This is a genomic window from Bacillus cereus group sp. RP32 (genome assembly GCF_040459735.1).
In the GTDB taxonomy this organism is placed as follows: domain Bacteria; phylum Bacillota; class Bacilli; order Bacillales; family Bacillaceae_G; genus Bacillus_A; species Bacillus_A wiedmannii.
Window position 1 is genome coordinate 2,247,749 of the sequence record NZ_JARVHO010000001.1, and the last position, 115,343, is coordinate 2,363,091.

The window sequence follows — 115,343 nt, forward strand, 5'->3', positions numbered from 1 at the left end:
CGCTCATTAGCACCAGACCGTTTGTTAGAATTCACTGCGGCTATGCAAAAAGCGTTTTATTATGAGGGACAAAGTCTAAGTGATCCTGAAACATATCGTAAGATTGCAATCGAGCATGGTTTGAACCCTGAACAAGTACTAGAACGTTTAAACGCTCAAGAAACAATAATAGATGTCCAAAACGATTTCAATAAAGTGCGACAGCTTGGTGTTAATAGTTATCCTTCATTACTTTTACAAAAGGATAATCAAATTATCTCTATTGGTGGTGGGGTAATGACGCCAGATAAAATTGAAGCGCGTTTTAAAAATTTATATTAATGAATTTTAAGCTACAGTATATAACATTTAACGTTTTAAAAAAGACTAGAATTGGATGGACTTAAACCTTTTTATAACAGTCGGTTTCAATTTATTTTTAAAAAGAGTCCAATTTTAATTTTACTATCAGCTATAGTAGCAAACATGTTAGCTTACGCCAACCGACATTCATCTCTCGCCTATTTGCTGGTGCTATCACACTTTCAGGTAAATTGAAGAGGGTGCTTCTGTCGGAACAAGATAAAAATATGTTAACTAGTAAATAACTTTAACAAAAGGAGAATAACATTCTATGTTTAAAACAATTGATACAAATCAAAAAGATGTGAAATTGACGGTGTTTAGTTCAGACGAAAAAAGTTTTATGGTCACTGCAACCTTAGTTGAGAAAGCGGGACATGCATTTTTAATAAACTCAAAATTTACTCAATCTGATTCGAAAGAAATTGTTGAGTATCTGAAAAAAAACGACTTATCTTTAGATAAAATCTTTATTATTCATGGGGATCCTGATTACTACTTTGGATTAGAAAGTATTAAGGCTGCTTACCCAGAAGCTATAGCGTATGCTACAGAGTCTACTGTTGAACATATTGTTCATTCTGTCTTAGGTAAATTAAAAGTTTGGAAAGGTGCCCTAGGAGAAAACGCACCAAGCAACGTAGTATTACCTCAAGTGTTTAAAGAAAAAACGATTGATTTTCAGGGGTTAACATTTGAACTAGTAGGCTTAGATCATTACAGAACTAGCTTATTTAATAAAGAGCTAAAAGTATTAATTGGTGGTATTGATGTATTTAACGAAATACATGTATTCTTAGCGGATACTAGCTCAAAAGCGGCTATGGAGGCATGGATTGAGAACTTGAAAGTATTACAAGCATTAAATGCTGACATAATTGTACCTAGCCATGGATCAATTGAAAAATCCTTAGATAATCAAGCGATTATTGCAACTATGGATTACCTAAGAACTGCGGTTCAAGCTTCTGAGGAAAGTAAAACTTCAAAAGATTTTGTAGCGAAACTTGAAGCAGCATATCCAGACTATGCAAATAAAGGTGTATTAGAATTAAGTGCAAAAGTTGTAACAAAAGAAATGCCTTGGGGTTAATGCTATGAATAAATATCAAAAACTATTACATGAAACGTATGTGTTAACTGGCGAAGGGAAAATGGATGCTTTCAAAACGTATTTAAGTGAAAATGTATCTTGGACAGAAGCTGCTGGGTTTCCATATGCGGGCACTTATACAGGTCCTGATGCAGTAGTGAAAAATGTACATGAACGTCTTGGCACGGAATGGGATAACTATAACGCTAAAGATGAAATTTATGCTTTTAATAACAATACTGTTATCGTGTATGGAAAATATAGTGGAACATATAAAGTAACAGGGAAATCATTCATAGCAGATTTCTGTCATCTTTATGAGTTTGATGAGAACGATAAGGTTAAGAAGTTTATTCAAATTGTGGACAGTGCAACTGTTAATGAGGTATTAAGTTAGAGTTATTAGTTTCTAACATGCCTTGTATAAGGGGGAGTGTAATTTCCTAACATTCCCCCTCACATTACATTTTTGGGAAGGTTTCTACTTCTCAAGCGTGTTATGGAAGATAACTTATACGATTAGAAGAGGTAGGCATAAATGAAATTAGAGAAAAATTTAATAGTAATAATTATTTCTGTGTTTATTTTAGGAATTGTGTCGACTTTGATATTTCAAGCTTCAACTGGTAATACCAAAGGTCACTCAATAAAGAGTGAGAATGTTGCATCGGTATCGAAAGAAGCGACAGAAAATGAAAAGAATAAAAAGATGGTAGTTGATTTCTATAATGAAGTTTTTAACAAACATGATATCGATATTATCCCTAAATATGTAAGTGAAGATTATAAGCAACATAATCCTTTTGTTGCTGACGGACGAAAAGCCTTCATGGATTTCTTTAAGGAGGACTTTGTTAAAAATCCTAATTCTTCTGCAGAGATTAAACGAGTAGTAGTAGAAGGAGATACAGTTGCTCTTCATGTACATTCTCGTACTAATTCTCAAGATAAGGGAGTTGCTATAGTCGATATATTTCGTATAAAGAATGGTAAGATTGTTGAACACTGGGATGTAATTCAAGAGATTCCAAATGAGGCAGCTAATGATAATACTATGTTTTAGACAGAAGGTATATTCAATTGTTAGTGATGTATAGAATCTAGAAATTATAAAATGAAGGGGATGTCCTAGGTATACTATACTAGGACATATCTTTTTGTTTTAACGAGATTTAATATATTATCATTTGTAGAGTGCTTACTTCATATGTTTTCTGATAACTTACCCCTGAAACTGCACCATGTTAATATTAAATTATCGTATTAATTTGTAAGAAAGCTATTTTATATTGAGCAAGAAAAAGTATTCAAGTATAGATTTTGAAGAGGAAGTTTTTTTGATAAATCAAAAAAACTTGATGAACTAGTTGCATATAGAACTCATCTGCGTATATACTATAAATATCAAAAAAAATTGATGAAGGGAGAGTGAACTACAGTGGCACAAGATTTTCAGCTCTATGAGAAAAAGTTTAAAGCGTTGGCGGATCAGAAGCGTCTAGAAATCATGTATGAACTTTGCCAGCGAGGCCAGACTTGTGTATGTGATTTAACAGAGATTTTTGAAATGACGCAATCTAAGTTGTCCTATCATTTAAAGATTTTATTAGATGCAGGTTTAATTGTAAAAGAAACAAAAGGTACGTGGAGTTATTATGATTTAAATGATGCGGAAGTAAATAATTTATTATCAGAAGAATTGTGCTGTATCTTTAGAAAAACAGGCAAAGGTAGTTGCTGTTAAAATTTTGCACCATTAATCAAAAAAAATTGATTAATAACATATAAAGAGGAGGAATAAGCTATGAGATATGTTCATGTTGGTATAAATGTTACGGATTTAGAGAAGTCTATTGAATTTTACGAAAAGGTATTTGGTGTGTCACCAGTTAAGGTGAAAGTGGATTATGCAAAATTTTTATTAGAGACGCCAGGACTTAATTTTACACTGAACGTAAGAGATGAAGTGAAGGGAAATCAAGTAAATCATTTCGGTTTCCAAGTGGATACAGCTGAAGAAATTACATTACATAAAGAAAGGTTAGAAAAAGAAGGTTTCTTCGCGCGTGATGAGATGGATACGACTTGTTGCTATGCGGTTCAAGATAAGTTTTGGGTAACAGATCCTGATGGGAACGAGTGGGAATTCTTTTATACGAAAGCACATAGTGATGTTCATAAAATTGAAGAGCCTTCTTGTTGCACGACTTCTAACGTAGTAGAAAAAAATTCTTGTTGTTAATAGGAGATGGAAAATAAAATGAAACGTTTATCTTTTCTAGATCGATATTTAACACTATGGATTTTTCTAGCTATGGCTGTTGGGATTGGTTTAGGGTTTGTGTTTCCTAGTATAGTAGACGGACTGAATACATTACAAGTTGGAACGACGTCTATTCCGCTCGCTGTCGGTTTAATTGTCATGATGTATCCACCATTAGCGAAAGTTCGTTACGAGGAAATGGGCCGTGTATTTAAAGATGTAAAAGTATTAGTTTTATCTTTAGTACAAAACTGGATTATCGGACCTGTACTTATGTTTGTTTTAGCAATTATTTTTCTTCCGGATAAGCCAGAATACATGGTCGGGCTCATTATGATTGGTTTAGCACGCTGTATTGCCATGGTAATTGTTTGGAACGATCTTGCAGATGGGGATAAAGAGTATGCTGCAGGTTTAGTGGCTTTTAACTCAGTATTTCAAATGTTATTCTTCTCCGTTTATGCATACGTGTTTGTAACAGTCATTCCAGAATGGTTAGGGATTGAAGGGGCTATTGTTGATATTACAATGATAGAAGTAGCGAAATCCGTATTTATCTATTTGGGAATTCCTTTTATAGCAGGTATGTTAACACGTTTTGTACTCGTTAAGTTAAAAGGAAGAGAATGGTATGAAAAGGTGTTTATACCGAAGATTAGTCCACTTACATTACTTGCATTATTATTTACAATCATCATTATGTTCTCTTTAAAAGGGGAAATGATTGTTAGCGTACCATTAGATGTAGTAAGAATAGCAATTCCATTACTCATTTATTTTATTGTGATGTTTTTTGTTTCTTTCTTTATGGGAAGGAAAATTGGTGCAAACTATCCGGTGACAACAGCGTTAGCATTTACAGCAGGTAGTAATAACTTTGAGTTAGCAATTGCTGTAGCAGTTGGTGTGTTTGGTATTCATTCGGGTGCAGCATTTGCAGCTGTTATCGGGCCGTTAGTGGAAGTACCTGTAATGATTGCACTTGTAAACGTCGCTTTTTGGTTTAAGCGTAAATATTTTAATGATCAACCAGTATAATTTAAAAACAAAGGTGGAAAACAACATGGAAAACAAAAAGACAATTTATTTCTTATGCACAGGAAATTCATGCCGAAGCCAAATGGCAGAAGCATGGGGCAAACAATATTTAGGTGATAAGTGGAATGTATATTCTGCAGGAATTGAAGCACACGGAGTAAATCCAAATGCTATTAAAGCAATGAATGAAGTAAATATTGATATAACGAATCAAACATCGGATATGATTGATTCAAATATTTTAAACAACGCTGATTTAGTCGTTACCCTTTGTAGTCATGCGGATTCTGTTTGTCCTTCGACACCTCCACACGTAAATCGTGTTCATTGGGGATTCGACGATCCAGCAGGAAAAGAGTGGTCTGAATTTCAACGTGTTCGCGATGAAATTGAAGAACGTATAAAACGATTTTCTGACACAGGGGAGTAAATAAAGGAAAGAGCCGATCTTCTATTGTATAGGGGATTGGTTTTTTTATTATCTACTTCTTTGGTTTAAAACAACTATTAAAAGGAATAGAGAATATTCTGTCATGGTGGTAAAGTTAGAATAGAGCAGTTTCAGGGGGGAAAACATATGATTTCTGAATTAAACAAGACTGATTTTTATAAATGTAACAGTTTAGTAAATGAAAAAGGGCAATTGGAGGTAAAGGCTGTAATTGCAGGGGTGAATCCTGGTCGTATATTTGTAGATAACATCTATTCTCCTAATTCAGGACTTATTTGGTTAGGGAATAACGATGGTTTCTTTTTTATAGGAAGTGCAGAAAATGAAAAGTTTAATAATGAAATGAAAAGTTTTATTGATGATGTGATAGAACCTGAGGCGAGAAAGGCTGGACTAAATTGCTTTGAAGCAATCGGTAATCATTCAAAGTGGAATAAAACAATCGAAAAAATATTTCAACATCGTAAATTAAACAGTTGGAATCAAAGAGTGTATACGCTAAAGGAAGAGGATTATGAGGATAATCATGAACCTAAAATTGAACAAGGGTATAGAGTGCTAAAAATGAGTAAAGCTCTCTATGAAAATCAAGGGAACGTATTTAAGAATATTGAATTTTTACAATCAAAAATTTTAGAGTTTTGGTCCTCAACGGATGAATTTTTTAATGAGGGAATAGGTTATTGTATTGTTTATGACAGCATGATTGTAAGTGTTTGTTTTTCAGGGTTCGTTTTTGAAAATATACACTGTATAGATATTGAAACGATAGAAGGTCACCAAGGTAGAAAATTAGCTCAAACGATAGCTCATAGTTTCGTAAAAGAATGTTTGGAGAATAATATCATTCCATATTGGGACTGTATGGAAATAAATAAGCCTTCTGTGGCCGTTGTAGAAAATGTAGGTTTTACAAATGTGTTTAATTATGTAGGTTATTATTTTCCTTTTGAGTAAATTAATTGTATGTTACAAACCTATCATCGAGGGTTTTCACATGAAAGGAAAAAAGGATGAAACAAATAATAAAAGACATATTAATAAATTATTTTAAAGAAATTCATACATTAGTAGTGGAAGAAGAATTACATAAGAACAGTTGGCATACAGATTTGCATTATAAAATCATCGTAAATGGAGATCGATATTCCGCACGGTTTATAAATAGCGATCGAATAAGTAATCCGGCCTTTGGGATGTTATCAAATGAACAATTGAAAGAGCAAGTACGGTTTACGTATTATTTACGAGAGCATGGAATTCCATTTATGCAGATTAAGGAGAATAGGGCGGGAGAGTCCTTTACATTACTCACTTGGAATGAGGAACAGTACCGGCTTGTATTGTCTACTTGGATGGAAGGGGAACATGTCACTTATTGTACAGAAACGATGGCAGAAGTCTTTGGAAAGGAAGCAAGAAAGATACATGATATTTCTAGTACGTTTCAAAGCCCGATTTTTCAAAAGAAATCACATTTAGATGGATATGGTGAGTTTATAAGATTATTAGAAAATAAGGGTGGTACATGTAAGGAATTAAGAGGGTATATAGATCTCGCTAAGTATCAAATAGAAAGCGCACATACGAATGATCTAGAGTATATAGTACAAACTGATTTAAATCCTTTAAATGTCATATGGAACTCCAATCAATGTGTAAAAGGGATTGTAGATTTTGAATCGATTGGATATGTAGATCGTATTGAAGGTTTAGCCTTTTTAATAAAATGGTATTCCCGGACAGAAGGAATACAGTCGCATGAAGTATGTTCGAAAGTTGCTAAAGCATTTCTAGAAGGGTATGGAGCTAGTAACATTTTAACATCAAATGATTATGAAAGACTTTCTTCATTATTATGGTTATCCGGTAGTTTAAATTGGAACTTTGTGAAGAAAACGCTACTTGTAATAAGTGATGAGAGGGAATTGGAAAAACATTTGGAAGTTTATAGAGTGAGAGGAGAAAGACAATCTTCATTGTTAATTTGTAGATAACATTTATTCTCTTAATTTTGGATGCGAAAAAGAAAGCATATGAGGTGTTCAAAAAATGAAAATACAAATTGTATTGTTTGACGGTTTCGGAGAACTTGTCTCCTTTGCACCTTTTGAAGTACTGAAAAGAGCGATAGAAGAAGGGGCTCCATTTACGGTTGAACTCGTATCAAGTGAACGAAAACAAGAAGTTACTACTTCGTTCGGAGTTACGATTAAACTACATGATTTTTTACGAATGGATAATCGCCCAGATTTGTTAATTGTACCTGGTGGTGGCTGGAATCATAAAGCTGAACATGGGGCGCGAAAGGAAACTGAGCTTGGTACTTTGACTAAAATAATTAGAGAGATGCACAATGAAGGAACGATCGTTGCTGGAGTTTGTACTGGAGGTATGTTACTAGCTGCATCCGGTATATTGAATGATAAAAAGGCAACAATGCATCATTTGGCGCAGAGTGAAATTCCTACATATGGGGCAGAATTTCTTCCTTACAGAATTGTGGATCAAGGCGATAGTATTACCGCAAGAGGAGTTACTTCAGGAGTTGACTTAGGACTTTGGATCACGGAAAGGTTCGCAAGCCCAAAAATTGCAGCTGCTGTTGAATATAGAATGGAATATGAGCGGCGAGGTGTTGTTTGGAAATAATTTGATCTTAACCATGTTTTTTGCTGTAGAGTGTATTAGATATTGTAAAAGAGAAAGAGCCAACTCATACGAGCAGGCTCTTTTTTTACGTATTCATTTTCTATGTTTAATAATTGGGCTGAATATAACCTAATTTTAATCCCTTCGTAACAGCTTCCAAAATCTCATTAGTCTGTAAAATGAGGGGAAGTGCAACATAATGGACATAAACGTTGCTTATACATGTAAAGTAAGATGTCATAAAATGAATAAAGACTGCTAATTTTCGTGCACTTTGATTATGTAGAAATAGGGGAGATGACATGAAAGACAATACGCCTAAGAAAATTTTATTTATTCAATCAGGCATTCCTTTTTATTACCCAATGATCGAAGCAGCAATTTTGAATAGTTTACAAAAGGTAAACTGTAATACAATTATGGTAAACCCAGAACGAGCGATAGAAACCGCATTAAAAATGAAACCGGATTTTATTTTGGTACTCGTTGGTTTAAACGAGGGAATTATTAGTGTCATGCCAGTAATAAAGACTGCAGGTTTTACTACTGGACTTTGGCTGACAGATGATCCGTATTATACGGATGTAACACAACATCTTGTGCCGTATTATGATTACATATTTACGCAAGATTTAAATTGTATCAAGTTTTATAGAGGGTTAGGATGTAACAATGTGTTTCATCTTCCGTTAGCAGCAAATCAAGATGTGTTTAAACCTTCTCAGAAAGAAGATACATATAAGTATGATCTTAGTTTTATAGGCACAGCATTTGAAAATAGAATTGCTTTTGTTGATTCTATTTCAGAGTATTTAGCAGAAAAAAATATAAAAATTGTGGGTTTCGGTTGGGAGAAGTTAAAGAATTATGAAAGATTAAAGGATAAAATACATGTCTTGCCACTTGCGAAGTATGAGGATGCATTGAAATATTACGTAGCTACTAAAATCAATATAAATTTACACCGTTCACCAAATGATCAGGAATTGAATTGTAATGCCGCAAACATCCAAGCCTATTCAGTAAATAATAGGACGTTTGAAATTAATGCCGTAGGTTCTTTTCAATTAACTGATATACGACCAGATGTAGCAAAGCATTACATACCTGGTGTTGAAATAGAAACTTTTAATAGTGCACCAGAGTTTATACAAAAAGCGGAGTATTATTTGGAACATGTACAAGAAAGAAAACAAATAGCAAAAAATGGACTGGATAGAACTTTGAAACATCACACATATGATAAACGTATAGTACAATTATTAAACTATATTCATTTCATAGGCGTGAAGATGTAATCTAACCATTAACTGAAATGATAAGCGTTTGGTGCTTTCTAACTCTCGTATTCTATAAAAATTATTTACGAAAAAGGGATTTGGATACATTTGTAAAATTTATTTATTCTGAAAAAAACAATTTTACATTCAAACTAATTTATATCTAACAATTAGAGGAGATTAAAAATGAATCACTTTTTTGTAGAATTTGGTGAATACCAAGCGAGTGTTTGTGAATGGGGAGATAAAAGTAATCCTCAAATCATTTGTTTTCATGGTTTAGGAAGTACAAAATTAAGTTTTATCGAAATAGCGGAACTTTTAAAGGATAATTATCATATCGTATCGTTTGATCTACCTGGACATGGGAAAACACCAAGTTTTGAGAAGGATGAAGATTACGGTGCATCCCATTTAACAAATTGGGTAGTAGCATTACTTGAGGGGATAGGAAAAGAAACATTTCATATAGTAGCACATTCATGGGGAGCAAGCGTTGCACTTCACTATGCAGCAGAACGTCCAGAAAAAGTGAATAAAATGGTATTGTTAGATGGTGGTTATCATCATGGATGGTAAAATGAATGCGGATTATTTTGCGAAGCTATATAAAGATGCGAAAGAAGGAGAGTGTCCACCGCGATCATTAGAGGAAGAAATCACTCATTATGAAAAAGATTTTGATGAATATATTTTTGACAGTAAAGAAGCATTCATCCAATCAGAAAAAATAGTTTACAGTAGATGGTCACCATTAATAGAACGTGCGGTTTATGATTTAATGCGAGAAGAAGATAATAAAGTGAGATGGCATGCTACTGGCGATACCGCTAGAAGTGTAATTAAGTTTCAATATACGGTGTATAAAACGTTGGAATCTCATAAAATTAAAAGCGATATTTTACTATTGTATTGTGATCTTCCAGATGATTATTTAGAAATAAGAGAATTGCAGATTGATGAATTTAAGAAGCGTATTGATATTACGACTAAGCTTTATACAGATACAGGGCACTTGATGCATTGGGATAGACCCGAAGAGATTGCTGAGGATGTTTTAAATTGGTTCATATAAAGAAGGTCCGTTGTTCGAATTTGAGCGACGGACCTTCTTTTGAAAAACTTAATGTAGTTGTCATAACCAGTTCCTTGTAAATAGATATAATAGCTATAAATTCAATGAAAAGTAATCATAAAACTCAAAGTTTTATGTATCTCGGCTGTACCCCATATTAGAAAAAACGATATTTTGATGCAAAGTTATGGTGCAAGCAAGAGCATTACAGTTCTATCACCAATTCTTTTTTTGATATAATAGATGCGTGGCAGAACATAGATAGAAAGATACTGCTAGTAATTTATACTTAAAATGTTGGGAGATTGAACAGAGTTATGGGGACAGAAAAAGAAATTAGTTCCGCTAAATTAATATGGAAGATGACGCGCCCGCATACGTTAACGGCGACGTTTTCTCCTGTAATTTTAGGAACAGTGGCATCACTTTATGTTGCCAAAATTGATTGGCTGTTATTTATTGCGATGATGGTTGCATGTTTAGCATTGCAAATAGCGACGAATTTATTTAATGAGTACTATGATTTCAAACGTGGATTAGATACCGCTGATTCTGTTGGGATTGGTGGTGGAATTGTCCGTCACGGATTGAAACCAAAAAATGTGTTAACAGTTGCGCTTTTATTGTATGTAGTAGCAGCAATTATTGGAGTTTATATTTGTATGAATAGTAGCTGGTGGTTAGTCGTCATCGGTTTAATTGGAATGGCGGTTGGCTATTTATATACAGGTGGTCCATTACCAATTGCGTACACTCCGTTTGGAGAATTAGTTTCGGGATTGTTAATGGGGACATGTTTTGTACTCATCGCTTTCTTTATTCAAACGAATACGATAACGATTGAAAGTGTATTGATTTCCATTCCAATTGGAATATTAGTAGGTGCAATCAACATGTCGAATAACATCCGAGATATCGAAGAAGATATTAAAGGTGGAAGAAAGACATTAGTAATCCTCCTTGGGAGAGAAAAAGCAATAGTAACACTAGCGGTAGCCTTTTTCGTTGCTTATTTATGGATTGCCGTAATTGTATTGATAGGTTATATAAGCCCTTGGGCATTAGTTATGTTCCTAGGTTTGAGAAAGCCAATCTCTGCTATTCAAAGTTTCCAAAAAGGAGCAAAGGATCCCGGGTATATGCGCATCGCAATGAAATCAACAGCGATGACAAATACGATTTTTGGCTTCTTATTATCGGCAGGTTTATTAATCAGTTATTTGTTTTAAATAAAAAATATTATTACGTGACTAAACCCCAATTTCTCGATTTTAATATAGAGAAATTGGGGTTTTATTTTTGTATTTCTTTAATAATGATTAGACTCTTTTATAAATCTACACTATTTAATAGGTTAGTTGAGATAAAGATCAGGATGGTTAGAGGAATGATTTTTATATTTGTTTAAGTTTAGTACTTACTGTCATGTAGTATTCCTCCTTGTAAATGTACTTCAAAATATAGAGTGCCTATTTTGTTATCATCGTACGACTTCCAATTTTAGGGTTATGCGAATGAGAAATTTTATAGTTAATCATTCAAAGAAGGATTTTTTTAGCTAATAGATGCATGGAATAGTTTTGTCCCAATAACAAAAACTAACAGAAATAAAACGATAATATATAAAGGAGATTAAATATGCTGAAAAAGATAGGAAGAATTTGCGGAGTATTCCTCTTTTTATTTATCGGTGGATGTTTAGTTCTGTTTGTTTGGGGTGAAATTGACAGAACGATAGCCGGAAAAAATGGGGTATTTAGCCAGAATTCTAGCCAATACCCTATGCGTCAAAGTGATATTACTATGTATACAGATGGGAAACAGTTAAACAATCAACTATTCTCAGATATAGAGAAAGCAAAGCATTACGTGCATATTAACTTTTTTCTATTGCTGATGATAAAGTAAGCCATCAGTTTCTAAAGTTATTGCGGAAAAAAAGTCAAGAAGGTGTAGAAGTATACTATGCTTTGGACAGGTTAGGTGGAATTTTACTAAAGAAAAAGGAAAGAGAATTATTAGTTAAAAAAGGAGTTCATTTTACATATTACAATAAACCTGCTTTCCCTTATCTTTTTTCTTCTTTGGATCATCGGAATCATCGTCGTATTTCAGTTATTGATGGAAAGGTTGGTTACATTGGCGGATTCAACATCAGGAAGAAGTATTTGGGAGAAAAAGAAAAACTTGGTTATTGGAGAGATGATTCCTTTGCTTGTTCAAACAGCATTTTATAATCTTGCCCAAGTTTTTCTCCACTATAATATGCAGTAAATCGTTGCGAGGTTGCTCCCTTTTCCTTTACCGCATTGTGTATCGGAATCGGTTTCTCTTCCAATCTAATAAAAATTGGCGTTCTAAATCTTGAACTCCTTCTCCTCGTATTTGAAGATAATCCATTATTATATTAACACCTTATTTTATACCAAAAGACAAAACTATTTGGAACGCATTAGTAGATGCAAGAAAGAGGGGAGTCCGTGTCAAAATTCTATTCTCACCTCATTCGGATGCACTATTAGTTAAAGAAGCAGCATATCCATATATCCGAAAAGCATTAAAACAGGGTGTGGAAGTATATGGTTATAAAAAAGGGGTGTTACACGGTAAAGTATTTTTGATTGATGAAAAAGTATTGATGGTTGGGACCGTGAATTTTGATTCACGCTCATTTCATTTAAATGAAGAAATGAAATGTTATATTCATGACCCTATCTATATTTCGAAAATAAAACCTGTGATTAATGCAGACTTACAAAATTCAAAGCAAGTAACATCCTCTGACGTCAATCAATTATCTATAAAAGAAAAAATAAAAGAAAAGGTTGCAAAAATGTTTGAGTATTATTTGTAAAGACAATGTATTTTTATACTTGGGTAACAGGGGTTATATGTTTAGTGATTTTACGTATTCTCCATGGAATCAGCTGGGCAGTTGCTACAAGTTCGATAGAAAAGGCTGTGATTGATGTATTCCATCATCTCGTCGTGGAGAAGCAATGGCATTGCTTTTTAGTGGCGGTACCCCATCGCCATCAACCTAAGAAAACAGGTCACCCCCAAAACGATAAATAGGCTTTTTTCACAATAAAAACTAAAAATTTCGTTTTGGGGGTGTTATAAAACTTTATCTTGATGGAAATGGGGCGGTACCCCTGGTTTTAAGTTAAAAAAATCCCCGGAAATAAACCTTTTATAAATATGATTATTTTATTTCGAGGGGCTCCTTATAAATCTTAGCTATATATTTTACGAAATCAATGACGGGATAGTGTATGAGTGAACGGTGCTGCGTAAAACGGATCCCTTCTTTTTCCATTTTTGAAATGAGTTGTTCAATTTCCAACTCTTTTTGTTGTATCCTATTATAATTTTGATATACAATGTTTTTCCATTGATAGGAAGAACCGTGAAAAAAATTCTCCCCTTTTACCCTGTGACTAAATATAATTTCTATTTTTTCTCTACGTTGTTTTTCCTTCATATGCGCTTCCGTTGACTGCATGTTTATCGCCTCTTCCCTTTTTTTGTATACTGTTTCACAAAATTTGGTCTAACTCATCATAGCCAATGTGCATTAAGCTTGTTGGGAATTGTCGTTTAAGGCTATCTCATCAACTATATTTTTTTCAAGCGCTTAATCTAATATATTGGATTATAATCTTACGTCTAAATAAGTTGATAGTGTATATAAAATACTATCAATCTTTATTATAAAACGATTCTTTATAGGCATGCACCTTTTTACACTCACCAAAATTTACAACATGACGAGTATCTTTATCCATGAATGTTATTCTGTATTTACTGAGGTTAGTTTTTATTTTGACTAACTAACATATTGTTTGCCTCAATATCTATTTTATAAAAAAGAAAATAGATGTAACGGTCCCTCTTTTGATAAAAAAATCCTATGAAAATATAGCGCTCTTAAAGAGTTTTGTTACAAGTTTGTTATGTTTCATTTAAAAAAAGGAAAGTAATATTTATTTGTAGAAAATTTTTAGAGATAAAAATAAGCTGAATATTCATGGTAAGAAAAGGGGGCACTTATATGCTAACAAATGATTTAGATTTCCGATTAGAACCACGTTTAAAAGAACTGTATGAACAACATAAAATAAGAGCGCAGAAGATAGACTGGGGTTATCATGAGTTTTTACCATGGGATAAGGGAATGGACTTTAAAAGAGTTCCTTGGGATGAAAGTCAAGTTACTCTCCCTTCTGGTGTAATTACGGCCATTGAAACAGCTTTATTAACAGAAGTGAATTTACCATGGTTTACAACGTATTTATCTGCGACTTTTAAAGGTTCCCTTTCTGTTATTACAGACTTTATTCATACTTGGACCTCAGAAGAGGATCAACATTCGAATTTATTAGAGACATATTTACTACTCACTCGAAGTGTAAACCCTAAACGTATACATGAATTAAGAAAATCAGTCGTTGAGTGTGGATTTGAGCCTGATTTTCATACACCAATCGAAGCCATGACGTATACGACGCTACAAGAACTTGCAACAATGGTGTTTTACAATAATGTAGCTAAGGTGGCAAGTAAGCATGATCCAGATCTTGCTACATTATTACGCCGTCTTGCAAAAGATGAAACACTTCATTATGCGTTTTATCGAGACGTTATTCGAACACATTTAGAATTGGAACCAAATTATTGCTACCATATTGCCAATGTGATTAGGAATTTTAAAATGCCAGGTGCCGTCATGCCTGATTTTGAAAATAGAATGGCTGTGATTGCAAAAGAAGCAAACTATGGACCACTACAATATTTTGATCAAGTACTTGATGTAGTGGTTGAGTATTGGGGGTTAAAAGACTTACGACCAATTGCCCCTCTAGCAGAAAAAGCAAGAATTGAGATTTTGGAGTATCATATAAGATTGAAAAAAATACGGGATCGATTTGGCCGTTTTCAAGGAAAAACTGATCTACGTTAATGAGTAGAGATTTCAGAATATACGCGTGGGAATTCCCTTTTCTTTTATTTGAAATCTAGAACGCTCTCTATTATTTTGCGGCTGTTTTCCTTAATTTAACTTCTGAATAAAAAGTGATTGACACCAAAAATAAACTCATGATATTATTAAATATTTGATAAAAAATAACGTATGTGTTAAGCTTGAGAAGGTTACCACATATGGAGGTGGGTTATATGTTTCAAATTGGCGATAACATTGTTTATCCAATGCACGGAGCAGGTATAATTGAAGCCATAGAAGAAAAAGAGTTCTCAGGGAAAAAGCAACTTTATTATGTCATAAAAATGTCCCTTAGTAATATGCAAATCATGATTCCTAAGGGCAAAATATTGAGTTCGAATATACGCCCAGTTATTGATATACTTACATTAACGCGCATTATACACATTTTTCAGCATGGAGAATCAGGCGAATTAATGCCTTGGAAACAAAGGTATAAAGTAAACACAGATAAAATAAAAACGGGTGAAATACAAGAAGGTGCTGAAGTTATACGTGATTTAATCCGTATAAAGAAGGAAAAAGCACTGAATACAAGCGAAAAAAAATTGTTGGATGATGCATATAAATTTTTGGTCAGTGAGCTAGAATTAATTAAAGGAATCACTGAAAAACAAATAAAAAGTTTCTGTTGAGATTTATTATAAATACTGTATGACATCCCTCGGAAATATCCTGAATTTTCTGGGTATATGTTGGTTATTAAAAGGAAAGTATTTCAAAGATATTCAATTTCTTCAACTCACTTTTAGAGTAGATACCTCTTTTGTTATTACTTCAATCTAATCCATTTTGATTTTTAAATTTCTTTTACGAACGTTTGAAGTTTCATCAAATAACTCGATTAAATAGTCACTTGATTTTTACAATCCTGATTCACACTGGCACGGACAAGGAGCCGTAAGGATGAAAGAGAGGTAGGGCTTTCATTGTTTTAGGTAATATACTATCTAAGTCATTATTTCTAGAAGAAAAAACAATCAATCTCACCACTATCTTTAAGAGTCCTTATATCTACTGAGACGGTGAATAGTAATTGTTTATCTTCTTTACGTAAAATTGATAAACGAACTGGTAACACCATATGGTCAACTACAAAAAATTGGTTTCCAGACCAGGAAACCAATTTAAATTTTATTTACATACCAATAGTAAATTAAGCAGTAAGAAGGAGTACACACATGAAAAAAATGTTAACAAAAGAATTAAGTAATGAATTAAAGAAGCGAGAAGGGATCATCTCTATTACAGTTGAGTCTTATGAAAAAATCGAAGTTGGTGGAATTCGTGTAGATGGACCAGCTATTATTCTAATTAATCAAGAATAGGTAAAAATAGTTGCATACAAGGAGAAAAGGATCGGCCTTTAAGAGAAGGGGGATCCTTTTTGCTTGTTGCAGCTAATATGGGATATACATAACTTTTATCTGATGTGTTGGGATTAAAAGGAAGGAGAGGATCGGGATTATCATGGTGGAGAGCTTAATATTGGTAGGATTTCTTTTTACGTTATATAAATTAGTTGATAAAAAACAAACTAATTATTTAAAACGATAGATTGTTTCCTTTTTAAGGGCTAGATTTATTTGAGAGTGAAATGGATTATTTAAAGGGGGAATTTAGATGGATGCAAGGAAAGAACGCATAAAATACGAGAAGATGTCAAAGAATTATGATCGTATTTATTTAGTTTCGTTTATCCTATTAATTGTACTTGTTTGTAGTAGTGTGATTATCATAGGAGCTACAGGGGGAAAATATGGAGTGTTTTTATTGTTAGCAATTTTACTTAACGCACGTATTACGAAAGAATCTCAAAAAAAGTATGAGTACTATTCTAATAAAGGGCGTATTTAAAATGATACATATCCTGAAAGGAACAACCTAGATGTACATTCAAAATATCCCTATATCATCACCTATTAACTAGTAAAAGTAACTTTATATAAATAATTTTTTAGCAATTTAGGAATAGAAACCGTATCTTATTAAAATGTTATTTCCGTTCATATAATGAATTATCCTTCTAGCATATTTATAAGATTTACATCATATATTAGGAGAAAGAATGCGAGTTAGAAAGGAGTCTTATAGAATGAGTTATTTGGAGGGAAATGACTTTAGTAAACAAAATATGGTAAGTGTGCCTAATCCCTATGTATATCAGACATTACAATCAGTAATTGGTAAACATGTGGTTATTGAAACTGTAAGAGGAAATATAAGAGGTAAATTAAAGGATGTGAAACCCGATCATTTGCTCATTGAAGATACGGTGCCATATATTGTACGCATTCAACAAATTGTATGGATTATGCCAAAACAATAATCAAATTACATGTAATTTGATTTATAACAGATTAGCGTCATAGAGCATCAAATAAAAACACAGGGTTTTATCTCTGTGTTTCTTCAAATTTTCGTTTTTGGATATATGCTTGAGCATGGATAATTTCTTTCTGAAGTTCTTTTAATTCTTTCGTAGATCCAGATTCAATCCTCATGTACGTAGTAACTAGACTAATCATCATATCCATCTTCTCTACTATATTTTGAATGACCTGTTCAGATTGCTCTTTTTTAGGGTGTTGTATTGCTATTAAAGCATTTTCTATATAATTGTTCTTTCGTTGCTGGATATCATAAATAAACTGTTTTGTGTTTGAGTTCATTTGTTATTCCTCCGTTTTGGATATACTTCTATTCTATCATATTTGAATGGAAAATATTAGATTACCCTAAATTCACACCTGTCTCGTACATCTCCTCAAATATACAACCTAATCTCTTAACGTACAGGGGTCCTGCCCCATCGCTATCAAGCTAAGAAAATACAACTCCCCCCACAATGACCTTTTTAGAAATCTATGCAACAGAGCCTTTATAGTAAGAGTATCTTGTTGGGAATGATCAAAAAATCTATATTGTAATATAAAAAATCACTATGATATGAAAGGATACCATACAACAATCCCAATAAATTCTTCTCAATAATTGAAAATAAAATCAATCCAGATTATTATATTGTTATTGTAAATTTATTTTATTGAAGGAGGATACATAGATGAAAAGCTCAAAAGGCTCTATTGAATCAGAGATAAGCAAAGCAATTACTCATTGGGAAAAGGACTACTTAGGACGCGGTTCTATATCCGTTAAGACAGATATATTACGGGATATGATTATCGTAAATTTACAAGGTATTTTAACCCCGGCTGAATATACTGTTTGCGAAACAAAAGACGGTATGCTAACGATAAAGAAAAACCGTTCGGAGCTAGTTGAATCTGGAATTGATGATTTGAAAGAGATTATACTAGAATTAACTGGAGAGAAAGTGAAAAGCTTTCATACGGATATAAGCTCCCGTACAGGCGAACGAGTAATGATTTTTAAATTGCTTCATAATCTTGAGGAAAAATTTTAAAAATAAAACTTAAGGTTAGTGGAAGGATTAAGAAACCTACAAGTTTTGCACTTTATTTAACTTTATTAACATGCTAATAATTAAAAAACTTGAAGTTATTTAGGTATAATAAATCGTAATTCAAATAACTCTTAAAAAACTGATAAAGAAATTGACAAACTGCTTAATATGGTTTATCTTATAATTGTTTTAAAAAATTGATAGATGCTCATTTTAACAGTTTGCTATAATTAAGGCTTTAGCATTTTTTTAATATGTAATATTGACTAAATGAAAAAGTTTCTTAATTGAAAGATAGCACATAACATAAATTGATATATTGATTGCATAATCTAGGAGATCAGAAATATACTTTTCTTTTTAACAGGAGTAATACATACATTATCCTCTATAAAATGGGAGCTCTTCAAAAAACTTTATTGAAGTTAGTTGAAGTGAAACCGACAACTTCCATAATTCAATGATGATATAAAATCATTGAATTATGGAAGTTGTCGGTTTTTTTTATGGGAAAAAACGATGGACTAAAAAGAGTGAATGGAAATTGAAATTAAAAAACTATCTTAAAAGGAATTTTTATAGGTTATTTTCGTTTGGAAGGGAGTATTGTACATGTTAATTTCGCTGAGTTCATCAACACTGTTAACATTATTTTTTATGGCGCTTAGCGCTTTTTGGCTAAGTGGATTATTGTTTTTACATGCAAGGATACCTTTACGTTTTGTTCATATCCATATTGGTATCGCTGCATTGCCTTCATTGGTTTCTTTACTCGCACTTGTTAATCACAATGAAGATAGAGTTGTAGGGCCTTGGCATCTAGATACTTTAGCTTGGTTCATGGCTTTCTTTGTTCTTACAATTGGTTTAATCATTCAACGTTTTTCTATACGTTACTTACTGGGAGATCGCTCATATCGAAAATACTTTGCACTTTTTACATTTACTACAAGTATATCTTCGGTTGCATGGTTAAGTAATGATCTTCGTTTCATGATTATTTGTTGGGGAGCAACTCTTATAGGATTGGTTTTACTCATAGGTCTAAATAAAGGGTGGAAAGTAGTTAGCGAAGCAACAAAAATTTCTAGTTATTTATTTATAATAAGCTGGATCGCCTTGCTAGCAGCTATCATTTGGCTTTTTCAAGTCACTGGACAGTGGCAGTTAACATCAGTTTTAACGAATGAAAATGTAGCTCAATTTGGAACGTTGGAGAAAACAGGAATTAACTTATTGATTATAGTAGCTGTGATGATTCCAGCAGCACAATGGCCTTTCCAAAGATGGTTAATTGAGTCAGCTGTTGCTCCAACGCCTGTTTCCGCTATTATGCATGCGGGGTTAGTAAATGCTGGCGGTATCATGTTAACTAGATTTTCACCTCTTTTTCATGATGATATTGCACAAATCATTTTACTTATTTTCTCTAGTATTTCTGTCTTAATCGGAACAGGAATTAGCCTAGTTCAAGTTGATTATAAACGTCAGCTAGTGGGATCAACTATTGCACAAATGGGGTTTATGCTTATTCAATGCGCATTAGGAGCCTATTTAGCGGCTGTTATTCATTTAATTTTACATGGTTTGTTTAAAGCTACACTGTTTTTACAAGCTGGTTCTTCCGTGCAACGTTTTGGGGCAGTGAAGCAGTCTAATGAAAAGATATCTGATTTATGGATTATGGTCGGGCGTGTTTTCGGATTATTTATAGCGATTGCTTTTTGGTTTACGACTTCTGGAGAAGGGTATCAATTAGTTAGTGCGTTTATTTTAGGGTGGTCATTATACTTTTCATGGAAACAGCTTGTTGTTTTTGGAGAGGGAAGAATGGGACGAATTGTTGGTGTATTTATTTTAGCTGGATTTTCTCTCATTTACTTTACCGTTCATAATTCTCTTTATAAATGGTTGCATACTGACATGTATCAAAATGTTCAACCTTCAGCTCCAGCCGTTATTTTTGTTATATGTCTCTTATTATTTGGTAGTGCTATTAGTACTCTCGTTACTCGTAATCAATCTTCTACTATATTTGCTGTAATGTATCTTTGGTTCGTTCGAGTAGGTGAGGCGAGACAAAAGTCAGTAGAAAGTCATCCAAGCTATCTTAAACATTATGTATCAAAGGGAGGTAATCAGTGATGAGCATATCGTCAATCGTAACGAAAAAAACTTTAAAAAAGAAAGATACAAATATTGAAATACAAGAAAATAATATGAATGATTTAGTTGAATCTGCTAGCCGAGTGATTGCACCACTTTGGCCGATCGCTACATTTGCAGCTCATCACCCTTGGATGGGACTTGAAAAACAATCATTTGAACAAGTTGCAGATTGGTTAAAAGAAATTCGTAATGTGGATATATATCCTAGTGCTTCTATGATTCATTCGGCAAAGACGAAAGGGGAGATTGAGGAATCATTTTTACAAAGTGGCTTGTCTCGTTGGCTTGATTCACAATCTTTTCATATCCCGCGAAAGAAAGTGGAGCAGTTTTGCCAAGCAGCATTAAAATTAGAGGAATTACCTTCTAGTCTATTATCATCGCCACAATTAAATAAACTGGCAGAAGAAATGAGTTATATAAATACAGAGAGTATGAAAGGCTCTTCTTTGCAACCTGTAAGTTCACTTATAGAGAATCAAAAGGGTGAAAACCTCTCTAATATTCTTAATTATCATATCATTAAATGGTGTAAATTATATTTGGATGATTCCGGGTCAAGTTGGACGATGCCAAATCGAGAGAAAGGTTTGTATCGTGCGTGGCATCACCTTATTAAATTTGATCCAGCGCTTAGTAAAAATGAGCGTAGCGTTTTAAAAGATTGGCCACAGGATGCTCAGGTAGCTTTAACAAGAGCGTTATCTGAACTAGGAATTTCTGAATCTAACATGCAAGATTACCTTGAAGAGCACTTGCTTGCTTTGCCTGGGTGGGCAGGAATAATACTATGGCGTTCACGACAGTCAACTCAGGAGCAGGAACTCGTTATAGAATATTTAGCAGTTCGAATTTCTATGGAGCTGGCCATTGTCAAACCTTATTTACCTATAAAAAATCAAAAGGCTGAGAAAAAAGTTGCGATTGTCCCACTTATAGCTTCTTGGATCTACTGGGGGAATATTTCAACCCTGGAATGGTCACAAATGTCTGCAGCTGAACAAAGCGAATTATTAGCATTTGCTTATCGTTTTGATGAAAATATTCGCAGGAAACTTTGGCTAGAAGCTTGGGAACAGACGCATGCAGAGCAATTAAGGGAGAAGATTGCTTCTAAGCAACGTGCAACTAATGATAAAAAACGTGTACTAGCTCAATTAGCATTTTGTATTGATGTACGTTCAGAACCGTTTCGCCGCCATCTAGAAAAATTAGGTCCGTTCGAAACGTTTGGAATAGCCGGTTTCTTTGGTTTACCAATCGCGACTAGTGAACTAGGTAGTAATGATAGTCATCCTTCTTTGCCAGTTATATTAAAACCGAAACATCAAATAAAAGAGCTCACGGAGGAAAATGAATTTAAAAATTATCAACAACGCAAGAAGATAGACAGCTCAGTAAGTTATACGTTTAAAACGATGAAACAAAATGTACTTACAAGTATGCTATTACCTGAGGTAAGTGGCCCTTTACTTGGTCTACAAATGATGACAAGAAGTTTTGTGCCAAGAAGAGTAGGTAGTTTCATTCGTAACCTTCGTAAAACGATGTTACAAAAACCTGATACAACATTCTCACTTAATCATGTTCATGATACAAAATGTGAGATACCAATCGGTTTTACTAAAGAAGAAAAAGTGAACTATGTGCGTCAAGCTTTAAAAATGGTGGGACTGACAGAAAAATTCGCACCTTTAGTTGTAATGTGCGGACATAGTAGTCAAAGTACGAACAACCCTTATGCTGCAGCGCTTGAATGTGGTGCTTGTGGCGGAGCAGCGGGAGGATTCAATGCAAGAGTTTTTGCTACTTTATGTAATCTTCCAGAAGTAAGAGAGGCATTGGCTGCTGAAGGTATTAACATTCCTGAGGACACCATTTTTGCAGCAGCTGAACATAAAACAACAGTGGATGAATTGGAATGGATTTACGTCCCACAACTTTCGGAAACTGCGCAAGAAGCATTTGATAGTATTGAGTCGGTTATGCCAAATGTGAGCCAACATGCAAATAGAGAGCGTTTAACACAATTACCTAATTTTAAAATGAAAATAAATAATCCGAGTAAAGAGGCACATCGATTTGCAGAAGATTGGAGTGAAATACGTCCGGAATGGGGATTAGCCCGTAATGCATCTTTTATTATCGGACAACGAGAATTAACTCAGGATTGTGACTTAGAAGGAAGGGCTTTTCTTCATAATTATGATTGGAAACAGGATGGAAGTGGAGATATATTAGCTAGCATCATTGCAGGACCAGGAACAGTAGCTCAGTGGATAAATCTCCAATATTACGCTTCAACTGTAGCTCCTCATTATTATGGTAGTGGAAACAAAACAACCCAAACCGTAACGGCAGGTCTCGGTGTTATGCAAGGAAATGCAAGTGACCTGTTGCCAGGTTTACCTTGGCAATCGGTTATGCAGTCAGATAGTGAGACGTATCATTCACCACTTCGTTTACTAATTGTAATTCAAGCACCTATTGAATATATAGAGCGTTTGCTAAATAATGATTTCACATTTCGAGAAAAAGTTCAAAATGGATGGGTTAGACTGGCAAGTGTTAATCCAGAAGGACAATGGAAAAATTGGTAACAATCATGTAATGAATAATCAACTATCGTTACTAGTTTAAAAGTTTCATAAATACAATAATGAAGAAGGAGTGCTCCATATGAATTCAAAGAATAAAAAAGTATTATTATTAACAGACATTGAACACGGAATAGAGCCGATTATCCAACAAGTAACTAACATTCAACAAGAAAATGTGTTGACTATACACAGCTATGATTCTGTAATTGTACATCCTTATGGAGATATAATGAGATCTGTTATTATTGCTATTTATCAAGAAAAAGTTGAAGAAATTATTGTTGTCGGAATAGAGGATAAAGAAACTGATATAGTTAATCTACAAATTCAACGTGATTCCATAAAAAATAACAGAGAAATAGACTATCTCTTTAAAAATTGCATGCCTGAATTTTCAAGTGATAGCCTGAATGCATGGCTAAGTGGACAAGAAAATGTTAGTGAAAATATTGAGAAGAGTATAGATATGATTCGTCATCATCCATTAGTGCCTTCTGATATTAAAGTTCATGGTTTCATGATTGATAGAACAGGTGAAAAAGAAATGGTTGTTAAAATTCCTACTAATAAAATAGTTGAAAAAGTTAATTAATCTATTAAAGACAAATAAATTCTTATGTATAAATTACTGTTATATAATAAAATTTAATATGTTTTAAGAATTAGAAGGGATAGTTATGCAAAAAAAAATTATTGTTATGTTTCAAAAAGATTTTCGTGTATATGATAACCCAGCTTTATTTGAGGCGGTTCAGTCTGGGGAGGTTGTTCCGGTATATGTACATGACGAAACTTTTTCAATGGGAAGTGCGTCAAAGTGGTGGTTACATCATGCTATAATAGATGTCCAAAAGCAACTTGAGGCATTGGGCTCTACTTTAATAATTCGCAAAGGAAATACACAGGAAGAAATACTTTCTCTCATAGAACAGTTAGGTATAACGGCTGTATATTGGAATATTTGTTATGATCCGGACAGATTACAATCTAATAAAAAAATGAAAATGATGTTAGAAGGTAAAAGTATTATTTGTAAGGAGTTTAATTCACATTTATTATTAGAACCGTGGATTATTAAAAAGAAAGATAACACTGAATATAAGGTGTTTACGCCTTTTTACAATGCATTTCAAAAGCAGGTAATACATAAGCCTATTAGTAAAGTGCAGCGTATAGAAGGAGGAAACTCTTTACCAGCAAGCTTATCTGTTTCAGAATTACATTTGCTGCCGACAATACGGTGGACATCTCATATTGAATCAATATGGGATCCTACAGAAGAAGGAGCATATAAAACATGTAAGAAATTTTTCTCTAGCAAATTAGCCTCTTATAGTGAAGGAAGAGATTTTCCAAATGAAAATGCTCATTCGATGTTGGCACCGTATCTTTCATTTGGTCAAATATCAGTAAAGTTTATGTATCATTACTTAGTAAATGAAAGTACCGAAAGACAATGTAGTCTTTTTGAAAAACAAGTGAATAGTTTTATACGTCAATTGATTTGGCGAGAGTTTTCTTATTATTTGCTATATCATTATCCATTTACAGTATATAAACCTCTTAATAAGAGCTTTGAACATTTTCCATGGAATAATGAAGAGGAGTTATTAACAGTATGGCAGAAGGGTGAAACTGGTTATCCGTTTATTGATGCGGGAATGCGGGAACTGTGGCAAACAGGTTTTATGCATAATCGAGCAAGAATGGCTGTAGCTTCTTTTCTTGTAAAGCATTTGTTAATTCCGTGGCAAGAAGGAGCAAAATGGTTTATGGATACACTACTAGATGCTGATATTGCAAATAATACAATGGGATGGCAATGGGTTGCTGGAAGTGGAGCAGATGCATCACCGTACTTTCGTATTTTTAATCCCATCACACAAGGAGAAAAGTTTGATAAAGATGGGGAGTATATAAGAAAATGGGTACCAGAATTAAGAGATATGCCTAATAAATATATACATAAACCTTGGGAAGCACCTGAGCATATTTTACAAAAGGCCAATATAACGCTTGGTCATACATATCCTTTGCCACTTGTTGATCATAAGGCAGCACGTGAGAGAGCACTTTGTGCATATAAAAGTATGAAAGAGTTCGCATAAAATAGGTTAAACAATATGTATTTGAAATTTAAATATTAGAATGTTACCCATTAAAGGGACAGAATAATCATATAGAATTTCTAAAACCTTCTATTGAAAAAGGAGAATGTTTATGAAAAAATCTAGTATTATAGTGTTCTTACTAACGTATGGATTGTTTTATGTTTCTAGTATTTTATTTCCTATTGATCGCATGTGGTATGCTGCGCTAGAAAAGCCGTCTTGGACACCTTCTGGTATGACAATCGGAATAGTTTGGGCTGTATTATATGGACTGATTGCATTATCAGTTGCAATTATTTACAACAAATATGGATGTAAGCCAAAAATATTTTGGTTTGTATTCCTTTTAAATTATATGTTCAATCAAGCGTTCAGTTATTTTCAATTCAGTCAAAAAAATTTATTTTTAGCAACAGTAGATTGTTTACTAGTCGCTATTACGACGTTACTTCTCATAGTAGTTTCTTCCAAATTATCTAAAGTATCGACATGGTTGTTAATTCCATATTTTTTATGGGCTACATTTGCTACATATTTATCTTGGACCATTTATAGTATAAATTAAAGACGTAAATAAAAACTTGAGCACAATAAAAATGCTCGAGTTTTTATGTGTATGAATGATAATCTAAAATATAGAATATATACATCTTAGGGAGGTCATCTTTGTGAAGAAATGGATAAAAATTATTCTGTACTCTTTACTAGGTATTTTAATTATAGGAAGTATTACGTTTTTGACTTGGTCTCAGTTTACTTATAAACCAACGACAGAGGCTTTGTCGTTAGTAGATGATAAAAAAGATGGAGAGAATATAGTTTTTGGACAGAAAGATGCTAAGGTAGGGATTATTTTTTACCAAGGAGCTAAAGTAGAAGCTGAGGCTTATAGTTACTTAGGGGAAGCTCTTGCAAAAGATGGTCACTTTGTAGTAATGCCTAAGTTGCCATTAAATTTAGCGATACTTGGAATTAATGCAGTAGACAGTGTAATGGAACAGTATCCTAAAGTTCAAAAATGGTATGTTGCAGGGCATTCAATGGGGGGAGCTATGATTTCTAAGTATGCCTTCCAACATGAAGACAAGGTAGACGGAATCATTTTCTTAGGCTCTTATCCTGCAGATGACTTCTCTACGAAATCGATTCCGATGTTATCAATTTATGGGGAAGTAGATGCTTTAGCAACTGTAGAAAAAATAGAAAACAATAAAAAGTTAATGTCAAAAAATACAACTATGCACATGATAAAAGGCGGAAACCATGCTCATTTTGGCATGTATGGTGAGCAAAAAGGTGATAATGCAAGCTTAATTACGCCAAAAGCACAGCAAGATGAAACGGTGAAAGTAATTGAACAATGGTTATTAAAACAATGATAACGAATTTAATAAAGTGATCTAAAGAATTCTACTTCCTCAAGATATCCTAATGGTAAGTTGGAGAGGTAATCAAGAGCCAGCTCATAAGAGTAGGCTCTTTTATTTAATTTCTACCTCTAATTGCTTTCTTATTTTCTCCGGAATATCCTTTTCAGAAATAACGTCGTAAGAATACACATACTTTCCTTTCACATGAATTTTTAAGTAAGTTTTTTTATAAAATCATTAGGGGTGCTAGTTTCTACTGTATATTCTTTCTCATTCCTTGATTCATCAACACCTTTTAGGGCGTACATAGCTCGTCCTTTATGATGATAATCTGGAACGTCATATCCCTTCGCAATGGCGTATACATTTTTTTCTTCAGCAATCGGATTAAATCTATCCAAATCCCCTCGTAATATGAAAGGTAGTAAGTATATAGGTAGGCCTATTCCTAGTATGCAAAGTACAAATTTCTTCATGACCATTTCTCCTCTTGTTCATTTACATAATTCAGTATAGAAAAAAATTCTTATAAATATAGAGGGAAATCCCTTAAGGTTTTCTTAATAAAGTTTAACCGTGTGAAAAAAGATTAACTTGAGTATTAAGCCTACGGAATGAATAGCCAAATAACCTGTTTTCTTTATTTTTTGATGGTAGGTTATTTGGTTTTATATTAGTATGGGTGAATTAAGAAATAAGTGAGATTTAGGAACTAGAATAAATGTATCTTACAGTAATAGGAGAATTATCTAAATAAATTATAGTGAGAACAATTAAAGAAGGCATCTATCGGGGTGCTTTTTTCTTTTGGAATAGAGAACCCCATGGGTCAGTTACATGTAATGCAGCGCTGTGCTTCTATGTCATTGGAAAATCCAATGATAAAAAAAGAGGCTTGTCTTCCAAATAAATTGTTATTTATAACACTGTTATCAAAGCAAAGTGCTCGTGACATTTCTTTGATATTCAAAAACATTAATAACCTATTACATAAAGTTTTTTGAAAATTTAGGTTTAACATCTTTAAAATAGGTGTATTACATATTACATAACAACTAAATAAAAAAATAAAAAATCTAAAGGAGGAAAAATACAATGCATAAGAATGAAAGAAAACCGGTGGTTCATGAATATGAAAATGAACAGGAAGTAGTTATGAAAGTAAAAGAGCTAGAATTGCAAGGGATTCGCCAAGATGACATTTATGTCTTAACACATGAAAAACATCTAACAAAAAAGATTGCGGATGATACAAACACAAATACGATTGGAGTAAAAGAACAAGGATTGGGCACAAGTATTATCAACTTTTTCTCCAAAAAAGGGGACGAACTCCGAAATCAAATGGAGGAAATGGGGTTGTCGAAGGAGGAAGCTAACTTATATGAAGAAAAATTAGATCAAGGGAGAATTTTACTTCTAGTAACAGATGAAACACCAACGGCGAGTGATAGACAGTTGCAAAACTATCATTCTCTCTAATAGATTGCAACATCCGATAAATAGGTAAGGTAATACTAACTTGCTATTTTAAGAAAAAATTGAAATAGGCTACATTTTAGGTTGTAGCATGGAAGAAAATAAAAGTAGAGAAGGGTGAGAAAAATGAAACATACAATATTTAAATATGCTGTGATTGGGATTACGACCGGAGTGATGGTTTCCCTATTAAAAAAAGAAAATCGGAAAGCTATACAAACAACAGGAAAAAGCGTAAAAGACAAACTACAAGAAGGAAACATAAAGGAAACATTAGAGAAGGTAACTGAGACAAGTAAACAATTCTCTGTAACTGCAGCTAATGTTGCAAAACAAACATTACCACAACTGCTTACAGCCACACCAGTTGTCATTTCTACTATTAAAGACTTAACAGAAAACGAAAATAATAAAAAGAAAAAAGATGAAAAGGATTACGAAATCAATCAAAATAGTAAGGACATAGACGAGGGAAAAATGAAAAATGAAAAGCAATATATGAAAGAAGGGAAAGAAGAGAGTGCCTAGAGTGAATTCTAAAAAGAGAAAGTGAGGAAAAAAGTATGAAATCTCTGTATGCAATTGATGTAGGAATTGGTTTTACTAAGCGGGCATATCGACAGGATGTAGATTCTGAGGTGACGATTAAGAGTGAAGCTTCCACACTAGCCCGTGTACCTAATCATGCTGAAAGCGAAGATTTAACAAAGGTAAGTTTTATAGACTTAGACTTTGCATACTACATGGGAAATGAAGCACATCAATCTGACGCTTCATTTCTTCCTCCATTTGACGAAGAAATAGAAAATTATTATGAAAGCGAACAGTTTAAACAACAAATATTTGGTTGCATTGCAAAGGATTATAAAGAAAATGTCGTGTTACCTTTAGTTGTTACCGGGCTTCCCGTTACTTGTTTTGGTAGTCAGCATGAGCAATTACAACGTGCACTAAAAAAAGAAACTTCTGTGCAAATTGATGGGAAATTTATTAATATTACGGTGGAAAATGCTTTGATTCTTCAGCAACCGGTCGCTTTACATGCCTATTTCTTAAAAGAGGGAATCATTCAGGAACAAGATCGTATCTTAATTATTGATGGTGGATTTCGTACATTAGAAATGACAGATATGAAACAGAATGTCATTTTAAATCATTATGAGACGGAACTAGGATGTAGCAAGCCTTTGAAAAATATTAAGAATATCCTGCAGAACCATGTGGGTGAAAGTGATCACTTGCATATTAACGACATGCCAAAAATCTTAGAAAAAGGATATGGAGGGCGAGAAGAAAATCCTCAGACAAGTCAGGTTGATACTTTGATTCAAAAAGAGTTAGATACACACTTCCAAGACGTTATGCGTGTATTACAAGAACAATTTAAGTTAGACCAGTATGACACTATTATTTGGACAGGAGGAATAGTAGATATCCACAAAAAACGAATTGAAAAAATGCAAGGTGAAATTTCTTCTTTCCGTATGGTAGACGCTTCGAAAGAGGCTGCACTTCATGGATACTATATGATTGGAAGTCAAGTATTTGACGACATCACCAATCAATCTGCAAATGAATCCAAATTATAATAACGACCGAAATGGAGTTCGTTGAATAGACGTGCCAAATTATGTGGCTTCTTTTCCACATATAAATAAGAAAAGATAAAAAGTACTTGTATAGAGGAAATGTTTAAAATTGAGAATAAAAATAACTAATATATAGGGGGTCTTCCTTGTAACAGAAGAAGACCTCCTGTGCCATTTAGTTTTTGTAATTTAGAGGATCTAAAAACTTTTCCTCTAAGACATGAATACCTACATACAAATTTCATATTACGGATATTATTCGATCAAACATAAAACTATTCAGAAAGGAAGAATAATATGGAATGCATAAAAATGCCGAAATGGAATTGGTATCATGTGAAAACTAGTGAGCTTGAAAAACTTTCTTCTATAATCCCTCGTGATGTAACATCTTATTTCTCTCAATTTGTAAAGAAGATAAGTTCTCCTTGTGAAAATGGATTATATGTTTATACGTTATCACCAAGTCAAACTTGCGTATATGGTTCGTTTTTATATGATCAAAATAAAAAAGACGCCAAAATTCAAAAATTTCTTCATTATTTCGTAGCTCATGGAATACTGATAACGGTCCAAGAAAAAGAGGAAGAGGATTTTCAAGAATTAATACATAATTTCCCTATGGATATAAAAAATTGTAATAGTTCCGCTGAAGGACTATGTGCTATCTTATCAATATTTATATCTCACTATTTACGAAAGGTTGACTATTTTGAAAACAATTTCAGAAATGTGTTATGGGATTTTTATCATCATAATAACATAGCAGTTTTAGAAAGAATTTATCATATTCGTCATGAATTATTTATGAACACACATGTGTTTCGCTTAATACAAGAAGTGTTACAAGGCTTGGAGGAAGCTTGGTTAGAAAACCTAACAAACACCCTTTGTTATAAACAAACACACGTAAAATTAGAGCGTGGATTACAACTTGTTAAAGAATACCAAGAAGAATTAGACACGATGATTCATTTACAAGAAGTTGTTTCTTCTCATCGTGGGAATGAAATTATGAAAGCTCTTACTGTATTAACGGCTGTGAGTACGCCTTTGACAGCTTTAGGAGCATTGTGGGGGATGAATTTTAAATACATGCCTGAACTAGAATGGAAATATAGCTATTTAATCGCTCTCTTATTTATTATTTTCACAACAGGGGGTATGTATTTATATATACGAGTCAAAGGATGGGCAGGTGATTTATTACGAGTAAAGAAAAAGAAATCTTTTTTTAAATCTAATTAGTCCTGTTTTTAAAAATATGATAGATATTAACTAGAAATATGGTTAGTAATATTTATTAATAGGAGTAGTGCCACATATCCACCAAGCTAATATTTTGATGTCCACCAAAACAAAAATTTTATCTCTTCACAGATAGTTGTCTATGAGAATTGAGTTCATTATTTTGTTTTTAGATATTTGCTTTTCTTAGCTTGATGGCAATGTGGTTCTACCTCTTATAAATGTTACAAAAATCTTTCAAATCGCTCTAACTTGCACAATGCTTCCCGTTAATATAATACGCTGATTCTGTGAAAACCGTAAATACAACCTCTACTTCTGGAAGTCCAAAATCCATTACATATGTAGTAATGGCCTTGGCAAATCGATCACGAATTTCCTGTCCACGCTCGAACCATTTCACTTCAATAAGAGGAAACGCTTCTATTTCTTCTCCATTGAATACAAACGTAGAACTTGGTAGTTCCAACGTAAAATTATCCGTACCACACTCACAGATCTCTGCGAGCTCTTCTACTAATGGCTTGCTTATGCGTTTTAATTGTTCAGTAGTAATTCCACGAAACACAACATGCGGCATGTGAATCCCTCCGTTAGATAGCTTTATATTTGCTCACATCATAACACAATTTATTTTGCTGTACTAACATCTATTGGTACATTTCAATGACATTCTTAAGAATAATCATATGTTATTGAAGCAATACATGTATTGTAACTATTTAAAATATTTGAGAGCTCGGTAATTGGGTAAATAAAAAAAAGCCTTATCATTCTCCCTGTAAGGAGGCATGAGGGGGAGGCCTCTATTAGGAAAGGGATGGTGCGCTTATATATTTTAAAAAGAAAAGACACCCTAAGATGCCTTCCTCTGACTTGATAACCACTTTAATTTTAATAACATTGGATTCCCATCCGAATACTATTTTACCACGTTAAGTAATGTTGGTCATTGAGAAAGTCAAATACGTAGCGTTCATATATAGTGACCCCTAGGAGTATGAAAAATTTAATACAGTTTTTTTGTTGATCCAACAACAAAAAAGAACTATAAAACCGTGCCAGGATAGGAATGTATAAAAAATGCATAGGTCGATAGAAAAAGAAAGAAGGTTCCCTTGTAAGGGGAAGATTCCTCCTTGTCCTTACTACTGATAATGAGACGTTATGTTAATGTTATACATCAAAACTTCTCATACAACGTTCCCCCCACATGGTACAATTAGGAAAAGGAGGAGGAATTCAAAATGATTTTAGAAGCAGTCATGTTGCAAGTAAAAGACGGTATGGAGACGGAGTATGAATCGGTATTTAAGCAAGCATCTTCAATCATCTCTTCCATGCAAGGATACATAAATCATGAATTACAACGCTGTATGGAGCGGAAAGGAAAATATTTGCTCCTTGTGCAATGGGAAACTTTAGAAGATCACACGATAGGATTTCGACAATCTGAACAATATCAAGAGTGGAAAGCATTATTGCATCACTTTTATGATCCAGTTCCAACAGTTGAACACTTTGAGCGTGTAGAGTTATCACGGAACTGAACTTGCCCGTCTATTAATACTTGAAAAGTGTCTTCCAATAACGATAATTATGGAAATAAGCTGTTCGTATGGACAGCTTATTTTATTTTTCCGCATAGCGTAGGTTGTTTTGCAAAATGCTGACAGTATCCCATGGAACATAAAAAAGGAACAAAATACTAAACTTTAGAAGTCAAATAAAGAATAATGGGGGTCTCGCCACATGCCCATCAAGCTAATCAAGTAATTTACTAGATATGAAACGATCCTTGGTTCAAAACTAACAATTGATAGAAAAATAGGCATACTAAAGAAGCCTATTAAAATCTGATTTTTTCGCTAGGCAGTTTGTCTATGCTTCACCGTCGTTTTATACACAATCCCTAGAATATCAAAGACGGTCATTTTCTTATACCGATGACATTTACGACCGTTCTTTTTGAGCAATAGATAAAGACGATGCAAAATTTTCAAAAGTTGTTCTGTGCCAATGGCTATCGCTTGAAACAGTAACGGAAAGTAATCTTTAATCATATAAATCGCCTTATATTCACTTAGCTCCTGATTTGTTTTTTCAAGCAGAAACTGTCGCATTTGAAACATCGTAGAAGAACAGAGGAGAATACCGATTAGTTGTCCATATAAATGGCACTCTAGGCGCTCTCTTTTAATGTTTTTACATTCATCAATTTCAAAAAATGACTTCCACGTTTTAAACAAAACTTCAATCTGCCAACGAAGTGAATACAGTGAGTGCACGTAGTTCGTTGGTACTTCTTCTAAAGACGTGTTCGTAATATATACATTCATGCCCATTAAACGTTTACTTTTATCCTTCATGACAATGCCTTTTTTCTTTTCACGTATCGCTTGGTTTTTTAGGCGTGTTTGCGTTTGATCATCGGTTAAACGATGGATAATGACACGTGCTGGAAGTTTTTGATTTTGGCCAATGTATGCCTCAGGGATTTCTATCGTTTCACCAGGGATTAGATCAGACATCATTTGTGTCATATCAAGCTGGAAGTATTCTGTCTGCTTTTTTAACGTACCATTGTTAAAGTATTCGGGTTCAGGGTTCTTGGTATAAATGCGTGTATTCAGCTTCAACCGAGAGATATAGTAAGCCTCTTTATCATGAAGGGTTTGTAAGTCTCCTAAATCGAAGTAACCAAGGTCACGTAAACACAAATCGCCTGCTTCTACGGTTTCAAGGCAGATGGTACCATATGTTTTATCATTATTCTTTCCTGGCCCAAGCTGCAAGTTAAGAAATTGACCACTAAGTAAATCGTATTCTAATTGGATTTTCACGCCTGCCTTATTACTACTCCCACCTGAACCTTGATAGTCAGTAGCGAATTGATCAGGTAGTTGAAACACTGTTGCATCTAGAATACGGATACGATTGAAAGTAGAGATTATATGTGCAGAAAGTGAGTGATTTGAACAGAGTTTTTGTGTGAGAAGAGAAGTAAAAACTTCTCGAAGAAATGCGACAGCTGTTGGATTAAAGCGTTGATTCAGTCCTTCTGGACTTATGAGTGTAGCTGTATTTGCATAAAGCTGACTACATAATCGAGTAAGAGAATCGCTTGCTACGTGTTGACTAATCCAAATACATAAAGCAGCGAACTCTCGTGCGCCATACTTACTTTTACGTTTTACGAAACCCTTCTCCTGTGCGAGCTGTTGAAGGGCACTTGGAGATAGATATCGCTGTAGTTCTTCAGCGAATAAATGAAACTCATCTTGAATCGATAGAGTCATACAAAACGCCATCCTTTCTGTATTTTTCTACAAAAAGAATAGCGTTTTTTTGATTATATGGATACAAATTTACCTTAGATTGATAGTGATGTATGGTAACCCTAATTAGACCAACGATTTCTCCTTGGCTGAGTTTCGCTCCCGACGTTTCCTATGGAAACGTAGAAAAACAAATGATTAAACAATTTATATTTTGTCTTTTTGTGGCTTTGTAAAATAGATTGATCATTTATAACAAAGTTTGATGAAATTACTAATTCAAATAAGACTTGTCTTTAAATAAGGGAGCTATTTTTAATTATTCGTAATCTAAAATAATCAAATTTTATTTTACAGTAACAATAAAACAAAATTATTGACCGCTCGGTACAAAAAAGAGTATTCTATTAATGTTATCTTTAAAATGAGAGGAGGATACGATTGAATAAACGCGGCAGACCCCGAGAGTTTGATTATTCCTCAATTGTAGATGTTGCAATGAAAACATTTTGGTTAAGAGGATATGAGGGGTGTTCTACACAAGATTTATGCAGTGATACAGGACTTGGAAAAGGAAGTTTATACAATACTTTCGGTAGTAAACATGAACTGTATAAACAAGTATTAGAACGCTACCATGAAATTGGGATTAGGGAACAAAGGAAATTGTTAAATACTCCAATTCCAGTTAAAGAACGATTAAGTAATTTTTTTGAATGGGCATTGAAAGAAGACTTTGAGAATATTGATCAAAAAGGATGTTTATTGATTAATGCCAGTATAGAACGTGCTAAAAACAATTTAATGGTACAAGAAATTTTCTCGAAGCATGTTGAACTTCTTAAACAAGCTATTGAAACAGTGATGGAGGAAGGATTACAAACAGGTGAAATTTCAAAGAAGCAATCAGCTGAGGAATTAGCTAGTCTGCTTTTAAGCAGTTATTACGGATTCCGTGTTCTTAATGTATCGATGCAAAATCGGATGTTGTCTGAACAAGTTATCAAAGGAACAGTGGAGTCTATTTGTGGCGCTTAGTGCGCTCTTTTTTCACACTATTTTTGTACCGATCATTACAATAATAAATAAGGAGTGTTTTTATGCCATCGATTATTTATTTATTAGCTTTAGCAATCTTTTGTATGACTACATCAGAATTTATGGTTGCAGGTATGATGAATGAACTTGCTTTTGCATTCCAGGTTTCTGTATCATCTATTGGGTATTTAATTTCAGCTTATGCAGGAGCAATGGTAATAGGAGGCCCCATTTTAACTGCAATCCTCTTACGAATGCGCAGCAAACAAGCATTATTGTTTTTAATGTTCGTATTTTTAATTGGTCAATCGCTCGGAGCTATTGCTTGGAACTATGATATTATGATGATTTCACGTATTATAACTGGTATTGCTTCAGCTTCATCTTTTGGAGTTGCGATTTCCTTTTCTGCAACATTGGTTCACTCTGATTCAAGGGGAAAAGCTGCATCAATTGTACTTGCAGGTTTAATGTTCGCAACTGTATTAGGTTTACCTATAACAACCGTTATTTCGCAATATTTTGGCTGGCGTATTAGTTTTGGGGCTGTTTCTGTTCTTGTGCTAGTATCAGGGATTATGATTCAATGGTTGTTACCATCATCTTCAAATAAAGAGCAATTGAATTGGAAAGACGAACTTCTGCGATTTAAGAATATTCATCTTTGGGCAGCGTACGTAACAAGTATGTTCATTATTGGTGGTACGTTTGCAGCATTTAGTTATTTCACTCCTATCTTTACAAATATCACAGGCTTTTCAAGTGCAAGTATTCCATATTTACTTGCTCTCTATGGTAGTGCCACGGTAGTTGGGAATATAGTGATTGGCAAGTTTGCTGATAAATATACAATGAAAATACTGGTGAGCGGATTGATTATATTAATAGTAGCATTGTCTTTATTTGCTTTAGGTGCAGAGAATAAATACATTGCGGTTATTTCTACGATTTTTATTGGTTTAACTGGTGTAGCATTGAATCCGGCTATGGTTGCGAGAGTAATGAAAACAGCTAGTAATGGAACAATGATAAATACCGTTCATAGTTCTTTTATTACGCTGGGTATTGTTATTGGTTCCTCACTAGGTGGTCTTGGAATCAGTAAAGGGTATGGTTTTGTATCTCCGCTATGGATTGGAGCTTGTTTAGCTATCCTTGGGGTAATTTCATTATTCCCATATTTACATAAAGGAAAGGCAGATTAAGATGTTTAAAATTTCTTTATATGGGGTCACCATACATACTCATCAACTTAAGAAATTGGTAGTTCCCCAAAACGAAGAAATTTTCGTTCTGGGGATATTATAATATATTAACTTGATGGTCATGGGGTAAAACCTGCAGAACGGAAATGTCCAACATGTAAACATGATTTAGTGATTCGTAATTCAAATAAAACAGGAAATAAGTTCTTTGGTTGTTCTCAATATCCTACATGTACACATACAGAACCAATCAATACGTGAGCTGTGATGAAAATCCAGCTCTTGTGTTATTTTTAGGAATTAACTTAAAAAAATCATACTCTCATCAAAAAATAACTCCTCAGATTTCGATATAACTAGTGTTTAATTAAAAGATAATGGCATAAAGACCTAAATAAAAAAGGAAGTGTTGTAAGCGTAAATAAGCAGTTTAAAGTGAATTAGGGATGTTTTTCAGATATTTTATAAAATATCTGAAAAATAAAAAATAATAACCTTGTAAGGTTATTTTATAAAGATGAGTAAACAGTTGGCTTAACGAAGGTACATGGAGTGTCCCTCCCATTGTGTTAGATAGCAGACAATTTTCAGGATACAAACCACCTTATCATTTAGTAGAAGGTTATACAAGATTAGCTTGGATCCGTTATTATGCTAACCATCCAGATAATTCATCAGGGGTGAAGCTCAGTAATAAGCACTCTGTTTGGTTGATTACATTGAAAAATTAATTAAAACATTGAATTTGCACAGTTACAGGGGAAGAATCTGAAGGGACTTTAGCATATAGCAAATAGGAAGTTTGTTGTCAGTTCAGAATTGATAGATTCCGTGGTAAAGAATTAAAAAGCTCAGACTTACATAGAGCTTTTTAATTCAAATGTAATAATTTCACGTACCGTAATGTTTAGTAAAAAATAAACTACATAATCACTAGTCTACATTTAATTTTTATGCCCAATTAATGAATATTGTACCGTCTGGGATGTTGCAGAATCCTTAAGCTATTAGGGGCACGACACACATTCATCAACTTAAGAATTTTATAACACCCTAAAACAAAAAAAATGTACATTTTCACCTGGAGATGTCAATTTTCTCGTTTTGGGGTATTTGTTTATCTTAACTATTATAGGAATTATTCCTATCTCCTCCACTTCACTACCATAAGTATCATTTTCAAGGTTTTCTAATTCTTTACTGATTTCTAAAATTAATTTTGAACGTTCCAGTTTTATTTCTACAGCGTGTATTCTCCCTTTTAATCAAAATCGTCCCGAATCTCAAACCAATATACCTCTTGTATAATATCAGTCTGATAGAAATAAAAATATGCAAATATACATTTCATTAACTATTTTTGTAATTTATTGCTATAATGAAAAAGCAATTTTTAGAATTTTTTTACATGTTTGTATTGTTTTTATAAAAAGAATATATTGACAAAACGGTTTAGACCGTAAATTTTCTTGGAGGTAAGGTTATGTATACAGAAATTATTAGCAATAAGCTACAATCTTTGAAAGAAAGTGGACAATATCGCGAGTTTGTTACAATTAATCGAATTCGAGGTCAATATCCATTGGCACACTTAAATGGTCAGAAAGATACAGAACCTGTTGTCGTTTGGTGCAGTAATGACTATTTAGGAATGTCACAACACCCAGTGGTTACTGAAGCAATGCACGATGCTATTCGAGCATTCGGTGCGGGTTCAGGTGGATCACGTAATATAGGTGGTACACATTATCATTATGCTGCACTTGAATCATCACTTGCTGAATGGCATGGTAAGGAAGCGGCTTTAGTTTTCCCTACAGGATACGGTTCTAATGATGCGACATTACAATGTTTACTTCGTTTATTTCCAAATTGTATGGTATTCTCTGACGAACGCAATCACGCTTCAATTATTAATGGGATACGTAGTACAAAAGTCGAACGAGCAGTATTCAGACATAATGATGTTGAACACTTGGAAGAATTGCTTGCAGCTCAACCACATGATCGAGCTAAAATTATTGTTTTTGAATCCGTTTACTCAATGGATGGCGATATTTCACCAATTGAAAAAATTATAGATCTTGCTGAACAATATAATGCTTTAACTTTTATTGATGAAGTACACGCAATCGGAATGTATGGCCCCCGCGGTGCAGGAATAGCTGCTGAACTAGGTCTTGTAGATCGTTTAGACTTTATTCAAGGAACGATGGCAAAGGGGATTGGGGTAATAGGAGGATATATTGCAGCCTCATCATTATTAATTGATGCTGTACGTTCATTTGCATCCGGTTTCATTTTTACGACTTCATTACCACCAGCAATTGTCTCAGCTTGTCATGCTAGTGTTGAACACTTAAAATCTTCAGATAGTGAACGAAATGCTCTACATCAAAAGACTAGTATGCTAAGAGAATCGCTGGCTCAAGCAAATATTCCTATCATGGAATCAAGTGAGACACATATTCTTCCTGTACTGATTGGTGATGCTAAAAAATGTAAAGCTGCTGCTCAACGTTTACTTGAACAACATCATGTCTATTTACAACCTATTAACTCACCAACTGTTGCTGTGGGTACGGAACGTTTCCGAGTTAACGTCACACCAAACCATACAGAGGAACAAATCATGCAACTTGCTGATGCACTAACAGAAGTATTTAATTATTTTGATATTCCTTTTGCACAGGTTACTGAGGTAGCATTTGCATGACAGTTTTAATGTACATATTTTGCTTAGTAGTATGGGGTTTGAACTTTATAGTGGTAAAAATCCAAGGTACACCAGTAAGTCTTGAACTATCATTAACTTATCGCTTGGTGGGGGCTGCACTCATGTTTATTGTTCTTGCATGCGTGTTACGTCCAAATGGTAAGCCTTCTCGTGAAGACGCTTTACCTCTCATTACTTTTGGGGTATGCAACTTAGCTATTAGTTATTTGTGTTTATACTATGCTACGATTTGGATTTCTGCTGCATTAGTAACGCTACTGTTTTCGCTGAAAACAGTTTTGACACCAATTGCACTTCGTGTATTTTTAGGTGAGCGGCTTCATTCTCGAATTCTACTAGGTGGAATAGTTGGGATTGCAGGAGTTTCTATATTAGTTTATCCATTACTGACAACTGGATCTTCTAATGCAAGTGATTTAAAAGGAATAGGACTTGCATTGTTAGGAACAGTCCTTACAGCTGTTGGTGATGCGGCTTCTGCCCGAAATGCACGACGTGGTATTAATGCTGTTTATTCAAATAGTGTTGGTTTTATTGTAGCTTCAATACTTTTACTTGCTGTTTGTGTTTTCCAGCAACAAACCTTTACAATACCAACATCCGTTTCTTACCTAGGAGCTTTAGCATTTTTAACTGTATTTGCTTCCTTTGGTGCGTGGATGTTTTACCTTAAGTTAGTAGAGCGAATTGGTGCATCAGTAAGTAGTTACATGGTTGCACTTTTCCCTGCAATTGGAGGCGTTGCTTCTGTTGCAATTGGAGAATCATCACCCACGCTCTACTTATTATTTGGCTGTTTATTTAGTTGTGCTGGAGCCGCAATCGCACTAGGATTCCGTTTACCATATAGAAACCGAATTACCATGAAAAATGAAAGCCCAGGGAATTAAAAATTCCTGTGGGCTTTATTCATAGTAAAGTCTAACTATACTTTACACATATTTGAAGGAAACATTTTATAACTGTAGTTCACATAATGTATGTTTTCTTAACTTTTTAAACAGAATTTCACGAATTATTAAGTGGGATGCACATTAATTGATTCTTCTACTATGAACATATGTTAAACATCTCAATAATTCTTGTTTTATTTAATAATATTTCAAAAAATAAATCTAATAGTCTATAACTTTCATCAACAATGTTAAGGGGAACCAACTATTATGAACTATAGATCTGTATTTGATATCATCGATCCTATTACAATTGGAACATCCAATACTTTTGGGGCAGACACCGTAAAAATAGGATACATTATCCGGCAGCTATTTTCACAAGAACCAGAAAGAATTGATATTTCTTTATATGGAGGATTTAAAACGACGAATTATCATTTTGGTGCAGATGTAGCAATTATCGGTGGAATTTTAGGTTTCAAAATAAATGATTCACTAATTATTAATGCACTTACAATTGCAAAAGAACGAGGAATTACAATTAATTGTATAGAAGAGATTGCAAAACCAGTACATTCTCATACAGCAAAAATTTGCTTATATAAAGGTAAGGATAAAATTGAAATGATTGCTTGCTCTCTCAGAGGGGGAAGAGTAAAAATCATTGAAGTTAATGGTTTTGAACTAAAATTACGTGAGGAAAACCCTGCTCTTCTTATTATGAATAATAATCACTTTAGCACGATTTCTTCTGTAATCGCTATTTTATCAAGCTGTAAAATCAATATTAATAAAGTAAGAATTTCACGAAAAGAAACCGAGAAATTATCTATATTAATAATTGAAACTGAGAAACCATTAGTTCCAGAATTAATTGGGAAAATAAAAAAATTATCAGGAATTCATCAAGCATTAATTTTAGATTAAAATCTCCCATTTACCTGGGACAATCATAAAATTATCTCTATCTATATTTCAATCATGTGAACGGATAAATACTATAAATCAGAATACCTTAAACATATTAGATGGAATTCCAATACGTTTAAGATAGTTATTAAATCGAGAAAGGACACTCAATTGAGTGTCCTTTTTAACAAGATTCAGGTTCATATAAGGGGCCACCATATCAAAAAAAGAAAATTGTACGTTTAGACACAATTTGGACACATTTCAGCCGGTTCCCTGTACGTTAAAGAACCGGCTACTTACTTTACTGCTTTTTTATATGATTTTTCTCTCATAATGGTCTTAGATTATTAAAATTTGTTTTTTCATTTGACTTCCAAACATAATCACCTGTCAATGTGGCGTGCCACCAATATTTTAACGAAAATATACGCTAAACAAATTAGAAAAATATATAACTGGAACTTATAAGTCTATTTAAATAACAAATTTAATTAATGGAGGAATAAAGAATGAAGATTGCTGTATCGGAATGGAAAGCATTGAAAAAAGAAACAAAGTTAAAGTTATTACGTTATGCCATGCTGGAAAGCAAGTATAAGTATGCAAAATAAAAGCTCTTCATTTGCAAAAAGCAAACAAAGAGCAGAAGTCATGAGTGACCGTCGAGGAAAGAAATTGGCAGATTTCTTTCCTCTATATTTTAACATATTAAAAGTTGTAGAGAAAAGGGGCATGTAGAATGGAAGAAGGGCGTATTTCCTTTCAGCAAAGGTTTAAAGAAATTCTGGTTATGATCGTTAGTTTTTGGATCATTATGCTTCTCGTGTATGGAGAAAGCCTGTTACAATAGTAAAGAATAACTTGGGTACGGGGTAGCACCAACAAAACGCGAATTTCGTACGCTAAGCAAAATTTTATAAAGAAAAAGCCGATTTCCTGTACTCTAAGAGATAATCGGCTTCTTACTACTAAGTTATCTGTAATGGTCGTAGAGAGTCTAATGGTGCAATTTCCTTTTTACTAAATCGGTATTCTCCTAGGAAGTTAATGTGTTCCCATCCTAATGGAGAAATGTGTTTTAATAGTTCTTCATCAAATTTTTCTTTTTTCTTCAAAACGTTTATTGCTTCACTTAAATAAACAGTATTCCACACACTAATTGCATTAATTAAGAGGTTTAGTGCACTACTTCTTTGAAGTTGATCTTGTAGCGCTCTTTCTCGTAATTCACCATGTTTTCCAAAGAAAATAGCTCGAGCAAGTGCATTCATAGCTTCTCCTTTATTCAATCCTCGTTGAATACGTCTACGCATTGGTTTATCTGAAAGATAATCTAAGATGAAAATTGTTTTCTCAATTCTTCCTATTTCTCTTAGTGCCTTCGCCACTTTATTTTGACGGGTATAAGACCCTAATTTCCCCATAATCAATGCACCCGATACTTTACCTTCTCGGATAGAATGAGCTAGCCGTAAAACGTCATCATAATTATCGCAAATTAACTTCATATTAATTTGTCCCCGTATTAAGGATTCTATATTTGAGAATTCTTTAGGTGATCCAATCGTATATAATTTAGAAGTAGCTAAATCACGTAACCTAGGCGCAAAGCGAAAACCTAATAAATGAGCCAATCCAAAGACTTGATCTGTATAGCCCGCTGTATCTGTGTAATGCTCTTCAATAACCAAATCAGATTCATGATGCAATAATCCATCGATAACATGTACAGCATCTCTAGCATTTGTATTAATTACCTTTGTGTAAAAAGAAGAAAATTGATCACTTACAAATCGATAAATGGTCGCTCCTTTTCCTGTTCCATAGTGTGGATTGAAGCTAGCGCTGAGAGAAGATACACCAATTTGAACTCTCATACCATCCGATGATGAAGTAGTCCCATCTCCCCAATAAGAGGATAAAGGGATTTTATGCTGAAAGTTTACAAGTATAGATTGAGCACGTTGCAATGCATCGTCATACATTCGCCATTGGCTAGCATGAGCTAACTGATGATAGGTGATATCTGGAGTTGCATCTGCCATTTTAGTTAGACCAATATTAGTTCCCATCGCCATCATTGCAGCAAGAGATATAATAATTTCATCGCCTTTAGGCGGTTTATTTGTTGATGCGTGAATCAGTTGCTGTTCAAAATTTGTCCAATTCGACACTTCTAGTAATAAATCCGTTAGTTTTATACGTGGTAACATATTGTATAGCTTAGCGCTTAGTTTCTTGGAGTCTTCTGGGACATCTCTTTCTAAGCGATGAATACGCAAACTTCCTTTTTCCAAATCTACGCCTTCTAGAGAATTTACATTTTTAGAAAAGGATTGAATTCGATGCAAAAGGGTTTCAGTACGCTCTTTTATGTATTCTTCTACTTGAATCGGGACCGCTAACCTGGTACCGATATTCTTACTCTTTGTCCATTCTTGCTGTGGAATAAGATATTCATCAAAATCTTTATGTTGTCTACTACCTACAATAGAAATATCCCCTGAACGTACATAATTTCGAAGTTCAGTAAATGCGGCCAATTCGTAAAAATGTCGATTAATACTTCCGTCTTCATCATATACATATCTTTCCCAACGCTTGGAAACAAAGCTTAATGGAGCACCTTCTGGAACTTTTCGTTTTCCAGCTTCATTTAACTCGTGGATAGTATCTAAAGTTAATAAAACGGGATTTGCATACTTAGTAGATTGAAATTCTAATGTTCTGAGTAGTGTTGGCGTATACTTACGTAAATAATTATAACGACTTTCTAATAAATCAAGATAATCATAATTCATAGGACGAGATAACTTTTTTGCTTCCTCTACAGAGGCTACAAATGTATCCCAAGGCATCACCGTTTCTAATAATAAAAATGGATCTAAATTTTCTTGTCTAGCTTTAATTAAAGCTGTTCCTAAATTCGCGTAATGATTGATTTTTTCATTAACTGATTTTCCATTCTGTTTTTGAATTTCTTCTTGCTGTTTTCTTCCTTTTAGTTGAAGATTCATGATTTGTTTATCATGAATTTCAAATGCTTGATCAACCAAGTCTTGCGTTAAATCTATTAAATATGCAATCATGATCGCATATTTTTTGGTACTGTGAAATCGTCGAAACGAGAAGGGTTCATACCTTGCTCCTATTCGAGATAATTGTCGTATACGATTTGGATGTAAACCTTTGGTGTCAAGCTTTAATGTCAATTTTCTTATGTAATCTAAGCGTTCAATTACTTTTAAAAATGCATCAGGAGAAAATTGGCCAGGTATTTCTCTTAGCCACGATAAATAAGTTTTTGAAGTATTAGGCATTGGATGGAGTAGTCTATCTAACTTTTCTTGTTGTGAAGAAGTCAAAGAGGCGGTTAGTACTTTAAAAATCTTTTCTTCTGTGCGCTTACGTACTTCCCATACAGCTCGTTCTATTGTTGGTATTGCAGGTAAAATGATTTTCTCTTTTCGTAGTTCTTGTAATGCAGTTTGAATCAGATACATTGTATTTCCATTTTCTAATGCATATGGTTGTAGAAATTTAGAAATCCTTCGATAATCAAGAATAGTAAAATTACGATATCCATATTCTTTACGTATTTCTTCTAAGTGCTCTCGCCTAGTAGGTTCTCGTTTTGCATATGCTTCATAGACCGTGTGGTCTACACCAATTTGTTTAGCAACAAACTTTAAGAGTCCTTCAGAAATTGCTGGCATATTCGTAACAGTACATCCAGGATATCTTAATATACAGAGCTGAACAGCAAATCCTAAGCGATTGTGATCTCTACGATGTTGATTAATGATTTCAAGGTCCTCTGTAGAAAATGTGTAATGCAGTGCTAACTCATGTTCTGTTTCAACAGAAATACGTAATAGTTCTTCCCTTTGTACAGGCGTTAGAAGTTCTTTTCCTCTCATAACATTTCCTCCATTTATAAAATTAATGAGGTTATTTGTTAATGTATCGATACAATGTTGTTTTGCTTAGACCGGTAGCCTCTGTAATTTGTTTAATGCTATATTCTTTACTTTGATACATTTTAAGAGCCATTTCTACCTTATCTGTATGTTTTTGTGGCCTTCCTCCTTTTTTTCCACGAACTCTAGCCGCGTTTAATCCTGCTTTGGTACGTTCACTAATAATATCTCTTTCTAGTTCTGCAATGCTTGCCATCATTCGAAAAAAGAATTTTCCCATAGCATTAGAGGTATCAATGTTGTCATGAATAGAAATAAAATCTACACCTAGTTCTTTGAATTTTTCACTTAACTCAATTAGGTGTTTTGTAGAGCGAGAAATTCGATCAAGTTTGTAAACAACTATCTTATCGCCTTTACGTAATACCTTTAGCAACTCTTCGAGTTGTGGGCGCTCTTTTTTTATTCCTGTCATTTTCTCCTGATACAGCCTTTCTACACCATATTGTTGCAAAGCATCTATTTGCATATCGAGATTTTGTTCTACTGTGCTGACACGAGCATAACCAAAAATCAAATTGTTTCACTTCCTATCTAAATATATCTATTAAAATAGTACCAAAAACCTTGTTGAATTAAAATAAGGAACTTTGTTTTTGGATATGGGTTTTGGTACTCAATATGGATGAGTTTTTAACGCTTTTGTTAAAAATCAATCAAGTACCATAAACGGTCGTTTATAGGACTCCTTTCTCTTAAACTTTAAAAATCAAATATCATAGTAATAAAAAAGGACTTAGGGATAATTACTTAATTTGTCCTTACGAGAAATATCATTGTCAATAGAAATAAAAAATTTATATAAATATATATAAAGAAATGATAAGGTTAGTACTGATATAGGGTATATATCTTAAACAGTAGAATAGGAGGTAAATTTGTGAAAGTAATTAAGAAATTATTTTTAAGTTTTATGACATGTATTTTATTATTCAGTACATTAGGAACAACTTTTGCAGAACAAAATAGTCAAGGGAATTCATTATCTTTTATTGACGTACCTAAAACGCACTGGGCCTATAAAGAAATGATGTATATGGCTGAGAATAAGATTATAACAGGCTACGGAAATGGGTATTTCGGTGCTGCGGATCCTATTACTCGCGAACATCTCGCCGCTTTCTTGTATCGGTATTTAAAACCACAAGATAATGCCAATAATCCCTTTGTTGATATTGGTGACAGCAATTTCAACAAAGAAATTTTGGCTCTTACAGCACGTGGTATTTTTAGCGTAAATGCCGAGAAAAAATTCAATCCGAAAAATAATATGACACGTGCTGAAATGGCAACGGTGCTTGTAAAAGCATTTAATTTAAAGCCGCAAGGAAATTTTGAATTTACGGATATGAAAGGTCACTGGGCTAACGAATATGTCAAAATATTAGCCGGTAACAACATAACAAGTGGTACAGGTGACGGCAATTTTAATCCAAATGGAATTGTCACAAGAGAGCAATTTTCTATGTTCTTATACCGTACGATAATGAAAGTAACAGATATGAAAAATAATGAATCGGTCGTAACTTATAAAGAGTACGTCATACAACGGCCAACTTTGTTATATAGTGAGCCTTCTTATTTGAAACAAGCAAACGATGACATCAATCCCCGTACTGTCACGGTAACAGAAGAAAAAGGGAATGGATGGAAGAAAATAAAAACGCAAAACGGAGAAAAATGGGTCGCACCAGAAGGACAAAAATATAATTTACAAGCCAATGTAAAAATGTATCTTAAGCCTTCAATAGAGGAAAAGAGCACGGGAGTATTGGGTGCGCAAATGGTAACGCTACTGGATGAACAACCAAATGGTTGGAAAAAGATTCTTACAGATGCTGGTACGCGCTGGATTGCGCCAGAAGGTATAAATTATAAGGTAGAAAACGAACAAATCTTGTATTCATCACCAGATTATAAAAGCAATGCGGTAGGTAGTATTGTCCCGCAAACCTTAAGAGTCGTTGATGTTCAAGATAACGGTTGGCTGAAAATTAAAACCTATATGGGTGATACGTGGATAGCTCCAAAAGGTGTTGCATACGATCTAAAACAAAATGTAGCACTATATAAAGGACCGTCCTTTCTAACGGAAAAAGAAATGTATGGTTTAATGCCACAAACCGTAATGGTACTAGAAGATAGGTCTGATGGATGGAAACGAATCAAAACAGCCTATGGGGATCGCTGGATTGTTCCAGATGGCGTACCTTATCAAATTACGAAACCTACAGAATTGTTTACGACATATTACTTTCACGAAGCTGCAGATTCACTTTCTTCAGAAAAAGTTATAGTTATTGGTGAACAACCAGGCGGTTGGTATCAAATTAAAAGTTCAAAAGGTATTCATTGGATAGCCCCAAATGGCATACAGCATAGAGCTAAAGATGACATAAAATATCAAGCGTCGGAAGACTTTTTTAGCCCTACTATTGGTACAATTCCAAAAGGAAGTCTTGTAACTCTAGTCGGGAACGATAAAGTGTTATGGAACGGTCAAAATGTATATGCATTTTATATCAATGCTTCACTAGAACCACTTAAAGAAACAAGTTATTTCTATGAAAAACAACCCAAAATTTACGCTTCATTATCCCAAATAAAGAATGTAGTTACAAATGGACATGATGACGCTATTAGTAAGCAAGAATGGGATGATATAACGAAGTGGCTATCTGAACCTCCAAAGCAAATTGAGTTTGATTTCACCAATGATATTGATTATACAGAATTCAATAAGCTTATGGGAGAAGCCGATAAACATTTAAAGTCTAGTAATGCAATATTTGACAAGGTATTTATTGAAATCAATGACGCAATACGTCTTGCAAATGAAGGCATGCAGCAAATGAATGAAGGACTTAATGGAACGAATTCAGCGAATAAAGGCATGATTGAAGCTATTAATTCAGCTAATGAAGGCATGCAACAAATGATTGAAGGACTTAATGGAACGAATTCAGCGAATAAAGGCATGATTGAAGCTATTAATTCAGCTAATGAAGGCATGCAACAAATGATTGAAGGACTTAATGGAACGAATTCAGCTATGAAAGGCATGAATGAAGCAATCAAGTCAGCTAACGAAGGCATGCAACAAATGATTCAAGGCGTTAACCAAGCGAATTCAGCTGTAAATGGTATGAACGATGCAATTGATCAGTCCAATGCTGCTATCCAGCAAATGAACAATGGAATACAGAAAATGTTAAATGCAACAAATAAAATACAACAAGGGTTAGAAAAGGCAATTAGTGGTGTGGATGTATCTGTTGACAAGGTTAATAGTATAATTGATGCACCGACCAAAGCACCGCAATCAGATTTAAAAACGCTTCATTTGGATTTTGATTTCTCTAACATCGTACCTACAAGTTCACCAGAGGAAAAATTACGTCAACAACAGCGTGATGAAGCAATGTATAATATACTTGCTGGGATGCCGTTTACAGGTAACTTCGTCTCCCTTGGTGAATTAATCTCGGGTAAAAATTTAAATAGTGAGGAAGATCTTAAGGCACCTGATTATGCATTAAACATGTTAGCTGTTCTCGGTGGTGGTGAAATTAAAGCTGGTGCAGCCTTTTTTGGTTCTATAAGTAAAGTTACTAAACGCCAAAAACTAACTACCACAAAGGTAGATCTATCATGGCTAGAAAGATTTGGTGATAAATACCAAGCGGTTGAAGTTACTGGAACAGCAAAGGTACTGAAACAAACTAGTATTTTAGATAGACGTGTATATCAGATGAAAGATATTGATTGGAATTATGTATCATCAAACCCGCAAGCGAAAGGTTTATCAAATTTAGAACTGGCGAAAAAAGGGAGAAGTCCTTTTTACAAGGATGATACACAAATTCAACTGCACCATACGACTCAGCGAGAACCAGGAAGCATGGTTGAATTACCGGCTAGTAAACATCGGAAATACTCAAAACAGCTTCATGGCACAATTGAGGATGGAGAGAGTTTTAGAAATGATCCAGTTTTAACAGCTCAGTATGAGAGATTTCGTGATTATTACTGGAAACAAAGAGCACAAGATTATCAAAAATAAAATGAAAGAAGGAGTAATATAAATGAAGGAATGGATTACTAACATTTTTTCCGAACGGGAGGAAAAAGGAGATTTTTTTGGAGGAGTTGAAGATGAATTTATTAACCAACTTGAAAAAAGCTTAGATTGTAAATTTCCAGATAGCTATCGCTGGTTTTTAAAGCATTACGGTGGCGGAGGTATACTCGGAATAGATTTAACATGTGCAGGTTACAGAGATAATTCACCAATACTTTCAGAAACTGGAGTGTATCGTGAAATGGGACTTCCTAACAGCTATGTTGTGATATGGGATGTAGGTGAATACGTATATTGCCTAGATACATCAAGTCTTGTAAATAGTGAATGTCCAGTGGTAACGTGGGATTTTGTAAGTAAGAAGACCGTACTTGAAGCTAAAGATTTCTATGAGTTCTTATCTAGGAAATTGAAAAGCGCACTTGAAGATTATGAGGATTAATAGGTCATAGCTATTAAAGAATTTATCATAGCATTAATGATATTGAATATTAAAGTATAAAGTACATTTTTAAAATCGAATAAAATACAAGTTATCCAAAAGAGATTGGAGTAGATAATTTTTTCTACTCCTTTTATATTTTAATAAAATTCAAGACTTTTCTTCATTATCCTACTTACTTAGAGTGAATTTCCTTAAAGATTATTGACCAAATTAATATGAGCTGATTTAAATTATCTGGATATGTTTTCTACCTACAATACTGTATAACTCTTACACGTCTAGAAAACCGACTTTTTCTTTATGAAATTTTGCTTAGCGTACGAAATTCGCGTTTTGTTGGTGCTACCCCATCGCTATCAAGCTAAGCTCATACAACGTCAATTATAGTAAAGGTTGTTTCTTTTTTCTAAAGGCTAGGTGTAGGGAATTGAAAGATTTGCATACGAAATAAACCCTAATGGGTTTCATTTTTTTGATTTAAGCCGCTTGATTATTAGACATGGTACAATTGTAAACGACACCTAATATATCAAAGACTGTTTTCTTCTCATACCTATGAGATTTTCGCCCGTTTTGCTGTAGGAGGTTGAACAAGCGAATTAGAATCTTTGATAGCTCTTGGGTGTCTTTCTGTATAGCTTGGAAAAGAAGAAGAAAGTAATCTTTAATCATATATACGGCCTTATATTCACTCAGTTCTCGTTTCTTTTTTATAAGAAGTAATTGCCGCATTTGAAACATGGTAGAAGAACAGAGTAGAATGGCAATCAGTTGTCCATACAAATGGCATTCTAATCGTTCTCGTTTTATCTTTTTACAATGATGAATATGAAAGAATGATTTCCATGTTTTAAATATAATCTCGATTTGCCAACGTAAAGAGTACCAATCATGTACTTGTCCCATCGGGACAATATCTGTAGGGGTGTTTGTCATATATACATTGATACCACTGAGACGTTTACTACGAGGGGAATACTTCATTCCTTTCTTTTTTTCTCTTACAGCTTGATCTTGTAATCGTTTTTGTTGTTGTTCTTTTGTTAGCCGATGAACAATCACACGAGTTGATACTTTATCAGTCATTCCTACATAAGCGTCAGATATTTCATATGTTTGTCCTGGTTGAAGAGAGTTCATTACAACCTCCATATCTATCTGTATATACTCTGTACCTTTCTTGATTCTTCCATCTTGAAAATAATCAGGGTTGGGATTTTTTTGATAAATACGTGTATTTGATTTAATACGAGAGATATAGTAAGCCTTTTTATCTTGTATGTGTTGAAGATCTTTCAAATGAAAATACCCTAAATCTCGGATACATAAATCATTCACTGTCACAGTTGGAACACACAGAGAACCGTAGGTTCGATCATGTTGTTTCCCTGGACCCGTATGAATATGAAGGAACTGTCCACTTAATAAATCATACTCAAGCTGAATCTTTACTCCCGCTGTATGGCTGCATCCCCCTGCACCTGGATAAACGGATGAAAAAGGATCTGGAAGTTGAAATGCAGTTGAATCTAAAATACGAATACGCTTGAAAACAGAAGTATATGGAGAAGAAATCGGCATAGATGAGGTCAATTTTTTGCTTAATAGTTCGGCTAGTAGGTGTTGTAAAAGTTGGACGGCCGCCTTATTAAATCGTTGATTCAGTCCCTCAGGACTGATAAGTACTGCTGTTGATGCTTCTAAACAGCTAGATAATTGAGTTAAAGAAGTCATAGCTACATTTTGGCTCACCCATACACATAAAGCTATTAAATCTTTTGCTTGGTACTTACTGGTTCGTTGTACGAAACCAACATCTCTAGCAAGATTCCGTAAGGTATTTGGAGATAAAAAACTTTGAATCTCTTGAGCAAATAGTTGTAATTCATCAGACACAGAAACAGACATAAAAAACGCCATCCTTTCCTATTGGAGTGAACCCTGAGAATGAGACGATAAAAAACACCTCTCTAAATCGTAAGTATCAGTTATGATTTTAATGGAGGTGTTTTTCGTATGGGGAAAAAGGCGCATTATCCCGCCGAAATAAAGTGGAAAGTAGTTGAAATGAAACACCAAGGATTCAAAAATAAAGAAATTATGGATGCCTTAGGAATTAGACATGTGGCTCAAATTAAAACTTGGATGAAATGGTATCGTGAAGGCGAAACCTATCGGTTTGAACAATCTATTGGAAGACAATCTGCACATGGAAAAGGCTTAAAAAGGTTAACAGAACTTGAACAAAAAGAATTAGAAATACGATATTTAAAGGCAAAGATTATATTGCTGGAAAAGTGCCAAGAAATCTTAAGGAGGTGGGAGGAAAAGAAGAAATAATGAAAATGATAAAGGAACGGCAATCAATTTTTACAATTGCAGAACTGTGTTCCATATTTAATATTTCACGTGCTACTTATTATCGTTGGAAAAAACAGGAGAAAACAGTAACTAATCATGAAGAAAAAACCGTAATAGAAATATGTCAAGATCATAAATATCGGTATGGATATCGTCGGGTTACAGCTTGTCTACGTGATCAATTTAACATCGTAATGAATCATAAAAAAGTATTACGTATCATGAGAAAATACAACGTATTATCTCGGGTTAGAAAAAAGAAAAAGATATTTGTGCTCGGTCATGAACCAGTGGTAGCTAAAAATAGAATACAACGGAGATTTAAAGCTACCAAGCCTAATGAAAAATGGTTCACTGATATCACGTATTTGATGTTCGGCAATAAGACTCTTTATTTTTCATCTATTATAGATGGGTTTAACAATGAAATTGTAAGTTATAAAATAGCTGAGACACAAGATGTTTCTCTTGTATTAGATACTCTAAAAGAGGCTTTAAGAAAGCGAAATGTGATTGATACGATTTTACATTCGGATCAAGGAAAGGTGTATACATCAAAACAATTTCAAACATATGCCAAAGAAAAAGGCATTATCACAAGCATGTCTCGTACAGGAAACTGCCATGATAATGCCCTCATAGAATCCTTTCATTCTCATTTGAAATCCGAAGGATTCTATGCGCAAAATATAAAACAATCGAATAATGCTAGTATAATACAAACTGTGGATGAATACATCCACTACTATAATAATGAACGGATTCAGAGAAAATTAGATAATATGTCACCTATAGCTTATAGGAAACATGTTATCTAGGTGTTTTTTCTTTGTCTCACCAAATGGGGTCAGACCACCTATGATTCTACAGAAAGAATAGCGTATTTTTTCTTTTTATGGATACATTTTTTTAGCTCGATAGCGATGTAGTGTTACCTCAAATATAATTATTTTATTTGAAGGTCTCTTTTAAATTTGTTTCAAATCTTTTCATAGGTTGGTATACAAGAACGTGTAGTGATAAACCTATCACTGCAGTAATGTTTAAAATAATACTTATAATCATTAAAGACCATTCTATAACTGGAGAAAAGTATCCATTCATACTTAATGTAGAAGAACTTACACCAAGTGTTAAAATCACTATTAGTAAAGGTAAGTTTTTAACCAATTTGAATCCCCCCTTTAAACATAATATATTTATATTATTATATTACAAACTAGGTTATGTAATTAATATAAGATAGTTATCTATGGGAATTTAACATGTTTTTTCATTTTGGGGGTCACCTATTTTTTTAGCTTGATAGCGATGGGGTAGTACCACACATCCATCAACTTAAGGTATATTTTTATACAAAACGCGGTCTTTTCACGTAGTATTTTATTATCGTTTATAGATGTTATAAACGTAGGCATATCAAATAAACCCTAACGGGTTTGAATTTTTTTACTATGCTGCCTGATGAGTAGAAGTGGTATACTCATACACAACACCCAAAATATCAAAGACTGTCTTTTTCTCGATTTTTCCACACTGTCACACCCTTCCTCCATAGACTTCTTTCATTCAATAATAATAGATTCCATGTTAGAAATGAAATTTGCATAGCGTATGTTTTCGTTAAAATGTGAGCGGGACCTCATATTCTAGGTGCATTTTAGTTTCCTTGGAAACTAAAATGCGGTATACTTGTATACGTAACATATAATATTTATTAACTGGGAATCTATTATGTGAACATGTTTTTGTACGATTAGTCCTAATCAATCAAAAAAATGGAGGGTATGACATGGGAAATCATTATGATGTAGCAGTTGTTGGTGGTGGTCCAGTAGGATTAATGACCGCATGTGAATTAGCTATTCAAGGTATAAAAGTTGTTGTGTTGGAAAGAAGAGTGGATCGTATACGAAATTCTAGAGCAATGACACTACACCCTCGCTCCTTAGAATTGATGGCTATGAGAGGCATTGAAAATAGATTTTTATCTCGAGGAAAACAATTAGATACGGGTCATTTTGCTGCCCTAGAAACACGATTAAACTTCAAAGATTTAGCTACTGATTTTCCTTACACACTTTTTATTCCTCAATCTATTACAGAAGAAATATTAGAAGAACGTGCATTAGAATTAGATGTGGACATTAAACGAGGGCATACTGTGAAGAACTTAAACCAGTATGAAACATTCGTACAGCTAGAAATAGAGCAAAGAGAAAATATATATAAACTAGAAGTTCCATATGTGGTAGGCGCTGACGGTGCAAGAAGTATCGTACGCGAATTATCGCATATACCATTTAGTGGAACGGATACTACAGCCACTGCTATATTGGGTGATGTGATTTTAGAAGATATTCCAGATAATCCATTTTTCTCTACATCAAATATAAATGGGATAGTAATGATGGTACCGATTGCTCCTGGAGTATTTCGTTTTGCGATTGTAGATCCTGTAAATCAACATACACCTGTACAAATTGCTGTCACAGAAGAAGAGCTTATGGATAGCGTTTATCGTATTACAGGTAAACGTATTCAAATTAAGGAAACGCTTTGGCTTTCTCGTTTTGGAAATGCAACCAAATTAGCAGATACTTATCGACATTTGCGTGTATTCTTAGCAGGTGATGCGGCACATATTCATTTACCTGCAGGCGGACAAGGGTTGAATGTAGGTTTACAAGATGCTTTTAATTTAGGATGGAAATTGGGATTAGCTATAAAACAGAAAAAATATGAAAACCTATTAGAAAGTTACCATATTGAACGACATGCTGTAGGAAAAAAATTTTTAAAAGAGACACAAGCGCAAGAACAATTAATGATGAACTTTTCAAATGCTGGAGTGGAACTAAGAGAGCTATTTTCTCACTTGCTCACATACCCAGAAGTGAATCAAGATTTAGCTAAAAAAGTAAGTGGTCTAGGAATTATGTATCCACCTATGCATAATACCGAAAAATATCCATGGCTAGGAAAAAGATGTCCCAATTTTTCTATTTATGCACAAGATCAGAACAATCACACACTCTATGAAGTGATGCATGATGGGAAATTCATTTTATTGATACATCCTTCTGATGTAGATATGGTAGATAAAATAAACATTGATTCACATATAAGAGTGATTGTAGGACAAATACAACATTCTGAGTTAGAAAAAATAAGTGCAGTTTGGATTCGACCGGATGGTCATATAGCTTGGATTGCGCATACCAAGAATGACGTATCATTGGGTATTGAAAAAATGCAAAATAACATGTAATTCAATATGTTATTAACTAATCAGATTCTTTTGTAGTAAGGAATCACACAATTTCAAAAAAATAAAAAACGTTATTCTTTCTTTACTGCTTTCTAAGAAAGAATAACGTTTTTATAAATTATAAATTGGGTACTTTACCCAACACCATCAAGCCAAAGAAAACGAGATAGGGGTTCAGCCCATCGCTATCAAGCTAATATTTTGAAGTGTCCCCAAAACGAAAATTTTCTTCGTTTTGGGGAACTACCAATTTCTTAAGTTGATGGGCATGGGGTCTCGCCAACATAACGCGAATTTCGTACGCTAAAGAATTACTAAGTTAAAAACTGTTTTTTTTCGGTACGTTAACAAAGTTCCATTTAAAATTGTCGTTTTACACCTTCGCATTTTTGAGGAAGAAACATTTTGTCAGAAAACAATAAAATCTTATTAATTTTTATAATTAGTTGAATTTTTATAGAAATAATTCTCTTAATATATTAAAATAACATCGTATTATGTCAGATTTTAATTAGGGGAGAGAAATTTTATGTTGAAAAAAATTATTCCAGTTGCTTTAGCATTAAGTACAGTTACTTTTACTAGTGTATTTGCTGCGCCTTTAGCCCAAGCAAGTACAGGACCAAACCGCTACATAGATGTGCAAATGCTCGGTATTAACGATTTTCATGGGCAACTAGACACTGTAAAAAAAATTAACAATAAAGATGCAGGGGGAATTGAGTACTTAGGGGCTTATTTACGTGATCGTGAAAAACAAAATCCGAATACATTAAAGGTACATGCTGGCGATGTTGTTGGAGCAAGTACTCCTGTTTCAGCATTATTACAAGACGAACCTACGATCGAATTTCTAAATGATTTGAAATTCGATGTTGGAACTATAGGAAATCATGAATTTGATGAAGGTGTTGCGGAAATGAACCGCCTTATTTATGGTGGGTACCATGAGAAAACGGGGAATTTTAAAGGAGCAAAATTCCCGTATGTTGCTGCAAATTTCTATAATAAATCCACCGGTCGTTTATTTTTACCACCATTCACTATAAAAAAGGTACAAGGAGTTCCTGTTGGATTTATAGGAGTCGTAACAACGGATGTTCCTAACCTTGTTATGCCTACTATGCTAAAGAATGTAGAAATTACAGATGAAGTTGAAGCTATTAACAAATCCGTAAAGCAATTAAAAAAACTAGGCGTTAAATCTATCGTTGTTCTTGCACATAACGGAGGTACAACAGATGGGAACGGCGTAACAAATGGTGATATCGTCCGATTAGCAAATGAGACTGATCCAGAAGTCGATGTTATTTTTGGTGGGCATAGCCACACTTATGTAAATGGAACTGTTAATAATAAACTTGTCGTACAAGCAAATTCTTATGGTATGGCTTTTGCTGATGTTGATGTAAAGATTGATCGTAAAACACAAGATATTGTTGAGAAAAAAGCAGAAATTGTTACAACTTACCATGAAGGCATGGAGCCTGATAAAAAAATAAAGAAGAAGATGGAGAAATATCAAGCGAAAATCGCACCTCTTGTCAATGAAGTTGTAGGTAAGTCTATTGCTCCACTAGATCGTAAACTCAATACGGCTGGTGAATCTACTCTCGGAAATTTAGTTGCTGATGCCCAGCGTGCAACAATGCAATCCCAAATTGCACTTATGAATCCTGGTGGTATTCGTAATGACTTAGATGCTGGTGATATTACATGGGGAGAGATATATGGTATTCAACCATTCGGAAATCAATTAATAAAAGTAAATTTAACAGGTCAAGATATTCGTGATATTTTAAATCAACAATGGCAAAAAGACATAACAAGAATGCTTCAAATTTCAGGGATCCAATACACTTGGGATGCGAACAAACCTAATGGAGAAAAAGTAATAAGTATTCGCTTAACAAATGGAGAAGAAATTATTCCTTCTAAAACTTACAGCGTTGTTGCGAACGCATTTCTAGCTTCAGGTGGAGATGGATTTGTATCCTTTAAAAACGGTAAAGATGCTGAAACAGGACCAACTGATTTTGAAGCATTAGTAGATTATATAAAAAAATCAAAAGAACCAATTCAGTCTATTATTGATGGAAGAATTCAAAAAATAAATTAGTTTTTTATTAATCTCAAAAACAAATAGATTACCTGTACACTATACTTTTTAGTGTGCAGGTAATCTATTTTTTGTGGATTTGGAATAAAGTCTTACTGTGGCCAATGGGTATACCGTCTAGATGCAGAGTGCCGAAAAAAATGAAGTAAACAAAAAATCACCCCTAAACTAACCTTATGATAAAGAGAATACATTGCAAAAAAACAAAATTTGGAACTTCCTATTAGCCCAATATTAACTACACTACAATGGATTGAAGCTCATGTAGTTTTATATTCATATGAGTGAATTAAGGATTTCTTAAGAACCTATTAAGAAATAAGTGAGTTTTAGGAATTAGAATAAATGTATCTTAATGATAATAAGAGAGGTAATGGTTTAAACGGTAGTCCTTATAGTATGTCAAAAATTAATAAATTAGTATTTCAGGAGGTTTTTATGAAAAAGAAAATAATTATTGCACTTAGTGCTTCTACTATAATACTGACTAATTTTGTAGGAAGTACTTATGCAGATTCGAAAACAGAAGTTTCTGTTACAGCTCCATACAATACAAATCAAATAGAGGAATGGTTAGAAGCACATGCAAAGCCTTTAAAAACAACTAATCCAACTGCATCTCTTAATGATTTAAAACCACTTAAGAATATGGTAGGTTCAGCTTCAATCGTAGGTTTAGGTGAAGCTACGCATGGGGCTCATGAAGTTTTTACGATGAAACACCGTATTGTTAATTACTTAGTATCTGAAAAGGGCTTTACTAATTTAGTTTTAGAAGAGGGGTGGGACAGAGCTTTGGAACTTGATAGATATGTTCTTACTGGTAAGGGAAACCCAAGCCAACATCTATCACCTACATTTAAAACGAAAGAAATGTTGGATTTACTTGATTGGATTCGGCAATATAATGCTAATCCAAAACATAAATCTAAAGTGCGTGTCATCGGGATGGATATTCAATCAGTAAATGAGAATGTTTATAATAATATAATAGAATATATAAAGAGAAACAATTCAGATCTTGTGCCTAGAATAGAAGAGAAGATAAAAGGTCTTATTCCTGTAACAAAGGATATGAATACTTTTGAGAGCCTTTCGAAAGAAGCAAAAGAAAAGTATATTTCAGATGCTAAACAAATCAGTGCTTTATTAGAACAAAATAAAAGGTATCTAAATGGAAAATCCAAAGAGTTTGCATGGATAAAACAAAATGCCCGTATTATTGAACAGTTTACTACAATGTTAGCGTCACCTCCTGATAAACCATCGGATATCTTTTTGAAACATGATATCGCAATGTATGAAAATGCGAAGTGGACTGAAGAACATTTAGGAAAAACCATTGTTTGGGGACATAATGGGCACGTTTCGAAAACAAATATGATTCCTTTTATATACCCTAAAGTAGCAGGGCAACATTTAGCAGAATATTATGGGAAACGGTATGTATCTATTGGAACGTCAGTTTACGAAGGACAATATAATGTCTATAATAGTGACGGTGAATTTGGCCCATATGGAACATTAAAAGCAGATGATCCAAAAAGTTATAACTACATCTTTGGACAGGTCAAAAAAGATCAATTTTTTATTGATTTACGCAAGGCGAACGGAGTGACAAAAACTTGGTTAAACGAACAACATCCAATTTTCGCTGGAATAACTAGGGAAGGTCCTGATATACCAAAAACTGTTGATATATCATTAGGGAAATCATTTGATATACTTGTTCAAATTCAAAAAGTGAGTCCATCTCAACTACATCAATAAAATTAGAATAATGTGCCTAAATGACAACGTGAGAAGTGTTTCATATAACACTATGAAATTTGTGTTAATAGAGCAAGAAAAATAATCATATTAGAAAAAATCAGCAATGTAACTTATTAAGAGTAAAAAGAATCTTCAATATTTAAAGCGCAAAAAAACACCGAAGCGACATCGGTGTTTTTTTGTGCTTTCGGGCACAGATGCTACTTCAATCCTATCATTATAGAAACGATTTCGAATGTAAGGAATTCGTAAGGGATAGGTAAGGAAAAAGAGATTTTCGTTGTGTAGGATAAAAATATAAGGAGGCGTGAAGGGGGGATAAGTACGGCCTACATATAAAACAATCAGTAACAAGAGTGTTTTAAGGGAAAGGAGTATTTTCTATGGTTAATACGCATGTGGAAAAAGAGGGATTTACCGTTTGTTAAGACACAATATTTTTATAAAAATAACGATCAGTAAGAAAATTCAAATAGAGGAGACGGATACTTTATGAAAACACGCAATAAAATTACATGCGCAAGTCTAGCATTTTTAATAACAGGAAGTTCCCTGTTATACATAACACCAACCTCAATTGTAAAAGCAGAACCCATCCAAAATGTATCTAGTTCTTTACAAACTAATACTCAATACGATCGTACTTCCGTTAAGAAAGCAATGCGAGATACACTGCAACTTGGATACCCGGGAATACTCGCTCAAATTTCTAAGGGTGGTAAAACTTGGAGTTATACCGCTGGGGTAGCAGATCTGAGAACTAAGAAACCAATGAAAGCAGATTTTCGCTTTCGTATTGGCAGTGTAACGAAAACATTTATTGCAACAGTTCTACTTCAATTATCTGGAGAGAACCGTTTAAATTTAGACGACCCTATTGAAAAGTGGTTGCCTGGTGTCATTCAAGGAAACGGATATGATGGTAACCAGATTACGATCCGGCAAATATTGAATCATACAAGTGGTATTGCTGACTATATAAATTCAAAAGACTTTGATATTACGGATATAAAAAAATCGTATACGGCTGAAGAATTTGTAAAGATGGGGATTTCTCTTCCCCCAGATTTTGCTCCAGGGAAGGGTTGGTCTTATTCAAACACAGGATACGTAATACTGGGGATCCTTATCGAAAAAGTAACAGGAAACAGCTATGCGGAAGAGGTTGAAAATCGGATCATTGAACCGCTTGATTTGTCAAATACATTCCTACCTGGCAATTCAAGCGTGATTCCAGGAACCAAGCATGCCCGTGGATATTTACAACTAGACGGAGCAAGTGAGCTAAAAGACGTTACTTATATTAACCCAGGTAGCTCGGATGGAGATATGATCTCTAATGCTGACGACTTAAACAAATTCTTCTCTTATTTACTCAGTGGCAAACTACTGAAGGAACAGCAACTAAAACAAATGCTTACTACAGTTCCTACAGAAAGAGAGGGAACTAGATATGGCCTTGGAATTCTTGAAATTAAGCTTCCGAACGGTGTTACGGTATGGGGACACAGGGGTGCTGTTCCAGGGTTTTCCACTTTTGCTGGTGGAACACTTGGGGGCAAACATACATTTGCTATCAATGCAAACAGTTTAAACATTAATAATCCGGAATTTTTTAAAGATATTTTACTTGCTGAATTTAGCAAGTAGGCAAAAAGGAAAAACGGAAAAATTTTTTCATTTGTAATTTCAATCGGAATGGATTACCGCTTGAAATGAGTATAGAGAGAGGGGATGAAGTATGTAGAAACAATCAAACCAATCATGAGAGATGGCTAAGTAAAAGGATTGGTTTATACATTGGCCGATTAAAAGAGCAACACATATAATGAGTGATTATTATGTATATATTGTATTTGTATGGGTATTGTCACTAATTGTAAATTAGTATAAAGTGCGAAGTCTAATTTAAGACTTCGCACTTTTGCTATTTAACAGTTTTTATTATGAAGCTATTAACAATAGAAAAAGGAGAATGTAACTAGTTATGCGGATGAACCTTGGCACATGTGCTATGTAGGATTTTTTTTGGGGGATATACAAAAAATAAATTTAGAAGAATATATGAATTAGAGACAAGAAAGCCGAAGTGAATTGAAAACCTTTACTTTTTTGTTTTGGAAATAGTATTTAATTAAACAGTATGGTACTTTATTTTAATAATTGAACAACTGCCTACTAAAAAAATTGATAGGCAGTTGCTTTGCTTTTGGGTGAAAAAAATGATTTTTCTTTAATCTGTAATAACAGTTATAAATTAATTTTAATTATCTTATGAAATAGGAAAAAACAATATAAGTTATAATTATTACTTGTTTTTTTGTTTTACTTGTTCTTTTAATTCATCAAGAGTCTTACCGCTAATATTGTCAGTAATAGTTTCATGTATTTCATTTTTTAATACAATTGTTTTTCCTGCAAGTTGTGCTTTGGAAGACATTTTACTTTCATTAATAGTTTCTATGTTTGTCTGAAGGTCTGCTTTGTTATTTTCATCAAAGGTAATTGCGAATGGTTCAATTGCTCCGTAGTAGTTACCAAATAATTGATCCTTCTTCAAAAACATCATATATTTTTTATTAACCATAGGTTCGATATATAAAGGATCCTTATTTTGCACCTCTTTAGTAGTTATCTTAGTAGCCTTTTTTGTAACTGTGCCATCTGGTGCAACAACTGCATTAGAATCTTCAAGTTTTACAGTTTCAGCGAAACGATGATTGATTTTTATTTGTTTATTTTCATTCACACCTTTAATTGTTTCGGAAATGTTGAAATTATATAGATGTCCTTCAACGTAATTTTCTTTGTCCTCTTCCGATGGATTACTTGGATTACGTGCCATATTCCACTTAGAGTCAAGACCTTCATATTCACCAATTACAACTAGATCTGCTTCATTAATCATTTGATTTAAATCACTTGTAGCAGGGAAATCTTTACTGAGAATAACAGTTTCGGTATTCTTATCTTCTTCAGCAACAGGGGAGAAGTGACTATTAAATGCTGAATATCCTCCCAAACCAATTACTGTAGCCAAAGGTATTGCAATTACCATAGTTTTTGCTTTTTTACTTAACATTAAGAAATCATCTCCTTTTTCTGTTAATAGATTGCATTTACACCATTTTTATCATCAGTTTGAGGGACATGCATAATAGTACGATTACGATTGCTGTTCATAATTGAAGTACCATTGTTGTGACCTATTCCTATTGCATGACCAAACTCATGGACTCCTGTACTTTTAGCAACATTTGATTTTGTAATATTTGTATTACCTGCGTTAATATCACCAGCAAATTTCGTTACTTTTTTAGTGGATGTATTATAAGATGTCTTCATTCTTCCATAATAAGTAGAGGAACTTTCAAACCAAGAGTTTAATGTGTTCACAGAAGAAGAGGAAACTGTAAAATTAATACGAGAAGCAGTGTACCAGGCTGAATCGGCAGCTTGCCAACCGGATTTGATGATACTTGAGCCATCGTCTAATCTGTCTCCCCATTTATATGTAGCTGATTTTGAAGGCAGCCTCCATCCTTCTTTTACATAAGCTTCTGAAACGCCAACGCTTGAAAAAACAAACACAGTACCTAATAAAAATGCAGTAATCCCTTTTTTAAAATTCATATTATCCCTCCAAAGATTATTTTTAACAAGAGAATTATAGCACCATTCTCTTCTTTTGGATTAATATTTAGTTAACATTTAGAATATTTTGTATTGAGAAAATATAATTCAGGAGACTTTATTATAATGTATAAATATAAAGCAATGAAATGGTGTCTATGTTTATTCATATTTCCTTTTTTTATTATTATTGGTAAAACAATTTGGTCCAGTATAGATGTGGCAGGAGTGTCTAGCGTGTCATCGAATTCTGAAACTATAGTATTAAATAAGACATTCAAAACTACAAATCATTTAAGTGAAATGGTTGAAGAAGCAGACGTAATTGTACTAGGTAAATATGACGGCTTATACTCTAAATGGAATATGGCAAACAGTTCATCACATGGGATTCAAAGTGAAGGTGTTGAAGGCCATTTGTTTAGTTTTCATGTCAAAGAAATCTTAAAAGGGGACTATGTAAAGAATGAAATCTTAATAAATCATAGATATTCAGAAAATCTCGTATTAGAGGAAAGTAATGAAATTATTGATAAAAATGGAATCATTCTGAAAGGTGCTACGAAAGTGTTTACTAAAAAAGTAGAAAATAAAGATCCATTGTATATAAAACCAAAATCCGAGGAGACATATATAGTTTTTTTAAAAGAAAATAATAAGCTTGGACATTTTTATCCAGCTTTAGAACCTTTTATGATTGAATTTGATTTAAGAAATATTGCACACCTAAAGAGCAATCTAATAAATTGGGATAAAAATAAATATAAATTTGAAACAAAGGTTAAGGATAAAACTTTTTATATTGAAAATGAAATAGATGCAACCATCAAAGATAACATTAGCGGAAAAAAATTGAAGGACATTAAGGATTTTGTGAAGAGGACCTCAAAAATGAAATAACATTGTAATAAGCTATATTTCTATTATTAATTGAAAGTTATTACACTATAAATTCAGTCATTTATTATGTAACTGAGTGCATTTTAATAAGAAAATGTATTTTCTTTTAAAGCTAAAAAAAATTGAGTGCTTTTTAATTCATTAACTTTAGAAATTAAAACTTTTTATTTTGTTAGGTTGATGGGCATTCGATACGATTTCAAAGCCATTAACTTAATAAATTTATTAATCACATAATAAAAAATGAACTGAAATCTAATAAATAACGTAAAAGCTAAAAGGTTTTCGCTTTGGGAACATCTCAAAATATTAAATTGATGGTAACTTTGTTGTATCTCTTTAAACATACCTATATTAAAACCCAAATTTCTCAATTTAATGCTGAGAAATTTGGGTTTTTCTAAAGTAATCAATTTTTTAAAAAAATTTTAGAAATTTAAAGATAAAGTATTGTATACATGTAAGTATGATTAAAAATGCAAAGTTGTAAATGCTAAATTTAATTAAATACGCTTTACTCTCATTACCATTGGCTTGAATAAATAGTTTATAGGAGATTACACTGGCTAAAGATGCGATAATTGTTCCTAGCCCTCCAATATTTACTCCTAGTAATAAAGCTTTCCAATCAGAAGTAAAGTTTGATAGAAGAATTGAAGTAGGAAAATTGCTAATCAATTGACTCAAAAATATGGAACTAAAGAAGACTGAAGTATCTCCTCTTAAATTAGCGCGAGCAAATGTCTCCAGCGCATCGGAATGGGAAATGTTTCCGATAAAAATAAAAAAACAGACAAAGGTTATTAGAAGAAAGTAATCAATCTTAAATAGTAAGTTTCTATCTAACGTAAATGCTGCCATCAATGTGACTATTAGCGCAATGTAATAATTAATGACACCAAAAATAGATGCAATGATAGTGATAAGTATCAAAATCCAGATGGTAGCTTTTTTTCGATTCTTCACGGTAATAACAGGTAGTTCTATTTTCAAATCTGTTTTTTGAAGTTTTTGAGTAAATATAAATAACAAACTGATTCCAAGTACAGCTAAAAGCAGGATTGAACCTAAAAATGGGATGAGCTTAATTCCATAGTAAGAATATAAGTATAAATTTTGTGGGTTTCCCATAGGCATCAAGCTACTGCCGATGTTTGCCGCAATTGTCTGCAGGATGATTGTATCCATCATGTTCATTTGTGTTTTTTTACTAATGACAAGTGTTATTGGTACAAAAGTGAGGAGAGCGACATCATTTGTTACAAACATGGAGCAAATAAAGCATAACAAAATTAGAATAATGGATATTGACCTGCTGTTATTGCATTTATTTAAAATGGCAACGGCAAGTTTGTCTAATATTTTTAGCTGTTCAAAGGCCTTAATGGCCACCATTAGATTAAATAAGCTAATTAACACTTCAAAGTTAATATATTCGATCTTTGGCGAATATATGAAGCAGCTTACAATTGCTAGTATCAGTGAAATGGTAAGTACTATATCCTTTTTTAAAAATCCGAATTTCATAAGGAGTCTTTTTTTATTTTGAACGAATACTATTTCTTTCACAATACACCACCTGTAATCTATGTTAGTGAATATACATTTTTTGGATAACTCGATATTGCTAGAAAAGAGGATGTCATAAGGTCCTAAATAAGGGTTTTGTAATGTTTCATCCCTTCAACAAAATCCTTTTTTGCTTAGTGTCTTTAATGTTGTAAATATGTGCAATATAGACGAATCCAACTAGGGGAATTAATTGAGAAAACAAATGTTTTTTGTATGATACCATAAAAAAATTAAATGTTTTATTTTTTAAATATTCTAATAATATTCTATTGATTCTTGATTTCAAATACTTTATATGAAGTTCTAAAAGAGAAAAAGTATGCATGTTTTTATGAAGAAAATCGAGGCTTGTCAAAGGTTAGGTAGAACGGAATCCGCGACGTTTGAATTCTGTATAAAATTCACAAAACCTTAAAATATTTTTTTGTTTTTATAAAAACCTGTACTTTTTCGTAACATTCTGTACTCTTGATTATAAATTAAAGACAAGCTTCTCTTAGTCGAAGATTGAAAGCGCTTCATAGTTTTTCTATGAATTTTTTACCTAGCCTATTTTTGAGATTAGTAGTGAGAAAGGAGATATTTCCATGTTCTTGGGAAAATTAACAAAAAACCAGTTAATCACTATTGATTATTATGATTTAAATGTAAATCACCGGTAAACGAAACAAACATAATAGTACAACAACATTAGGGGATAAGAATATTAGTTTTACAGAAGGGGATAGAGCACCGTATGTATAAACGTGAAGTTCTTCAAAAATTCAGTTTTACAGTTACATGTTGTGATGTTTGCTTAAACAGACCAATCCTATTAATATAGAAAATTTTTATCCTTGTTGTATTTGAATATGAATGAGGTATTTATGCCAGGGAATATAGGTGATTTTATATAGATTATGATAGATAAATTTTTGGTATGGAGTGATAATATGGAAAGGTTTTTTGTAGATTTAGTCGGGTCAACGAATGATTTTTTATGGTCTAAATTGTTAATTATTATGCTTGTTATTTGCGGAATTTATTTTACATTTAAATTGAATTTTGTACAGTTTCGAATGTTAAAAGAGATGGTCCGTGTATTAATGGAGGGAAAAAGTGGTTCTAAAGATCAAATTTCTCCTTTTCAAGCGTTTTGTATTGGTATGGCAGCTCGCGTTGGAACAGGGAATATTACAGGAATTGCGATTGCGATTGCATTAGGGGGGCCTGGAGCTGTATTTTGGATGTGGATTATTTCTATTATTAGCTCGGCATCCAGTTTTGTTGAAAGCACATTAGCACAGATATATAAAGTAAAAGATAAAACTGGCTTCCGCGGTGGTCCATCCTATTATATGGAAAAAGGGTTGAATAAACGTTGGATGGGAGTATTATTCTCTATTTTAATCACAATTACTTTTGGTCTTGTATTCAATTCAGTACAATCAAATACAGTTACAATTGCTTTTCAAAACGCATTTGGTACAGATCGCCTAACAGTCGGGATAATCATGGCCATTGCTTTCGCTGCGATTATCTTTGGTGGTGTACAACGTATTGCAAAAATGGCTGAATACAAAGTGGTATTTTTAGCGGTATTATACATTGGAGTTGCATTATTTGTTGTAGTTACCAACATATCAAAAATGCCGGAAGTTCTTTCTCTTATTGTTCAAAACGCATTTGGTTTTAAACAAATAGCAGGAGGTTCAATTGGTGCAGCACTTATGAATGGGGTTAAACGTGGTTTATTTTCAAATGAAGCTGGTATGGGAAGTGCACCAAACGTTGCTGCAACAGCAACAACAAGTCATCCGGTGAAACAAGGACTGATTCAAGCATTTGGTGTATTAACGGATACACTGATCATTTGTACTAGCACTGCCTTTATTATTTTGCTTTCTGATGCATATAAACAACCGGGGTTAAATGGTATTGCACTTACACAAGCAGCATTAAGTGAACACATCGGTTCTTGGGCATCGGGTTGTCTTGCTATCTTTGTTTTTTTATTTGGATTTGGTGCGTTAATTGGCAACTATTATTATGGTGAAACAAATATTCGCTTCTTACATACAAGTAAAGTGTGGTTAATGATATACAGAATAAGTGTGTTGGCTATGATTGTATTTGGTTCCGTTGCAAAGATTCAAATTGTATGGGATTTAGCGGATTTATTTATGGGCTTTATGGTTATTATTAATTTAATTGCTATTACCTTACTTTCAAAAGTAGCATTTGCGGCGTTACAAGATTATATAAATCAGAAAAAAGCTGGTAAAGATCCTATTTTTTATAAAGAAAACATTAAAGGGCTTAAAAATATTGAATGTTGGGATAATTATCAGAAAAATTCAAAAAAGAAAAGTGTGTAATAAGAAAGATATTCAGACTGCAATATGTCTGAATATCTTTCTTGGTTCTAGTGCAAATAGTATTGATGATATTAAAGAAAAAATTATTCTATATAAAGTTAATAGTACGGGGGAATATTGTTAAATGATAGAGGATTCTAGCGTTCAAGTTGAGAGTCAAGAAAAAGTTTGCTTAGATCAATGGGTAGCTCATTATCGAACGTATGCAGCTAAGGGACGAAGCGCCAGTTATATTCCAGCTCTGGGGGAAATAAATGTATCGCAGTTAGGTATTTGTATAGTAAAGCCAGATGGAACAATGATAAAGTCAGGAGATTGGGAGGTACCTTTCACATTACAAAGTATATCAAAAGTAATCGGTTTTATAGCCGCTTGTTTAAGTCGCGGTATTTCTTATGTATTAGAACGAGTTGACGTAGAGCCAACTGGAGATGCCTTCAATTCGATTATTCGTTTAGAGATACATAAACCAGGAAAACCTTTTAATCCTATGATTAATGCTGGAGCGATTACGATAGCTTCACTTTTGCCAGGGACATCGGTGCAAGAAAAATTAGAATCTATATACGTATTAATTGAGAAAATGATAGAGAAGCGTCCTGCTATTAATGAAATAGTATTTCAATCAGAATGGGAAACGGCTCATCGTAATAGAGCTTTAGCATACTATTTAAAGGAGAATGGTTTTCTAGAATCAGATGTGGAGGAGACACTAGAGGTTTACCTAAAACAATGTTCGATTGAAATAAATACAGAAGATATTGCCTTAATAGGACTTATACTAGCACATGATGGATATCATCCTATTCGAAAAGAACAAGTGCTTCCTAAAGAAGTAGCTAGGTTAACAAAAGCTTTAATGCTTACTTGTGGAATGTATAATGCTTCTGGCAAATTTGCCGCTTTCATTGGGTTACCAGCTAAAAGTGGGGTATCCGGCGGAGTTATGACACTTGTTCCCTCAAAATCTAGGAAGGATTTACCGTTACAAGATGGATGTGGTATTGGTATTTACGGACCAGCCATTGATGAATATGGGAATAGTTTACCAGGAGTTATGTTGTTAGAACATATTGCAAAAGAATGGGATTTAAGTATATTTTAAAAAGGAGCACAGATATTTTGGTGTCAGAGCGAGTCCAAAAGTGTTCAGACCTTATAATGTGTCTGAACATTTTTGAGTTATAAAGTAGAAGAATGTAATGAATATTCACAATCTGTAATGCTTTCGTTTATATTTTATTTATCAGTTTTTGAAAAAAATAGAGTAAGTGTTGTATTAATGTAAATAGGTTTGTATACTGACTGTTAGGCGAAAGTGAGAAGTGATTATTTTGAATCTTAGTAATTTAGTAAAAAAAGACATCTATATTCTCGTTTTAATGATACTTACAGTACCCTTAGTAGGTGAAATAAAGTCATTTCCCTTAAATGAAACATTTAGAATGAGCTTTGGTGCACCAACATTTTTCTTTTTTTTATTATTGTTTCGACGAGTTCCAGCATTTTTACCGGGTTTTTTAACAGCAATAGTCGTGGTAGTATTTCGTATCTCAATGGATGTCATTATAAAGGGAAATATGGATTGGTTAGCCGCTTTTCATACTCACTATCCTAGTTTTTTCTTTTATTTTACGTATTCGTATCTCTTTCATTTAGCAAAAATCAAACGTTTTTATCATCAACCACTAATGATTGGTTTTATTGGTTGCATTATTGAAATATTGTCAGACTGTGTGGAATTAATGATTCAATATTTTGTATTAAAAACATCGATCACATCCGAGGCAATAAATGAAATCATTGTTATCGCATGTTCCCATAGTTTTATAGTTCTAAGCTTTTTCAATATGATGAAATTGTATGAAGCGCAATCAAGGGAGAGACACATAAAGAAACAAAATGAACACATGCTCATGCTCATCTCTAATTTATATGAAGATGCTGTTCATTTAAAAAAAACATTACAAGATGCTGAGAATATAACAAAAAAATCCTATGATTTATATAAAATCTTAGACTCTTTTGAGCATAAACAGATGAATTTTCAGTTTCAGGATTTAAGGCAACAGGCATTACAAATTGCTGGTGAGGTCCATGATGTTAAAAAGGATAATCAACGTATTTTTGCGGGGCTTTCAAAACTAATTTCTGATGAAAGTTTTACAGATTATATGTCTGTACATGAACTGGTAAATATCATTATACGGGCGAATACGAAATATGCACAGTTACTAGAGAAAGACATCCAATTTGTGTATAAAATTGATGGTGTACATTCTCATTATCATATTTATACAATCTTATCTATTATAAATAATATCGTTACAAACGCTGTAGAAGCTATCCAAAGTATGGGAACCATCACAATTGACATTAATAAAGACCACCATTTTGTTGAATTTCAAATAGGCGATAATGGTCCCGGTATTTCTTCAAAATATAAAGATTCAATTTTTGAGCCTGGTTTTACTTCTAAATATGATGATTTAGGCAATCCATCGACAGGCATCGGACTATCGTATGTTAAAGAAATGGTCGAACAACTAGAAGGTGATGTTACGCTTGAGGACAGAACCGAAGGAAAAGGATCAATTTTTATAATTAGATTAGGGATTGATCATATAATTTCGAAAGGGTGATTCTATGTATTTTTATATAGTAGATGATGAAAAAGCGGTTCGCTCAATGTTGGCTCAAATTATCGAGGATGAAGATCTTGGAGAGGTTATAGGAGAAGCTGAGGATGGTTTATCTTTAGAGCAATACATGCCAATCCTTAAAAATATAGACATTTTATTTATCGATTTGTTAATGCCGATTCAAGATGGAATAAAAACAATTCGTCAAATAAAGCCTTCGTTTAAAGGGAAAATCATCATGGTCTCTCAAGTAGAATCAAAAGAATTAATTGCTGAAGCTTATTCGCTTGGCGTTGAATACTATATTATTAAGCCAATTAACCGGATTGAAGTATTAACAGTTGTTCGGAAAGTCATTGAAAGAATTCGTTTGGAAAAATCGATAAAAAACATTCAAGAATCGCTTAATACGGTACTAAAATTGGATAGTAATTCAAGTGCGCAAGAAAAATACCGTAATGAAAAACATTTAAATACTTTTAATCATTTTCAAAATTCCATTCATTTTCTTTTGTCTGAATTAGGAATAGCCAGTGAAAGTGGAAGTAAAGATTTAATGGATATGCTAGATTATTTATATAAATATGAACAAGATAACACGTTGGAACAAGGTTTTCCCTCACTAAAAGAGATTTTTATAAATTTAGCTCAAAAAAAACTTGGGGATTCAGCTGAGGATGCCGAATTAAAAAGGTTCATAGAAGCTTCCAAACAACGGATTCGGAGAGCAATTTATCAATCATTAAACCATTTAGCATCCCTTGGACTTACTGATTTTTTAAACCCGAAGTTCGAAAATTATGCTTCTAGATTTTTTGATTTTACTACCGTAAGGAGAAAGATGACAGAATTGAATAATGAACCAACAGTACCTGCTCGTATTGATACGAAAAAATTTATTCAAGTTCTTTATTTTGAAGCAAAACGAATACACTTGGAATTAAGATGATAAACTCTTGCTCATTATTACTTTCAATTAATAGATTGATAGTTGTTTTAAAGTTATTTGTTTTATATAGTTTTTCTAAGAGAGTATTTTCCTTTATTTCATATTGGTTTTAAAATCAGAAAATTCCGTATCGATTCGGTAGAAATGTACTAACTTAGAACAAAAGAATATGTATTTTTTACACATTAATATTCATTTAAAAAACGAGTATTTCCAAAATAAAATATAACTACATAGTAAGTTGAATTTTAAAAAAAGATGCTATCTTCTAGCATCTTTTTTTCTTTAAGAGGGAATATCATTGATACTTATATTATTTAAAATTCAAATGTGGGCATATAAATAAGGGAAAAAAAGCTATTGAAAAAGAAGTAAAGCACTTAGTATATCATGTTACAAAAAAATACAAAAAGAATATCAAGTCGATATTGCGGGTTTTGGCAACCAATTTAGAATTAAACACCCGAGAACATGGGAGAAAGTCAAAAAAGATTGGGATCGAACATTTAGTAAAGTACCGATTAAATATCATATAAATGTAACTAGACAAGATTATGGAGTGTCAAGTTTAAAACGGTGAGACGTCTTAATCGACCTTATATTTACACAAAAAAAGTTACAAAAATTTTAATTTAAAAATTTTTGTAACTTTTTGTTTTTTTATGTCCTTCTTATTATAGATTAAAGAAATGATTTTATTAAAAGTTCATTATTTCTTTACCCTATACATTTCTTTTGCGCTATGAAGCAGATCACAGTAGTTACCATTGGCGTTTTATTTAACGTTAGGAAAGAGGAATCGCTATATGTCTTGAATAGGAGGGAGTTCGAAGTGCAAGCGAAAGCAGTGCAAATAAAAGGGGTTTTTGAAAATAAGTAATTATTAGAGGTATATGTAAGCTCTATATAGGAAGGAGAATTTTTAAATTCTATTGATAAACCTAGTAATTGTAATAGCCCTTATTTAGAATAATATTTTCAAAATCAATAAAATTTAGAGTAGAAGGAGCAAGAGCAAATTATTATGAATAAACAAATAGGATTCATCGGATGTGGAAATATGGGTATTGCTATGATAGGTGGGATGATTAACAAAAATATAGTGTCTCCAGATCAAATAATTTGTTCAGATTTAAACGTTAGTAATTTGAAAAATGCTAGTGATAAATATGGCATAACTATAACTACTAACAACAATGAAGTCGCTAACAGTGCTGACATTTTAATTTTATCAATCAAACCAGATTTATACTCATCGGTAATTAACCAAATAAAAGATCAAATAAAAAATGATGTAATCGTTGTAACTATTGCTGCAGGAAAAAGTATTAAGAGCACTGAGAATGAATTTGATAGAAAGTTAAAGGTTATTAGGGTAATGCCTAATACACCGGTACTTGTTGGAGAAGGAATGTCTGCGTTATGTTTTAATGAAATGGTTACAGAAAAAGATATAAAAGAGGTACTGAACATATTTAATATTTTCGGCCAGACGGAGGTCGTAAATGAAAAACTAATGGATGTTGTTACATCTATTAGTGGTTCTTCTCCAGCATATGTGTATATGTTTATAGAAGCCATGGCAGACGCTGCTGTACTTGGCGGTATGGCGAGAAAACAAGCTTATAAATTTGCGGCTCAGGCTGTATTAGGTTCTGCAAAAATGGTATTGGAAACAGGAATACATCCAGGTGAATTGAAGGATATGGTTTGTTCTCCAGGTGGAACGACAATAGAAGCCGTAGCAATACTAGAAGCAAAAGGTTTAAGAACAGCTATCATTTCAGCTATGAAACGTTGTACGCAAAAATCTATGGAAATGTCTAGTTTAACTAGTAAGTGAGAAGTGAATTTATATAATATTTCAAATCTATTTAATGTAAAAGAAATATTATGAGGCTAGTTAATAACTAAGTAAATTTATATACAACAATAACGAGAAGAACAAACCTTATTTTAAAGGGGATACAGAGAATATGAGTAAGTTATTAAAAAAGAAATCCGTTACACAATTGTTAGAGCATAATCAAAGCAAGACCTTAACGAAAACATTAGGAGCATTTGATTTAATTATGTTAGGGGTAGGCTCGATAATTGGAACGGGGGTTCTTGTGTTAACTGGATTAGTAGCAGCAAGAGATGCTGGTCCAGCAGTTATTTTTTCATTTGTACTTGCAGCAATTATATGCGGATTTATAGCATTATGTTACGCAGAAATTGCTTCCACACTCCCGGCATCTGGTAGTGTATATACGTACTCATATGTAACAATTGGTGAGTTTGTTGCTCATCTAGTAGGTTGGTCTTTACTGTTAATATATATTGTGGCAACAGCGGCTGTCGCTGCTGGATGGACAGGCTATTTCCACAATTTAATAAAAGGGTTTGGATTAGAGATACCTAAAGCTCTAGTAACGATCCCTTCACATGGTGGTATTGTGAATCTACCAGCAGTAATCATTACATTGATATTAGCATGGATGTTATCCCGTGGTACGAGGGAAAGTAAACGAATCAATAATATAATGGTATTGGTTAAAATTGGTATGATTTTATTGTTTATTACAGTTGGTATATTCTATGTAAAACCAACGAACTGGATACCAATTGCACCATACGGTTTAAGTGGGGTTTTTACGGGTGGAGCAGCTATTTTATTCGCCTTCACGGGTTTTGATATATTAGCAACTTCAGCAGAAGAAGTAAAAGATCCGAAACGTAATCTTCCCATCGGTATTATTGCATCATTAATCATATGTACAATTATTTATGTTATCGTATGCCTTGTTATGACAGGAATGGTTTCCTATAAAGAATTAAATGTTCCTGAGGCAATGGCTTATGTAATGGAAGTGGTAGGACAAGGAAAAGTCGCTAGTGCAATTGCTGCAGGTGCTGTAATTGGCCTTATGGCTGTTATTTTTTCAAATATGTATGCGGCAACACGAGTTTTCTTTGCAATGAGTCGTGATGGATTGTTACCGAAATCATTTGCGAAAGTTAATAAGAAAACTGGAGCACCCACTTTTATAACTGGATTGTCAGGAATAGGGAGTTCTATAATAGCTGGGTTTATTGATTTAAAAGAATTGGTTAATTTAGTTAATATCGGTAGTTTGGTGACGTTTGCGTTAGTTTGTCTATCAGTTATTATTCTCCGTAAATCACACCCAAATTTAAAGCGTGGATTTATGGTACCTTTTGTACCTGTATTACCAAGCGTTTCAATTGTATGTTGTGTGTTTTTAATGCTAAATTTACCGTTAAGGACATGGATGTACTTTAGTATTTGGATTACTATTGGGGCAGCCATATATTTCTTTTATTCGATAAAACACAGTAATTTAAATGAGAAAACGATATCGAAATTACATGATAAAATTGCGAGATAATAACGATAGAAAATTTTATTAATAATCATATTGATAGTTGAGTAACATAGAAACAGTTTTTTGACATTTAGCAAGAGATAAAATAAGAGATGCTAGGGGAGACAAGTACTTTTTTAGAAACCTTGCTTATTTTTCACGATTTAAAACTGCTAAGGAGAGGGAGAAGTATGAGTGAATTGCATTTTATGAGTATAGAAGAATTGGATGATAAATTAAAAAAATCTGACAGTGGTATTTATTTCATTAAAGATTATAATGACAATATTATTTATGTAGGCAAGGCTTTTAGTATAAAAAGTAGAGTATTAGCTCATTTTAATAGTTATTCCAATATTAAGGAATATGTACATTTATTTAATAAAGTAGCATATCTCATTGAAGATAGTTTGTTAAAACGCTCATTGTTACAAGTTACTTATATGATTAAATATAAACCAGTATTAAACAAAGAAGTCCAAAAAGAATTCCCAGAGTTATATACTCGATACATTAAGCAGACAAATAAAAAATCTATGTTGTTAGAAATGGATGAAGCTAAAGAAAAAAGGGATGAGTTAAAGAATAGATTAGTAAAATTAGTAGGCGGAAAAACTATGTTTTATGACATAATTTCTCTGTTAAACAATGGATATAACTATCATGTTCTCGCAAAAGTATTGTGCATAGAACTTCAAACTTTAATTATAATGAAAGAACACCGAAACAAATTTCCGATACCACATAATTATAAGAGGACAATAAAGCATCAAGATATAATGTATGCTTTATCTGGAAAAAAGAATTTAAGTACTTCAAGGTTAAACACTTAACTTTAAAGTAGTAAATTCGTTGCTTTTGTAGCTTTTATTGTTATATTGAAATGCAATGTACATTTATGTTTCAAATTCAGTTGGTAGAATAAGGGAAGGGAAAGGGTTCCCATAAAAGTACTAGAAGAAATTAGGTTACTCATGCTTAAATAGCATAATTAGGCACATGTTATTTATGAATATATTGGAAGTGCAATTATAAATATTCAAAGATACGAAAGTAATACAAATGAAATTCTTATTTGTGCTACTACAAGTACTATTGAGCAAATGAAGTATGAAATTGCTCTTTGAACTAGGAGTCACACTGGGACCTGATACATCATCATCTGCAAATGGTTTGATCGGTGGAGAGATTACAAAACGCTTATTTCGAATGCCTGAAAAACAGTTAACAGGTTAATACGGATTGTTTTTCCTTTAATTTACAAAAAAATAAATTTTGAAATTGAAAAAAACCTTTCAGATTCCTTTGTAATGATCTTTTGTAGTTGTGTTAATGACATAGGTATCGAAAGATAATTAATTCAATACGAACGATGTATGAGACCTTAAAAGAGTTTTGGTGTTATTTGCAATTTTAATTCCATAATACTTAAGCCGATATAATAAAATGTTTTATGTCTAAATCGATATAAGGCAATAATCATTAAGTAATATTTCTTTTTTTATAGAATAAGTAAAAACTGATACTGTAGTAATTACTGTTTTGAGGTCAATTTACTGTGTACCTTAATTATTGAAGTTTTTTTGTTGATTAACAACTATTGTATTTGGAAATTAATAATAAGTTTATCCCGCTATTTGTGGGCAGTAAGACCCTCACCTCAAAATTTAGCGGAAGCAAAGAAGTTAGGTGGGGGATCAACTGTCCGTAAAAGCCCGATTGGTGAGGGCTAATAATCAGTGGGGGATGAACAAAACCCCCACTGATTAAAGTTTCACTTTATGTGATGCGGTAATAAAACTATCTAGTTTGCTATTCTTAGTATTTGTAAAGTATATATATTTTTTCCTCTTTTGTGGAAATTAAAACTAATGTTGCGAACAGTAATATAGTGCCAATTAGATAAAACTATTTGGCATTATACCGACAATATTTCAAATATTCCATTCATTTTTTGTTGATGAAAAGACCTTTCTCTCAATTAAAAGTTTAATTGAGTACTTGAATTTCCTCCACCTTGTACTTTTCAAAGCATAGTGCTTCAAAAATAACCTTATCGCTTTCAGCTTTTTCCGATTTCACGACTTCTTTATTATCTTTTTCTAAAATTTGGAGCAAAATAGTTTTTCAGTTTCATATTTAAATTAGCAGTATTTATTTTTTGAATCCAATTTGTATAAGTGATTGAATTGGAACTTTGACTGTTGTTTCTTGCGGCGGTACAGTATCTCCTGTAACTTTCGCTGCATTTTAAATCTTTTTCCAGCTTGGTCCTCGCATTGACTACCACTGTATTTTGTAGCTCTTCACTGTTTTCTCAAGTTCAATAATTATATGTTGTAGAATTAAGAAAAGAACTTAATGTATTTCATTTACTGATCTACTCTGATATTTAGATGCTAACTACAATTAAATAATATATGATTTTTATAAAGAAGATATAGTAATATTTTGTTGTGAATTGTACTAATTTGATATTTTATAGTATTATTTGTCGTGAATTATATATAACAGAATATATTTTATGGATCTATAAAGGAGAATGCAATGAATACTTCCATCGATATACAACACTTGTGTGATCTTGCACATAAAGCATTTAATGCCCCTGTACATATTTTATCTGCAGACAGAAAAATTTTATATCATTCTACATCTGATAATGTTTGTAGTCCTTTTTATTCTTCAAAAGAAGAACATCTTACTGATATTTATCAAGAAAATGATCCCTGTAACTTGCCACTTTTCCGAAGTAACAACTATCTTGAAAATTTTGTTCTAATTCATATAGAAAATCATGATGATATTAAAGGGACTATTATAATCGGTCCTACTATACATCCAAAAGATTCAGATGATATGATCATAAAATTTCAGAAAGAATTTAAATCAAATGATAACATTCAAGAAAGACTTGCTTATTATCAGTGTTTATCTGAGATTAAAAAAACTATATTAATTGATATGGGAATTTTATTACATTACATGATTTTCAATGAAAAGTTAGATGTAGATATTGTCTTGGAAAAAAATAAAGTATTAGAGGAAGTTCCTAATAAAATTGTGAAACCTGATTTATATATTTTTAAACGCCGACAAAACAAACCTAAAACTCACAATATGGCATTAGTAAATGATTTCTTTTCGACTATCAAAGAAGGAAATAAAAAAAAGTTAATACAGTATATGTATGCGGTTTCGCAAGAAGATGTTGAACTTATGCTAATAGAGGATCCGCTCAGGAATCAAAAAAACCTTGGAATTATTGCGATTACCTTAGCCACTCGATATGCAATAGAAGGAAATCTACCACCAGATATTGCTTTTGCTCATAGTATTTTATATATACAAACCCTAGAACAATTAGATAATGTAGAATCTGTAAAGCGATTGTCAGGGGACGCTTTACGTACCTTTGCAGATCGTGTGAAAGAATACAATGCAAAAAAGTATTCTTACGCGGTTACTACATGTATAAAACATATTAATAAAAATGTTTACGATGGAATATCTCTGAATGAACTTGCTAATCATTTAGAAATTACGCCTACTTATCTGTCTAAACTATTTAAAAAAGAAATGGGGATCACTTTAAGCGAATATATTCAAAGAGAACGAGTGGAAGAAGCAAAAAAATTATTAACACTCACTACTTATTCGTTATCAGATATCTGTGCTTGGCTTAACTTTAATGACCAAAGTTATTTTATAAGAGTTTTCAAAAAAAATACAAGCATGACTCCTAGGCAGTACCGTGAAAAATATACAATAATATAAGTTTGTTATATGCTGTCTCCAATGTAAAGACTTAAACATGGGTGTAAGTATCCCAAAAAATGAAAATACTGAACTTATTACTCTAGAAAGAGTTTGTGATTTGTCTAGAAAAAGAACCTGTATTCAAGTAGACGGAGATTAACCTGATATTATCTTGTTAGCGGAACAGTTTCAATTTTTAGGAGTTAGAAAAATAATGGAGAAACAAAGTTTATCTATTTTTTTATAACAATCATGTGCTGAATTTATCCCACTTTAATGGGCAGTAAGACCCCCACCTCAAAATTCAGCGAAAACAAAGAAGTTAGGTGGGGGGCGGGCTGCCCATAAAAGTCCGATTGGTTCAACTAATAATCAGTGAGGGATGAAGAAAACCCCCACTGATTAAAGTTTCACTTTATTGGTATAGTTCTGAATTAGATAAACACTAGTCTGACGTCAGCTCAAACAAATAGCTCTTGAAGATTTGATAAACACATATGTGAGCAAAAGCTCAATGGAAATGTTTGTACCGTATTGTTAACTTGAAAAATACAATAACCATTATTTTGTTAAAGAAAACAAAAAGACAGAAGGCTGCAAAGTGTTTCAAGGAAGCTTTGCAGCTTTTTTGTATTTTAGAACCTATGTTTATAACGATGATAAGTTTATAGACTAATATCTTCACGTTTTATATTTATTGGTATAGATATTAGGATGTTTTTGTAAAAAATCAACAATATAACATAGATTACTAAATATATCTAGATTTTATGCAATTATACATAACTAAATAAAGGTAAAAAAGTATAAAAAGACCTATTATATTATTCTATAAGTATTTTTTCTAAAATAAAATTTCTTGGTTGAGCTAAAATAGTTATTTTTAACCGTATACACATTAATTGTAATCATTACAATTACAGAAATGAAATTTACGAATAACTATATTTATATAATTTTTTTCGGTTCATATTTTTATTTAACAGTAAATTATCGAGCTTAATCGACAAAATTTTTCTATTTACGCATTAAAAATTTAATGTTTTAATGAACAACATAACTGGTATGACCAGACAGAAAGGAGAAGGTTACGCTAATAGGAATTATAGTGAAGTTGTAAGTAACATTATGTCGTAAATAATTTTCTAAATAGTCAATTTATTAACGAGAGGTCAAGAATCAAATTTGTAATAAACGTGTTCTAAGTTTCTGCATAACAAAAGTGAAGTTATTCCGCAATAAAAGTATAAGCAATGTACAGTATAATTTCACCTTTTGTTGTCTAGTAAGGAGTTTGCTGACAAAACTAAGAAACATATTACTAAATTTAAATTAAAAAATGTAATGACAAAATTAGCTATAAGCATTGGTTTATTGATTCTCGCGGTTCTGTAAGTTAAACCGCAATTCTAGGGAAGAATTAATAATTTACTATTCATAGGTGCTTGATTCAAATATAGTTAATAAATTTTTGTTATTTATATTTGAAAAAATAGAGTATCGAAATGAGAGATAAGTAAAATCCTTACATCCTATTAGAAGTAAAAAATAACGATATTACCCTATCTGAAAGATTTCTCCTTCCTAACCAGTTTACAAAGAGAGAGGTCGTACAAGTTATATGAATTAAGTTATAAAAACAATGGTAAAGGAGTGTACGGAATGAAAAATAAAATAATTACGGGATTATTAGTCACATCCATTGTAACTGGAGGAAATATTCCTATCAATACTCTCGCAACACCAATCGTTCAAGCAGAAACTCAACAGGAAGGCATGGATATTTCCTCTTCATTACGAAAATTAGGTGCGCAATCTAAATTAATCCAAACGTATATTGATCAATCTTTAATGAGTCCTAATGTACAGTTAGAGGAAGTCACAGCTTTAAATACAAATCAATTCCTAATCAAACAAGATATGAAGGAATGGTCATCGGAACTCTATCCAAAGTTAATTCTATTAAATTCAAAAAGTAAAGGATTTGTAACAAAATTTAATAGCTATTACCCGACATTAAAATCGTTTGTAGATAATAAAGAAGATAGAGAAGGGTTTTCGGACAGACTTGAAGTACTTCAAGAAATGGCTATGACGAATCAAGAAAATACGCAACGGCAAATCAATGAATTAACAGATCTTAAATTACAGCTTGATAAAAAATTAAAAGATTTTGATACTGATGTGGCAACTGCGCAAGGCATACTAAGTACAGATGGAACAGGAAAAATAGACCAGTTAAAAAATGAAATATTAAATACCAAAAAAGCAATTCAAAATGATTTACAGCAAATTGCATTAATACCAGGGGCTTTAAATGAGCAGGGATTTGCTATATTCAAAGAAGTTTATAGCCTTTCAAAAGAAATTATTGAACCAGCTGCTCAAGTCGGGGTGGCAGCGTATAACAAAGGAAAAGAAATTAACAACTCTATTCTAGAAGCAGAGAAAAAAGCAGTGCAAGAAGCAACAGAGCAAGGTAAAACTGCTCTAGAGATTGAATCAGCAAAAAAAGCAGTTCGTGAAGCAATTGAGAAAAGCAAACAAGGTGAAATAGCAGCCGCAGCCGCAGCCAAAACACAAGAGTATGACCTGATGAAGGTCATTGATACTGAAAAGATTAAGAAAACATTTGGCGTTTTTGCTGAAGTAAATAAATTAACAGCAGAACAGCGAGCATATTTAGATGATTTAGAGAAACAAAATCAAAAAATATATGATTTAACAACGAAATTATCAATAGCTGATTTACAAAAATCAATGCTTCTTCTTACACAAAATGATTTGCATACGTTTGCAAATCAAGTAGATGTAGAACTTGATTTACTAAAGCGCTATAAAGAAGATTTAAATCTAATAAAAAATAGCATTACAAAATTATCTACTAATATTGATACAACTAACGAGCAGTCTCAAAAAGATACATTAAGACAATTAAAAAATGTAATAAGTTACCTTGAAGAACAAGTATACAAATTTTGATATTACGTTTTTTGAAAATCTATAAAGATTATAGGCATTTAGCGAAAGAAGGAGAATAGTCATGAAAAAATTTCCATTCAAAGTACTAACTTTAGCCACATTAGCAACTGTTATAACTGCTACTACTGGTAACACTATTCATGCATTTGCACAAGAAACGACCGCTCAAGAACAAAAAGTAGGCAATTATGCATTGGGCCCTGAAGGACTGAAGAAAGCATTGGCTGAAACAGGGTCTCATATTCTAGTAATGGATTTATACGCAAAAACAATGATTAAGCAACCAAATGTAAATTTATCTAATATCGATTTAGGCTCAGAGGGGGGAGAGTTGCTCAAAAATATTCACCTTAATCAAGAGCTGTCACGAATCAATGCGAATTACTGGTTAGATACAGCGAAGCCACAGATTCAAAAAACTGCTCGTAATATTGTAAATTACGATGAACAATTTCAAAATTATTACGACACATTAGTAGAAACTGTACAAAAGAAAGATAAGGCAGGTCTAAAAGAGGGTATAAATGATTTAATTACTACAATCAATACAAATTCAAAAGAAGTTACAAATGTGATTAAGATGCTACAAGACTTCAAAGGGAAACTATATCAAAATTCTACAGATTTTAAAAATAATGTTGGTGGTCCAGATGGGAAAGGTGGATTAACTGCAATATTAGCAGGTCAACAGGCAACGATTCCACAACTTCAAGCTGAAATTGAGCAACTTCGTTCTACTCAGAAAAAACATTTTGATGATGTATTAGCATGGTCAATTGGTGGTGGATTGGGAGCAGCTATTTTAGTTATTGCAGCTATTGGAGGAGCGGTAGTTATTGTTGTAACTGGCGGTACAGCAACACCGGCTGTTGTTGGTGGACTCTCGGCTCTTGGTGCAGCTGGTATCGGTCTAGGAACTGCGGCTGGTGTCACAGCATCTAAGCATATGGACTCCTATAACGAAATTTCTAACAAAATCGGAGAATTAAGTATGAAAGCAGATCGTGCTAATCAAGCAGTTCTTTCGCTTACTAACGCGAAAGAAACATTGGCATATTTATATCAGACTGTAGATCAAGCGATATTGTCACTAACAAATATTCAAAAGCAATGGAATACAATGGGCGCAAATTATACAGATTTACTGGATAATATCGATTCTATGCAAGACCACAAATTCTCTTTAATACCGGATGATTTAAAAGCTGCTAAAGAAAGTTGGAATGATATTCATAAAGATGCAGAATTCATTTCAAAAGATATTGCTTTTAAACAGGAGTAGAACTGAAATTTAAAACCTAAATTGGAGGAAAATGAAATGATAAAAAAAATCCCTTACAAATTACTCGCTGTATCGACGTTATTAACTATTACAACTGCTAATGTAGTTTCACCAGTAACAACTTTTGCAAGTGAAATTGAACAAACGAACAATGAAGATACAGCTCTTTCTGCAAATGAAGCGAGAATGAAAGAGACCTTGCAAAAAGCTGGATTATTTGCAAAATCTATGAATGCCTATTCTTATATGTTAATTAAGAATCCTGATGTGAATTTTGAGGGAATTACTATTAATGGATATGTAGATTTACCTGGTAGAATCGTACAAGATCAAAAGAATGCAAGGGCACATGCTGTTACTTGGGATACGAAAGTAAAAAAACAGCTTTTAGATACATTGAATGGTATTGTTGAATACGATACAACATTTGACAATTATTATGAAACAATGGTAGAGGCGATTAATACAGGGGATGGAGAAACTTTAAAAGAAGGGATTACAGATTTGCGAGGTGAAATTCAACAAAATCAAAAGTATGCACAACAACTAATAGAAGAATTAACTAAATTAAGAGACTCTATTGGACACGATGTTAGAGCATTTGGAAGTAATAAAGAGCTCTTGCAGTCAATTTTAAAAAATCAAGGTGCAGATGTTGATGCCGATCAAAAGCGTCTAGAAGAAGTATTAGGATCAGTAAACTATTATAAACAATTAGAATCTGATGGGTTTAATGTAATGAAGGGTGCTATTTTGGGTCTACCAATAATTGGCGGTATCATAGTGGGAGTAGCAAGAGATAATTTAGGTAAGTTAGAGCCTTTATTAGCAGAATTACGTCAGACCGTGGATTATAAAGTAACCTTAAATCGTGTAGTTGGAGTTGCTTACAGTAATATTAATGAAATGCACAAGGCGCTTGATGATGCTATTAACGCTCTTACTTATATGTCCACGCAGTGGCATGATTTAGATTCTCAATATTCGGGTGTTCTAGGGCATATTGAGAATGCAGCTCAAAAAGCCGATCAAAATAAATTTAAATTCTTAAAACCTAATTTAAATGCAGCGAAAGACAGTTGGAAAACATTACGAACAGATGCTGTTACATTAAAAGAAGGAATAAAGGAATTAAAAGTGGAAACTGTTACTCCACAAAAATAGGGAAATATTAATTCTGTTGTAAAGTAAACTAAAACATAGAAATTCTATGATTAAACTGTTAAACAGAAAAGTGATAATTAATAAATCCTTATATAACAGAAAGGCGGAGTCTCATTAAAGACTTCGCCTTTCAATTATATATAAGTATTATTCGAATAAAAAAATAACCTTGTAGTTTAATTGCTTTTTAAAAATTTGAAAAAGAATCAATTAATTTGGAGCACAGATTATATAAATTTTTTTAATACTTAATGATTTGAAGGCTGCTAAAGAAAGTTCAAACGATACTGATAAAAGATGTAGAACTCATTTTGAAAGACATCGCTTTTTAATAAGATTAGAATTTGAAACCATGCCCTATATAGGAGGAACAAGAAATGATGAAAAAAATCCCTAACAAATTACTCGCTGTATCAGCATTTTTAACTATAACAACTACTTATGCAGTCATACCAATAGAAACTTTTGCAATTGAAATTGAACAAACGAACACTCAAGATATGTCTCTTTCAGCAAATGAAGAACAGATGAAAAAAGCTTTGCAAGATGCTGGTTTATTTGCAAAAGCTATGAATGAATATTCTTATTTGCTAATTAATAATCCAGATGTGAGTTTTGAAGGGATAACTATTAATGGAAATGCAGATTTACCTAGTAAAATTGTACAAGATCAAAAGAATGCAAGAGCGCATGCTGTTACATGGACTACACAAGTAAAAAAACATCTTTTAGATACATTGACAGGCATTATAGAATACGATACAAAATTTGAAAATCATTATGAAACATTAGTAGAGGCGATCAATACTGGAAATGGAGATATTTTTAAAAAAAGGATTACAGATTTACAAGGAGGAATTCAACAAAATCAAAAGTCTGTAAAAGCATTAATAGAAGAATTAATTCAATTAAAAAATGCTATTGGAGAAGATGTTAGAACATTTGGAAGTCATAAAGAGACATTGCAATTGATTTTAAAAAACCAAGGTGCTGATGTGGAGGCTGACCAAAAGCGTCTAGAGGACCTTTTAGGACAAGTAAAATATCAGAAAGACATAGAATCTAAGGGATTAGACATGGTGAAAATCCCCTTTATTCCAACCTTGATTGCTGGTGGCATAATGATAGGTGATGCAAGAGGTAAGTTAGGTTGGCTAGAACCTGAATTAGCAAAATTGCGTCAGACTGTAGATTATAAAATAACATTGAATCGTGTAGTTGGAGTTGCATTTCATAATATTAGTGATATGCATAGTATGCTTGATAGTGCTATCACTGCTCTTACTTATATGTCTACGCAATGGGAGGATTTAGATTCTCAATATTCGGGTGTATTGGGACATATTGATAAAGCTGATCAAAAAGCTGATCAAAATAAATATAAATTCTTAACCCCTAGCTTGAATGCAGCGAAAAACAGTTGGAAAGCATTAAGAATAGATGCTGTCACTTTACAAGAAGGGATAAAAATTGCAGAGAAAAAAGAAAAGGATTTTTTGAATCAGCTTCGTCCAGCAAACGTTTTCTACTTTTATAAAAAAATTCATAACGCATACACTTTTGAAATAAAGACTGGAACAAATGCGCCAAATGCGTCTTATAAAGTTATGAATTTAACTAAAAACACTGTGCATAATATGTGGAGTGGAGGGGCTAATACTAACATGTGGGCTGATTGGCTTTCATTCAATCCAAATGATGAATTTGCGGTAGTAGCAGTAGTGGATGGTAAAGAATATGTTGTGTATAAAGACAAAGTACAAAATATAATGAATTGAACCTGAAAAGTAAAGAAGTAATTGGAGCTGGACAATAAACTAGACAACAAGTTAATTGAAAAATTGCAATGGCATATATCTCCTTATGTCCTAGAATACTTAGCTCAAGAAAAAGAATTCGTTCAGCGAAAAAGTAAATATTGAACCAAGGAGTTAGTTGCATTATGTGGATGGCTTTACCGAAAGGTTTCAAGTACATTACTCACACTCATACAATTATGTAGTTATCCTAAAGTATCTACAGGTGTTCTAATCAACCCTGAAGAACTACTTAGCTTCCTAAGTGGAGTGATTTTATACAAAATTAAGTGAACGTTTTTGTACATAGATTAGTTGACATTTATATAGGCTTTTTCCATTTTTAAAGATAGTTTTGTTTTTTTGTGTTATTTTTCAAAAATTACAGATGAAATTTCTGTATTCATGAACTCAGCGTATAATGATTGTTCGATGAAATGACATATCACGTCCCTTTAGAGTTTCAGACATATTACGATAACTTAAAGAAAAAAGATAATAGTAGTAAACGGTTGCTATTATCTTTTTTAACTATTTTTCACTAAAATATCTTATCTGCTGTGCTTATAATTTACTTTTCTAGATTTTATCCTAGTTTAAATTTTATGTATTTGAACTGTTTATACTATTTGTAGGATTTTTAGCTTTTTTGTCGAATACACTTAATGCAAGGAGGGACATTACATGATTATTAAAGATTATTTCATCAATCTTTCTATTTTTTCTTTATTAGTTAGCGCAGCAATATTTATTCAAGTGTTTACAATTAATTCTAGTCGATATTTCGAAAAGCTCTATGGAGGGATTATTGCAGTTACGTTAATGTTCTTTTCTTTTCCATACATGGGATTTTCCTACGATCTTCGAGTTGTTCCTCTTATTCTATCTTTTATTTACTTTGGTCGTATTGCTGGTTGGATTACGTTAATTAGCATAATTATAATGCGCATTTTTTACATAGGAGGGTATTGGGAACCTCCTGTGATTGCTTATTTAGGTATGGGGATTCTATTTTCTACTTTTAAAACTTATTTTAAAAAACTACATCCTTTTAAAAGTGCATCTTTATATTTTTCTGTTTTTATTGGAATAAAGTGGTTAGTTGGCGTATTATTTAATACTACATTACTTTACACAGGAGGCTTATTATATATAGCGTTAGGACTTTTAATTGGGCTATTTCTTATGGAAGCCTACCAGAGATTGTATTATTTAACACAGGACTTATCTAAAATGAATCGAGAATTAAAAAAATCGAAGCAAGAACTTACAGATACCGTACATGAGCTTCAAGGAGGAATTTTTAAATTTAAAAAAGTGGGTAAGCATTTTATACACACTTTATGTGATGGACAGTTTTATTATCAAAACGGATTTTATTCTGAACAGGTGGTAGGAAAAAGCTTACGTACTATTGATGCTTCTATTATTCCTCCACATTTAGTTCCACAATTGATGAAGTACTATCTTCAGGCATGGGAAGGAAAAGAAATTATATTTGAATTACCTTGGCCAAATGATAAAACTATTATTCTTATTGCGCTTAGGCCAATTAAACGAAATGGACAAGTTATTGAAGTTGTTGGTTCTACAGTTGATATGACCGAAAGGAAAAAGGTAGAATCAGAATTAACCGCTACTAAAGAATTATTAGAATCATTTATAAAGCATAATCTAGATGCTATTACCATTTCTGATCGAGAAGGGCATATTTTACAAGCGAATAAAGCTTATGAAAAGATATTTGGTTGGTCATCACAAGAAATCATAGGTAAGAGATTACCTTGTGTACCAGATTTTTTAATGGAAGAATCACTTAAAAATATTCAGAAAATTCTAACAGGTGAATCCGTGGTTACTAGATTAGAAACTGTTAGACAACGTAACGATGGGAGTCTTCTTGATGTCAGTCTGACAGTTTCTCCTATACTAGATGTAAGAGGAAATGTGATAGCTTTATCAGCAATATGTAGAGACATCTCTGAAAGAAAACAAGCAGAAAGAGAACGGCATCGATTACACCAGCAATTAAGAGATAGTGAAATGAAGTACCGTGCACTAATCGAGCAAGCGACGGATGCGGTATATGTAGTAGAGCTGAATGAAGATAATGCTCCAAGTCGATTTATTGAGGTAAACCCTGTTGGGTGTAGAAGATTTGGATATAGTAGAGAAGAGTTGCTCTCATTATCATTTTCAAATATAGTACCACAAGATTCTCAAATGATCGTAAGGTTATTAGAAAAAATTAAAAAGGGACAAACTTCATTCACTTTGCAAGATGAATATGTTTTTCCAACAGGAAAAGTAATAACAACTGAGTTTAGTGTTCGTGTTTTTAACTTAAATGGTAAAAAAGTTTTCCTAAGTATTTCTCGTGATATCACTGAACGGCTAAAAACAGAAGAATTATTACGAAAATCTGAAAAACTTGCTGTTGTAGGACAATTAGCGACTGTAATGGCTCATGAGATTAATAATCCATTAACTGCAATGAAAGGGTTCATGCAATTACTAAAATCAACGGAAAATGAGAATAATCAGGGTTATATTAATATAGTATCATCAGAGATTGAGCGTATAGAGAGTATTACAACTGAATTTATGGTGGTAGCCAAACCACAGGTGCTAAAAATAAAACCTAATGATATTAGTGTGCTAATGGATCAAGTTTTAATGCTACTACAACCTCAAGCAATGATGAATAATATAAAAATTAGAATCGATCTTACCCCTGGTATTCCATTGATTTCATGTGAAGGAAATCAATTAAAGCAAGTATTTGTTAATATATTAAAAAATGCAATTGAATCTATGCCGATGGGAGGGGAAATTCTGATTCAATTAAATATACTTGATAATAATCAATTAAGCATTCGTTTTATCGATCAAGGGTGTGGGATTCCAAAAGAACGTATACCATACCTCGGAGAACCTTTTTATAGTATTAAAGAAGAGGGGATTGGCTTAGGATTAATGATCTGTTATAAAATCATTGAAACACATCAGGGAAAGGTATTTATTGAGAGTGAAGTGGATAAGGGGACTACAGTTGAAGTCACTCTCCCTATTTGTACACTTCAAAATTAATATATTCTTTTACTGAAATTTTTTAAGAAACCATACAAAATGTAATGCTATTAAACAAAAACTGAAATTGGTTAAAGATAAGAATACAATTTTAGAACAGTATTCATCTCAAGTAGAAAGAATAATCTTGCTTGAGGAAAGGGATAGAATGGTAAGGGAATGACATAAAATAAAATGATAGGATATAAATTTACTTCGGTTATATTTATTACGGAAACATTAAGGTCACATTTAGTGACCTAAGAGGGGAAAGATAAGCTATAAGAAATATTAAATATATCAAGTTCTTCATTAGATAATATACTTTTAGAATTTATAAAAAATATAATTAGGATTAAATTAAAACCTTCCAAAAAGCCTGTTATAAAAACATCCTTTCTTTAGAACCAAAAGAAAGGATGTTTTTAATATCATAATTCTACTTAAAAACATTTCTAATTTTTACTTGCAATACATTTTTTTACTAATTTTGGTTAAGTTATTTTCAAAGGCGTTATTATTAATTCAATAAGTATATTTACATATCACCATCCCTAATTTTAAAAATAGCAATTTCCTGAAAACTATATATAGTTTCTTTCTGAAAGGAAGGGTATTATCAATTGAAACCACATGAAAGAATATCAGTTTACTCTATAAAATCTTTACAGGATTTAATGAAATTACTAAAAAAATCTAAAGATTTTATAACGTTGGAAATTGCTTCTAATAATTCCTCTATAGTCATTTCATATTTTAGAACATTAATCGATGTAAATATATTTCATGAAGAGGTTTTGACTTATATAAAAGAGAAGAGCTTCGATTCGTTACAAGATATTCAGTCTGTCTTACCCTTTGAGAATTCAAAAATAACAAATCAAATGGAAGATATTCAGGATAGTATTTTAAATGGCTATATACTTATTCAGTTCGATACAGATACATTAAATTGTTTGTTAGTAAATGTGTCAAAGAAAGAAAAAAGGGATATTACAAAAGCTGAAATTGAATACAATATTGTGGGTCCGCAAATCGCATTTGTCGAAGATTTAGATGTAAATTTAAATTTAGTACGTAGAAAGCTTCCAACACCTTATTTACAAATGAAGGAATTGAAAGTAGGCTCTCTCTCTAACACAACTGTTGCGATTGTATTTATTGAGGGAATTGTAAATGATCAAAATCTACAAGAAATTATAAAACGGGTAAGTCAAATAAAAACAGACCATGTTTTGGATAGTACTTATTTGATTCAGTTAATTGCAGACAACCCGAATTCTATATTCCCTCAATTTTTGAATACAGAACGTCCTGACCGTGTGGCAGCTGTATTAGCAGAAGGGAAAATTGCACTTTTTGTAGATGGCTCGCCTTATGCTATCACTCTTCCAACAACATTAATTGATTTTTTTTCTACGACAGAAGATTACACCATGCCTTGGATTATTTCCTCCTTTTTTCGACTGCTAAGGCTTTTTGCTTTTATTTTTTCTGTCTTAACTACTCCATTATATGTTGCAATCTTAACATATCATTACGAGCTAATTCCGAAAGAACTTCTTGAAACGTTAATCATATCGAGAAGTAGAGTACCTTTTCCTCCAGTCATTGAAGCACTGTTTTTAGAAATAACGATTGAATTACTGAGAGAAGCGGGGGCACGTTTACCAACTAAAGTGGGTCTAACTGTCGGTATAGTAGGGGGTATTGTAATTGGACAGGCATCGGTAGAGGCAAGTCTTACAAGTAATGTACTTATTATCATTGTTGCACTTTCAGCCCTTAGCTCATTTACAGCACCAATATATCGAATTGGTAATACAATTCGAGTAATTCGTTTTCCTTTTATAATATCTGCACACCTGTTGGGCTTATTAGGAATTGTTTTAACAAGTTCTTTACTTTTAGCACGCTTATTACGTACAGAATCATTAAGACGTCCTTATTTGTTCCCTTTTTATCCTACACGTCCTACTGATTGGAAAGACAGCATTATACGTATGCCAATCTCAGCGATGTTCCGACGTCCAATTTTTTCAAGATCTAAACAGCGTTTTCGTTTTAATCCAGAAGAGGTAGAGAAAAATAAAATCATATCACGAAATGATTTTGATGATTGAATTTAACAGGGAGGAGTATTATGAAACAGATCCCAATTGAGTATCAAGTCTCTCCATATATGGTATTTTTTTTTATTATTACTATACAGATGGGAGTTGGTATGCTTGGTTTTGAAAGGATTAGTGCAAAATTAGTTGGAAATGATGCGTGGATTAGCACGCTACTTTTTGGAATATCTGTTAATCTTATGATTTGGATTATATATCAGATTTTAAATCAGGGTAATGGAGACATCATTGCAATCAATCAAAACGTACTTGGAAAATGGATTGGTGGATTGTTCAACTTGATTTTTTTATGCTATATTGTATTGTTAGGTGCAACAACACTCCATACTTATATTGAAGTAGTACATGTTTGGATGTTTCCTTCAATTTCATCTTGGGTTATAGCGGGGGCTTTTTTAGGCCTATGTTATTACATTGTTACTGGAGGATTTCGTGTAGTTGCCGGAATCGGCTTCTTTGGAATCGTTATCCCAAGTTTTCTAATCTTCACATTTTTTTATCCTTTGCAGTATGCAGATTTTCGGAATTTATTTCCAATTGCACAGCATTCATTCCTAGAAATTATGAAAGGAATGAAAGGAAATATGTTTAGTTTTTTTGGATTTGAAATGTTATTGTTGTACTACCCATTTATTAAAAAAGCAAGAACGTCTCAAAAATATGCGCACTATGCAAATTTCGTAACGACTATTGTCTACACATACCTTATGATTTTAACTCTTGCGTTTTTTAGTGAAAAACAACTAGCGAGCGCGATATGGGCGTATTTAAGCATGATTAAAATTATACAATTTCCCTTTATAGAGCGGTTTGAATACATTATTGTTTCTGTTTGGGCTTTTTTTATATTACCCAATGTTTCCTTTACATTATGGGGAGTAAGTCGTGGTATAAAAGAGGCACTGGGAATAAAGCAAAAATATGTTTTGCCAGTTATCATCGTATTCATCTTTGTTTTATCATTTTTCTTGAATAACCGTAATAAAATTAACGTATTAAATACTTGGACAGGTCAAATTGGCTTTGTATATATATATGTATACCTACCTGTACTATGGCTAATTCAAACCGCCAAAATAAAGTTAAGGAGATAAACATGAAGCGATGGATACTTTCCCTTATAGTAAGTGTCTTCTTAATAGGTTGTGCTAAAACGAAAATTGTGGATGACATTGACTTAGTTCAAGTTGCGGCATATGATACCGAAGCAGAAGGTAAGCTAAAAGGAACCTTTGCGATTTCAGCCTATAAAGGAGGCGGGGAAGGTGAAACGAAAATCTATTCGGCATCAGGCCAGACTGGTAGAGAAGTTCTTGCAAGAGCAACCGAAAAATCTTCTGGACCCCTAGAGTTGGGTCAATTGCGTGTTATCATATTTAATGAAAAAATAATTGATAAGGGAATGCAGGAAATTTTAGAGACTTTGAACCGAAATCCTAGTGTAGGAAATGCAATTTATTTAGCAATTACAAATGTAAAAGGGGAATCACTATTAAAGGGGAACTATTCTAAAGAAAGAGAAATTGCTTCCTATCTATCCTCTTTACTGGAGCAAAATATGGACAATGGAACGCAGCCAAAAACAAATTTTTTTATGTTTTTAAACCAACTTAATGATGATGCGAGAGATTCATATTTACCGATGATATCTAAAAAAGGTAACGTGTTGGAGTTAAATGGAATAGCACTTTTTAAAAGATGTAAAATGGTTGATAAAGTGAACCCTAAAGATTTATTTGTATTTAAATTGTTGACAGATAATTTTAAACAAGGTACATACCAATTCAAACTACCTGGTTCTTCAAATACTTACGCCACGATAGAGAATATAAAAGCTAGAACAAAATATAAGATGGAGGGGAATAGTAAGCATCCATTCGTAAATGCTCATATTCAAGTTAAAGCTGAAATTCAAGAATTTACAAAAACAAAAAATCTAGATAACCCTAAAGAAATAAAAAAATTAGAAAGAATTATGGAAACAGAAATAGAAAAAAAAGCAACTACATTGATAAAGAGGTTTATTAAAAAAGGCACAGATCCTATAGGACTTAGAAAGCTTGGTAGAACTCACGTAAGAAAATGGAACAGTCAAGAATGGGAAGAATCCTATAAACATTTACGTTTTCGTGTAACGGCTGATGTAAAAGTAACCCAATCTGGTGTTACAGAATAAATCAAATAAGATATGGAAAATTTCAATAAAAAAATATAGTCTCGCAGGAGATTAGGGAGAAGAGAAACTATTAGCAAAGAATTTCATAAACATTAAGATGCTTTGTTAATAGTTTTTATACCTGTAGCTTTATCACTTACAGTAACCATATTAGCATTCCATGAAGCATAATTTCATAATCTACACCAATACTAAAGGTTACACTTACACCTTGTTACAAGCTATTTATATGATTAAATATAAAACAGTATTAAATAAAGCAGTTCAAAAAGAATTCCCAGAGTTATATACTCAATTCATTAAGCAGACAAATAAAAAATCCATGTTATTAGAAATTGATGAAGCTAAAGAAAAAAGGGAGGAGTTAAAGAATAAATTAGTAAAATGAGTGGGCTAAAAAACTATGTTTTATGACATAATTCTTGTTTGAAATCTGTTATACTTTCAAATTCTTTCGATACAGAAATAGACATACAAATACGCCATCCTTTCTTATAAATCTACAGAAAGAATAGCGTATTTTTCAAAAATGAGTTCCTGTATTGAAAAGCTTTGCTTCTATATGACAGATAAAAGGGCAAGCAATGCTAAAATAGCAGGAAGTCCTTGTTTCGCGATAATTGATTTATTGGACGTGAAACCTCCGAAAATAGCTGCTACTACCACACAAATGATGAAAAATAATTGAATCATATAACCAATGGGATTGTTTCCAAGTATAAGTCCCCAAATGAGGCCAGCTGCTAAGAATCCATTATATAAACCTTGATTTGCAAACATAATGGCTACGTTTCGATCTCCTTCTAAATGCTTCGGCAATTTGAAAGCGCGTTGTGCTACTTTTGAATTAATAAAAAACATTTCGAGAATCATGATAAATAAATGCTCTAATGCTACGATTCCTACTAAAATAGCTGCGATTATTTCCATACTATTCTGCCTCCTTTAGTCCTTAATATAAGTTTTATACTATTTCCATTTTGCAATTCTATCAACAGGGAGAAGATATGAAGCATATCCTTCGTCGGCTACTATATCAATAGGTAGAAGTATAACTGACACATAGCGCTCTTTTTCCAAACCAAAGAATGGATTGCTATTTTCCTTGTGATTCCCTCTGAGTGGATTTGGATTATACATGTGCACGTGCTGCCAGCATGAACTGCATGGAGAGAAGTACTAGATCAATCAGTGTAGTTCCGCGATTTTTCTTGGTATGGAAGTTTTTAGGAAGGATATTTTTTGTATGTAAAATAATAAAATGTAATTTATAAATATAAAGTTGATAAAATGAATTCGGATTAATAATATTCCCCAAGTTAATCCTATATAAACCGTTTACAAATTAATTGTCTAAGTATTTCTAAGTTTAAAGAGTGCAGTGTCTTCGTTCTTTATTGAATCAACTTTCAAATGTTGGTTCAATATTTTCTATTCTTTTGGAACTTAGTTCTCGTTTACTTCTCACAAAAGCGATAAAATCAATTATCTCTTCTGTTGAAAGTACTTCTCCATCTATTAAAAGTGTTGGATCTGGATCGTTTAGGAGTCTTGTAATATCAATTACATCTTTGTTTTGATGTGAATGTTCAATTCGACCTAATATATAATCTACAGACGTATCAAATAAATCTGCTATTTTAGATAAAGATTGTAATGAAGGTAATCTATAACCATTTTCATAACCAGCATAGGTGCTTTTCGCAATCCCAAGTCGATCTGCTGTCTCTTGTAAGGACCATCTTTGATTTTTTCTTAATTCAGATAAACGTTCCAACATTCGTCTCATATCCCATCTAATTTTATTAAATTAATTATAACATAGAAAAAGAATCAAGAATAGAAAAAGTATGCGTATTGAATACAAAATCTTGATTAATTCAAATTAAGTTCTATAATGATAAGTATAAGTGCGCATTTCGCGAACGATATATCGTTGTTTATTTTATGGAGGGGTTGTGTATGAAGAGAATTTTATTACTGGCAACTGGTGGGACAATTGCATCTGTGGAGGGGAATGAAGGGCTTGTTCCAGGATTATCTGCTGAGGAATTATTGAATTATTTTTCGAAGTCATCTCGAAACTTAGAAATAGATTGTAAAATCTTAATGAATATTGATAGTACCAATATGCAACCTGAGCACTGGAAAGAAATAGCTAATGCTGTTTTTAATCACTATGATGACTATGACGGGTTTGTGATTACACATGGAACGGATACGTTAGCTTATACATCTTCTGCGTTATCTTATATGCTTCAAGGTTTAAGAAAACCAGTTGTTTTAACAGGCTCACAAGTACCTATTAGTTTTAAAAAGACAGACGCAAAGAAAAATGTAGCTGATGCTCTTAGATTTGCCTGTGAGGATGTTGGCGGTGTGTTTATTGTTTTTGATGGTAGGGTGATTATTGGGACGAGAGCAGTTAAAATGCGAACAAAAAGTTATGATGCATTTGAAAGTGTGAATTATCCATATGTTGCTGAGGTAAATGAAGATGAAGTGAAATATCATTGGAAGCCAACGTCCTCCCATAATGAACTTTCAATAAATACTAATTTATGTACGGATGTTTTTCTTATGAAATTGTATCCAGGTACAAAGCCAGAGATATTTGATTGTTTAAAAGGTTTGTATAAAGGGGTTATTATTGAAAGTTTTGGTAACGGTGGATTACCTTTTGAAGGAAGGAACTTGCTTTCGAAAATTCAAGAGTTGACTGAAATGGGGATTGCTGTAGTGATTACTACTCAATGCCTGGAAGAAGGAGAAGACATACTTCTCTATGAAGTAGGACGGAAAGTGGCGCAACATCAAGTAATATTATCTGGAGATATGAATACGGAAGCCATCATAGCAAAATTGATGTGGACGCTTGGGAAAACTAATAAATTAGAAGAGATTAAAAAAATTATTGAAGAGCCTTTAGCCTACGATTTAACAATAAAATCTGATAAGGATTGGTAATGACTTCATATGATTTATTTAGGTTTTACATTTAATATGGGGGAGAAATTAAAATGGCAATGACAAACAAGAACGTGCGAGTGGAGAAGGATTTTTTGGGAGGAAAGGAATTACCTATTGAGGCATATTACGGAATTCAAACTTTACGCGCTGTTGAAAATTTCCCGATTACAGGGTACAAAATTCATGAAAGTTTAATTAGAGCGTTCGCAATTGTAAAAAAAGCTGCAGCGCTTGCTAATACAGATGTAGGAAGATTGGAATTGAGCAAGGGCGGCGCGATCGCAGAAGCCGCTCAAGAAATTCTTGATGGAAAATGGCATGATCATTTCATCGTAGATCCAATCCAAGGCGGAGCAGGTACCTCAATGAACATGAATGCAAATGAAGTCATGGCCAATCGTGCTCTTGAATTATTAGGAATGGAAAAGGGAGACTATCATTATATTAGTCCAAATAGTCATGTAAACATGGCACAATCAACAAACGATGCATTCCCAACGGCGATTCATATTGCAACATTAAACGCATTAGAAGGTTTATTACAAACGATGGGTTATATGCACGATGTATTTGAATTAAAAGCAGAACAGTTCGATCATGTTATTAAAATGGGTCGTACACATTTACAAGACGCTGTGCCAATTCGTCTTGGACAAGAATTTAAAGCGTATTCCCGCGTACTTGAACGTGATATGAAACGTATCAAGCAATCACGTCAACATCTATATGAAGTAAATATGGGAGCAACTGCAGTTGGTACAGGCTTAAATGCAGATCCAGAATATATTGAAGCAGTTGTAAAACATTTAGCTGCCATTAGTGAACTACCACTTGTTGGTGCAGAAGACTTAGTAGATGCGACGCAAAATACGGATGCATACACAGAAGTATCTGCAGCACTTAAAGTATGTATGATGAATATGTCTAAAATTGCGAATGACCTTCGCTTAATGGCATCAGGTCCACGTGTTGGCTTAGCGGAAATTATGTTACCAGCTCGTCAACCAGGTTCATCTATTATGCCAGGGAAAGTAAACCCTGTTATGCCAGAAGTGATTAACCAAATCGCGTTCCAAGTAATTGGTAACGACCATACAATTTGCCTTGCTTCAGAAGCAGGACAATTAGAATTAAACGTGATGGAACCAGTACTTGTTTTCAACTTACTACAATCAATTAGCATTATGAATAACGGTTTCCGTGCCTTTACAGATAATTGCTTAAAAGGAATTGAAGCGAATGAAGTTCGCTTAAAAGAGTATGTTGAGAAGAGTGTAGGAATTATTACAGCCGTGAACCCTCATATCGGTTATGAAGCAGCAGCTCGTGTTGCAAAAGAAGCAATCGCGACAGGGCAATCCGTTCGAGAACTTTGTGTGAAAAATGGTGTATTGTCACAAGAAGACTTAGAGTTAATTCTAGATCCATTCGAAATGACACATCCAGGGATTGCAGGAGCAACTCTTTTAAAGAAAAATTAAAAGAAGAGGGGGACATAAAATGTACCCTATAGAATAGACACTGAAAAAAAGTCTATTCTATAGGGTATTTCTTGTATAATGAGAGAAAATTGGGATCGGAGAAAGTTCAAAATGACAAAAAAGCTATTTACGGAAAGAGACATTCAAATTCTATCAAATAACCCCTACATAAAATCTGTAAGTCAGAAAGGTATCACTTATACAGATGAATTTAAGCGTATTTTTATTGAGGAAAATGAGAAAGGAAAACTACCTCGAAATATTTTTGAAGAATGTGGTTTTGATATAGATATAATTGGAATGAAACGAATTATGTCATCAGGAAGTAGATGGCGTGCTGCTTACAGAAAAAATGGTGTATTTGGTTTGCGAGATACACGCACCGAAAACGCGGGAAGAACTCTTGAGAGAGAGCTTACGTTAGAAGAGAAGTATGCTCGTTTAGAAGCCGAACGGAACTTACTAAAGGCAGAAAATGAATTGTTAAAAAAGATCAAACTTATGGAAGGGAGGATGAGAAGGAAATAACGTTATCACCTAGTCAGAAATATATCCTGATTCGTTCTGTTATCATAAAATATAACTTAAGAAATATGGTGAGTTATTTGTGTAAAGTAGCTGGTGTATCCCGTTCGGGATACTATAATTATTTTTCCATTTCATCTCAAGAACAACGGAAACAAAAGAACAATCAAGATGAAATCGTGAAAGAAATCATATTAAAAGCACTTCGATTTAGAAATCGAAAGAAAGGGGCTCGTCAAATAAAAATGACATTGGTGGGTCATTTTCAAGTTGTCTACAATTTAAAGCGTATCCGTAGAATCATGAAAAAATATGAGATTGTCTGTCCGATTCGGAAAGCAAATCCTTATAAAAGAATGCTGAAAGCTTCAAAAGAACATCGAGTAGTGCCGAATCAATTAAATCGAGAATTTAAACAAAATATCCCAGGAAAAACGCTTCTTACAGATATCACTTATTTAATTTACGGTAAGAATAAAAGAGCTTATTTATCTACAATTTTAGATGGCTCAACCAATGAAATTTTAGCTTACCATGTTTCAGAACAGATGACATTAGACCTCGTAACAACAACTCTTCATAAACTAAAACGGAATAAGAGGATTCCATTGACTGAAGGCGCATATATTCATTCAGATCAAGGAGCCCACTACACAAGCCCTACCTACCAAAAATTAGTCAAAAAGCTAAAGCTCGGACAATCTATGTCAAGAAGAGGGAACTGTTGGGATAACGCTCCACAAGAATCATTTTTTGGTCATCTGAAAGATGAAGCACATATAAAACCTTGCGAGTCTTTTACTGAGTTGAAACAAGAGATTAAGAAATATATGACGTACTATAATCACTATAGATATCAATGGAATTTAAAAAAGATGACTCCTGTTGGATACAGAAATCATCTTCTTGATGTTGCCTAACTTTTTTCAAAATGTCCTTTACAAAGGGTACAGATTAACAAGCCCCTCCTCTTTTTTACAATATAGGGATGTTATATGTGAATAGAGGTAGGGAGGTTATAAGTAAGTATACAGTGGCGTCTAATGGTTCATAGAAACAAAATTAAGAGGAGCAGAAATATGATTTAAATAAAGAGGATTTATTAAAACATCCTATCACATTAACAACAAGCTTACATGAATTTTTATAAAGAACTATGACCAACCATGAATAAATAGTTGGCCATAATTATCTTAAAGATCCATATCTTTTAATCCGGGACTATGCTCATTTGGCATTTCAGGAAGCTCTGGTACAGGAAAACCTTTTGGCGGGTCAGTTACTGTTAGTGTTCCTTTGTTTCTACTTGGTGATTCACCTTGGAATATTTCTCCCATTCTTGTTGGATCTAAGCTGAAATTAAATTGTGCATTATGGAATCCCATGTCTACATATTTTCTACACTCTGGGTATTTATTAATATCATAGTTTGGCACAGGGAAGAGTTTTCCCCATTCAACCCCCAATGTCTCTAAAGCTTTTGCGAAAGCATTTTGATGTGCATTATCACGTACAATTAAAAATGCAAGAGTTTCTCTAAATGTTTGATTAGAACTCATTTCATAAATTCTAGTCTTTTGAAGTACACCTGTAGATTCAAGTACGACATTATCTAGTAAATCGCTAATTAAGTTTCCATGATTATATACCCAAGACCCATTCCATGGGTTGCCAGCTGCATCAACAGGCAATGAACTTTGAGCACCTACAATAAAATGGTGAGGGTTTGCATGTTTAACCGCTTCATCAAGCGGTGCTTTGTCAATACCAGCATTTCCTGGCGTAGGTTCACCAGATCCAGTTAATAGCTGATTAATTGTATGTTGTACAAGTTCTACGTGGCTTATTTCCTCTAAAAAAACACCTCGAAGTAAATCACGATATTGCTTCTCTTTACCTCTAAAATTTGAGCTTTGGAAGAAGTATTGCATCATTGTACGCATTTCACCATAATGCCCACCTAATATTTCTTGTAAAACTTTTGCAGCAGCTGGATCTGGTTTATCCGGCTTAATCATATTAATTATTTCCTCTTTATAATAAAACATGAAGTACACCTCTTTTTAAGTTAGTTAACATTGTTATCGTGTCCGTTAATTGGTTACTTAATACTTTAATTCATTTTTTTACCAATAAATCGTTATCTCAAAATGCAAAGTCTTTTGGAAATAACTATTTTCGATATGAGATGAAAATGGGGGAATAGATACTTGGAATTTAATAAAAAAGATAAGATTACGGAGTGTAACCTTATCTTTTCATTAAGAATAATAAATTGTATCTTCAAGGTTTCAAAATGACTTTTATACAATCATCTTCACGATTATTAAAAATTTGATAACCGTAGCTCGCTTCTTCAAGGGGGATTTTGTGTGTAATAATCTCTTTTGGATCGAATTCTTTGTTTATTATTTTTTTAAATAGTTCCGGCATAAAATGAATGACAGGTGCTTGTCCCATTTTAAGATTAATATTTCTAACCCAAAATGCTCCGAGTGGGAATGCATTATAATTGCCACCATAAACACCAGTCATTTGAACCGTTCCGTATTTTCTTACGGCTTTCGTAGCAATTTGAATAGGGCCGAGAGTTCCACCTTGTAATTTCAATTTTTGTTCCAGAAATTCTAGTGGCGATTTTTTTCCATCCATGCCCACGCAATCAATGACTACATCGGCACCACCATGTGTGATTTCCTTTAAATGTTCCCCCATATCTGGAAATTTTGTGAACTCAAATACCTCAACATTGTTAATCTTTTTTGCATAATTTATCCGATAATCTAAGTAATCGACCGCAATTACGCGTTTAGCACCTTGCATCCAAGCGAATTTTTGTGTCATTAATCCAACAGGTCCACAACCAAGGACGATAACAGTATCACCTGGCTTAACACCTGCGTTTATTACACTCCAATAGGCTGTTGGCAAAACATCGGATAAAAACAGTAGAGATTCATCTTCAAGTTCGCATGATTCCGGTATAACAAATGGAGTGAAATTTCCAAAAGGAACTTTTAAATATTCTGCTTGTCCGCCTGGATGATTACCAAACTTCTCTGTATAACCAAAGTATCCACCAGAATCATAATGAGGATTGGAGTTGTCACATTGACTTTCCATTTCATGTTGGCAATAAAAACAATATCCACAAGCAACGTTAAAAGGGATAACAACACGATCTCCTTTTTTTACTTTAGTGACATCTGGGCCGACTTCTTCAACAATTCCCATTGGCTCATGACCAATAATGTATCCTGGAGGTAACGGCATGTTACCTTGATATAAATGTAAATCAGAACCGCAAATAGCGGTTGAAGTAATTTTTACAATAATATCATCTTTTTTCTCTAACTTTGTATCATCAACTTGTTTAACTTGTACTTGGTTTGGTCCTTGATAGGTTACAGCTTTCATCTCATATCTCCTTAGGAATCATTTTTCATAATATTATATGTATCTCTTGGAAAAACAGAAATCTATACATAGTGTTGTTATGAAAGTACGTTATAGCAGCTCTTCTTTCATATGTCTTTTGCCCTATTTTAAGAAGAAAATCAATATTTATTCATAATCCAATTCCCATAAAAAGGATAATTATTATTTCATAATTTGTAGCATATTAACAACATCGGAGGTGAAATAATATGGCAAACAATAATAGTGGAAGTCGTAATGAATTATTAGTTCGAGGCGCTGAACAGGCTCTTGATCAAATGAAATATGAGATTGCACAAGAGTTTGGTGTACAACTTGGTGCAGATACAACAGCTCGTTCAAATGGATCTGTTGGTGGTGAAATCACAAAACGTTTAGTAGCAATGGCTGAACAACAACTTGGTGGTAGAGCTAACCGTTAAGTAAATTAGTGTAAAAGATAGCAGATATGTAAATCAATTTCTTTTGTATATGTATAAAAACAAACCCTTATAGTAAATGGATTCTCACTCAAAGATTACTGAAAATCTTCTTTCATAATCTTTGAGTATTTAATTTGTAACCTACTTTCCTAAACAATAAACACGCAGTGTTGGAAAGGTGTTTTCCATGCATAGTAGAAAATCTTTTGCAGGAAAAAGCATACTTAAAAATTTGATTTCCATATTGAAATCAATATTTATTATCATATTTTCGAAAGGGAGGAATTTTAAAATGGGTATATTAAGTGGAAATCCTCAAAATGAACCGTTACATTACGGAGAAGTATTTGATATTTGGAGTTATCTTTTAGCTGCACAAGGTGCAATTGCAAGCCATCAAGTGTTTATGAATCACACAGGTGACGAGGATTTAAAGAAGTTTTTAGAAAGCTTAATTGAAAATGATATGAATTCGGAAATCGAAGAGTTAAAAACTCTTTTAAAGGTTAATGGCGTAGCTTTACCGCCTGCTCCTCCAGAACGACCAGTTGCATCTATCGAAGACATTCCTCCAGGAGCGCGTATTAATGATGCTGAAATAGCAGCAGCTGTTTCTACAGGGTTAGCAGCTGGACTTGTGACATGTAGCCAAGTGATGGGAAAATGTCTTCGAGAAGATGTAGGCATGTTATTCGGACAATTTCATATGAAAAAAGCGCAAGCAGGTGTAACTTTGCTGCGTTTAAGTAAGAAAAAAGGATGGGTAGTTCCACCTCCATTACATGTAAAAAATTCTGATCAAGCTTAATAAACAAAAATAAAAAAGTGGCATTGACCACTTTTTTATTTTTTAGATGTATCCTCAACTTTGGATTTATTTATTGTGGAAGAATCTATATATTCATCTGACATTTCCATAGCATATTTATCATGATGAATATGATTGTGATTTCTTAATTCATCGTCGTTACGCAGTACTAGCCTCTTCATATAAATGTGGAAGAAAACCTCTATTCCGTCAATAATTAAAGCGGCTATAAACGAAGAAAGTCCAATATTACGAGTAACATCTAAATTAGTAAACAAGGATGTTAAAAGCCAAATTCCGAAGAAGCTTAAGCCGAAATCTGCCATTGTAGCAATCATATTTCCGTATTTAGGCAAAATGAAGAGATCCCCGATTAAATAAGCAGCTCCTGTTAGGAAAAGAGAAATGAGTAATACTCTAGGAATTGAAATGCCTTGAAAGATACCGAGTACGATAAGTAATACTGCAGTTATCGCTGTGTATTTAATTAATAAAGCAACAATATGTTTCATCATTTTCCTCCATTGTTTAAACGTATATGGAATAAAATATTTCATTAAAAGCGGGTTATGCTTTTATATAGCGTAACCCGGTTCATTTTCTGATGAAGGCCTATTTATGATATCCTATGGCACGTATGTTGGATTTCGTTCTCCTATACATTATTATCTTGGACTTAAAGGGTATCAATTATACCTTCGAATTCGTGGTCGTAATTACCAATTAATTAGCTATATATTTTAGCATGTAATTTAACATATTAAAGAAAGAAGGAGGTGAAACAATATGTCAAACAATAATAGTGGAAGCAGCAATCAATTATTAGTACGTGGCGCTGAACAAGCTCTTGATCAAATGAAATATGAAATTGCTCAAGAATTTGGAGTGCAACTTGGAGCAGACGCAACAGCTCGTGCTAACGGATCTGTTGGTGGTGAAATTACAAAACGTCTCGTATCATTAGCTGAGCAACAACTTGGTGGTGGAGTTACTCGTTAATTTTATATATAAAATGGATATAGAGGAGAGGCATGCCGTCTCTTCTTTCTCATACATTTTTTAAAATAAATAAGCTTAGTAGTGTTCGTATTATTTAAGATTTATAAATGTAAAATGGTGATATTAAGAATTTTATTATCAAATTTATTTGTTTGATTTTTAAAAACTCGAGATTTTAAATACATAATTAATTTTTGCAAAGCAAAAGGATAAAGAATTAGAGGGGGTAAATCTAAACAGCAATTATTCTTGTACAATTACCTGTGGAGGAGCAAAGGAAATGAAATATGAAGCGTTATTTACAGTTGAGATTTCTGTAGGAAGTGAGAGAGTAGCAAACCATAAAATAAAGGCTCATGATGTCGTTGATGTTGTTGAAAAGCTTGCTGAGAAGTATTTAAGCGATCATGAGGGACATTCTCATCATAAATAAAGGAGAATCGTGATATGACCTGTCATGATGTTAAGAACGAAACGAAAGAAAAAAAAGATTTAAAATGGTGGCAACTCTCACTTATTGGAATTGGTTGTACGATAGGAACAGGCTTCTTTTTAGGATCTAGTATAGGAATTAAAATAGGTGGATCTTCAATTATTCTTATTCTGATTTTAACTGGATTCACTACATATATTGTATTTGAAGCATTGGCAAAAATGGCTGTAGAAGATCCGCAAAAAGGATCGTTTCGCATTTATTCAAGAAAAGCTTTTGGAAATTGGGCGGGTTTTAGTCACGGATGGACATATTGGTGTTCGGAGCTGCTTATTATGGGCAGCCAGCTAAGTGCGTTAGGAATCTTTTCACGTTACTGGTTTCCTAAAATACCACTATGGATATTTGCTGCTATATATGGAGTAGCAGCTATATTAATTATTTTTATAGGGGTAAAGATATTCGAACGTTTAGAAAAATGGATGGCTATTATAAAAATCGCGGCTATTATAGGATTCATTGTGATTGCTATTTTGGTTATTTTAGGATTTATAAAGGGTGGTTTATATAAAGCGCAAATTCCGCGGAATTTTAAAGACTGGTTCCCAAATGGATTAAAAGGCACTTGGTCCTCTCTAATTTATGCATTTTATGCATTTGGAGGAATTGAAATTATGGGGTTAATGACAATAAGACTTAAAGACCCTAAAGATGCACAAAAATCAGGGAGAGTAATGTTAATGATTTTAACGATTATTTACGTAGTCTCTTTAGGGTTGGCAATTATGATGGTACCATTAAACCAGTTTAATACGAAAGAAAGTCCTTTTGTAATAGCGTTACAAGACTATAATTTGCCGTATGTGCCATTTATTTTAAATATAGTATTAATTTTAGCGGGCTTTTCAACGTTAGTTGGTTCATTATTTGCAGTGACAAGTGTATTAATGAACTTAGCTGAAGAGGGTGATGCACCTGCGATGTTTGCGAAAAAAAACAAGAAAAATATCTCTTTTCCAGCTTTAATTCTTATTATAATTGGGCTTGGTGCTTCTATCCTTAGTGCTTTATTACTACCAAAAAATATATATGAATATGTAACAACTGCAGCCGGATTAATGTTGTTGTATACATGGAGTTTAATTCTTCTCTCCTTTTGGAGGCTAATGAATCCAAAAGGTTGGATGCAGATAAAAAGTATTATTGGTCTTATTATGATTGCACTAGCTGTTAGTGGAACACTATTGCAAAAAACAACGCGTTTTGGTTTCCTAGTGAGCTTGTTGTTTTTAGGAATAGTTATTATTGTTACTATAATTGTTCATTTTGTCTCAAGAAAAAGGAATACAGTTATATGAAGTATCTTTCCTTACACAACAGGAATAGTAGGTCAAAACTAAATAATAGAAGTTATTGAAAAATAATTTGATAAGTTTGAAAACCAAAATATAATCCATAAATAATAAGTGATATTCCAGATACTATCGTTATAAGAGACAATATACGAGTATTCAAAAATTTACGAAATATACTAGATGTACTTGCCATCGTAATATCCCAAATAAAAATACCTAAAATGGTACCAAAGCTATATAACAAAAGCTGCTCTTTATTATAGGAAGAAGCGGCTTTTGCTAATATAGAGCCGAAAATTCCAAGCCAAAATAGAATTGTTAATGGATTCGATAAAGACATAAAAAAACCAGAAAAAAAGCTTTTAATAATTGAATCATCATTTCTAGTATTACTAATGCTAATTTGATTCGCATTTTTTAAACTTTCGATGCCTGTATAGATTAAAACAAAAGCGCCGAAAGACCATAAGAAAAGTTTTATAATATCTTTTTCGAGGAAATGAATTACACCTAAATAAATAAGTGCCATGTAGATGACATCTGCAAGTAAGGCTCCTATGCCAAGAATCCAAGCGTGAAAAAACCCACTCCTAATACCTTTTTCTAACTGTGCAGCATTAATAGGCCCCATTGGAGCAGATAATGATAAACCTAAGAAAACATAGCTTAAAAATATGCCCACGTATGATATGCTCCTCCCACTAAATTTGATCTATATTAAATCTATTCAGTGGTTAAAGTTTGTACAACTAAATAATAAAAAGCGGAGTGGATTATTTATTTTTATGCAAGTATTTTATTATTCGAGAAAATGGACACTTTGATGGAAATGTTTCATCATCACGTAAAAAATATTGCTGCCATTCATAATTATCTTTTTCACCATAATCTTTAAGAGAAGGGTGAATAGGAGCTTTGTCATAAGCGGCTAGACGTTGACGTATTAAGTTTTTTAGTTTTCTACTGCGTTTCTCAGAATTCATAATTCCCTGTAAAACCCATCTAGGGGTTAAAGCAAGCATCATACATGAAAAATGTCTACTTTGTCTATTGACATGGGCAGGTGTAGCGCAGTAAACAAAATATGATTCATTATGAAAGCAAAATTCCCAAGTGTTTTCCATAGGATCATTTGGAATGTGCATAGGCCATTCCATCTCGTCCAAATGGCTAGTTGTATTAAGTAGAGACCAATAAATATGTTCAAAATCCTCAACGGTAGTTTCTTGCTTTAAATCTATTGGTGTATGAATAAAAACAATAAGTGAAGCGTATTGCCCTGTGTCTCTAGAACATTCCGTATATTCTTTAAGTAATGTGGCAAAGTCCTCGCTAGTATTCGTATCTCTAGGATCACCAATGAATCCGTACCGGAGGTGATTGGCTGTAAAGCCGTGTTGAGCTGGGATACAAGGGAAAGGTTTATTTTTATCTGTCATTTTTAATTTAAAAGAACGGAAAGCTTCTTGTTGCCAATGTGGAAGGTTAGTAATATTTTTTTGTAAAGAGTCTTTATCATAAAGTATAGTCATCTTTTTATCCCTCCTAAGTCATAATATATAACCTATTAATTATTTAGGAATGGGTGACTAACGCGGCTAAAATAATTATTTTTTAATCTATAAAAATAAAGTGATTTAATGGAGAATCCCCTTCAATGTAGTTACTTAATTTTTAATCATATATAAAATTAAGTAACTATAAAATTTAAAAAATATGTAGGTACAATGTTCACATTTATATTTTCTAACTAGTATGGTTTATAACGAAACGAGAAAGGATGTATTATGGTGGGGATTTTTAAGGAAGAAAAAATTAAATTTATAGATTGTAAAGGCGAAGAAGTCATTTTGAAAATTAAAATTAAGGATATAAAAAAGTAGGGAAGAGGAATTAAGTTTATTTTATGGTGATTAACATAGAAAATGGAAAGTAATGATAAATTAGGTTGAAATGAATTTATGTAGTATAGGCCCCTTTTACATTTTTTTGCATAATGTAGCATGAATGAATATTAAGGGGGAACATATATGTCTTATCCTAATCAGTTAGCTTGGCATGAAACATTGGATCTACATGAATTAGTAGCATTCCAAGCGAACGGTTTAATCAAATAAAAAAAGTCAGTTAGAAATGTACCTGATCAAGCACTTCAATCGTTATATATTAAAGCTATAAATGCCATCCAAAACAATCTACAAGAGTTAGTACAGTTTTATCCGTATGCTCCTGGATTTCAATCGCAGCAGCATCGTGATGACACTGGATTTTACGCTGGAGATTTACTTGGATTAGCAAAGACATCTGTTCGAAACTATGCAATAGCAATTACTGAAACTGCAACACCCCGACTTAGAGAAGTTTTAACCCGCCAAATAAATGGCGCTATACAATTACATGTGCAGGTTTTTAACTTTATGTACGAACGTGGTTACTATCCAGCTTACGATTTAAAGCAACTATTAAAAAATGATATTCAAAATGTGCAAAAGGCAATACAAATGCAATATTAAAATGAAGATATGGAAATTACCTTTAGAGAAAAACTATAGTTTATTTATACAGGATCAAATAGTTAAGACTAAATGGTAATTTCCATTGTTAATAAATTGATTAAAGGATAAAAATATAGATTCATTCGAAAATACTAAAGAAATTATACTAACGCTATTTTAGAATGGTGAACTTCTTAAAGTTTTTTAGGGAGTTTTAAACAAATATTAAATATGCTAGAGAATAAGTATCTATACGATATTTCTAACTGAACATTAGTTTCCTTTGGCGCTAAGTATGTTTAGCACATTTTTCTTTTGGGAAAAATAAGAATATACATTAGTGGAAAGGATATGATTTAGTGGATACTGAAACCGATAATACAAGCCATTTAACCTCTTCTGTTTATTTGACCCGTAATCTATGGTCAGGTATCTTGTTTGGCCTAGGGTTAGTAGCTTTTATAGATGAAACTATTTTTCATCAACTGCTACATTGGCACCATTTCTATGATAAATCTACAACAGATATTGGATTGATTTCAGATGGTCTTTTTCATGCTTTTAGTTGGTTTGCAACGATTGGTTCCTTGTTTATGGTTGCTGATCTTCGCCGTAGAAATGCATTTTGGTTGAAAAGATGGTGGAGCGGGTTAATGCTTGGTAGTGGTGGATTTCAATTATATGACGGTATAATTCAACATAAACTAATGAAAATACATCAGATTCGATACGTAGATAATGTTCTTATCTACGACGTAATATGGAATATAATTGCGGCTGTAATGCTCTTAATTGGAATTCTACTAGTTTTTCAGACAAGAACCGATGAAAGATTATTGAGAGGGAAAAGTTTAGATGAACAATAACCATCTTCATCACGAAATATGGAGTTTATTGGATTTTTTGTTATTCGTATTCATTTTAATTATATTAATAATTTATATTGTATCGACGGTATTATCAAATCGTCATTACAAACGATGGCCGTTATATCGAAGTGTCTTCTGGGTTTTAGGGCTTATTTGTGTAGCAATAGCAGTTATTGGACCTTTAGCTCATCGTGCTCATAATGACTTCACAATACATATGCTTGTGCATTTGCTCCTTGGGATGTTTGCTCCAATTTTTATAGCATTAGCAGCTCCGATGACTCTTTTTTTACGAACGCTCAATGTGAAAGCAGCGCGACGTCTTTCAAGTGTACTAAAGAGTAAGCCTTTAAAAATCCTTACTCATCCAATTATCGCAACCTTGCTTAATCTAGGAGGATTATGGATTCTCTATACGACTAACTTATACTCGATGATGCACAAAAGTATACTTCTTCATTTGTTCATACATTTCCATGTTTTCATTGCAGGATATCTGTTTACCACATCAATGATTTATGTTGATCCAATACCACATAGGCATAGTTATATGTATCGATCAATTGTTTTAATAGTTGCATCTGCTGGTCATGGGATATTATCAAAATACATTTATGCTCACCCACCTACTGGTGTAGTCACTGCACAAGCTGAAATTGGGGGCGGGCTGATGTATTATGGTGGGGATTTCGTTGATATTGTTCTTATTTTTATACTTTGTTTGCAATGGTCCAGGGGTTGCAGACCGAGAACGAAAGTCAAGAATATAGTAAGTTTATCGGATTTTTTGAAACTAAAAACTTTGAAATAAAATTTAATCATACTTAAAAGAAACTTTGATAAAAATGAGTATTATATTTTCATTTTTAAAATTTACGTTATAACTATTCAATATTGAAATATCTCCACGTTTATCTTAAAGACTCTAACATTGAATTAATTACATCATTTCTATGAAATATACAAGATGAGATAATGGATTCCAGTTTGTCATTGATCTATCTACATAAATTTCTTTTACTTCTGTCACAGCATATTAATAACTTTCATTAAAACTTCTTTAGCAGCTCGGTTAAAAGGAATGAATTTCGGGATATGGTTAAAAATATGGAGTTTGTATGAGTTTTAAAAAATTATCAATAAAAAAGCAGCTAGCAAAAGCTAACTGCAGCGAGAAAGTTACATCCATGAATGTAAGGAGTATAACTATTTCATGGGTTAAGTATAGTATGAACAAAAAATTTAAGCTTATACTAAAAAATTAAAAAGAGCAGTTATTTATGACTGCTCTTTAATGGTAAGAAATAAAGCCTGGGTAAGAAGCAGACTTTATTAAAGATAGTGTGTGCGAAAGCTCGATTTTTATTCCAAAAGGATAGTTCTATTCTTAGGATAGAGATGTTACTTAAGTACAGTGTATTTTCATAGTAAACTTAATATCTTTTGACGTGCTGATTTTGTATCATATCTTAATTCTTTAATATAAAAACTAAAGTTTTTTCGTGTTTAATGTATCTTTTTGTCTACATATTTTCCATGATCGGGTACAGCGATTTTATCAAATTCTTGAACGAGTGTTTTGAGGCTTGTTGATAGCAATTCACCGGACATTGGTATCCCATGTCCGGTAATAGCGACTAGAGGCTTTAATTTCTCTAGCTTAATAACTGATTTTTTAGCAGCTTTCCAGTCTGTTGTTAAATAACGAGGCGGACCGCTTATTTCCTGTTCCTGAGTAATTACTTTATATAAATATTCCTGTTTCACTGTAACAAAAGCGTCCCCAGTAATTAAAGTTCGGTCTTTTTCTCGGAATAATGAAATATGCCCAGGAGTATGCCCTGGTGTATGAATCCATCTAAACTCTGGCATATGGGGAACAGTTCCATCGGTAGGTAGTGCTTTTACGCTATTTCCTAAATCAATCGCTTCATTAGGGAACAGGGGAGACATTTTCGCTACCATACCACCTTCAACTGTTGGATCTGGTTCAGGATAGCTTTGTTGTCCAGTCAAGAACGGTATCTCCATTTGATGGGCATAGACTGGAACATTCCAATACTTAATGAGTTCGATTATTCCTCCAACATGATCAAAATGCCCGTGAGTTAAAATAATTGCTTTTGGACGGCTATTTGTACCAAATCGCTTCTCAGTAACAGAGATAATTTCATTTGCACATTTAGGCATTCCAGCATCAACTAAAACAAAATCATTAGTATGCGGATTTCCAACAAAACATATGTTGACGATTTGAATCGTGTAACAAAATAAATCAGGCAATACTTCGATGCCATGACCACTTTCAATAGAAGTTGCTGGAATAAACTTGTAATCACTTCCATAATTCATTTCCTTGTCCACTTTTTATCCCCCTTAATATATTTCAATACGACATTATAGTTCCCTAATTTTGAAAATTCATTTTGGAGGATTTGAAAAAAATTAGTGGGGGGTTATAAAAAACAATAATGTACTCCTAGAATTAAGGTGGAGACATATCAATTTATATAAAGTGCAAACAAAAAATATTGATTGTAAAGTCGTAGTTTCTACTATTATTTTGAGTTTAAGTGTATATCTTTTAAGAGGATATACCAAGTTCGTTTATTTAGATAATTACTTGAAACTTGAATAGGAAAAACATGATCAAGCCCCCATTCTAATTCGTTTATTTCATTTTCAAGTCCTGTTGGATAGAGTAAAAGGATCTTAAAATTATTTTTAACAATATTTGATAAAACTGTTTGTAATTCTAGCGCTTCAGTCAAGTTTCCGCCCCATCTAACAAATAAAATGGATTGTGAATTATGAATTCTTTTGTAAAGATTATCAATTCTTCGATCTAATTTTTGTTTGAAATCATGGTATGTGATGAACCAATCTTCATTTGGAATAACAGGGAAATCATGATAAGATGTTACGTTATATTTTGTGTCTTTTATTATGTGAGAAAAAACAGGTTGTATCACGCCATCATTAAACACAATATTTTGATCCGGCATTGCATGCATGTTTTTTAACTCCATAAAGTCTATAAAATTATTTTTCAATAATTCGTTGATAGAAGAAAGATTCGGTGATACAAACCAATCTAGAGGACCAGAATATTTCCGCAACCTATATTTTTTTAGATGAATAGCAGTATAACAATTTTCCCCTAAACTAATAACCTCATCATAAATTCCTTGAAGCTTTTTCATTTCCAATACAACCATCCTTTTTTAGAAAAATTAGTAGGTATATATAAATTCTAACAAGCGTTATTATGACACAGAACATGCTTTTGAAAAATAGGAGAACTGATTCATTATAAATAATATATGTATGCATAAAAACTCCTGTGAAAAGGCTCATAGGAGGATAAAATAAAGCATATTTCGGGTTATATACCATTTGTTGAGATAAGAATTGTGTGTGATAATTAATGGCGTTTCTATATATAAAGGGGAAAAACAGAGATACATTGATGTTAGTTGTGAATAAATTACAATTTAAAATTGAGCGGAAATAAGAAGCCCCAGTTACAGAATGAAGCAACTGGGGCTTTTTTAATCTCTTCCTAACTTAATTATACCATGTAAATCAAGTTCAAAATAGACTGTTTATTCGTATTTACTACTGCTACAATCAAGAACACATGCATAGTAAGGAGAGATGGTAAATGAGTTCTTTCGTTCTCGATTTTCAGGAAATAGAAAACACGCAGCTTGCACTCGTTGGTGGAAAAGGATTGAATTTAGGGGAGTTATCAAGCGTTCAAGGGATACAAGTGCCAGAAGGATTTTGTGTTACAACGGTAGGATATGAAAAGGCCATCGAGCAAAATGACGAGCTTCAAACTTTGTTGCAGCAGCTAACAAAGTTGAAAATGGAAGAGCGAGCCCAAATTGATGGAATTAGTAAGAAGATTAGAGAAGTCATTATGGCAGTAGAAATCCCTTCTGAAGTAGTGGAAGCGGTAGCTCATTATCTCTCACGTTTTGGAAATGAACATGCGTATGCCGTGCGTTCTAGTGCTACGGCTGAAGATTTACCGTATGCCTCGTTTGCTGGTCAACAAGATACGTATTTAAATATTATCGGTAAAGAAGCGATTTTGCAGCATGTAAGAAAGTGCTGGGCTTCTTTATTTACAGAGCGAGCAGTAATGTACCGCATGCAAAATGATTTTGAACATAATCAAGTTTCTATATGTGTTGTCGTTCAAAAAATGGTTTTCCCTGAGGCTTCGGGAATTTTATTTACTGCTGATCCGGTTACTTCTAACCGAAAGGTAGTATCAATTGATGCCAGTTTTGGGCTTGGTGAGGCATTAGTATCAGGACTGGTCTCTGCCGATAATTATAAAGTAAAAGAAGGCGAAATCGTCGATAAGATGATAGCCACTAAAAAATTAGCTATTTATGCTTTAAAAGAGGGCGGAACAGAGAAGAAACAGATTGATCCGGTTCAGCAAAAGATTCAAACATTATCTGAACAACAAATTTTACAACTAGCACAGATTGGAAGACAGATTGAAGCGTATTTTGAATGTCCGCAAGATATCGAATGGTGTTTAGTGGATGATACATTTTATATTGTTCAAAGCAGGCCGATAACGACTTTATATCTAATTCCTGAAGCGAATGATGGAGAAAATCATGTGTATATATCGGTTGGCCACCAACAAATGATGACCGATGCGATGAAACCACTAGGATTATCTTTTTTCCTGTTAACGACTAGTGCTCCTATGCGTAAAGCGGGAGGGCGGCTATTTGTTGATGCTACGAAACAATTAGCTTCACCTGCTAGCAGAGATTATTTAGTAAACACTTTAGGAAAATCGGATCCACTCGTAAGAGATGCATTAACGACTATAATCGAGCGAGATAATTTTATTACATTGTTACCAGATGATGAAAAAGAAAAGAGTGTTGGTAAAAGTGGACCACCTGCAAGTTCGCAGCCACAAGTCGAAAACAATCCAGCAATCGTTATGGATTTAATAAAGAGAAATCAAGCATCAATCGAAGAGTTAAAACGAAACATGCAAACGAAATCAGGGGTGGATGTACTTGATTTTATTTTGGAAGATATTCAGCAATTAAAGAAAATATTATTTCATCCGCAAAGTATGGCTGTCATTATGGCAGGTATGAATGCTTCAACATGGATGAATGAAAAGATGGAGCACTGGCTAGGCGAAAAGAATGCAGCAGACACACTTTCTCAATCGGTACAAAACAATATTACGTCTGAAATGGGGCTAGCATTACTGGACGTTGCTGATGTGATTCGGCCGTACCAAGAAGTTATTACGTATTTACAACATGTAGAAAACGATAACTTTTTAGATGAAATAGTTCAGTTTAAAGGTGGAGAAGAAGCCCGAGATGCCATTCTAACTTTTCTAAATAAATACGGAATGAGATGTAGTGGAGAAATTGACATTACGAAAACACGCTGGAGTGAAAAGCCAACTACAATTATCCCGATGATTTTAAATAATATAAGAGACTTTGAAGCGGGTGCTAGTAAACGGAAGTTTGAAGAAGGGCTGCAAGAAGCTTTGAAAAAAGAAGAAGAGTTAGTAAATCGATTGCAGCACTTGCCAAATGGAAAGCAAAAAGTAGAAGAGATGAAGCGGATGGTTCGTAATATCCGTAATTTTATCGGTTATCGTGAATATCCAAAATACGGCATGATTAATCGTTATTTCATATATAAGCAGGCATTATTGAAAGAAGCTAAGCAACTTGTGCAGAGCGGTGTCATTCGTGAGGTCGATGATATATACTATTTAACTTTCGAAGAACTTCACGAAGTTGTTCGCACGAATAAACTAGATTACGAGCTGATACAAAAACAAAAAAATGATTACAAATTATATGAAAAACTAACGCCTCCTCGTATCATGACGTCTGATGGAGAAATCATTACAGGCAAATATAAACGAGAAAACCTCCCAGCTGATGCGATTGTAGGCCTGCCTGTTTCTTCAGGAGTAATTGAGGGAAGAGCTCGCGTTATTTTAAACATGGAAGAAGCGAATTTAGAAGAAGGAGATATATTAGTTACTGCTTTTACTGACCCTGGCTGGACACCATTGTTTGTGTCTATAAAAGGGTTAGTCACTGAAGTTGGCGGACTTATGACTCACGGGGCAGTGATTGCACGTGAATATGGATTACCAGCAGTTGTTGGGGTAGAGAATGCTACGAAATTAATAAAAGATGGACAACGAATTCGAGTACATGGAACAGAAGGTTATATTGAAGTGTTGTAATTAAAAAAAGATCATCCGCTATTATAGTGGATGATCTTTTCTATATAGCTGGCTCATTTCTTCAAACCAGCCGCATAAAAAGGCCCATGAACAGCGATTGTCGATAAAATACGAGCGATTTCCTCAGGTGTTTCTTTTTGTCCGTTATTTAACCATTGCTGAATAACACCAATATGAGCAGATGCCATATAAGAAGCTAAATATTGGC

At 33.1% G+C, this 115,343-nt stretch carries 94 protein-coding genes and 13 pseudogenes (2 of these 107 running past the window's edge); 80 read left to right on the top strand and 27 right to left on the bottom strand.

All coding sequences use genetic code 11. The features are described from left to right. From QCI46_RS11590 to QCI46_RS11660, 15 genes and pseudogenes are all read left to right on the top strand, one after another. Nucleotides 1–321: the 3' portion of a DsbA family protein gene (locus QCI46_RS11590; protein WP_353840308.1), read on the top strand. It extends 300 nt beyond the left edge of the window; the window shows 321 of its 621 coding nt (coding positions 301–621); the start codon falls outside the window, past its left edge; the stop codon is at nt 319–321. A gap of 292 nt (nt 322–613) precedes the next feature. Then, entirely contained in the window at nt 614–1,435 is an 822-nt protein-coding gene (locus QCI46_RS11595; RefSeq protein ID WP_353840309.1) for an MBL fold metallo-hydrolase, read from the top strand. 4 nt (nt 1,436–1,439) lie between these two features. Then, nucleotides 1,440–1,832 carry a nuclear transport factor 2 family protein gene (locus QCI46_RS11600; RefSeq protein ID WP_060486500.1) on the top strand — a complete coding sequence of 131 codons (393 nt, stop codon included), beginning with the start codon at nt 1,440–1,442 and terminating at the stop codon, nt 1,830–1,832. 141 nt (nt 1,833–1,973) lie between these two features. Further along, a complete protein-coding gene (locus tag QCI46_RS11605) occupies nt 1,974–2,498 on the top strand; it encodes a nuclear transport factor 2 family protein (RefSeq protein WP_087984491.1) in 525 nt (174 codons plus the stop codon). 375 nt (nt 2,499–2,873) lie between these two features. Next, entirely contained in the window at nt 2,874–3,179 is a 306-nt protein-coding gene (gene arsR / locus QCI46_RS11610; protein ID WP_000046014.1) for an arsenical resistance operon transcriptional regulator ArsR, read from the top strand. Between the two features lie 60 nt (nt 3,180–3,239). Beyond that, nucleotides 3,240–3,677, top strand: coding sequence for an ArsI/CadI family heavy metal resistance metalloenzyme (locus QCI46_RS11615; protein ID WP_087984492.1), 438 nt, complete (start codon nt 3,240–3,242; stop codon nt 3,675–3,677). An 18-nt stretch (nt 3,678–3,695) separates the two neighbouring features. Beyond that, nucleotides 3,696–4,736: an ACR3 family arsenite efflux transporter gene (gene arsB / locus QCI46_RS11620; RefSeq protein ID WP_353840310.1), complete on the top strand. Its 1,041-nt coding sequence runs from the start codon at nt 3,696–3,698 to the stop codon at nt 4,734–4,736. Nucleotides 4,737–4,761: 25 nt separating this feature from the next. Further along, nucleotides 4,762–5,166 carry an arsenate reductase (thioredoxin) gene (gene arsC, locus QCI46_RS11625; protein ID WP_327960367.1) on the top strand — a complete coding sequence of 135 codons (405 nt, stop codon included), beginning with the start codon at nt 4,762–4,764 and terminating at the stop codon, nt 5,164–5,166. Between the two features lie 147 nt (nt 5,167–5,313). Beyond that, nucleotides 5,314–6,144 (top strand): GNAT family N-acetyltransferase, encoded by an 831-nt coding sequence (locus tag QCI46_RS11630; RefSeq protein WP_088080330.1) that lies wholly within the window; start codon nt 5,314–5,316, stop codon nt 6,142–6,144. 56 nt (nt 6,145–6,200) lie between these two features. Further along, nucleotides 6,201–7,184 (top strand): phosphotransferase enzyme family protein, encoded by a 984-nt coding sequence (locus QCI46_RS11635; RefSeq protein ID WP_353840311.1) that lies wholly within the window; start codon nt 6,201–6,203, stop codon nt 7,182–7,184. A 55-nt stretch (nt 7,185–7,239) separates the two neighbouring features. Beyond that, a complete protein-coding gene (locus QCI46_RS11640; RefSeq protein ID WP_327960348.1) occupies nt 7,240–7,839 on the top strand; it encodes a DJ-1/PfpI family protein in 600 nt (199 codons plus the stop codon). Nucleotides 7,840–8,141: 302 nt separating this feature from the next. Then, on the top strand, nt 8,142–9,137 hold the full coding sequence (locus QCI46_RS11645) for a CgeB family protein (RefSeq protein WP_353840312.1): 996 nt from the start codon (nt 8,142–8,144) through the stop codon (nt 9,135–9,137). A 168-nt stretch (nt 9,138–9,305) separates the two neighbouring features. Next, a pseudogene (locus tag QCI46_RS11650) lies at nt 9,306–10,194 on the top strand (alpha/beta fold hydrolase). A gap of 317 nt (nt 10,195–10,511) precedes the next feature. After that, complete coding sequence (menA, locus tag QCI46_RS11655; protein WP_327961316.1) at nt 10,512–11,423, top strand: 1,4-dihydroxy-2-naphthoate polyprenyltransferase; 912 nt, start codon at nt 10,512–10,514, stop codon at nt 11,421–11,423. A 409-nt stretch (nt 11,424–11,832) separates the two neighbouring features. After that, nucleotides 11,833–12,402 (top strand): annotated as a pseudogene (locus QCI46_RS11660) (phospholipase D-like domain-containing protein); the annotation flags it as partial. On the opposite strand, the pseudogene QCI46_RS11665 reads toward QCI46_RS11660, so the two are convergent. Beyond that, nucleotides 12,398–12,588 (bottom strand): annotated as a pseudogene (locus tag QCI46_RS11665) (cardiolipin synthase); the annotation flags it as partial. The pseudogenes QCI46_RS11660 and QCI46_RS11665 overlap by 5 nt on opposite strands. Nucleotide 12,589: 1 nt before the next feature. Between QCI46_RS11665 and QCI46_RS11670 the strand changes: the two are divergent. Together QCI46_RS11670 and QCI46_RS11675 are read left to right on the top strand one after the other, a co-directional pair. Then, a pseudogene (locus QCI46_RS11670) lies at nt 12,590–13,048 on the top strand (phospholipase D-like domain-containing protein); the annotation flags it as partial. Next, nucleotides 13,036–13,196: pseudogene (locus QCI46_RS11675) on the top strand (MFS transporter); the annotation flags it as partial. The pseudogenes QCI46_RS11670 and QCI46_RS11675, both read left to right, overlap by 13 nt. Before the next feature lie 203 nt (nt 13,197–13,399). Here the strand turns inward: QCI46_RS11675 and QCI46_RS11680 are convergent. Beyond that, nucleotides 13,400–13,699 (bottom strand): hypothetical protein, encoded by a 300-nt coding sequence (locus QCI46_RS11680; protein WP_001191994.1) that lies wholly within the window; start codon nt 13,697–13,699, stop codon nt 13,400–13,402. A 549-nt stretch (nt 13,700–14,248) separates the two neighbouring features. On the opposite strand from QCI46_RS11680, the gene QCI46_RS11685 reads away from it, so the two are divergent. The 5 genes from QCI46_RS11685 to QCI46_RS11705 all read left to right on the top strand — a co-directional run bounded on the left by QCI46_RS11685 (nt 14,249) and on the right by QCI46_RS11705 (nt 17,528). Beyond that, a complete protein-coding gene (locus QCI46_RS11685; protein WP_000957101.1) occupies nt 14,249–15,157 on the top strand; it encodes an acyl-ACP desaturase in 909 nt (302 codons plus the stop codon). 215 nt (nt 15,158–15,372) lie between these two features. Continuing rightward, on the top strand, nt 15,373–15,834 hold the full coding sequence (locus QCI46_RS11690) for a CarD family transcriptional regulator (RefSeq protein WP_000486301.1): 462 nt from the start codon (nt 15,373–15,375) through the stop codon (nt 15,832–15,834). Nucleotides 15,835–16,380: 546 nt separating this feature from the next. Continuing rightward, nucleotides 16,381–16,527 carry a BC1881 family protein gene (locus QCI46_RS11695; protein ID WP_000738548.1) on the top strand — a complete coding sequence of 49 codons (147 nt, stop codon included), beginning with the start codon at nt 16,381–16,383 and terminating at the stop codon, nt 16,525–16,527. A gap of 295 nt (nt 16,528–16,822) precedes the next feature. Next, nucleotides 16,823–17,056, top strand: a complete 234-nt coding sequence (locus QCI46_RS11700) for a hypothetical protein (RefSeq protein ID WP_000340034.1) — start codon at nt 16,823–16,825, stop codon at nt 17,054–17,056. 238 nt (nt 17,057–17,294) lie between these two features. Next, nucleotides 17,295–17,528 carry a YuzF family protein gene (locus QCI46_RS11705; protein ID WP_000120818.1) on the top strand — a complete coding sequence of 78 codons (234 nt, stop codon included), beginning with the start codon at nt 17,295–17,297 and terminating at the stop codon, nt 17,526–17,528. Between the two features lie 67 nt (nt 17,529–17,595). On the opposite strand, the gene QCI46_RS11710 is transcribed toward QCI46_RS11705, so the two are convergent. Next, nucleotides 17,596–17,871, bottom strand: coding sequence for a hypothetical protein (locus QCI46_RS11710; RefSeq protein ID WP_001087713.1), 276 nt, complete (start codon nt 17,869–17,871; stop codon nt 17,596–17,598). A gap of 392 nt (nt 17,872–18,263) precedes the next feature. Here QCI46_RS11710 and QCI46_RS11715 point away from each other — a divergent pair, with 392 nt between their 5' ends. From QCI46_RS11715 to QCI46_RS11745, 7 genes are all read left to right on the top strand, one after another. Next, nucleotides 18,264–18,626, top strand: a complete 363-nt coding sequence (locus QCI46_RS11715; protein ID WP_001968557.1) for a Na-translocating system protein MpsC family protein — start codon at nt 18,264–18,266, stop codon at nt 18,624–18,626. Between the two features lie 612 nt (nt 18,627–19,238). Then, nucleotides 19,239–20,771: an NADH dehydrogenase subunit 5 gene (locus QCI46_RS11720; protein ID WP_353840313.1), complete on the top strand. Its 1,533-nt coding sequence runs from the start codon at nt 19,239–19,241 to the stop codon at nt 20,769–20,771. Then, nucleotides 20,771–23,395, top strand: coding sequence for a DUF2309 domain-containing protein (locus QCI46_RS11725; RefSeq protein WP_353840315.1), 2,625 nt, complete (start codon nt 20,771–20,773; stop codon nt 23,393–23,395). Before QCI46_RS11720 ends, QCI46_RS11725 begins: the two co-directional genes overlap by 1 nt. 79 nt (nt 23,396–23,474) lie before the next feature. Next, a complete protein-coding gene (locus tag QCI46_RS11730) occupies nt 23,475–23,987 on the top strand; it encodes a carbonic anhydrase (protein ID WP_353840316.1) in 513 nt (170 codons plus the stop codon). An 85-nt stretch (nt 23,988–24,072) separates the two neighbouring features. After that, nucleotides 24,073–25,503 (top strand): cryptochrome/photolyase family protein, encoded by a 1,431-nt coding sequence (locus QCI46_RS11735; protein ID WP_353840317.1) that lies wholly within the window; start codon nt 24,073–24,075, stop codon nt 25,501–25,503. Between the two features lie 112 nt (nt 25,504–25,615). After that, nucleotides 25,616–26,071 carry a TspO/MBR family protein gene (locus QCI46_RS11740; protein WP_353840319.1) on the top strand — a complete coding sequence of 152 codons (456 nt, stop codon included), beginning with the start codon at nt 25,616–25,618 and terminating at the stop codon, nt 26,069–26,071. A gap of 103 nt (nt 26,072–26,174) precedes the next feature. After that, a complete protein-coding gene (locus tag QCI46_RS11745) occupies nt 26,175–26,885 on the top strand; it encodes an alpha/beta hydrolase (RefSeq protein ID WP_353840320.1) in 711 nt (236 codons plus the stop codon). A gap of 102 nt (nt 26,886–26,987) precedes the next feature. On the opposite strand, the pseudogene QCI46_RS11750 reads toward QCI46_RS11745, so the two are convergent. Together QCI46_RS11750 and QCI46_RS11755 are read right to left on the bottom strand one after the other, a co-directional pair. Beyond that, nucleotides 26,988–27,352, bottom strand: a pseudogene (locus QCI46_RS11750) (YxeA family protein). Nucleotides 27,353–27,705: 353 nt separating this feature from the next. After that, nucleotides 27,706–27,852: an acyl dehydratase gene (locus QCI46_RS11755; RefSeq protein ID WP_087984519.1), complete on the bottom strand. Its 147-nt coding sequence runs from the start codon at nt 27,850–27,852 to the stop codon at nt 27,706–27,708. A gap of 119 nt (nt 27,853–27,971) precedes the next feature. Between QCI46_RS11755 and QCI46_RS11760 the strand changes: the two genes are divergently transcribed. The 4 genes from QCI46_RS11760 to QCI46_RS11775 all read left to right on the top strand — a co-directional run bounded on the left by QCI46_RS11760 (nt 27,972) and on the right by QCI46_RS11775 (nt 31,192). After that, a complete protein-coding gene (locus tag QCI46_RS11760; protein ID WP_327960847.1) occupies nt 27,972–28,358 on the top strand; it encodes a YflT domain-containing protein in 387 nt (128 codons plus the stop codon). Between the two features lie 123 nt (nt 28,359–28,481). Then, on the top strand, nt 28,482–28,883 hold the full coding sequence (locus QCI46_RS11765) for a peptidase U61 (protein WP_353840321.1): 402 nt from the start codon (nt 28,482–28,484) through the stop codon (nt 28,881–28,883). Nucleotides 28,884–28,918: 35 nt separating this feature from the next. Next, nucleotides 28,919–29,944 carry a ParM/StbA family protein gene (locus tag QCI46_RS11770; RefSeq protein ID WP_353840322.1) on the top strand — a complete coding sequence of 342 codons (1,026 nt, stop codon included), beginning with the start codon at nt 28,919–28,921 and terminating at the stop codon, nt 29,942–29,944. Between the two features lie 297 nt (nt 29,945–30,241). Next, on the top strand, nt 30,242–31,192 hold the full coding sequence (locus QCI46_RS11775) for a magnesium transporter CorA family protein (protein ID WP_327961382.1): 951 nt from the start codon (nt 30,242–30,244) through the stop codon (nt 31,190–31,192). A 247-nt stretch (nt 31,193–31,439) separates the two neighbouring features. Here the strand turns inward: QCI46_RS11775 and QCI46_RS11780 are convergent, their stop codons facing one another. Beyond that, a complete protein-coding gene (locus QCI46_RS11780) occupies nt 31,440–31,772 on the bottom strand; it encodes a DUF1904 family protein (RefSeq protein ID WP_001120967.1) in 333 nt (110 codons plus the stop codon). Nucleotides 31,773–32,439: 667 nt separating this feature from the next. Between QCI46_RS11780 and QCI46_RS11785 the strand changes: the two genes are divergently transcribed. Then, a complete protein-coding gene (locus tag QCI46_RS11785) occupies nt 32,440–32,742 on the top strand; it encodes an antibiotic biosynthesis monooxygenase family protein (protein ID WP_000599696.1) in 303 nt (100 codons plus the stop codon). A 318-nt stretch (nt 32,743–33,060) separates the two neighbouring features. Here QCI46_RS11785 and QCI46_RS11790 read toward each other — a convergent pair whose 3' ends face one another. After that, nucleotides 33,061–34,491, bottom strand: coding sequence for an IS4 family transposase (locus QCI46_RS11790; protein WP_353840323.1), 1,431 nt, complete (start codon nt 34,489–34,491; stop codon nt 33,061–33,063). Between the two features lie 420 nt (nt 34,492–34,911). On the opposite strand from QCI46_RS11790, the gene QCI46_RS11795 reads away from it, so the two are divergent. The 3 genes and pseudogenes from QCI46_RS11795 to QCI46_RS11805 all read left to right on the top strand — a co-directional run. Then, nucleotides 34,912–35,508, top strand: a complete 597-nt coding sequence (locus QCI46_RS11795) for a TetR/AcrR family transcriptional regulator (RefSeq protein WP_075312795.1) — start codon at nt 34,912–34,914, stop codon at nt 35,506–35,508. 62 nt (nt 35,509–35,570) lie between these two features. Continuing rightward, a complete protein-coding gene (locus tag QCI46_RS11800; RefSeq protein ID WP_353840324.1) occupies nt 35,571–36,713 on the top strand; it encodes an MFS transporter in 1,143 nt (380 codons plus the stop codon). 123 nt (nt 36,714–36,836) lie between these two features. Further along, nucleotides 36,837–36,974 (top strand): annotated as a pseudogene (locus QCI46_RS11805) (topoisomerase DNA-binding C4 zinc finger domain-containing protein); the annotation flags it as partial. Nucleotides 36,975–37,756: 782 nt separating this feature from the next. On the opposite strand, the gene QCI46_RS29885 reads toward QCI46_RS11805, so the two are convergent. After that, nucleotides 37,757–37,966, bottom strand: coding sequence for an Imm44 family immunity protein (locus tag QCI46_RS29885; RefSeq protein ID WP_116868015.1), 210 nt, complete (start codon nt 37,964–37,966; stop codon nt 37,757–37,759). A 230-nt stretch (nt 37,967–38,196) separates the two neighbouring features. Between QCI46_RS29885 and hemA the strand changes: the two genes are divergently transcribed. From hemA to sdaAB, 3 genes are all read left to right on the top strand, one after another. Then, nucleotides 38,197–39,429, top strand: coding sequence for a 5-aminolevulinate synthase (hemA, locus tag QCI46_RS11815; RefSeq protein WP_061530224.1), 1,233 nt, complete (start codon nt 38,197–38,199; stop codon nt 39,427–39,429). Continuing rightward, nucleotides 39,426–40,340 (top strand): DMT family transporter, encoded by a 915-nt coding sequence (locus QCI46_RS11820; protein WP_075312801.1) that lies wholly within the window; start codon nt 39,426–39,428, stop codon nt 40,338–40,340. Before hemA ends, QCI46_RS11820 begins: the two co-directional genes overlap by 4 nt. Nucleotides 40,341–40,613: 273 nt before the next feature. Then, on the top strand, nt 40,614–41,273 hold the full coding sequence (gene sdaAB / locus QCI46_RS11825) for an L-serine ammonia-lyase, iron-sulfur-dependent subunit beta (protein ID WP_075312803.1): 660 nt from the start codon (nt 40,614–40,616) through the stop codon (nt 41,271–41,273). A 953-nt stretch (nt 41,274–42,226) separates the two neighbouring features. Here sdaAB and QCI46_RS11830 read toward each other — a convergent pair. Both QCI46_RS11830 and QCI46_RS11835 read right to left on the bottom strand, forming a co-directional pair. After that, nucleotides 42,227–45,178, bottom strand: coding sequence for a Tn3 family transposase (locus QCI46_RS11830; RefSeq protein WP_353840325.1), 2,952 nt, complete (start codon nt 45,176–45,178; stop codon nt 42,227–42,229). Nucleotides 45,179–45,209: 31 nt separating this feature from the next. Next, a complete protein-coding gene (locus tag QCI46_RS11835; protein ID WP_353840326.1) occupies nt 45,210–45,755 on the bottom strand; it encodes a recombinase family protein in 546 nt (181 codons plus the stop codon). Nucleotides 45,756–46,118: 363 nt separating this feature from the next. Between QCI46_RS11835 and QCI46_RS11840 the strand changes: the two genes are divergently transcribed. Together QCI46_RS11840 and QCI46_RS11845 are read left to right on the top strand one after the other, a co-directional pair. Continuing rightward, nucleotides 46,119–49,301, top strand: a complete 3,183-nt coding sequence (locus tag QCI46_RS11840) for an S-layer homology domain-containing protein (RefSeq protein ID WP_353840327.1) — start codon at nt 46,119–46,121, stop codon at nt 49,299–49,301. 22 nt (nt 49,302–49,323) lie between these two features. Next, complete coding sequence (locus QCI46_RS11845) at nt 49,324–49,761, top strand: SMI1/KNR4 family protein (RefSeq protein ID WP_353840328.1); 438 nt, start codon at nt 49,324–49,326, stop codon at nt 49,759–49,761. A gap of 480 nt (nt 49,762–50,241) precedes the next feature. Here QCI46_RS11845 and QCI46_RS11850 read toward each other — a convergent pair whose 3' ends face one another. After that, on the bottom strand, nt 50,242–51,672 hold the full coding sequence (locus QCI46_RS11850) for an IS4 family transposase (protein ID WP_353840329.1): 1,431 nt from the start codon (nt 51,670–51,672) through the stop codon (nt 50,242–50,244). Nucleotides 51,673–51,780: 108 nt separating this feature from the next. On the opposite strand from QCI46_RS11850, the gene QCI46_RS11855 reads away from it, so the two are divergent. Beyond that, a protein-coding gene (locus QCI46_RS11855) for an IS3 family transposase (protein ID WP_098818981.1) occupies nt 51,781–52,943 on the top strand; the annotation gives its coding sequence in 2 pieces (ribosomal slippage) (nt 51,781–52,048 and nt 52,048–52,943; 1,164 coding nt in all). Nucleotides 52,944–53,076: 133 nt separating this feature from the next. On the opposite strand, the gene QCI46_RS11860 is transcribed toward QCI46_RS11855, so the two are convergent. Beyond that, the gene (locus tag QCI46_RS11860) at nt 53,077–53,295 is read right to left on the bottom strand and encodes a hypothetical protein (protein WP_353840330.1); all 219 of its coding nucleotides are present in this window, start codon (nt 53,293–53,295) and stop codon (nt 53,077–53,079) included. Nucleotides 53,296–53,917: 622 nt separating this feature from the next. Here QCI46_RS11860 and QCI46_RS11865 point away from each other — a divergent pair. The 4 genes from QCI46_RS11865 (at nt 53,918) to QCI46_RS11880 (ending at nt 60,938) form a co-directional block, all read left to right on the top strand. Then, nucleotides 53,918–55,396 (top strand): FAD-dependent oxidoreductase, encoded by a 1,479-nt coding sequence (locus QCI46_RS11865; RefSeq protein WP_098063566.1) that lies wholly within the window; start codon nt 53,918–53,920, stop codon nt 55,394–55,396. A gap of 529 nt (nt 55,397–55,925) precedes the next feature. Then, nucleotides 55,926–57,515, top strand: a complete 1,590-nt coding sequence (locus tag QCI46_RS11870; RefSeq protein ID WP_353840331.1) for a bifunctional metallophosphatase/5'-nucleotidase — start codon at nt 55,926–55,928, stop codon at nt 57,513–57,515. Nucleotides 57,516–57,953: 438 nt separating this feature from the next. Continuing rightward, complete coding sequence (locus QCI46_RS11875; RefSeq protein WP_353840332.1) at nt 57,954–59,285, top strand: erythromycin esterase family protein; 1,332 nt, start codon at nt 57,954–57,956, stop codon at nt 59,283–59,285. Between the two features lie 495 nt (nt 59,286–59,780). Continuing rightward, on the top strand, nt 59,781–60,938 hold the full coding sequence (locus QCI46_RS11880) for a serine hydrolase domain-containing protein (RefSeq protein WP_088081167.1): 1,158 nt from the start codon (nt 59,781–59,783) through the stop codon (nt 60,936–60,938). Nucleotides 60,939–61,596: 658 nt separating this feature from the next. Here the strand turns inward: QCI46_RS11880 and QCI46_RS11885 are convergent. Together QCI46_RS11885 and QCI46_RS11890 are read right to left on the bottom strand one after the other, a co-directional pair. Next, nucleotides 61,597–62,370, bottom strand: a complete 774-nt coding sequence (locus QCI46_RS11885) for a hypothetical protein (protein ID WP_000949362.1) — start codon at nt 62,368–62,370, stop codon at nt 61,597–61,599. 23 nt (nt 62,371–62,393) lie between these two features. Further along, nucleotides 62,394–62,921 carry a matrixin family metalloprotease gene (locus QCI46_RS11890; protein WP_353840334.1) on the bottom strand — a complete coding sequence of 176 codons (528 nt, stop codon included), beginning with the start codon at nt 62,919–62,921 and terminating at the stop codon, nt 62,394–62,396. 126 nt (nt 62,922–63,047) lie between these two features. Between QCI46_RS11890 and QCI46_RS11895 the strand changes: the two genes are divergently transcribed. Then, nucleotides 63,048–63,821 (top strand): hypothetical protein, encoded by a 774-nt coding sequence (locus tag QCI46_RS11895; protein ID WP_353840335.1) that lies wholly within the window; start codon nt 63,048–63,050, stop codon nt 63,819–63,821. A 417-nt stretch (nt 63,822–64,238) separates the two neighbouring features. On the opposite strand, the gene QCI46_RS11900 is transcribed toward QCI46_RS11895, so the two are convergent. Then, nucleotides 64,239–65,390: an anion transporter gene (locus tag QCI46_RS11900; RefSeq protein ID WP_088081164.1), complete on the bottom strand. Its 1,152-nt coding sequence runs from the start codon at nt 65,388–65,390 to the stop codon at nt 64,239–64,241. Nucleotides 65,391–66,325: 935 nt separating this feature from the next. On the opposite strand from QCI46_RS11900, the gene QCI46_RS11905 reads away from it, so the two are divergent. The 9 genes and pseudogenes from QCI46_RS11905 to QCI46_RS11945 all read left to right on the top strand — a co-directional run bounded on the left by QCI46_RS11905 (nt 66,326) and on the right by QCI46_RS11945 (nt 75,945). Then, nucleotides 66,326–67,750, top strand: a complete 1,425-nt coding sequence (locus QCI46_RS11905; protein WP_282896038.1) for an alanine/glycine:cation symporter family protein — start codon at nt 66,326–66,328, stop codon at nt 67,748–67,750. Between the two features lie 124 nt (nt 67,751–67,874). Further along, entirely contained in the window at nt 67,875–68,855 is a 981-nt protein-coding gene (gene glsA, locus QCI46_RS11910) for a glutaminase GlsA (protein ID WP_088081162.1), read from the top strand. Nucleotides 68,856–69,075: 220 nt separating this feature from the next. Further along, entirely contained in the window at nt 69,076–70,392 is a 1,317-nt protein-coding gene (locus tag QCI46_RS11915) for an ATP-binding protein (RefSeq protein ID WP_088081161.1), read from the top strand. A 4-nt stretch (nt 70,393–70,396) separates the two neighbouring features. Next, nucleotides 70,397–71,341 carry a response regulator gene (locus QCI46_RS11920; RefSeq protein WP_000274093.1) on the top strand — a complete coding sequence of 315 codons (945 nt, stop codon included), beginning with the start codon at nt 70,397–70,399 and terminating at the stop codon, nt 71,339–71,341. A gap of 350 nt (nt 71,342–71,691) precedes the next feature. Continuing rightward, nucleotides 71,692–71,921, top strand: a pseudogene (locus tag QCI46_RS11925) (Ger(x)C family spore germination C-terminal domain-containing protein); the annotation flags it as partial. 444 nt (nt 71,922–72,365) lie between these two features. Beyond that, nucleotides 72,366–73,184, top strand: coding sequence for a pyrroline-5-carboxylate reductase (gene proC, locus QCI46_RS11930; RefSeq protein WP_001041303.1), 819 nt, complete (start codon nt 72,366–72,368; stop codon nt 73,182–73,184). Between the two features lie 133 nt (nt 73,185–73,317). Next, nucleotides 73,318–74,733, top strand: coding sequence for an amino acid permease (locus QCI46_RS11935; RefSeq protein ID WP_353840336.1), 1,416 nt, complete (start codon nt 73,318–73,320; stop codon nt 74,731–74,733). Between the two features lie 167 nt (nt 74,734–74,900). After that, the gene (locus QCI46_RS11940; RefSeq protein WP_353840337.1) at nt 74,901–75,542 is read left to right on the top strand and encodes a nucleotide excision repair endonuclease; all 642 of its coding nucleotides are present in this window, start codon (nt 74,901–74,903) and stop codon (nt 75,540–75,542) included. Between the two features lie 198 nt (nt 75,543–75,740). Beyond that, nucleotides 75,741–75,945, top strand: a pseudogene (locus QCI46_RS11945) (alpha/beta-type small acid-soluble spore protein). Nucleotides 75,946–76,698: 753 nt separating this feature from the next. Here QCI46_RS11945 and QCI46_RS11950 read toward each other — a convergent pair. Then, a complete protein-coding gene (locus QCI46_RS11950) occupies nt 76,699–76,827 on the bottom strand; it encodes a peptidase (protein WP_098095043.1) in 129 nt (42 codons plus the stop codon). 429 nt (nt 76,828–77,256) lie between these two features. On the opposite strand from QCI46_RS11950, the gene QCI46_RS11955 reads away from it, so the two are divergent. The 11 genes and pseudogenes from QCI46_RS11955 to QCI46_RS29890 form a co-directional block, all read left to right on the top strand. Further along, nucleotides 77,257–78,486 (top strand): helix-turn-helix domain-containing protein, encoded by a 1,230-nt coding sequence (locus QCI46_RS11955; protein ID WP_327959306.1) that lies wholly within the window; start codon nt 77,257–77,259, stop codon nt 78,484–78,486. Nucleotides 78,487–80,130: 1,644 nt separating this feature from the next. Beyond that, nucleotides 80,131–81,450, top strand: a complete 1,320-nt coding sequence (gene hblC / locus QCI46_RS11960; RefSeq protein ID WP_327959664.1) for a hemolytic enterotoxin HBL lytic component L2 — start codon at nt 80,131–80,133, stop codon at nt 81,448–81,450. 61 nt (nt 81,451–81,511) lie between these two features. Further along, a complete protein-coding gene (hblD, locus tag QCI46_RS11965) occupies nt 81,512–82,732 on the top strand; it encodes a hemolytic enterotoxin HBL lytic component L1 (protein ID WP_353840338.1) in 1,221 nt (406 codons plus the stop codon). A gap of 36 nt (nt 82,733–82,768) precedes the next feature. Beyond that, nucleotides 82,769–83,896: a hemolysin BL binding component B gene (hblA, locus tag QCI46_RS11970; protein WP_001968418.1), complete on the top strand. Its 1,128-nt coding sequence runs from the start codon at nt 82,769–82,771 to the stop codon at nt 83,894–83,896. A gap of 377 nt (nt 83,897–84,273) precedes the next feature. Continuing rightward, nucleotides 84,274–85,674, top strand: a complete 1,401-nt coding sequence (hblB, locus tag QCI46_RS11975; RefSeq protein ID WP_353840339.1) for a hemolysin BL regulatory component HblB — start codon at nt 84,274–84,276, stop codon at nt 85,672–85,674. A gap of 21 nt (nt 85,675–85,695) precedes the next feature. Continuing rightward, nucleotides 85,696–85,944 (top strand): annotated as a pseudogene (locus tag QCI46_RS11980) (IS4 family transposase); the annotation flags it as partial. A gap of 432 nt (nt 85,945–86,376) precedes the next feature. Continuing rightward, nucleotides 86,377–88,782: a PAS domain S-box protein gene (locus tag QCI46_RS11985; protein ID WP_353840340.1), complete on the top strand. Its 2,406-nt coding sequence runs from the start codon at nt 86,377–86,379 to the stop codon at nt 88,780–88,782. A gap of 602 nt (nt 88,783–89,384) precedes the next feature. Further along, entirely contained in the window at nt 89,385–90,884 is a 1,500-nt protein-coding gene (locus QCI46_RS11990; protein WP_353840341.1) for a spore germination protein, read from the top strand. A gap of 20 nt (nt 90,885–90,904) precedes the next feature. Next, nucleotides 90,905–91,987, top strand: a complete 1,083-nt coding sequence (locus QCI46_RS11995) for a GerAB/ArcD/ProY family transporter (protein ID WP_353840342.1) — start codon at nt 90,905–90,907, stop codon at nt 91,985–91,987. A gap of 2 nt (nt 91,988–91,989) precedes the next feature. After that, a complete protein-coding gene (locus QCI46_RS12000; RefSeq protein ID WP_353840343.1) occupies nt 91,990–93,069 on the top strand; it encodes a Ger(x)C family spore germination protein in 1,080 nt (359 codons plus the stop codon). 208 nt (nt 93,070–93,277) lie between these two features. Further along, nucleotides 93,278–93,454: pseudogene (locus QCI46_RS29890) on the top strand (nucleotide excision repair endonuclease); the annotation flags it as partial. Between the two features lie 173 nt (nt 93,455–93,627). Here QCI46_RS29890 and QCI46_RS12010 read toward each other — a convergent pair. The 3 genes and pseudogenes from QCI46_RS12010 to ansR all read right to left on the bottom strand — a co-directional run bounded on the left by QCI46_RS12010 (nt 93,628) and on the right by ansR (nt 94,849). Beyond that, nucleotides 93,628–93,999, bottom strand: a complete 372-nt coding sequence (locus QCI46_RS12010; protein ID WP_353840344.1) for a DUF1304 domain-containing protein — start codon at nt 93,997–93,999, stop codon at nt 93,628–93,630. Between the two features lie 39 nt (nt 94,000–94,038). After that, nucleotides 94,039–94,276: pseudogene (locus QCI46_RS12015) on the bottom strand (nitroreductase family protein); the annotation flags it as partial. A 195-nt stretch (nt 94,277–94,471) separates the two neighbouring features. Then, nucleotides 94,472–94,849 carry an HTH-type transcriptional regulator AnsR gene (ansR, locus tag QCI46_RS12020; RefSeq protein ID WP_063225005.1) on the bottom strand — a complete coding sequence of 126 codons (378 nt, stop codon included), beginning with the start codon at nt 94,847–94,849 and terminating at the stop codon, nt 94,472–94,474. 182 nt (nt 94,850–95,031) lie between these two features. Between ansR and ansA the strand changes: the two genes are divergently transcribed. The 3 genes from ansA to QCI46_RS12035 all read left to right on the top strand — a co-directional run bounded on the left by ansA (nt 95,032) and on the right by QCI46_RS12035 (nt 98,965). Then, complete coding sequence (ansA, locus tag QCI46_RS12025) at nt 95,032–96,036, top strand: asparaginase (protein ID WP_088081147.1); 1,005 nt, start codon at nt 95,032–95,034, stop codon at nt 96,034–96,036. Nucleotides 96,037–96,089: 53 nt separating this feature from the next. Continuing rightward, nucleotides 96,090–97,520 (top strand): aspartate ammonia-lyase, encoded by a 1,431-nt coding sequence (gene aspA, locus QCI46_RS12030; RefSeq protein ID WP_353840345.1) that lies wholly within the window; start codon nt 96,090–96,092, stop codon nt 97,518–97,520. A 111-nt stretch (nt 97,521–97,631) separates the two neighbouring features. Beyond that, nucleotides 97,632–98,965, top strand: a protein-coding gene (locus QCI46_RS12035; protein WP_353839582.1) for an IS3 family transposase whose coding sequence is annotated in 2 segments (ribosomal slippage) — nt 97,632–98,019 and nt 98,019–98,965 — 1,335 coding nt in all. Because the reading frame shifts where the segments join, the coding sequence is not laid out codon by codon here. 273 nt (nt 98,966–99,238) lie between these two features. On the opposite strand, the gene QCI46_RS12040 is transcribed toward QCI46_RS12035, so the two are convergent. Together QCI46_RS12040 and QCI46_RS12045 are read right to left on the bottom strand one after the other, a co-directional pair. Beyond that, nucleotides 99,239–100,093 carry a manganese catalase family protein gene (locus QCI46_RS12040; protein ID WP_097843680.1) on the bottom strand — a complete coding sequence of 285 codons (855 nt, stop codon included), beginning with the start codon at nt 100,091–100,093 and terminating at the stop codon, nt 99,239–99,241. A gap of 235 nt (nt 100,094–100,328) precedes the next feature. Continuing rightward, nucleotides 100,329–101,462, bottom strand: coding sequence for a zinc-dependent alcohol dehydrogenase (locus tag QCI46_RS12045; RefSeq protein WP_353840346.1), 1,134 nt, complete (start codon nt 101,460–101,462; stop codon nt 100,329–100,331). Between the two features lie 230 nt (nt 101,463–101,692). Here QCI46_RS12045 and sasP point away from each other — a divergent pair, with 230 nt between their 5' ends. Together sasP and QCI46_RS12055 are read left to right on the top strand one after the other, a co-directional pair. Continuing rightward, complete coding sequence (sasP, locus tag QCI46_RS12050) at nt 101,693–101,905, top strand: small acid-soluble spore protein, SasP family (protein ID WP_000002841.1); 213 nt, start codon at nt 101,693–101,695, stop codon at nt 101,903–101,905. Nucleotides 101,906–102,197: 292 nt separating this feature from the next. Continuing rightward, a complete protein-coding gene (locus tag QCI46_RS12055) occupies nt 102,198–102,713 on the top strand; it encodes a DUF3231 family protein (RefSeq protein WP_000512132.1) in 516 nt (171 codons plus the stop codon). A gap of 35 nt (nt 102,714–102,748) precedes the next feature. Here QCI46_RS12055 and QCI46_RS12060 read toward each other — a convergent pair whose 3' ends face one another. Continuing rightward, on the bottom strand, nt 102,749–103,225 hold the full coding sequence (locus QCI46_RS12060) for a YndM family protein (RefSeq protein WP_353841864.1): 477 nt from the start codon (nt 103,223–103,225) through the stop codon (nt 102,749–102,751). Between the two features lie 274 nt (nt 103,226–103,499). On the opposite strand from QCI46_RS12060, the gene QCI46_RS12065 reads away from it, so the two are divergent. From QCI46_RS12065 to QCI46_RS12075, 3 genes are all read left to right on the top strand, one after another. After that, complete coding sequence (locus QCI46_RS12065) at nt 103,500–103,712, top strand: alpha/beta-type small acid-soluble spore protein (RefSeq protein WP_000069660.1); 213 nt, start codon at nt 103,500–103,502, stop codon at nt 103,710–103,712. Nucleotides 103,713–103,992: 280 nt separating this feature from the next. Further along, on the top strand, nt 103,993–104,145 hold the full coding sequence (locus QCI46_RS12070; protein WP_196470581.1) for a hypothetical protein: 153 nt from the start codon (nt 103,993–103,995) through the stop codon (nt 104,143–104,145). A 14-nt stretch (nt 104,146–104,159) separates the two neighbouring features. Next, nucleotides 104,160–105,503 (top strand): amino acid permease, encoded by a 1,344-nt coding sequence (locus tag QCI46_RS12075; protein WP_353840347.1) that lies wholly within the window; start codon nt 104,160–104,162, stop codon nt 105,501–105,503. A 52-nt stretch (nt 105,504–105,555) separates the two neighbouring features. On the opposite strand, the gene QCI46_RS12080 is transcribed toward QCI46_RS12075, so the two are convergent. Next, entirely contained in the window at nt 105,556–106,182 is a 627-nt protein-coding gene (locus QCI46_RS12080; protein WP_327960548.1) for a LysE family transporter, read from the bottom strand. 91 nt (nt 106,183–106,273) lie between these two features. Further along, entirely contained in the window at nt 106,274–107,032 is a 759-nt protein-coding gene (locus QCI46_RS12085; RefSeq protein ID WP_353840348.1) for a YqcI/YcgG family protein, read from the bottom strand. A 498-nt stretch (nt 107,033–107,530) separates the two neighbouring features. Here QCI46_RS12085 and cotF point away from each other — a divergent pair. From cotF to QCI46_RS12100, 3 genes and pseudogenes are all read left to right on the top strand, one after another. After that, nucleotides 107,531–108,013, top strand: a pseudogene (gene cotF / locus QCI46_RS12090) (spore coat protein CotF). A 341-nt stretch (nt 108,014–108,354) separates the two neighbouring features. Then, nucleotides 108,355–108,861, top strand: a complete 507-nt coding sequence (locus QCI46_RS12095; RefSeq protein WP_353840349.1) for a DUF2243 domain-containing protein — start codon at nt 108,355–108,357, stop codon at nt 108,859–108,861. Then, a complete protein-coding gene (locus QCI46_RS12100; RefSeq protein WP_353840350.1) occupies nt 108,851–109,675 on the top strand; it encodes a cytochrome c oxidase assembly protein in 825 nt (274 codons plus the stop codon). Before QCI46_RS12095 ends, QCI46_RS12100 begins: the two co-directional genes overlap by 11 nt. 695 nt (nt 109,676–110,370) lie before the next feature. Here QCI46_RS12100 and QCI46_RS12105 read toward each other — a convergent pair. Then, on the bottom strand, nt 110,371–111,228 hold the full coding sequence (locus QCI46_RS12105) for an MBL fold metallo-hydrolase (protein WP_353840351.1): 858 nt from the start codon (nt 111,226–111,228) through the stop codon (nt 110,371–110,373). 194 nt (nt 111,229–111,422) lie between these two features. Continuing rightward, entirely contained in the window at nt 111,423–112,082 is a 660-nt protein-coding gene (locus tag QCI46_RS12110; protein ID WP_353840352.1) for a DUF1796 family putative cysteine peptidase, read from the bottom strand. Between the two features lie 446 nt (nt 112,083–112,528). Between QCI46_RS12110 and ppsA the strand changes: the two genes are divergently transcribed. After that, the gene (ppsA, locus tag QCI46_RS12115; protein WP_353840353.1) at nt 112,529–115,135 is read left to right on the top strand and encodes a phosphoenolpyruvate synthase; all 2,607 of its coding nucleotides are present in this window, start codon (nt 112,529–112,531) and stop codon (nt 115,133–115,135) included. 53 nt (nt 115,136–115,188) lie between these two features. Here the strand turns inward: ppsA and QCI46_RS12120 are convergent, their stop codons facing one another. After that, a protein-coding gene (locus QCI46_RS12120) for a TetR/AcrR family transcriptional regulator (protein WP_353840354.1) crosses the window boundary here: on the bottom strand, nt 115,189–115,343 show its 3' end. 463 nt of this gene lie beyond the right edge of the window; only the last 155 of its 618 coding nucleotides appear in the window; its start codon lies off the right edge, out of view; its stop codon occupies nt 115,189–115,191.

Excerpts from the sequence above, each read along its gene's own strand:
- QCI46_RS11595 (WP_353840309.1), top strand. The coding sequence starts at position 614 with ATGTTTAAAACAATTGATACAAATCAAAAAGATGTGAAATTGACGGTG.
- QCI46_RS11600 (WP_060486500.1), top strand. The coding sequence starts at position 1,440 with ATGAATAAATATCAAAAACTATTACATGAAACGTATGTGTTAACTGGC.
- QCI46_RS11605 (WP_087984491.1), top strand. The coding sequence starts at position 1,974 with ATGAAATTAGAGAAAAATTTAATAGTAATAATTATTTCTGTGTTTATT.
- QCI46_RS11615 (WP_087984492.1), top strand. The coding sequence starts at position 3,240 with ATGAGATATGTTCATGTTGGTATAAATGTTACGGATTTAGAGAAGTCT.
- arsB (WP_353840310.1), top strand. The coding sequence starts at position 3,696 with ATGAAACGTTTATCTTTTCTAGATCGATATTTAACACTATGGATTTTT.
- arsC (WP_327960367.1), top strand. The coding sequence starts at position 4,762 with ATGGAAAACAAAAAGACAATTTATTTCTTATGCACAGGAAATTCATGC.
- QCI46_RS11630 (WP_088080330.1), top strand. The coding sequence starts at position 5,314 with ATGATTTCTGAATTAAACAAGACTGATTTTTATAAATGTAACAGTTTA.
- QCI46_RS11635 (WP_353840311.1), top strand. The coding sequence starts at position 6,201 with ATGAAACAAATAATAAAAGACATATTAATAAATTATTTTAAAGAAATT.
- QCI46_RS11640 (WP_327960348.1), top strand. The coding sequence starts at position 7,240 with ATGAAAATACAAATTGTATTGTTTGACGGTTTCGGAGAACTTGTCTCC.
- QCI46_RS11645 (WP_353840312.1), top strand. The coding sequence starts at position 8,142 with ATGAAAGACAATACGCCTAAGAAAATTTTATTTATTCAATCAGGCATT.
- menA (WP_327961316.1), top strand. The coding sequence starts at position 10,512 with ATGGGGACAGAAAAAGAAATTAGTTCCGCTAAATTAATATGGAAGATG.
- QCI46_RS11680 (WP_001191994.1), bottom strand. The coding sequence starts at position 13,699 with ATGCAGTCAACGGAAGCGCATATGAAGGAAAAACAACGTAGAGAAAAA.
- QCI46_RS11685 (WP_000957101.1), top strand. The coding sequence starts at position 14,249 with ATGCTAACAAATGATTTAGATTTCCGATTAGAACCACGTTTAAAAGAA.
- QCI46_RS11690 (WP_000486301.1), top strand. The coding sequence starts at position 15,373 with ATGTTTCAAATTGGCGATAACATTGTTTATCCAATGCACGGAGCAGGT.
- QCI46_RS11695 (WP_000738548.1), top strand. The coding sequence starts at position 16,381 with ATGAAAAAAATGTTAACAAAAGAATTAAGTAATGAATTAAAGAAGCGA.
- QCI46_RS11700 (WP_000340034.1), top strand. The coding sequence starts at position 16,823 with ATGGATGCAAGGAAAGAACGCATAAAATACGAGAAGATGTCAAAGAAT.
- QCI46_RS11705 (WP_000120818.1), top strand. The coding sequence starts at position 17,295 with ATGAGTTATTTGGAGGGAAATGACTTTAGTAAACAAAATATGGTAAGT.
- QCI46_RS11710 (WP_001087713.1), bottom strand. The coding sequence starts at position 17,871 with ATGAACTCAAACACAAAACAGTTTATTTATGATATCCAGCAACGAAAG.
- QCI46_RS11715 (WP_001968557.1), top strand. The coding sequence starts at position 18,264 with ATGAAAAGCTCAAAAGGCTCTATTGAATCAGAGATAAGCAAAGCAATT.
- QCI46_RS11720 (WP_353840313.1), top strand. The coding sequence starts at position 19,239 with ATGTTAATTTCGCTGAGTTCATCAACACTGTTAACATTATTTTTTATG.
- QCI46_RS11725 (WP_353840315.1), top strand. The coding sequence starts at position 20,771 with ATGAGCATATCGTCAATCGTAACGAAAAAAACTTTAAAAAAGAAAGAT.
- QCI46_RS11730 (WP_353840316.1), top strand. The coding sequence starts at position 23,475 with ATGAATTCAAAGAATAAAAAAGTATTATTATTAACAGACATTGAACAC.
- QCI46_RS11735 (WP_353840317.1), top strand. The coding sequence starts at position 24,073 with ATGCAAAAAAAAATTATTGTTATGTTTCAAAAAGATTTTCGTGTATAT.
- QCI46_RS11740 (WP_353840319.1), top strand. The coding sequence starts at position 25,616 with ATGAAAAAATCTAGTATTATAGTGTTCTTACTAACGTATGGATTGTTT.
- QCI46_RS11755 (WP_087984519.1), bottom strand. The coding sequence starts at position 27,852 with ATGTTTTTGAATATCAAAGAAATGTCACGAGCACTTTGCTTTGATAAC.
- QCI46_RS11760 (WP_327960847.1), top strand. The coding sequence starts at position 27,972 with ATGCATAAGAATGAAAGAAAACCGGTGGTTCATGAATATGAAAATGAA.
- QCI46_RS11765 (WP_353840321.1), top strand. The coding sequence starts at position 28,482 with ATGAAACATACAATATTTAAATATGCTGTGATTGGGATTACGACCGGA.
- QCI46_RS11770 (WP_353840322.1), top strand. The coding sequence starts at position 28,919 with ATGAAATCTCTGTATGCAATTGATGTAGGAATTGGTTTTACTAAGCGG.
- QCI46_RS11775 (WP_327961382.1), top strand. The coding sequence starts at position 30,242 with ATGGAATGCATAAAAATGCCGAAATGGAATTGGTATCATGTGAAAACT.
- QCI46_RS11780 (WP_001120967.1), bottom strand. The coding sequence starts at position 31,772 with ATGCCGCATGTTGTGTTTCGTGGAATTACTACTGAACAATTAAAACGC.
- QCI46_RS11785 (WP_000599696.1), top strand. The coding sequence starts at position 32,440 with ATGATTTTAGAAGCAGTCATGTTGCAAGTAAAAGACGGTATGGAGACG.
- QCI46_RS11790 (WP_353840323.1), bottom strand. The coding sequence starts at position 34,491 with ATGACTCTATCGATTCAAGATGAGTTTCATTTATTCGCTGAAGAACTA.
- QCI46_RS11800 (WP_353840324.1), top strand. The coding sequence starts at position 35,571 with ATGCCATCGATTATTTATTTATTAGCTTTAGCAATCTTTTGTATGACT.
- hemA (WP_061530224.1), top strand. The coding sequence starts at position 38,197 with ATGTATACAGAAATTATTAGCAATAAGCTACAATCTTTGAAAGAAAGT.
- QCI46_RS11820 (WP_075312801.1), top strand. The coding sequence starts at position 39,426 with ATGACAGTTTTAATGTACATATTTTGCTTAGTAGTATGGGGTTTGAAC.
- sdaAB (WP_075312803.1), top strand. The coding sequence starts at position 40,614 with ATGAACTATAGATCTGTATTTGATATCATCGATCCTATTACAATTGGA.
- QCI46_RS11830 (WP_353840325.1), bottom strand. The coding sequence starts at position 45,178 with ATGAGAGGAAAAGAACTTCTAACGCCTGTACAAAGGGAAGAACTATTA.
- QCI46_RS11845 (WP_353840328.1), top strand. The coding sequence starts at position 49,324 with ATGAAGGAATGGATTACTAACATTTTTTCCGAACGGGAGGAAAAAGGA.
- QCI46_RS11850 (WP_353840329.1), bottom strand. The coding sequence starts at position 51,672 with ATGTCTGTTTCTGTGTCTGATGAATTACAACTATTTGCTCAAGAGATT.
- QCI46_RS11865 (WP_098063566.1), top strand. The coding sequence starts at position 53,918 with ATGGGAAATCATTATGATGTAGCAGTTGTTGGTGGTGGTCCAGTAGGA.
- QCI46_RS11870 (WP_353840331.1), top strand. The coding sequence starts at position 55,926 with ATGTTGAAAAAAATTATTCCAGTTGCTTTAGCATTAAGTACAGTTACT.
- QCI46_RS11875 (WP_353840332.1), top strand. The coding sequence starts at position 57,954 with ATGAAAAAGAAAATAATTATTGCACTTAGTGCTTCTACTATAATACTG.
- QCI46_RS11880 (WP_088081167.1), top strand. The coding sequence starts at position 59,781 with ATGAAAACACGCAATAAAATTACATGCGCAAGTCTAGCATTTTTAATA.
- QCI46_RS11885 (WP_000949362.1), bottom strand. The coding sequence starts at position 62,370 with ATGTTAAGTAAAAAAGCAAAAACTATGGTAATTGCAATACCTTTGGCT.
- QCI46_RS11890 (WP_353840334.1), bottom strand. The coding sequence starts at position 62,921 with ATGAATTTTAAAAAAGGGATTACTGCATTTTTATTAGGTACTGTGTTT.
- QCI46_RS11895 (WP_353840335.1), top strand. The coding sequence starts at position 63,048 with ATGTATAAATATAAAGCAATGAAATGGTGTCTATGTTTATTCATATTT.
- QCI46_RS11905 (WP_282896038.1), top strand. The coding sequence starts at position 66,326 with ATGGAAAGGTTTTTTGTAGATTTAGTCGGGTCAACGAATGATTTTTTA.
- glsA (WP_088081162.1), top strand. The coding sequence starts at position 67,875 with ATGATAGAGGATTCTAGCGTTCAAGTTGAGAGTCAAGAAAAAGTTTGC.
- QCI46_RS11920 (WP_000274093.1), top strand. The coding sequence starts at position 70,397 with ATGTATTTTTATATAGTAGATGATGAAAAAGCGGTTCGCTCAATGTTG.
- proC (WP_001041303.1), top strand. The coding sequence starts at position 72,366 with ATGAATAAACAAATAGGATTCATCGGATGTGGAAATATGGGTATTGCT.
- QCI46_RS11935 (WP_353840336.1), top strand. The coding sequence starts at position 73,318 with ATGAGTAAGTTATTAAAAAAGAAATCCGTTACACAATTGTTAGAGCAT.
- QCI46_RS11940 (WP_353840337.1), top strand. The coding sequence starts at position 74,901 with ATGAGTGAATTGCATTTTATGAGTATAGAAGAATTGGATGATAAATTA.
- QCI46_RS11955 (WP_327959306.1), top strand. The coding sequence starts at position 77,257 with ATGAATACTTCCATCGATATACAACACTTGTGTGATCTTGCACATAAA.
- hblC (WP_327959664.1), top strand. The coding sequence starts at position 80,131 with ATGAAAAATAAAATAATTACGGGATTATTAGTCACATCCATTGTAACT.
- hblD (WP_353840338.1), top strand. The coding sequence starts at position 81,512 with ATGAAAAAATTTCCATTCAAAGTACTAACTTTAGCCACATTAGCAACT.
- hblA (WP_001968418.1), top strand. The coding sequence starts at position 82,769 with ATGATAAAAAAAATCCCTTACAAATTACTCGCTGTATCGACGTTATTA.
- hblB (WP_353840339.1), top strand. The coding sequence starts at position 84,274 with ATGATGAAAAAAATCCCTAACAAATTACTCGCTGTATCAGCATTTTTA.
- QCI46_RS11985 (WP_353840340.1), top strand. The coding sequence starts at position 86,377 with ATGATTATTAAAGATTATTTCATCAATCTTTCTATTTTTTCTTTATTA.
- QCI46_RS11995 (WP_353840342.1), top strand. The coding sequence starts at position 90,905 with ATGAAACAGATCCCAATTGAGTATCAAGTCTCTCCATATATGGTATTT.
- QCI46_RS12000 (WP_353840343.1), top strand. The coding sequence starts at position 91,990 with ATGAAGCGATGGATACTTTCCCTTATAGTAAGTGTCTTCTTAATAGGT.
- QCI46_RS12010 (WP_353840344.1), bottom strand. The coding sequence starts at position 93,999 with ATGGAAATAATCGCAGCTATTTTAGTAGGAATCGTAGCATTAGAGCAT.
- ansR (WP_063225005.1), bottom strand. The coding sequence starts at position 94,849 with ATGTTGGAACGTTTATCTGAATTAAGAAAAAATCAAAGATGGTCCTTA.
- ansA (WP_088081147.1), top strand. The coding sequence starts at position 95,032 with ATGAAGAGAATTTTATTACTGGCAACTGGTGGGACAATTGCATCTGTG.
- aspA (WP_353840345.1), top strand. The coding sequence starts at position 96,090 with ATGGCAATGACAAACAAGAACGTGCGAGTGGAGAAGGATTTTTTGGGA.
- QCI46_RS12040 (WP_097843680.1), bottom strand. The coding sequence starts at position 100,093 with ATGTTTTATTATAAAGAGGAAATAATTAATATGATTAAGCCGGATAAA.
- QCI46_RS12045 (WP_353840346.1), bottom strand. The coding sequence starts at position 101,462 with ATGAAAGCTGTAACCTATCAAGGACCAAACCAAGTACAAGTTAAACAA.
- sasP (WP_000002841.1), top strand. The coding sequence starts at position 101,693 with ATGGCAAACAATAATAGTGGAAGTCGTAATGAATTATTAGTTCGAGGC.
- QCI46_RS12055 (WP_000512132.1), top strand. The coding sequence starts at position 102,198 with ATGGGTATATTAAGTGGAAATCCTCAAAATGAACCGTTACATTACGGA.
- QCI46_RS12060 (WP_353841864.1), bottom strand. The coding sequence starts at position 103,225 with ATGAAACATATTGTTGCTTTATTAATTAAATACACAGCGATAACTGCA.
- QCI46_RS12065 (WP_000069660.1), top strand. The coding sequence starts at position 103,500 with ATGTCAAACAATAATAGTGGAAGCAGCAATCAATTATTAGTACGTGGC.
- QCI46_RS12070 (WP_196470581.1), top strand. The coding sequence starts at position 103,993 with ATGAAATATGAAGCGTTATTTACAGTTGAGATTTCTGTAGGAAGTGAG.
- QCI46_RS12075 (WP_353840347.1), top strand. The coding sequence starts at position 104,160 with ATGACCTGTCATGATGTTAAGAACGAAACGAAAGAAAAAAAAGATTTA.
- QCI46_RS12085 (WP_353840348.1), bottom strand. The coding sequence starts at position 107,032 with ATGACTATACTTTATGATAAAGACTCTTTACAAAAAAATATTACTAAC.
- QCI46_RS12100 (WP_353840350.1), top strand. The coding sequence starts at position 108,851 with ATGAACAATAACCATCTTCATCACGAAATATGGAGTTTATTGGATTTT.
- QCI46_RS12110 (WP_353840352.1), bottom strand. The coding sequence starts at position 112,082 with ATGGTTGTATTGGAAATGAAAAAGCTTCAAGGAATTTATGATGAGGTT.
- ppsA (WP_353840353.1), top strand. The coding sequence starts at position 112,529 with ATGAGTTCTTTCGTTCTCGATTTTCAGGAAATAGAAAACACGCAGCTT.